Source organism: Snodgrassella communis (assembly GCF_914768045.1).
Taxonomy (GTDB): domain Bacteria; phylum Pseudomonadota; class Gammaproteobacteria; order Burkholderiales; family Neisseriaceae; genus Snodgrassella; species Snodgrassella communis.
This window is the reverse complement of the sequence record NZ_CAJZCD010000006.1, coordinates 1-115,343: the sequence shown is the minus strand read 5'-3', so window position 1 is coordinate 115,343 and position 115,343 is coordinate 1. Positions and strand designations below refer to the sequence as shown.

Sequence of the window (115,343 nt, the reverse complement as noted above, 5' to 3'; positions counted from 1 at the left end):
CATGATGCGCCAATTACTAAAAAGGCGCCTACAAAAGAGACGCCCAGCAAAGTAGAAATCATGGTATTTTCGTTCATCCCGTTTTCTTTCATGCCCAACCCAAGCGCAATCATCACGGTAACAAAAGAAAAATTAACTGATTGAATTGATAACAGCCCCGAACCAATCACACCAAATCGGTGTACCTGAATATACGTCCCTACACCTGAGGCAACCATGGACATAGACACTAAATAAGCAGTCATGTCTGCTGGCAGTTTTAAAGCACCGCCAACCACCAGAGCAGGTGCCACCATTGGCACAAAAAGAGCAAGTAAATGGGTTAATGCACTGAGCAAACCATTAAAAACAGGAGGTTTTTCCTCCAGACCATAGACCAGATCAGAGTGTTCATTTTGTATACGAACAGAGGAATTGTCGGCCATGTCATCCTTCCTTATTTGCTTTATGCATGTGTTAAATGAATATAAAGCAGCGTATTTTAAGCGAAGCAGTGACATTTAATCCAGATCAAATTATTAAGCAATAGAATCTTTAACACAACCAAACCACTTTTATCAAAAATAGTTTGATAATAGGCTGTTTTCCATCAAAGGAAAAAATACGCTACAATCATCACATTTTTAGCTCACCTGTAAAGGGTAGAAATATGTTGACAGGCAGCCTTGTTGCCATCGTAACGCCTATGCATGCAGATGGCAGTATTGATTATGAACAATACAAACAGCTTATTGACTGGCACATCGAATCTGGTACCGATGCTATTGTCGCTGTAGGAACCACTGGCGAATCAGCTACTCTCAGTGTTGATGAACACCTGACAGTTATCAAAACTGCGGTACAACACGTAGCTGGGCGCGTTAAAGTAATTGCTGGTACAGGTGCCAATAATACGCATGAAGCGATTTATCTGGCTCAGCAAGCACAGCAGTCTGGTGCTGATATGACATTATCAGTAGTGCCCTACTACAACAAACCCAATCAGGAAGGTATATACCGTCATTTCAAAACCATTGCTGAAGCTGCCAGTATCCCTATGATTCTATACAATGTACCTGGCCGTACTGTTGTCGATATGCAACCGGATACTGCTTTACGGTTAGCACAAATCGATAATATCGTAGGTATTAAAGAAGCCACTGGGAATATTAGCCGTGCATGTTATTTACTTAAACATGCACCTGAAAACTTCGCAATATATTCAGGAGACGATCCCACTGCCATGGCATTCCTGCTATGTGGTGGTCATGGTGTCATCAGTGTTACCGCCAATGTGGCACCAAAAATGTTTGCAGATATGTGTCATGCAGCCCTACGTAGTGACATTGCCAATGCACGCACTTTGAATGACAAATTACAGCGCCTGCACGGTGATCTTTTCTGTGAACCGAGCCCGGCACCAACTAAATGGGCTTTATCCAAACTGGGCAAAATCAGCCCAGTGTGTCGCCTGCCAATTATCGAACTGTCTCCTGCTGGACAAGCTACAATACTGGCTGCCATGCAAGATGCCGAATTAATCTAAATACACAAGCCAACATTGCCATAGTAATGCATACAGAAAGTGGCCGATATGAATATAAGTAAAACCGTTGTTCTGACTCTGCTGGCAGCAAGCCTTGCTGCCTGTGCCAGCAAAAAAGAAAGCCTGCCCAAACTGGATTATCAGTCAGATAATAAAAAAATTGTGCAGCTAGATGTGCCACCAGACCTAACTGATCCGAATCAAGGCAATCGTTTCAGTGCACCGGGTAGTTCACTGATTAGTGGCGCGGTACGTGCCAGCGATATGAATAAAACTGCTAGCAAAAATCAGACCAATGCCAATAATCAGGTTTTGACACAAGTATCAGGTATTCATTTTCAGCGTGATGGTAGCATCCGCTGGCTGACCATTGACAATAAACAGGCTGCGGAATTATGGCCTTTGCTGAGAGCATTCTGGCAGGAACAAGGTTTTACTATTGAACGTGAAGAACCAGCAATCGGCTTAATGCAAACCAACTGGGCAGAAAACCGTGCCAAACTGCCTTCAGATGCCATTCGTGGCATATTTGAAAAAGTAGGTCTGGGAGGTATTTATTCCAGTGGTGAACGTGACATGTTTACTATCCGGCTGGAGCGAAACAGCAAAGGTGGTACCGATGTATTCTTCAGCCAGAAAGGCATGAAAGAAGTCTATACCAGTAAGGATCGAGACAGTACTGCATGGCAACCTCGTCCGAATGAGCCTGAGCTGGAAGCTGCATTTCTGGCACGTTTCATGCAATATCTAGGCGCAGATGCTAAACAGGTACAACAACTGGTAGCAGCCCAGAAGCAAAATGCGAATGAAAATACACTGGCAAAACTAGATGGTAATAGCGTTTATCTGTTAGGTTCACAAGAACGCAACTGGCGTCGTGTAGCACTGGCTCTGGATCGTATTGGCCTAAATGTCATCGACGAAAACCGGAATCATTATGCTTATCTGGTTGAAGTAGCAGCTGCTGAAGCTTCTTCTGTTTCCAATAAAAAACCGGGATTATTTAGCCGTATGTTTGGACGCAGTAAGAAAACCGAGCAACAACCGCAGCTCAAACAACAACCACGTTTAGTCGTGCTGGTACAGCCGCTGAAAGATGGTGGCACACGTGTCAGTCTGGCTAATGAAGATGGTACGCCTTATTCTGGCAAAGATGCTAATAAATGGATTCAGCAACTGGATCAACAATTGCGTTAAGATAAAAGCCTGCTTACGCAGGCTTTTATTTTTTCCAGACTCAACAATCAGGTACATATCCAGAATCATAATAACATTCATAATTTCAATTATTTATAGCAAATAAACAGCAAAAACCATATTTACCTCATGCCGCAATACAATTGATCTTGCAAATAGTCTGTGAACACAGTCATTCAGACACTGCACCCTTTAGCAGCAACATATTAATAACCTGACTCTGGTTATCATCCCCGCTACTTAAAATGGCGACTCAATACACTGAAATAAAAATAACTGATATAGCTGTACAAATTCAGTAAAATCTTATTTATACGAATTTGCTCTGATAAATTGAAATTCAGATAATATTTAGATATTTAATAGTATAAAGCATGATTGTAGGATCAATCAGCTTTGATTATTTTTAGCATCACAATCAAATGTTTTCTGGCCAGTATGAATATTTTTCGGGTTAAAATATTATTTTTAGCATTTATAACCCAATACTTAATATATATGTTCGGGATGCAAATAAACGGTTGATACTAACTTTAAATACTGATATTAAAATGCCAAATATGAAAAAACTGATTATAAATTATTGTTTTCTAGCAATGACGGTGATTACCACTCTCGTTATGGGTACCATCTTCTTTGCCGATATACGTTATCCTTTGTGGTACAGTATTTGCTGTTTTATCATTGCTGCCATTGGATTGATAATAATAACACCATTTACGATTAAGCTAATTAAAATCAGCCGGAATTCAAATTAATAACCAGCAGCTGCAAGCAAAAATTCATTCATAGCTAAAGAATAGATATTGATTAAAGTTTTATTGTAAAATAGTGAAAATCTTACAAGACTGATTTTCATTAATAGCTTTCTTCTTAAAGGGAACAACACTAATGAAAAAACTGATTATTATCTATATTGTTACATCATTACTATTTATGGCATTCATCAATATCGGTTTTTTACTATATCGAGATGAACACCAGCTTTCTGCCTATAGTACAACATGTTTTATTATTAGTTTTATTATTGCAATTGCTGAATTACCATTAACCATCAAAATAGCCAAAATGAGGCAGAATAAAGAACAGACACCAGATAGCACTACAGATTTTACATCGCTTGGAAAAAAATAAATTTTTACATCTGAAAATACGAATGAGTATATTGAATTGAAGAAACTGTATCTCATTTAAATCCGGATGATAACTAATGATTAATTCATTTTATATTCTGTTTCATTCTGAAAACCATAATCTGCTATAAACTATAGGGATTTACCTGATTACTGTAGCCGGCTTCAATCCATACCATTTATTTTTGAACATGCCAATATGACTAAACTCAAACTGTTATTACTCATTCTGGCTTCATGTACCTTTATGTTTATTGGCTGGGTGGTACTAGGCTGTTATTATTGGGTGCATCAACAGCACACTATTACGATAATTTGCTGTTTACTTGCTTTTGTCTGTGCGCTGGGACAATTTGCAGCGTTGGCATTTACACTACGCGAACGCGCCTGCCAGCAAATGTATCAGACCTTATCCTCTAACGATATTAATCATGAATAAAATTGTTCTTGCCAGTAATAATCAAGGCAAACTGGCTGAATTCAGTCGCCTGTTTAGATCATTGAATATAGAAATTGTGCCGCAGTCGGTTTTCAACATCACCGAATGCCCAGAACCCTATGTGACTTTTGTAGAAAATGCACTGGCTAAAGCTCGACATGCCAGCCGCCATAGCGGGTTACCAGCACTGGCCGATGATTCCGGTATTTGTGCCAATGCCCTGCATGGCGCTCCCGGCGTACATTCTGCCCGCTATGCGGGCACAGAGCCAAAATCTGATGCCGCCAACAATGCCAAACTGGATGCCCAACTGCGCCAAAGTAGTGACAAAAGCGTATTTTACGTGTGTGTACTGGTACTGGTGCGCCATCCAGACGACCCACAGCCACTGATTGCCGAAGCAAACTGGGCAGGACTATGGCAGTCATCTGCTGCCGGAAATAATGGCTTTGGCTATGACCCACATTTCTATTTACCTGAACAGCAATTAACCGCAGCACAAATGAGTCAGGAAGAAAAAAACCGCATCAGCCACCGAGCGCAGGCTCTGCATATTCTCATGGCAAAACTCCAGCAACAATACGGCCTGAATTCTAATGCCTGAGTATCCTGTTTTATTACAAACACCACAGAGTTATTCTCCACATCTGTCCAGCTTACCGCCATTGTCGCTGTATATTCATATACCATGGTGCATCCGTAAATGCCCGTATTGCGATTTTAATTCGCATCAGTTGAAACAAGAACTGGATGAGCAGGCCTATATTGCAGCTTTATTAACCGACCTGGAAACGGAGCTACCCTATTTCTGGGGCAGACCGGTGCATACGATTTTTATTGGCGGTGGTACACCCAGTCTGATTTCAGCAGCCGCTTTTGAACAATTATTAAGTGGCATTCGCGCTCGGGTAAATCTGTTACCAACAGCAGAAATTACACTGGAAGCAAATCCGGGCACATTTGAACGTAATCGTTTTGCCGGCTTTGCGGCAGCCGGCATTAACCGCCTGTCAATCGGCGTGCAAAGCTTTGCCGATGATAAGCTGACTACACTCGGACGTATTCACAGCAGCAATGAAGCCCTCAGTGCAATTGAATCTGGCTTAACTTTGTTTCCAAAAGTGAATATAGATTTAATGTATGCTCTGCCCAACCAAACGATCAAACAGGCAGAAGAAGACATTCAGACAGCCATTGCAACCGGTGTACAGCACATCAGTGCCTATCAGCTTACTCTGGAGCCGAATACACCGTTTGCCCATACACCCCCGCCATTATTACCGGATGATGACCATATCGTTGATATCGAAGAAACCGTGCATACAGCATTACAGCAGGCCGGATTTACTCGCTACGAAACTTCAGCATTTGCTCAACCGCAACAAGAATGCCAGCACAATTTGAATTACTGGCAATTTGGTGATTATATCGGTATCGGTGCAGGAGCACATGGTAAAATCTCAACAGCTCAGGCAATTGAACGTACAACCCGTAGTCGGCATCCCAAAGATTATTTGCAGGCCATGCAGCAGCAACCACAGCATGCCATTACTCGTCGACAGGTATCGGTACAGGATTTACCATTTGAGTTTATGCTCAACGCCCTGCGTTTGACTGCCGGTGTGCCTAGTACATGGTTTGGTGAACGTACCGGCCTGCCTTTGGCTTCAATACAGCATACCATTAATGAGGCGGTTGAACGTGGTTTGCTAGATACAAATCCACTGTATTTACGCCCCACTGCATTGGGACGCAGTTTTTTGAATGATCTACTGGCTTTATTTTTAAAGTCTGATATCTGATAACCTTTTTTTCTTTAAGGCAAAGGAGTAACAACGTGAGTAAAACTATTATTCATACTGATAAGGCACCAGCCGCCATTGGCGCTTATTCTCAAGCTGTACGCGCTGGTAACACCGTATACCTGTCTGGTCAGATTCCATTAGTAGCGGAAACAATGCAGATAGTAGAGGGAGGATTTGCTGAGCAGGCTCATCAGGTATTTAAAAACCTTCAGGCAGTTACACAAGCTGCTGGCGGCAGCCTAAACGATCTGGTGAAAGTAAACGCTTATCTGACTGATTTAGTTAATTTTTCTATATTCAATGAGATTATGGCGCAATACTTTACTGCTCCCTATCCCGCTCGTGCTGCTGTTGAAGTTTCTGCTTTACCCAAAGGTGTACTGGTTGAAGCGGAAGGTGTTATGATTCTGGACAAGTAAGCGGAAAAAAGCTGCTCGTTGCTGAATTGCCGGGAAATTGAATATGGCGCAATATGTAATTGGTGATATACAAGGCTGTCTGGCAGAATTTCAAAATCTGCTGACTAAACTGGATTTTAATCCCGGTATCGACACTTTATGGCTCACCGGTGATCTGGTCAATCGTGGCCCACAATCACTGGCTACTTTGCGCCTGATTAAACAACATGATGGCTGTATGCAAACCATTCTGGGCAACCATGATTTGCATTTACTGGCGTTGCATTATGGCTATGGCAAACTAAAACGTGCAGACACAATCAGTGACATTCTTAACGCACCAGACAGAAAAGAATTAATTGACTGGCTATGCCAGCAACCTTTATACCGTCAACAAAAAGACTATGTACTGGTGCATGCTGGTATCTGGCCGGAGTGGACGTGTGCTCAGGCTCAGTTGCTAGCACAAGAAGTGGAAACCGTTTTACAGCATAAACCCGCACATTTTTTTGCTCACATGTACGGCAATCAACCTGTACGATGGAATAAGCACCTCAGCGGTGATGAAAGACTGCGCTTTATCACGAACTGTTTTACACGAATGCGTGCAATAACGGATCATGATGCTTTGGATTTTGATTACAAAGGCACACTTGACGATATGCCGGCGCATTATTTACCGTGGTTCAAAGCACCAAACCGCCGAAACATTGATAAAACTATCTTATTTGGTCACTGGTCGGCATTAGGTTTGTATGAAGCCGACAATGTTGTCTGCGTAGATACTGGAGCATTATGGGGCGGTAGCCTAACTGCTTTTAATCTGGACGACAGAAGCGTGGTACAGACGCCAAGTGAAACGAAGTTAAACTTTGAAAATTTTACACATAAAAAACAATGACTATCAAATGAATATACTCAGTTACTAAAGCAAATATTCTATTGAAACATAACGTTGTGCAGGCATTTTTAGCGATAGACTTTTAATACAATAACAATAACATTTATTTGGTATTTTTAATACTAACCAACGTTAGCTAAAAAAGACTAAGATACATCCATTGCATCTTTACCTAAGCCAAGTATGATGGTTTACGTTATCGAAAAATTTATTCATAAATGCTTGAAGGAGTTATCATGAAAAAAGTTCTTGTCCCTGCTGTGATGTTAATGCTTGCTCTGACTGGTTGTGCCTCTAAACATCATCACAAGGCACCTGTTGCCCAGTCAACCACTACCACGACAACAACAGCTTCTACCGACAATGTACAGATTGACGCACGAAAAGAGGTATCTTACCTGTGTGGCACTGGTAACGCTAAAAACAGCTTGCGAGTAATGTATGGTCTGCAAGGTCAGAACGTAGTGGCAGCTCAAGTAAATTATCAGGGCAAACTGTCTCCGGTAATGATACGTGATGCCCGCGACGTTAATTACAATACTTTTGTTTCTCCTGAAGGCATTACTTGGAAAACAGCCCTAGCCACCAGCGACACTGTAGACACCGTTGGTGCCTTGGGTTTGGTACAACCTAGCAAACAGGTTGTTAATGGTCAGGAAAGAATCGTTCCGCAAATCGTTACCCAGAATTGCGTAGTGGACAATGGTACAGTAGCAGCTGCTCCTGCAAAAACCAAAACAGTCAGAACCACCAAAACAGTTACCACTAAAAAAGTCTACAAACACAAAAAATAACTAATTGTGTTTGAAAAACGGCAACCTTTCAGGTTGCCGTTTTTCTTTATAGATTAAACCAGTTACCCTAAAAACAAGACATATCTTTAAATAACACGCCAACTGAACATTCGACTTAGTAACTTGAAAGCTGGCTGACAGCCCTTATTTAAAAGTAGTTATTTTTTTCCAACAGTTATGTGGCTGTTGGTCAATTAAGGATCACGAGACATGCAACAATTCGACGGTACCACCATTATTTCCGTTCGGCGCGGTGAAAACGTTGCCATCGGTGGCGATGGTCAAGTGACATTAGGAAATACCATAATTAAGGGTACTGCACGCAAAGTGCGCAAACTATATAACAATCAAGTTCTGGCGGGTTTTGCCGGCGGTACTGCCGACGCATTCACCCTGATTGAACTATTTGAAAGCAAGTTGCAAAAGCATCAGGGCAAATTGATGCTGGCTGCAATTGAGCTGGCCAAGGAATGGCGTACTGATCGCGCCTTGCGCCGTTTAGAAGCCATGCTAATTGTGGCTGACAAGAAAAATACACTGGTCATTACCGGTAACGGCGACGTACTCGAACCAGAACATAGTATTGCAGCCATTGGTTCCGGTGGTGCATTTGCCCAATCCGCAGCCCGCGCATTGATGGAAAACACCGAATTGGAACCTGCCGAAGTAGTTAAAAAATCACTGGAAATTGCCGGTGATATCTGCATTTATACAAATCAGAGCCATACTATCGAAACCTTGTAATTGCCTAGACTGGTAAATTTACATTGTCAATAACGGTCAAATCTCAAGATTGGAACAAAATGAGTACAGCAGTAATGACCCCGAGCGAAATCGTTCATGAATTGGATAAACATATTATTGGCCAGACTCAGGCCAAACGTGCTGTAGCGGTAGCCCTCAGGAACCGTTATCGCCGCAATCGTGTTGCCGAACCGTTACAAAGTGAAATTGTCCCGAAAAACATTCTGATGATTGGTCCTACCGGCGTGGGTAAAACTGAAATTGCCCGCCGCCTTGCTCGTCTGGCCAATGCCCCGTTTATCAAGGTAGAAGCTACTAAATTTACTGAAGTAGGCTATGTTGGCCGTGATGTAGACAGCATTATTCGCGACCTGATTGAAATTGCACTGAAAAACATTCGCAGCCAGACCATTGCCAAAAATCGCGACCGTGCACAGGATGCAGCTGAAAACCGTATTCTGGATGCACTTCTGCCTCCGCCACGTAGTGTCGGTTTTGCCGGAGAACCACAGGAACCACAACCGGAAAACCACACTCGGCAAAAATTCCGCCAGATGTTACGCAAAGGCGAACTTGATGATAAAGAGATTGAAATCGAAATCGCCGTTTCCGCTTCTCCAACCATGTCTGTAATGGGTCCTCCGGGAATGGAAGACTTTACCAATCAGTTGCAGGATATGTTCAGCAGCATGGGACAGGGTAAAACCAAAGCGCAGAAAATGAAAGTAAGCGCGGCCATGAAACTGTTACTGGATGAAGAAGCAGCCAAGCTGGTAAGTGAAGATGAATTGCGCGAACAAGCCATCAAGGCGGTTGAGCAAAACGGTATTGTATTTCTTGATGAAATCGACAAAATCGCTACTGATAGCAACCGTAACGGTGGCGATGTATCCCGCCAAGGCGTGCAGCGTGATTTGTTACCCTTGGTTGAAGGCACAACAGTGCAAACCAAGTATGGCATGATTAAAACTGACCATGTTCTGTTTATTGCTTCCGGTGCATTCCACCTCAATCGTCCAAGTGATCTGATACCCGAATTACAGGGGCGTTTCCCCATTCGGGTTGAGCTGGATAACCTGAGTGTAGATGACTTCAAAGCCATTCTCACTACGACACACGCCAATCTAACCGAACAATACGCTGCCCTACTTGCTACTGATGACGTAAATCTGCAATTCACTGATGATGGCATTGCCCGTATTGCTGAAATTGCATTTCAGGTTAATGAGAAAACTGAAAACATTGGCGCACGCCGCTTGCATACAGTGATGGAAAAATTGCTTGAAGAAGTTTCTTTCGAAGCTCCTGCCGGTAATATAGCTATAGATGCAGCTTATGTAGATGCGCGATTGCAGGATATTGCCAAGCGTGAAGATCTGGCTCGCTACATACTGTAACCTAATATTTAAGCGGCTGCGGCCGCTTTTTTATTTATCAGCATCTGTTTTCTCACCTGATTCTTCTTCATAATTCCGGCTTTTCATGAATACCATAATATCCCATACTTATCGTCCCTATTTGCTGCAATACTGCTCTATATTCCGATGGCAACGCAAATTGCTGGCTACAACGGCCGCTGCCCTGATTATGGCTTTATCAGCCAATATCAGTATCCCTCTGCAACCTGTGCCTTTATCCCTGCAATCTCTGGCAGTTTTACTGCTTGGTGCTTGTCTGGGGCGCAGACTCGCCGTATTGGCTATGATCGAGTATTTAATACTGGGAGCTTGCGGCCTGCCATTCTTTGCTGGTGGTCATGGCGGGATAAATGCTCTGGCATCAGCTTCAGCCGGTTATCTGTATGGATTTATTGTCAGTGCCTACATAGCAGGCTTGGCTGCGGAAAGAGGTTATGACCGGCATTTTTTCAGCGGATTGTGTGCCTTTGCACTTGCTCACCAGATGATATTTATCTTTGGAGTAATCTATCTGGCTTTCTACCTGCACACAGATATCCATCATGCCCTGCAACTAGGCTATCTGCCGTTTGCCGGTTTTGATTTACTCAAATTCTTTATGGCTACTGTAATTATGTTAGGTCTGTGGCATCATTCAAGCCAAAAACGCTACTGATTATTATATATAAACAGTAAAACCATCCACATACAACTGATATATAAAACTATTTTTTATAATTGAATGCAGACGGTTTGGCATTAATCTAGTCTACGTTTAAATTGCCGCTTCATTCTGCTCACCAGTACGGATACGCACCGCTGCCTCCACCGGCAATACAAAAATTTTACCGTCACCGATTTTACCAGAGCGTGCAGCAGCCACAATGACCTCAATTGCCTGTTCAACTCGATCAGCAGGCAATACCAGTTCGATTTTCACCTTAGGTAAGAAATCCACTGCATATTCGGCACCACGATAAATTTCTGTATGTCCTTTCTGGCGTCCAAAACCTTTGACCTCAGACACAGTCATTCCGCTAAAACCTACATCAGATAAAGCTTCACGTACATCATCTAGTTTAAACGGTTTAACGATTGCTTCAATTTTTTTCATAATAGTACCTCTTTTAACTGTATCCACAGAGTTAAAAACTACCATATCCTAATCCGAAACTCAAACCAGCCATACCCACTAATATAAAATCAAGCATCGTACTTGTTTTTCGCGTAAAATTGCGCTTCAGCCCAAACCCACTACCGAAGTGAGCTACCCTCATTATGTCAGTTGTACTGTCACTGTGCGGCGAGGTCGCACTTTCCCCTTTTCGTATTGAAAAATTGTTACAGCAGGCTGCAAAACTGCAACTGGATTGCGATATTCAGATAAACAGCGAATTTCGCTATTTTGTGGCGTCAGCAACTGCGCTTAATTCAGACAATCAGCAAAAATTACTTGAATTGTTGCGTGCCACGCAGCAGAAAAGTAATACTTTTGCCGGTACTCAGCTATTAGTTATTCCGCGTTTGGGGACTATTTCTCCCTGGGCATCTAAAGCCACCGATATTGTTCATAATTGTGGTCTCACTATGATTGAACGCATCGAACGCGGCATCCTGTATACCTTTTCCCGCCAGCTCAGTCAGCAGGAACAAGATCGCTGGCAGGCAATATTACACGACCGCATGACCGAAAGCGTACTTGCTTCTGTAGCAGATGCGGCACAACTGTTTCATACAACAGCAGCGCAGAGTTTTACCTGTATTGATGTACTAGAAAAGGGTAAATTCGCGCTGGAAACAGCAAACCAACAATTAGGACTGGCATTATCCGCGGATGAAATAGACTATTTGGTTGAGAATTATCAGCTGCTGCAACGCAACCCCACAGACGTAGAGCTGATGATGTTTGCTCAGGCAAACTCTGAACATTGTCGCCACAAGATTTTTAATGCCGAATTTATCATTAATGATGAAGCCAAGCCTAAATCTCTGTTTGGCATGATTCGCGCTACCCATCAGGCACACCCTGAAGGCACACTGGTAGCTTATAAAGACAATTCTTCCATTATAGCCGGTGCCACTATTGAACGTTTTTATCCTCAGGCGAATCAACAGCAATACCAGTTTAATACTGAACAAACCCATATTCTGATGAAAGTTGAAACCCATAATCATCCTACTGCGATTGCACCTTTTGCCGGTGCCGCTACTGGCTCCGGAGGTGAGATCCGCGATGAAGGCGCTACAGGCAAGGGTGCACGCCCTAAAGCAGGTTTGAGCGGTTTCAGCGTTTCCAATCTTTCTATACCCGAATTTATCCAGCCATGGGAGCAATATACAGCTACCCGTAATCAGTATGGCAAACCGGCACACATCAGCAGTGCACTGGATATCATGCTGGACGGCCCGATTGGCAGTGCAGCCTTTAACAATGAATTTGGTCGCCCCAACCTTCTCGGTTATTTCCGTACCTTTGAAGAATTATTCAGCGGTACCATGCGTGGCTTTCATAAACCCATCATGATCGCCGGTGGATTGGGTAATATTCAGGCACAGCAGGTGTTCAAGGATAATATTCCCGCCGGTGCATTACTCATTCAGCTCGGTGGCCCCGGCCTACTCATCGGTTTAGGTGGCGGAGCTGCATCCAGCATGAGTACCGGAGCCAATCATGCCGATCTGGACTTTGATTCAGTACAGCGCGGCAATCCAGAAATTGAGCGTCGTGCTCAGGAAGTTATCGACCGCTGCTGGCAACTGGGTACAGACAACCCAATTATCTCCATTCATGATGTCGGTGCTGGTGGTTTATCCAACGCCTTTCCGGAACTGGTAAACGATGCCGGCCGTGGGGCTGTGTTTCAGTTACGTCAGATACCACTGGAAGAACATGGTCTCAATCCGCTGCAAATCTGGTGTAATGAAGCGCAGGAACGCTATGTATTAGCGATCTTGCCAGAAAATCTGGCAATTTTTCAGGCCATCTGCCAGCGTGAACGCTGTCCGTTTGCTGTTGTTGGTACCGCTACAGATGAGGGACAATTACAGCTACACGATGACTTGTTCAACAATAATCCGGTAGATATCCCACTGGACGTATTACTGGGCAAACCACCCAAAGTTACCCGTCACGACTATACCATTAACGAAGAAATCGCCCCCTTTGATGGCAGCAAACTGGACATTCGTGAAAGTCTTTACCGGGTATTACGTCTGCCCACTGTAGCCAGCAAGCAGTTTTTGATTACCATTGGTGACCGTAGTGTTGGCGGCCTTACCCACCGTGACCAAATGGTTGGACGTTTCCAGACACCAGTTGCAGACGTTGCGGTTACCAAAATGGGCTTTAATACCCTGCTTGGTGAAGCCATGAGTATGGGCGAAAAATCACCTCTGGCATTATTTTCCGGCGCAGCATCTGGACGCATGGCCGTTGGCGAGGCATTAACCAACATTGCCGCTGCCGACATCGGCACACTCAGTAAGATTAAACTTTCTGCCAACTGGATGGCTGCTTGTGGTTTTGCTGGTGAAGATGCACGTCTGTATGAAACAGTAGAGGCAGTATCTGAACTATGCCAGAAATTACAGCTCAGTATCCCTGTTGGCAAAGATTCCCTGTCAATGCAAACAATCTGGCATGATACCGGCGAAGAAAAAAGAGTGGTTTCACCCCTGTCTGCGGTTATCACGGCTTTTGCCCCGGTAAACAATGTTTGCCATACCGTTACGCCTGAACTACAGAATATTGCAGACACTACCCTGCTAGCCATCGACCTTGGGCAGGGCTGTAGTCGCATGGGTGGCAGCGCCTTGCAACAAGTATGGAAAAATCTCAGTGGTCGTGCGCCTGATGTAAATACACCAGCCCTGCTGGCTGACTTTTTCCAGCTCATACAATCATTAATCCGCGCGCAGAAAGTACTGGCATACCATGACCGCAGTGATGGCGGTCTGGTAGTGACACTGGCAGAAATGATGTTTGCCTCCCATATAGGCGTTACCATCAATATTGCCTCACTTATCCAGCAGACCAACCAGCATAGCCACAACCAGAAGCTACAGGATGCGGCTGTACGTAGCCTCTTTACTGAAGAACTGGGTGCCGTGATTCAGGTACACAATGAAGATGTTGCCAGTATTCAGGCTGCCTTTGCTGCGGCCGGAATGACTGATACCCTACATATTCTTGGTCATATCAACACCACCGACCGATTGATGGTGCACCACGGCAATACAGTTCTACTCAATGAAAATCGAGTGGATCTGCAAAAAAGCTGGAGCGAAACCAGTTATCACATGCAACGCCTACGCGATAATCCGTGCTGTGCAGACAGTGAGTTTGCCCTACTGGAGCAGGAACGCTTATCCGGATTATTTGCCGAATTAAGCTTTAATCCTGCCGAGGATATCGCTCTGCCCTATATTCATCGGGGCGCGCAGCCTAAAGTGGCCATTTTACGCGAACAAGGCGTAAACGGACAGCTGGAAATGGCTGCTGCATTCACTCGTGCCGGTTTTGCTGCCCATGATGTGCATATGAGCGATTTACTGGCCGGACATGCAATACTGAAAGATTTTCACCTGCTTGCTGCTTGTGGTGGTTTCAGCTATGGCGATGTGCTCGGTGCCGGTGAAGGCTGGGCCAAGAGTATTTTATTTAATCAACAACTTCGGCAACAGTTTACTGAATTTTTTGCCCGTCAGGACACACTGGCACTTGGCGTATGTAATGGTTGCCAGATGCTCAGCAATCTGGCTGAGATTATCCCGGGTACAGATACATGGCCACGCTTTTGCCGTAACAGTTCCGAACAGTTTGAAGCACGCCTGAGTATGGTTACCATTCCTGCCTCTCCATCACTAATTCTGGCGGATATGGTTGGTAGTAGCTTACCGGTTGTCGTAAGCCATGGTGAGGGACGGGCAGACTTTACCCATTTGCCGGAAAACAAAGTACCACCAGAGCTGGCTATTGCACTACAATATGTGGACGGTCATAATCAGGTAACGGATAGGTATCCGCTCAACCCGAATGGTTCTCCGGCCGGTATTGCAGGTGTCAGCAATCAGGATGGCCGAGTCACCATCATGATGCCGCACCCGGAACGAGTTTTTCAGACGGCACAAATGAGCTGGGCTCCACGAGACTGGCCGGAAATGTCTGGCTGGTACCGGCTGTTTGCCAGTGCCAGAAAAGTATTAGGCTGACAATTACAAAGGAATCATCATGCCATTACTGGATAGTTTTACTGTAGACCATACCCGTATGCAGGCACCAGCAGTGCGTATAGCCAAAAACATGTCCACGCCTAAAGGAGATGACATCACCGTATTTGATTTGCGGTTCTGCAAACCCAATCAGGCTATTTTGCCAGAAAAAGGCATGCATACACTCGAGCATTTATTTGCTGGTTTTATGCGCAACCACCTCAACAGCGAAAAAGTGGAAATTATCGACATTTCCCCCATGGGCTGCCGCACCGGCTTTTACATGAGCCTGATTGGCACCCCTGATGAAGCCACCGTAGCCAATGCTTGGGCTGCGGCCATGCAGGATGTGCTTGCAGTAGTCGATCAGAATCACATACCCGAACTGAACCGCTATCAGTGTGGCAGCTATACCATGCATTCGCTTGAAGAAGCCAAAGCTATTGCTCAAAAAGTGCTGGAAAGCCAGATTAGCATTAATTACAACAATGACTTAAAATTAGATGAGTCACTATTGCAACACTAGAATCCTGTATTTGTAATTACTGTCTAAAATTAAGTAACGCTGAGCCGAGCTTATATTTTAGGCAGTATGTCTTTTTCCTTGTAAATGTAGCCAGATACAGCGCAGATTTATCCCCCGATATAAAAAAACTGAAAATTTAATAATTTTTTTACAGTTTCATTCAAAATGAGACAAATCAGACCAAACTATTTGTGAATCAACAAAAATCATTACATCGCTTAACTCACTCATTATGAAGAAGCGGATATAGTCAGTTTTGACAAGACTTTTTTTTAAAGCAAAAAACCAGTATATTGTGTTTAGAATAACAGTTGACCACTACATTTTGTGGCGTCACTGTTTTTTTCTGCTTTACTTGTGCTAGAAAGAATCACTCATGAATGCGGTAGGCAATCTCAAAGTAACCAAACGTAACGGAAGTTTGGAAGATATCAATCTGGATAAAATTCATAAAGTTGTTACCTGGGCAGCAGAGGGACTGGATAATGTATCCGTATCTCAAGTAGAAATGCGCTCACACATCCAGTTTTACAATGGTATTCGCACAGATGACATTCACGAGACCATCATCAAGGCCGCTGCCGACCTGATATCTACCGAAACACCAGACTATCAGTATCTGGCAGCCCGTCTGGCGATCTTTCACTTACGCAAAATTGCTTTTGGCCGGTTTGAACCGCCACATCTGTATGACCACGTAACCAGCCTGACTGAATCAGGCAAATACGATGAACACATATTACAGGATTATTCACGGGCTGAATTTGATGAACTGAATGCCTGCATTGACCATAATCGCGACCTAAATTTCTCCTATGCCGCGGTTAAACAACTTGAAGGCAAATATCTGGTACAGAACCGTGTTACCAGACAAATTTTTGAAAGCCCGCAGTTTTTATATATACTGGTAGCAATGTGTCTGTTTGCACGCTATCCAAAAGCTGACAGACTGGAATACGTAAAAAAATTCTATCATGCCATCAGCACCTTCAAAATTTCCCTGCCCACACCAATAATGTCCGGTGTGCGCACACCAACACGCCAGTTTTCTTCCTGCGTACTGATTGAATGTGATGATAGCCTCGACAGCATCAATGCCACCACCAGCGCAATTGTCAAATATGTATCCCAGCGAGCCGGCATTGGTATTAACGCTGGACGCATTCGCGCCCTAGGCAGCGAAATACGCGGTGGTGAAGCCCAGCATACCGGCTGTATTCCATTTTATAAAATGTTTCAGGCTGCCGTTAAATCCTGCTCACAGGGAGGAGTACGCGGCGGAGCAGCCACCCTGTTCTATCCTTTATGGCATCTGGAAGTAGAAAATCTACTGGTACTGAAGAACAATCGTGGCGTAGAAGAAAACCGTGTTCGTCATCTGGATTACGGCGTACAGATTAACCGCCTGCTGTATACCCGCCTGATTAAAGGAGAAAACATCAGCCTGTTTTCACCATCCGAAGTGCCAGGTCTGTATGACGCATTTTTTGCTGATCAGGACGAATTTGAGCGCCTCTATGTCTTATATGAAAAAGACAGCAGCATCACTCGTCGCAGTATACCTGCTGTTGACCTGTTCTCCCTGTTAATGCAGGAGCGCGCCGGTACCGGACGGATTTATATCCAGAATGTTGATCACTGCAATACCCACAGCCCGTTTGATCCCAAACTGGCACCAGTGCGCCAGTCAAATCTGTGTCTGGAAATTGCCTTGCCCACCCGACCACTAAACGACATTAACGACCCGTCTGGTGAGATTGCCTTGTGTACCCTGTCAGCATTTAATCTGGGGGCACTGGAAAATCTAGAAGAATTGGAAGAACTGGCTGAGCTCACTACCCGTGCTCTAGATGCCTTACTGGATTATCAGAACTATCCAATCAAAGCTGCCGAACTGGCCACCATGAACCGGCGTACACTTGGTATCGGAGTGATTAACTTTGCTTACTATCTGGCCAAAAACGGCGTCAAATACAGTGATGGTTCAGCTATCAGCCTTACCCACCGTACATTTGAAGCCATCCAATATTACTTGCTCAAAGCATCAGTTAAACTGGCAAAAGAACTGGGTGCCTGTCCTAAATTTAGCGACACCACCTATGCACAGGGCTTATTGCCAATTGATACCTACAAAAAAGATCTGGACAAAATCTGTCAGGAGCCTCTGCATCTGGACTGGGAAGCATTACGCGCTGATATCGTCAAACATGGCCTGCGTAACTCCACCCTCACGGCACTGATGCCTTCAGAAACATCCAGCCAGATTGCCAATGCCACCAATGGTATTGAACCACCACGCGGGCTCGTATCCGTGAAAGCATCCAAAGACGGCATTCTCAAACAGGTCGTACCAGAATTTGAGCGCTTGCACAACCACTACGAACTGCTGTGGGATATGCCAAATAATGAAGGCTACCTGCATCTGGTGGGTATCATGCAAAAATTCGTCGACCAATCCATTTCTGCCAATACTAACTACGACCCGCAACGCTTTGAAGGACAAAAAGTCCCGATGAAACAATTAATCAAAGACTTACTGACGGCCTATAAATTCGGCCTGAAAACCCTGTATTACCAGAATACCCGTGATGGCGCCGACGACATGCAAACCAGCATTCAAGATGATGGCTGCGCCAGCGGAGCCTGCAAAATCTGATTCCCCAAGGGTGCACAAGCACCCTTTATTCCCCGTTTATATCAATTTAAATAAAGAGTATCGCCATGGCCTGTGAACATCTGTCAATGAACTACAGCACATTCTGTCAAAAACCGAATAATGCCCTGACAGAACCAATGTTCTTCGGTCAGCCTGTCAATGTAGCCCGCTATGATCAACAAAAATTTGATATTTTTGAAAAACTGATTGAAAAACAGCTGTCTTTCTTCTGGCGTCCGGAAGAAGTAGACGTATCACGCGACCGCATCGACTATGCCAATTTACCTGAGCACGAAAAACACATCTTTATCAGCAATCTAAAATATCAGACTTTACTTGACTCCATACAGGGGCGCAGTCCTAATGTTGCACTACTGCCTCTGGTATCCATTCCCGAGCTAGAAACCTGGATTGAAACTTGGTCGTTTTCCGAGACCATTCATTCACGCAGCTATACCCATATTATTCGCAATATCGTCAACGATCCATCTATCATATTTGATGACATCGTACAAAACAAACACATCATTGCCCGTGCTGAAGAAATCGCTTGCTATTATGATGATCTAATCGAATATACCCAATACTACAACTTACTAGGCGCAGGTAAACACCAGATTAATGGCAAAACAGTAGAAATCAATCTGCATGAGCTGAAGAAAAAACTCTATTTGTGTCTGATGTGCGTCAACGTACTCGAAGCAATCCGTTTTTATGTTTCATTTGCCTGTTCATTTGCGTTTGCCGAACGCGAACTAATGGAGGGCAATGCCAAAATCATCAAACTGATCGCCCGCGATGAAGCATTACACCTCACCGGAACACAACAAATGCTCAACTTAATGCGTACAGGTGCAGATGATCCGGAGATGGCTCAAATTGCAGCAGAAACCGAAGAAGAATGTTTCCACCTATTCCGTCGTGCCGCCATGCAGGAAAAAGACTGGGCTGAATACCTGTTTAAAGATGGATCTATGATTGGACTGAATAAAGACATTCTCGGTCAGTATGTCGAATACATTACCAACTTGCGCATGCAGGCCGTAGGATTGCAGCCTGCTTTTGAGCATGCCAAGCAAAATCCGATTCCGTGGATTAATGCATGGTTGTCTTCAGACAACGTACAGGTAGCACCACAGGAAGTTGAAGTCAGTTCATATCTGGTTGGCCAGATTGATGCCGAACTGAATGAAGACGACTTAAGCGATTTTGAACTTTAAATCCGCCCCTACCCAGTCTGGCAAAAGCCACAGACACTAACCAAACCGCAACGATACAGGAAATGAACTTAATCACCACCTGCGACAAAACGTTTACCCTGCAACAAGACGAAACCTTGCTGGAAGGGCTAGAACGTACCGGACACGAAATTGAATACCAGTGTCGCAGTGGTTATTGTGGTGCCTGCCGCCTCAAACTGCTTTCCGGACAAGTAAGCTATCCCGAGCAGCCACTAGCCTTTATCGCGCCAGGTGAAATCTTACCCTGCTGTTGTCAGGCAGACAGCGATTTGCATTTAGTCTGCCATCTCAGGGACGACACCCCAGAACACAATCCTGATCTCTTTGATAACGATTTATTTGCAGCAAAACAAAGTTAAATCAGTTTATCTTTACAGTCGGGTAAGGGTAAAGTATCGTAACATACCATTTAACTAATACTAGGTAAAAGCTTATGCTACTTGGCGTAAACATAGATCATGTTGCAACCGTGCGTAACGCCCGCGGCAGTAATTATCCCAGCCCACTTGAAGCCGCATTACTTGCCGAAACGCACGGCGCCGATCTGATTACCATGCATCTACGCGAAGATAGGCGCCACATTCATGATGCTGATGTATTTGCTGTCAAAAATGCCATCAGCACCCGCCTCAATCTCGAAATGGCACTCACCCCGGAAATGCTGGATAACGCACTGGCCGTTCAGCCTGCTGATGTATGCATCGTTCCGGAAAAAAGACAGGAAATCACCACCGAAGGTGGGCTGGATGTATTGTCACAACAAGACAAAGTGGCAGAATATACTCAGAAACTAACTGCTGCCGGCATTCGCGTTTCCCTGTTTGTTGATGCTGACAAGCAGCAGATACAAGCCTGCCGTGAAGTCGGCGCACCGGTAATTGAACTACATACCGGTGCCTATGCCGATTCCACCGATAAAGAACAGCGACAACAGCAACTAGCGCGTATCGAAGAGGCCGCTCATCAGGCCAGCGAAATGGGCATAATCGTCAATGCCGGACATGGATTGAATATCCATAATGTCACACCCATTGCCAAAATTTTAGCCATTCGTGAACTCAACATCGGCCATGCATTGATTGCACAGGCGATTTTCATCGGATTGCCTCAAGCCATTGAACAAATGAAAACTGCCATTTTTCGCGCACGCAGCATTCCTTATTAATCTTCACCAGCAAAAGGAAAACAATGATTTACGGCATAGGTACAGACTTAGTAAAAATTGACCGCATCGCCAAAATGTGCAAAACCTACGGAGCCAATGCAGTGGCCGAAAAAATGCTGTCACGGATTGAAGCACTGGAATGGCCATCAGCCAACCAACCTATAAAATTTCTTGCCAAACGCTTTGCAGCCAAAGAAGCTTTTGCCAAAGCCGTACATACCGGTTTGCGTAGCCCAGTTACTCTGCGCAATATCGGTATTGGTCACAACGAACTGGGGCGTCCTGAATTTATCGTTGAAAAACCATTGGCGCAATGGCTTAGTCAAAAAAACATCGGTCGCATCCACCTGAGCCTGAGTGATGAAGACAATCATATCGTGGCCTTTGCCGTGGCCGAGTATATTAAATAATGAGTAATAACAGTCTGACTGAAGTGGTTGCTGGCGTCCTTTATAACCAGCAAGGTGAATTTCTGCTCAGCTCACGACCCACAGGCAAACCTTATGCCGGCTACTGGGAATTTGCTGGCGGCAAAGTAGAAACTGGAGAAAGCCGACTGGCCGCATTACAACGCGAGTTTGCCGAAGAGCTGGGTATAGAAATCACTGCTGCCTCCCCATGGCTGACCAAAATTCATCATTACGAACATGCTCATGTTCACCTGCATTTTTATCGCATTGCCGCCAACCAGTGGCATGGGCAATTAACTGCACGTGAACAGCAAAGCTGGTGCTGGCAGCAGCCCGGCAATCTTACCGTTGCTCCGATATTGCCCGCAAACGCGCCTATTCTGGCTGCATTAGCCATTCCAACAAACATGAGTGGCCACTTAAATACAGGCTTTCATACCGCAATACCACAACAGCCAGCATTACAGATACTGCCCTATCAGCCCGGTATAGCTACCACAACAGTTGTTTATGCACCAGCCAGCCAATTGCAACAACTGACAAAACAACATCCCACAGCCAACACCTGGGCTATCTGCCATAACCACGAACAGTGGCTACAGGCGCAAACAGCCGCAGCCATTATCTGGCCTGTATCCAGCACTGAAGACATCCAGCTACTCCTTACCCTGTTACAGCAACATCCCTCCGGCGTACCCGTTATGGCTTTACTGGAAAAGTCCAGCCAGCCTACAGCACAACCCGACTGGATTACACTAGGCGTCCATGGCATCATTCAGGAGCAATAATAGTCGACATCAGTCTGTTTCCTTTGCCCACCATAATCTGCCCGACAACAAATATTGAGTCCTTAACTTACCCTACAAACAACCAACACCATGACTCAGCCTGCCAAAAATTCAATCACCGTCATCATCGGACTACTTCTCTTTATCATAGCAGTCCCCAGCATCATTGGCCTTGTTCTGTGGCAAAACAGCCGTACAGATGCACAAAGTACACTCAGTAACTGTAATGTGCGTAGCGGCTGCATATTACCTGGCGGTGCAGTAATCCAATTTACACCACCCGCAGATATTACCAAACCTTTTGACATCAGCATGCGTCAGGTACCGGCTTCAGTGAAACGAATCAGCATACATTTCACCATGCGCAACATGGATCTGGGCTTTAATCGCACCGATTTCAAACCACAAGGACAAGGCGTCTGGACCGCACACCATGCTGTGCTGCCAGTATGTATTGACGAGCGCAATGATTTTCTCGGCGATTTAACACTCGACGATCAACATTACATTATTGTCTTTTCCGCCCCTTAAGCAACATATAAGCATTGCATCGTCAACTGTTTCACCCGTACAATCACAGACATTGATTACCTTGCCAACAAAAGGATTCAGGTCATGTTCAGCAAAAAAATTTTTGACGACATCAGCGATAAACTCAGTGATACCATCAGCAACAGCCCTATCAAAGACATGGAAAAAAATGTCAAATCCATGCTTGGCAGTGCTTTCAACCGCATGGATCTGATCACACGCGAAGAATTTGATATTCAACAGCAAGTACTACTGAAAACCAGAGAAAAACTGGCCGAGCTCGAAACTCGAGTAATTGCACTGGAAGCCTTGCTGGCACAAAACAGCAGTAGCACCAATCCTGCCTGTGCAACAGAGACCAACAATACCGATTTGCCAGCCTGAGGAATCATCCCATGTCTTGGGCAGTTGTTTATAGTCGCGCACTGGCAGGAATGGCAGCACCACTAGTAGAAGTAGAAGCTCATCTGGCCAATGGTTTGCCAGCATTCAGTATTGTTGGCTTACCAGATACCGAAGTCAAAGAAAGCCGGGATCGAGTAAGGGCTGCCATCATTCAGTCCGGTTTCGATTTTCCTGCCAAAAAAATTACCGTTAATCTGGCACCGGCTGATCTGCCCAAAGAGTCAGGTCGGTTTGACCTGCCAATCGCCATCGGCATACTGGCAGCTTCCGGCCAGATAGACAGCACTTGTCTGCCTGAATACGAGCTGGCCGGAGAGCTCGGACTATCCGGTCAAATCAGACCAATCCGCGGCGCCATCGCCATGGCAGAAGCTGCACGACAGCAACAACGTGCCTTTATTCTGCCACAAGACAATGCTTTTCAAACTGCACTACTGCCACAAACGCATGTATATGGTGCCAGCACACTGACTGCTGTAGCTGCCCATCTTAACCAACAGCAATCACTTACTGCCGTTAATGCGCAACATCTGCAACAACATACCACCGAAGCAGCCTATCCTGATATGGCCGATGTACGCGGACAGCAAACAGCCAAATTAGCACTGGAAATTGCTGCAACGGGTGGCCACAGTTTATTATTGTCAGGACCACCCGGAACAGGTAAATCCATGCTGGCACAGCGTCTGCCTAGTATATTACCGCCGTTAACAGCAACAGAGCTGGTAAGCGTCTGGTCTTTACAGTCACTTTTACCCCATGCGCAGCAACAATACCAGCAAATCCGGCCATTTCGTTCTCCTCATCACAGCACATCAGCCGCAGCACTAGTCGGTGGTGGTTCTGATCCCCGTCCCGGTGAAATTTCCTTGGCGCATCACGGCATTTTGTTTCTGGACGAACTACCGGAATTTGATCGCAAAGTACTCGAAGTTCTGCGCGAACCCTTGGAAAGTGGCGAAATTCACATTTCCCGAGCGGCACGGCAGGCTACCTATCCAGCCAAATTTCAACTTGTAGCCGCAATGAATCCTTGTCCCTGCGGTTATCACGGACATCCAATCAAGCCGTGCCGCTGCACACCGGAAGCCATATCCCGTTACCGGGACAAAATTTCCGGCCCCCTGCTTGATCGTATAGACCTCATTATCGATGTACCCAGCCTGCCCGCTAGTGATTTAATACAACAGGCTGATGGCGAAAACAGCAGCAGTATCCGCGAGCGTGTTAGCTTAGCTCGCGAACGCCAGTATCAGCGTCAGGGTAAAATCAATGCGCAATTAAGCAACCGCGAACTGGACACTATCGCCCATATCAGTACAGCAGCCAAACAGACTCTGGCCAGTGCCATGGAAAAATTATCACTTTCAGCACGCAGCTTTCACCGCATCTTGCGTATTGCCCGTACCCTAGCTGATATGGCAGATAATCACAACGTTGAAACCAGTCATATTTTGCGCGCCATAAGTTTCCGTCGTGCTTTATAATATTAATCAGAGCAAAAACGGACGTCATATCCACAGAAATGACAACCCGGCTCTGAACAGATTTTGCCGTATATAATGCCAACATAAAGGCTTTTAACATGCATATGAACATATCATTTCGTCAGGCAGGTAAAGGGCTCGTCAGCTTTATCGTCGGTTTGCTGATTGCAACCATAATCATCGCTGGCATCCTGTTCTACCTAAACAAAAGCAAATCAGATTTCAAAATGCCTGATACTCCTCCTACTACTACTGCTCCACCACAGCCAGAAATACTCACACCAAACAATGGAGCATCTACTACCCAGCCATTTATACCTAATAGTATTCCATCTTCAACAACCGCCAGCGAAACACAAGTAGCACCTGCTGCCTCACAGCCGGTTAATTTAAATGGCATTGAAAGTGAAGTCATTACAAACCACACACCACCAATCCAGCATACAGAGCCGCATAAGGTTCCAGATAAAACACCCCCGAAAGCACCGGTTGCACCCAACCATGCACACGTCACTCCAGAACAGATATTAAGTAACGGCAGTCTGGAAAAGGCTCAGCAGGCAGCAGAAAAACAGCATACTGATAGTAAAGTCTATCTGCAAATCGGTTCCTTTAACAATCGTACCGATGCCGATGCACAGCGCGCCAAATTAGTCATGCTAGGTATCAACAGCAGCGTACATACTGCCAAAGTTAACGGTACAATCAAATACCGTGTTCAGACCGACAAACTCAGCCAGAATCAGGCCGGCGAAATTAAAAAAACCTTGCAACAACACAATATTGATAGCCTGACCAGAGCAGCATCCTGAATCAGCCAGCTTTAATAACACCAGGGAATCAACATGCTTAAAAAAATCATCACCATCATAGCTACCACACTGGCATTTACCAGCGGAGTAGCACAGGCAGCATTAGTTAACGTAGACTACATCGTACTCGACAAGCCTATCCCGCAACTACACAAAAACAAAGTAGAGGTACTGGAATTCTTCTCCTACAGCTGTATCCATTGTTCACATCTTGAACCATACATACTCAAGGAAATGAAATCTTTCGCTCCCGATACCTATCTGCGTCCAGTGCACGTTGTCTGGGATGATAATGTTTATTACAATCTGGCTCGGATTGCCGCAGCCGTAAACAGTACCGGCATGAAACTAAACGCAGACCCAGTAATTTTTGATGCCATCTTTACCAAACACATCGAATTATGGCAACCTGACGTATTCAAAAAATGGGCGGTACAGCAAACCGCATTTGATGGGCAAAAACTTGTCAAAGCCTATAACAGTCAGGAAAACTCCGCCATCACTGCCGACATGCGCAAATTGAGTGAAAAATACAACATTCAGGCTACACCAATCGTAATAGTTGGAGGCAAGTACCAACTACAATTTCCGCGAGGATATCAGGCAGGAATGGTTACATTAAATGAATTAATTGAAAAAGTACGCAATGAGAATGGCATTAGCGTAGCAACTACCCGTAAACTACCGAAAAGCATAGGAGCCTCATTGGCTGCTTCTGCAAATCGATAGATTTCAGACAACAAACCAAACAATAGTGTGTTTACCCTTAAACACACTATTGTTTTGCTGTTTTGCGTAGAAAACATGACATCAATACACAAACCACAGTAAATAAAAATGGACATTATCTTATTTCTAAAAGCCCTGATACTAGGGATCGTAGAAGGCTTAACCGAGTTCTTACCTGTTTCCAGTACTGGCCACCTGATTGTTGTCGGCAATCTGCTCAAATTTCAGACCACAGGCGAAGTATTCGACATCACCATTCAGCTAGGCGCAATCCTTGCCATTGTGTTTGAATACAAGCATCGCTTTGCCCATATCATCACCCATATCGGCAAAGAACCTGCCACCAACCGCTTTGTTCTCAATCTAGCTATCGCCTTTATCCCTGCGGCTATCGTTGGATTACTGTTCAACAAACAAATCAAACATTTCCTGTTTAACCCCGTCACCGTGGCCACCGCTCTTGTTATCGGCGGCCTCCTCATTCTCTGGATTGAAAAGCGCCAGAGCCACATAGAACCCAAAGTCAAAAACGTTGAACAAATGCGTCCGCGCGATGCCCTAGTAGTAGGGCTGGCACAAATCTTAGCGCTGATTCCAGGCACCTCACGCTCCGGCAGTACCATTATGGGTGGGATGCTATGGGGTATTGAACGCAAAGCAGCCACAGAATTTTCATTTTTTCTGGCCGTACCCGTAATGATTGCTGCCACCGGTTACGATATGCTCAAGCATATGAGTGAATTTACCCGGGACGATCTACTTCTTATCGCTATCGGCTTTATAGCAGCATTTCTATCCGCGCTCGTAGCCGTTAAAGCATTGCTGCGTTTTGTTGCCCACAAAAACTATATTCCCTTCGCCTGGTACCGGATTATATTTGGTGGCATCATCTTGCTTACCTGGGCCACAGGCTGGGTAAAATGGTAATCCAGCCATAATTGTCACTGGTCTATAAACGTTAAATTGTGATAAAGTGATGTTTTAACAGACTCCCAGGCACAGCATCTTACCTGCCTTTTCTCGTCTACGTCACACTGCTCCCACGGATTCAGTGTGGCTTGTATTTTGTGAGGAATACCAATGCAGTCTTGGCAATTGCCCGAATACATTGCCGACATCCTTCCATCAGCCGCGCGCCAGCTCGAAAGTGCCAAAGAACAACTATTAGCACTTTATCGCGTTCATGGCTATGAGCTTGTCAGCCCTCCTCTACTCGAATACAGCCAATCCTTACTTACCCGTATTGATGAAGGCTTGTCCCTAAAAACCATCCGCGTTGTCGATCAGCTCAGCGGTCGCCAGCTTGGCCTGCGTGCAGACATTACCCCGCAGGTTGCCCGTATTGATGCCCATCTGCTTTCAGCCAATAGCGGCGTGAACCGCTTATGCTATGCCGGCTCAGTACTGCATGCGCGCCCAGATGGCTTTTTAAGCACACGCGAACCTCTACAAATCGGAGCAGAACTATACGGCCATGCCGGAATCGAATCAGACATAGAACTGATTGACCTAATGCTAAAAAGTCTGGCTGTCGTCAACGTTCCAGAACTAACCTTATCACTGGGCCATATAGGCATTTTTCATGCCCTAGCCAAAGCAGCCAACCTAGAAACACAGCAAGCCACCACCCTGTTGCAGCTTATGCAGGCTAAAAACGCCGCTGCCGTCCGACAGCGTGTACAGCAATGGCAACTTCCGGAACAATGGATTAACGCATTCGAAGCATTACCCACATTATATGGCACCCAAAAAGTATTACACACTGCCATGACCACATTGCCGGATTTACCGGAAATCTGCGAAGCATTGCAGCAACTACAGCATATCTGCACCGCTTTTGCCAACCACAATATATTTATCGACCTGAGCGAACTGCGCGTAGACAACTACCATACCGGATTATTGTTTGCCGCCTACAGCGCAGATTGGCCAGATGCACTGGCACGTGGCGGCCGTTATGATGGTCTGGGTAAATACTTCGGGCGCAGTCGCCCAGCTTCCGGTTTCAGTTTTGACCTACGCGATTTAATCGGGCATCTGCCACCAGTAGAAAAACTGCGCGGCATAAGAGTCAGCGTGCATGATGCCACCGCTGCAAAAAAAGAAATAGAGCAACTGCGTTCAGCCGGTGAATGCGTCATCATCGATTACACCCCTGAAAGCAACAACATCAAAGGATGCGACCGCCAACTAGTCTGGCAAAACCAGCAATGGCAACTGATTCCCTTGTAGCACCAATTAACCCTTAGTATGAGCAGGTAAAACCATATGGCAAAAAACGTCGTCGTTGTCGGCACCCAATGGGGTGATGAAGGCAAAGGTAAAATAGTAGACTGGCTAACTGAGCGTGCCTCCGGCGTAGTACGGTATCAGGGAGGACATAATGCAGGCCATACCCTAGTAGTAAATGGCAAAAAAACTGTATTGCGGCTAATTCCCAGTGGCATCTTGCATACTGGCAAACGCTGTTTTATCGGTTCCGGTGTAGTTGTATCACCAGAAGCCCTACTCAGTGAAATGGCCGAATTGCAGCAAGCCGGTATTGATGTAACCAAACAACTTACCATTGCACCAACTTGCCCACTGATTCTGCCTTACCATATTGCACTGGATCATGCTCGCGAAGCAGCCAAAGGCGATAAAAAAATTGGAACAACCGGGCGTGGTATTGGCCCAGCCTATGAAGACAAAATTGCCCGGCGTGCAGTACGCATCATGGATCTGTTTCAGCCAGATGTATTACAGCAGAAAATCAAAGACACAGTATCCATCTATAACTGTCAGCTTACCAACCTGTATGGTCAGCAAGCATTGGATGCAGAACAAATCTATCAGCAGACACTCAAGCTTGCAGAACAGATACAGCCAATGGTCGGAGATGTTTCCCGCGAACTGAACGAAATGAATGCCCGTGGTGAATCACTGCTATTTGAAGGAGCACAAGGTACCTTCCTTGATATCGACTACGGCACCTACCCTTATGTTACCTCTTCCAACTGCATTGCCGGTGCTGCTGCCGTTGGTTCAGGTGTTGGTCCCACCAAACTCAATTATGTATTAGGTATTGTTAAAGCCTATACCACCCGCGTCGGTTCTGGTCCGTTTCCGACCGAACTTTTCGACAGCGTTGGCGCAGGTCTGGCACAGCGTGGTAACGAATTTGGCGCAGTGACTGGCCGCCCGCGACGCTGCGGCTGGTTTGATGCAGCACTAATGAAACGCTCCATTCAAGTAAATGGCATTTCCGGATTGTGCCTCACCAAACTAGACGTCATGGATGGCATGGACAGCATTAACATCTGTGTAGGCTATGATTACAACGGCGCAAAAACAGATATTTTGCCTTGTGGCTCAGATGCCGTATCTGCCTGCACCCCCATCTACGAAACCCTACCAGGCTGGCAGGAAAGCACCTTCGGCTTAAAATCATATGATGCCCTACCAGACAATGCCAAAGCCTACCTAAAACGCATTGAAGAAATCTGCGGTGCACCAATTGCCATGATTTCTACCGGTCCAGACCGTGAAGAAACCATATTGCTGCATCACCCGTATGAATAACTAACCAAAAAAGGAACCCATCTAACGATGGGTTCCTTTTTAAATAAAACTCATGCAAAACCTTAACATATACCATTTAATACTTTAACAATCCAGCCCATACCATCAACAAACTGAACTAACCACCTTAACCCACATCAGCAAACACATCAGCTTGACCTACAAAACAACCTACTTACTATCCATATACAAAGTAGCTCAGCTAAAAAGACCATGCCACCACAAAGACACACCAGCCAGCCAGCGGCCAAACCAGCCAGCTTCACCGACACTATCCAGAGCCACCACCTCCTGCTGCGCCACTACCTGCTTACCAAACAGCAACTTCAGCGTACCCATACCCTGCCCTTTACGCACCGGTGCTACCACCGGCTGCACCGCCTCAAACTCAGTTGATAACTGCTTTGCACCATCTGATGGCAACGTAATATAGACATCACGCAAAAAACCCACACCTACCTTACCAGTCGCCCCCTTATAAACAGCAATATCGGCAACCTTATGGTTGGCTGGATACAATCTAGTTGTATTAAAAGCAGTTAATGCCCACCCCAATAACTTACTGCCCTCTGCCGCTCTCGCCTCACTGCTGTCTGCCCCCACCAGCACCACAATCACCCTGCGCTCATTACGCTTACTACTCACCGCCAGATTATAACCACCATTAATAGTATAACCCACAGCCAGCCCATCTACCTGATCATCCCGGAACAACAACAAATTACGGTTTAACTGAGTAACACCATTATAAGAAAATGATTTTTTAGCAAACCAACTCTGATATTGAGGAAAATCGCGTACCAATGCCTGTGCCAGCTGCAACAAATCACCCACACTGCTATATTGCCCTTCTGCCGGCAAGCCAGTGCAATTAACAAAATGAGTATTTTCCAGCCCCATCTTCTGTGCTTCCGCATTCATACGCCGTACAAACGCCTTCTCCCCCCCGCTAACCGCTTCAGCCAACGTAATCGCCGCATCATTGGCAGAAACCACCAACATACCCTGCACCACCGTTTCAACATTTACCGGCACACCCTGCTGTAAAAACATGCGGCTACCATCCGTATGCCAGCCAGCAGCTGAAATCTTCAGCGGTTGCCGAGCTTTTAACTTACCACTTTGCAAAGCATCAAAAACCAGATAAGCAGTCATCAGCTTTGTCAGAGCTGCTGGCTCAATACGTGCATCCTTGTCCCGACTGGCCAGAATCATACCACTTTGTTCATCTGCAACCGCATAGGCAGCAGCATTGATCTCAGGCAAACCTACCGCCTGCGCTAAAGACAGAACACCCATCAGCATAGTCGCACAGAAGCAACGAAAAAAAATTCTCATCATATCTACTATCAAATCTAAATCCGAATTAACCCATATCAACCCTATTCTGTGCCCATCATTATAAACAGTTACCTACCCAGAATAAGCCATATCAGCAAATTTACTTGCATAAAAAAAACAGTCGCGTTATCGTTAATTTTAGATTAAATAAGTTAAACAAATAATCCGCCCAACAAAATCAGCGATTCCTTAACAACAAACCATGAACAAGCACACCAAATATCTTACCCGCATTCTTACCGCCGCTGTTTACGATGTAGCCATCGAAACACCTCTAGATTATGCAACCAACCTATCCGACCGCTTAAACAACCACATCTGGCTGAAACGAGAAGACTTACAACCCGTATTCTCCTTTAAAATTCGCGGTGCCTACAACAAAATGGCCAAACTGCAACACAGCGTCCTCAAAAAAGGCGTGATTACCGCCTCTGCCGGCAATCACGCTCAGGGAGTAGCCCTTTCCGCCCAGAAACTAGGCTGTGACGCAACCATCGTCATGCCCCAAACCACACCACAAATCAAAATTGACGCCGTCAAAAAACGCGGTGGCAAAGTAGTGCTGGCAGGAGAATCCTACAACGACGCCTATAACCATGCCATGCAACTGGTTGCCCAAAGCGGCCTCACCTACATCCCGCCCTTTGATGATCCCGATGTTATTGCCGGCCAAGGCACAATCGGCATGGAGATACTGCGCCAGCATCCCAAACCAATAGACGCCGTCTTTGTAGCAATAGGCGGTGGCGGCCTTGCTGCTGGAGTAGCTGCCTACATAAAAAACGTACGTCCTGAAATCAAAGTTATCGGCGTAGAAACCGAAGATGCCTGTGCCATGAAGCAATCTATTGCTGCGGGTAAACGCATCGAACTGACAGAAGTTGGCCTGTTTGCCGATGGCACCGCTGTTAAACTAGTAGGAGAAGAAACATTCAACCTATGCCGTGACCTGCTTGACGACATCATCGTAGTAGATACCGACAGCATCTGTGCCGCCATAAAAGATATTTTCGACAACACCCGTAGCATAACCGAAACTTCCGGTGCACTGGCACTCGCTGGCCTCAAAGCCTATATCAGCCGTCATCAGTGTCAACATCAGAACCTAATAGCAGTAACCAGTGGCGCAAACATAAACTTCCACCAGCTGCGCCATGTATCTGAGCGCTGTGAACTAACAGAAGGCCATGAAGGCATCTTTGCCGTTACCATTCCAGAAAAGCCGGGCAGCTTCCGCCATTTTATCGATTTAATCGGCAACAGAAGCATTACCGAATTCAATTATCGCTATGGCGACGACCACAAAGCCCATATCTTTGTCGGCATTCAAAGTAATAACACCGCCGACTTACAGCACATTACACAAGAACTAAACAGCAACGGCTTGCCAACACTGGACTTAACCCACAATGAAATGGCCAAACTGCACATCCGTTACATGGTCGGCGGACGCACCAGCAAAGTAGCCAACGAACACCTCATAAGCTTTGAATTCCCTGAGCGACCGGGCGCATTAAGACGCTTCTTACTTCACATGCAATCAGATTGGAACATCACCCTGTTTCATTATCGCAATCATGGTGCCGACTTCGGCCGCGTCCTCATAGGTTTAGACATCCCCCCAGCCGATGCAGAAAAATTCCAGAATTTTCTGGATAATCTTGGCTACACCTATCAGGAACAAACCCACAATACAGCTTATCAGCTATTTCTGGGCGAACCAGCAGATAAATATTAATATCTGAATTGTTCAAAATACTAACCAATAGCATGACTGATTAGCTCACTAACCGGCTTAGTGATAAGTTTACTAAAATTCGATAGAAACAGTTATGTTATTAGTATAAATAAAACGATAAATTCAAAATTCACTCATGGATTGACTATTAAAGGATTCTATGTAACCACACCGACATCTATCATTACATTGTTACTAGAATCCAATTATAGTTGAATAAATTAACTTTAAACATCCTTGCTACACATAGAAATCAAAAGTGGAATCGCAATTAAACAAAGAAATAATAAAAATAGCATTTGATATTCAGAAACATCTAATACCAGACTACCCAGGTAAGTACCAATCCCCCCTCCGCCAAAAATGGCGACACCAATTATACCTGATGATAGACCTTTATCATTTAACGCAAGCTCAAGAGCTCTACTCGCAAGAATTGATTGAACTAAAATATATCCCATTCCAAGAAACATTGTTGCGAAATAAGTCAGAAGTATGTTATGGCACATGAGCAGAAGTAACGAGATTACCGAACAGGAAAACCCTGATATTAATACTTTCCTATTTGCAATATTTTTCAAAAAAAACTGTTAAGAAACCCCGTCATAAAGCAAATAATACCAAATAACATAAGACCAATACAAACATATCTATAATCAACACCAAGAGAAGTTGAAAAATAAGCACCAATATAAGAATATGTCCCAAGCACAATAAAACCATTACAAAATGCAAGAAAGTAAATTTTACGTAATGTATTCTGTGATAGTAATGAACAAATAGCCTTGATAAATGCCGATTTTTTTGTGTTTATATAGCCACTTGAAGGTAAGCAAAAGATGGAAAAAATGACAATAAGGATAATATTGAAAATAATATAAATATATTTCTCCAATTGCTTATTTCAATTAACCACCCACCAACTGCTGAACTTAATCCCTGGCCTAAAAATATTAAACCCAGAAAAATTCCAACAAATTTAGTTAAAATTTCTTTTTCGTATAGCTCTCCTAAAATCCCTAATGAAACCGCAATAATCCCTGCTGCGAATAATCCTGTGATAAACCGACATACAGTAAGTAGAGCAATATTGGGTGCTATCGAACACAATAGAGTGGAGATTGATAAGCAAAGCATGAGTAGTAACAGTATTTTTTTCGACCATACCGATCGCTATAATAACCATAGACAGGTTGAAGTACCCCATATGGAATTAAATAGGCAGTTAAAACTATACTTACTTGAGAAATTGAAATACCGAAATCTTCAGATATGTCAGGTAAAAGAAGTGAAGCAACCCAATTATCTGCAGCGGAGATAAAACCAGCAAATCTGACTAAAATAAGAACAAAATAATTTTTCAGAAATTTATAATCGTATCCCGTTTATTTGATAATTTCATATTTAAAGTAATTAGTAAACTAAATATTAATACGTATTGACTTGAAATCAATAAACCGGTTAATTTAATCAACAATTAGTAGACTTAATAAACAAATATAATATTATTCATAGTATTAATCACTAAACATAAGTCTCACTACTAATTTGGTATAAAACACCAATTACTCATAAAACTTAAGTAGTGGAAAAGCATATATTATTCCTGAGTTAAATCATTAATACTCACAATCTCAAACATCAATTTTTCAGTTCATATTAGCCATAAAATCAAAAAATCATACATTTGATATTATTTTAATCAACTGAACCTATAACCCAGTAATCATCTGACTCAGCACTAACAGTAACAATACCGGATAGTATATCTTTAGCGAATACCGGATACACACATTAACTATAAATACCCCCTATTTCAAAGTATACTATTTCAGGGGATAGTTACATTTCCAAACGACGGCGTTTAAGGAATTCTTTAAATGAGAATTTGACATCCTGTGCATTCATTATTGTTTTGCTCTATTTGTTACCGTATCAAACCCTTATGTTTACCAGCTTTAGATAACATCTATACAACTTTGTTAGCGTAAAACACTATAGGAACATTATATTGAAACACACAGCTTCATATAACATTTCAAATAAAAATAACAAAAATAAATATCTGTGGAAGTCTTAATTTCACAATTTATTACTTATTCATAGTTTTATTGTTTAAAAATAAATTGCCCTATTTAATTGGCACCTATTTGATATTGCGCCGTTCATATACAGCCTGCGCTAAAGTACCGGCATCTACATATTCCAGCTCACTACCTAGGGGCATACCGTGCGCCAGTCGAGTGATTTTGGCTGGAAAATCTGCTAGTAACTGAGACAGAACATAAGCAGTTGCATTGCCTTCTGCGGTGAAACTGGTAGCAATAATGATCTCATCTACTTCATGCTCCTGTAGTCGGGTAATCAATTTATCTAAAGCAATCGCTTGTAAATCAGCTCCCTGCGCCGGATTAACCTGCCCCATCAACACAAAATACAAACCATCATGACAATTGGCAGCTTCCATACTAGCCACATCTACCGGCATATGTACAATCATCAGTCGCTTAGGATCGCGCTGCTCGTCGGCACAGATTTCACACAATTCACCTTCACAAAAAGTATTGCACAAACGACAATGATGCACCAGCATTAAGGCTGCCTGTATAGCAGCTACCAGTTCTTCTGCACCGGCACGTTTATGCTGTAACAATTCATAGGCCATGCGCTGCGCTGTTTTAGGACCAACGTTAGGCAGAATCTTTAATGCGTTTGTTAAACGGCTTAATGCATCGGTAGATTTAGTGCTCATTCTATTACTCATCAATAAATCGGTTACTGATTCAATTTAGCAGTAAATCCGCAACAAGCATCATTAACAGTATACAATTTCACTTGATTAATGCAATCAAAATTTCAGATATATTCATCAAAAGAAGTTTATTCTTTATAGTTAACTTTAAAGCAGCCTACTGCCATTTTCGCAAAAAATTCACTATGGTGAAATTATTTTACTTTGTATGGAGAATAATCTTACAAAGATTATTCTCCCATTTTAGTGAATTATTTAAAAAAATCACCCATACCCGCCGGTAGGTTCATTCCCTGAGTAAATTGCCCCATCCGCTCGGATGAAGTTGCTTCAGCTTTACGCACGGCATCATTCACAGCAGCAGCAATCAAATCTTCCAGCATCTCTTTGTCATCAGCAGCATCAGCTAACAGACTGTCATCAATATGGATGCGTTTTACACCGTAGTGACAGTTCATGGTCACTTTAACCATACCAGCACCAGATTCACCATCAACCTCTACATTAGCCAATTCCGCCTGCGCCTTTTTCATGCGTTCCTGCATTTGCTGCGCCTGCTTCATCAAACCACTTAAACCTGCTTTTCCAAACATGATAATTTCCTTATATTTCAAAATTAAAGGGAAAAAATTAAATAAATTTTTGCAATTATTTTTTTTCCAGACGCAAGCTTTCTGACACCCAGCTTGCATTAAATGTTTCCATCAGCATTCGCACTACAGGCTGCGCCTCTAGTATAGATTGTGCCTGTTGCTGTTCTTCAGCATGCAAACGCTGCTGGCGCATTTGCGGTGTCTCCAATGTGCTCTGTTCCTGCCAGCTACAGGTATGCAGCTGAATCTGTCGTGCATAAACTTCAGACAAAGTTCCGGCCAGTCGGGTCAGTAGCTCGCGATTGGCTGTTGGTTCACCCTGCTCTGCCAGTGCAATAGTTAAATCACCACTATTCTCATCATAAGCAGCAATTGCTGTGTGCTGGCTAAATAATTGCACAGCCCCCAACCGATGCGCCAGCAAAGTTAAAATCTCCGGCCAATTCTCCGCCGTTAACGGTGGAAAATTATCTTTTACTAAAGTTGTTTCTTTTGCATCAGTTTGAGCTGGTATCAAGGTAACTGGATCTTCATTGCCCTGTTTGACTGATGTTTCTTCCTGCTTACCTGTTTCTTCTGTATCCACCGGTTCTGGTGCAACAAAACTGCTATCAGATGTATAGAGCACATCTTCCGCACTATTTACCCATGGCGGTGGCGGTTCATCATCAGTAACGGCAGACTGAGGAGAATGCATGAGTGATGGCGATACATTTTCTGGAGTGCTACTCACCGCTATAGCCGGTATTGGTTCACTAACTGTTTTCAATTCTACCTGTGCTGGTACCGCATCTGTCTGAGGTAATACCGCAGGCTGTGATACTGAAACCGAAGCCGGTTCAGTTTGCTTGATAACAGGAGGTGTCGCTGCTAGCTGATTATTTATCGCCGGCGCATTTTGCAATTGTGTTCCGTCAATCTGTCCATGCATACGCTGTGTATTCATTGCTGCCAACGGTGCAAAGGCCAACATCCGCAACAATGTCATGACAAAGCCGGCCTTTTCATCTGGTGCCAGAGGTAAATCAGCTTTGCCCCGTAAGGCGCACTGATAATACAACTGAATCTGTTCACCCGAAAACAGGCTGGCAAGACGGGTTAAGGCTGTATATTCAGGTTCATCGGTACTAATTGCTGTTGGCACAGATTGCAATATTGTCAATCGTTGCAATAATAACGCCAGTTCAGTTAGTGCACTGTCAAAGCCCACTGCGCAACTGGCCATTTCTTCAGCTTTAGCCAATAAGGCCTGTCCATCACGTGCAGCTAGAGCATCCAGTAATGCATACAGATAGCTTTTATCTACTGCCCCAATCATATTGCGTACATCAGATTCAGTCACCATACCTGAACCAATAGCAATCGCCTGATCAAGCAGGCTGAGTGCATCACGCATGGAACCAGCAGCAGCACGACCTAACAGCAGCAGTGCTGTATCTTCATAAGTAATCTGCTCTTGTTGCAATACATAGACCAGATGGTCATGTACCTGAGTACTATTCAGATTACGCAGTACAAACTGGAGACACCGGCTTAAAACCGTAATCGGCACTTTTTGCGGATCTGTAGTAGCCAGAATAAATTTGACATGCTCAGGTGGTTCTTCCAGTGTTTTAAGCATGGCATTAAAAGCACTTTTAGACAGCATATGCACTTCGTCTATAATATAGACTTTGTGGCGTCCCATTGTGGGCGCATACTGTGCGTTTTCCAGTACTTCACGGATATTATCAATGCCGGTATTGGAAGCAGCATCAATTTCCAGCACATCTACAAAGCGACCGGCATCAATCTGACGGCAGGAATCACACTGGTTGCATGGTTCTCCGTGCTCCGTATGCAAACAGTTCAGGCTTTTAGCCAGTATACGGGCAATGGTGGTTTTACCTACCCCACGCGTTCCTGTGAGCATATAAGCGTGATGTAAACGTCCTTTATCAAGTGCATTTATCAATGCCTTGACCACATGCTCCTGTCCCACTAAATCAGCAAACTTTTTTGGCCGCCATTTACGAGCCAATACTTGATAAGTCATAACTATCCGCTACTGCTTACGCAATAAACTAAATTGATAACTCGAAAGCCGGTTAAAGCAAATTCGAAAACTCTATATTGTAAACAAAAAATGATCTAAACGGGGCAAGGTATGGTCGATAACAGCAAATAAAATAGTTTTCTGTTTTTTCAAGCAGATTGGTTAATATAACCTTGCAGGTGAAGCATAACAAGTTGGAAAAGATTTTTAATTTTTATCAGATTGTATTTGAAAGTTAGTTCGGATAGAACCAATGGAACTTATTTTTAAATTAATTTATCAGTCAATAAAGGTTCAAATAAACTTGATTTCGTTTAATTTCTTCCTAAAATTTTATTTTATTATTCATTTATTTACTATAAGATGTATCTGAAGAGTTTGATTATCGCCAGAAAAAATAATCATCGGCTCTTTTAAGTCTGGCTAGGTGTTCATAATTCTTTTTATTTAAATTTCTGCGAGGAAAAAATGTCTAAAATATTTTCTGTAAATCCGGATGTTTGGCAACTTCTCCCTGAACTTGAAATCGGCCTTGTATATGGATATCGTCATGAGTCTATAGATAAAGTTCCCGTAGACTTATTAACCAAAGCTAATCAGCAAGCTCTTAAATGGGTAATTGAAGATCCGATCAGTGCCAACCCAGTTATTAAATCATGGCGCGATACTTTTCAAAAATTTAAAACCAAGAAAGGGGCACATTGTGCAGTAGAGAATTTATTGAAAAGGGCTAAACAAGGCAAAGCAGTTAAACCAATAAATGGCTTAGTGGATGTTTATAATTCTGTTTCGTTAGAAATGGCTTTTCCTATCGGCGGATTTGATTTAGACAAGGTACATGGCAATCTTACTCTCTTGGTAGCCAAACAGAGTGAGGATTTCTGGGCAATCGGAGAAAGTGAAGCTGAAAAAACTTTGGTGGGAGAAATTATTTATCACGATGATGATTCTGTCCTGACCAGATGCTTAAATTGGCGTGATAGTACTACAACAGGATTAACAGCCACTACTCAAAATGTAGCATTTTTAATTGAAAATAATGACCCTCTACGTCATGCGGATTTTCTAGCTACTATTAATCTTTTACAAAAACGTTTGGCTGATTTTCTAGATATTAAAACCACTTCTAATATTGTTAATCAAAAACAAGATTCATGTGAGTTATCTTAAATTTATGATATAGCATTTTTATTATATTTAATCTTTTATTTTATCGCTGAATAGTTAAATTCAATATCTGTATGCTTAATCTGTATACGGTATATAAAAACAGCCATATTCATTATAAATGGCTGTTTACTTTAAACTAATGCCAATTTTACAATTTGGTACTACTATAACTTAGGCCATTGGCAATCTGGCGAACTGCTGCCACATAATGTCGGCTGTGATTGTATTGCCAGATAGTATAGAAATTATTCAGTCCAAACCAGTAATCATATTTACCGGAAGATTTTTCTAAACGATATAAAATACCTTTTTCCTGATTACCAATCTGTGCCGGAATAATCACTCCTAGCTGGCGTAGCTGGCCAGCGGTATACTTCAGTGCAGTGGGTTCATCAATAATTTGCTGTAACTGTGGCGTTATCTGCATCGCTACTGGTACAGCAATTGGCGCATCAGACTGCCAGCCATGCTGTTTCATATAGTTTGCTACTGATGCTAGTGCATCTCCTGTATTGCGCCATATATCCCGATGGCCATCACCATCCCAGTCTACAGCATATTGACGAAAACTGGATGGCATAAACTGCGGCATACCCATTGCTCCGGCATAGCTACCTTTGAAATTAAACGGATCCTGTTTTTCTTCATAGACTAGTTGCAAGAATTCTGCTAATTCACGTTGGAAATATTCTGCCCGACGCGGGTAGTGATAGCCCAATGTAGTCAATGCATCTGCTATCCGGTATGTACCCATTGTGGCACCATAGTTAGTTTCAATACCCACTATGGCTACCAGCAGTTGTGGAGCCACACCATAGTGTTTAGATACAGCCTGAATAACTTCAGCATTATTCTGCCAAAAAATATTCCCGCTACTAATGCGAATATTATTGGCATTGTTCTGTACAAATGTATACCACGGTAATGAAGTCCCCGGCCTATCCATTCCTCGGATAATACTTGGCCGGTAGCGCACTTGCCGAAAGAAATTTTCCAACTCTACCCTGCTGTAATGCTCATGCTTGACCTCATTATCGATAAAACGATTAACATCACTACGGCTTAGTAAATCTATTCCACTATCAGTTAAAGCAAATACTTTTTCATCCACAGGCAACGGTATATTTGCTGTGGCAACTGGCAGAACGGTGTTTTCATTTACAGGCTGTGTGCTTTGACAGGAAGCCAGCAATAAAGCAGTACATATAATCCGAACTAATTTCATTATTATGGTTCCTAGCATATGCTAAATGCACATTTTATACTATTTTTACCATTAATAACAAAAAAGCTGTCTGGAGCAATCCAGACAGCTTACATTATCCTGATGTGTGGTCAGTTATACTTATTCAGCAGCAGCAACGATAGTTACTGTAATAGCAGCAACGGCATCGCTGTGCAAAGCTACTTCAATCTCATATTCGCCAATGGCTTTCAGCGGGCCATTAGGCAAACGTACATTGGCTTTTACCACTTCCACGCCAATCGCAGCTTTAATTGCTTCTGCAATATCGTGGGTGGTTACAGAACCAAATAAACGACCATCCACACCAGCCTTTTGGGCAACGCTGATATTCTGACCATCCAACTTCAGTTTGCGTGCTTCAGCATCAGCCAGCACAGCTGCCTGATGTGCTTCATATTCAGCACGTTTTTCTTCAAATGCGGCCAGATTGGCAGCATTGGCGCGCTGCGCCTTACCTTGAGGAATCAAGAAATTACGCGCATAGCCATTTTTCACATTAACCAGATCACCCAGATTACCTAGGCCACCGACTTTTTCTAACAAAATAATCTGCATAATAAATCTTCCTTATTATTTATGTTGATCGGTGTAAGGCAGTAAAGCCAGAAAACGGGCACGTTTTACCGCAGTAGACAGCTGACGCTGATAATGTGCTTTGGTTCCAGTAATACGCGCCGGAATGATTTTACCATTTTCGGTAATAAAATCCTTTAACAAATCAACTGCTTTGTAGTCAACCTGTTTGATGCCTTCCGCTGTAAAGCGGCAAAATTTTCTACGTTTGAATGATTGACGAGCCATGTCGTTTAACCTTTATATTCACGAATTTGTTGGATATGCAGTACTGGGCGGGAGTGGTAAATACCTTTCTGGCTGAGAAAGCCACTGATTTCCACCATAGTTCCCAGCTGATACGGCCAGTTTTTAGCTAAATCACCCAGTACTTTCGCCTGAATTTCTACTTTCGCCAGATACTGCTGTTGCAGTTCCGTCTGCCATGATTCATGTGTAAGCCACATGGTCAGCACCGGCAAACCGGCGGGGGTATAGCGTAAATTGTCCAGACTTTTAATCTGTGCACACAGGCATAATTGATTCAGCAAACCAGCCTCAATAAATTAATCAGGCTTCAGCTTGTTCTGAAGCTGCTTCAGTGCTGTTACCCGCTAACAGATTCTTGGACTTCTCTTCTTTCATCATCGGAGAAGCTTCAGTTACTGCTGCGTCCATTTTCACAGTCAGATGACGCAAGACTGCATCATTAAAGCGGAACGCAGTTTCAATTTCGTCAATCACTTCAGGTGTGGTTTCAACATTCATTAACACATAGTGTGCTTTGTGAATTTTGTTGATTGGGTAAGCCAGCTGACGGCGCCCCCAGTCTTCCAGACGGTGAATTTTACCGTTGGCTTCGGTAATCATGGTTTTGTAACGTTCAACCATGGCACCGACCTGTTCGCTTTGATCCGGATGGACAATGAACACGATTTCATAATGACGCATGTGTACTCCTTGTGGCTAATCAATCCCTTTACCATGCGAAGTGCAAAGGGCAAGGTTGGAAAACCTGCTATTATAAGCATCTTTGCATCTAGAATCAATTAAAAACCAATGGTATCAGTCTTATTCTATAAAATCAGTTCAAACTTATGTTTTGATGAATAACTTTATATGGGCTATTAAGCACAGATTCGCCATTTACCAATATTATAGCTTTTCATATCCAGTTAGAACTATTTCATATATCACTACTAAATTTAATAACAACAGTTTACAGAGCTACTCGAAAACGCCTAACATTAATACTACTTACCAACCTCTTTTCTTTGCCACACTATGATTAACTATTTCGACTCTATGTTTGCTCGCAAAGAATTTCTGGCACGACTGATAATCCATAGCTTAAAAACCACTTCCGGTTGGCTAGAAGTAGCCTGTGCAATCATGATTATGATTGGCACTTACTGGTTTAGCCTGAAAATTTTATCAGTTATATCCAGACACACTCAGCAGCGATACATTAAATTTCCGATGCTGCTTCATTTATTTTCGCGCCTTTTATGGCCGGTAATATTGTTTATCAGTACGGTCATTGCCATGGTGATATGGCGTACTACTACTGGTGAATCAGTATTATGGTTACAACTCACGGCCTTTACCGCGCGCTGGTTACTGATGATTCGCCTCATTATGGCTGTATTGCATAACGCTATTCCCAATAACCGCTTTAATGAGCGCTATGAGCGTTCACTGTCGACTTTTTTATGGGTATGCTTTCTGCTATGGCTCACCAGTCTGGATACTTTTATTATTCATCTGCTGAAATCACTGGCTCTACCTGTGGGCTCAACCAGTCTGAGCCTTTATACTGTTATTACAGGCAGCATTATTGTTGGGATTGCTATCATTATTGCTATGTGGCTGTCGCGCATAACAGAACAACGTATTCTGAAAGCAGATAAGCTGGATATCAATCTGCGTTATGTGCTGGTTAAAATCGTTAAAACTCTGCTGGTAATCATTGCGGTACTGATTGCTCTACCGATGGTAGGTATCAATCTGACTATTCTTTCGGTATTTGGTGGCGCGCTAGGCGTTGGCCTCGGGTTAGGCTTACAGAAAATCGCCAGTAATTACGTATCTGGCTTCATTATTCTGGCAGACCATTCTGTGCGTCCGGGAGACCGCTTGAATATTAACAATTTCACTGGCTATGTCACTAAGATAACTGCACGCTTTGTGGTATTACGCAGTAGCGATGGTTCTGAAGCGCTGATTCCAAACGATACTTTCGTTTCCAATACTGTTATCAATGATTCTTACTCCAGTAAAATCATGTCTACCAATCTGACTTTACAAGTCGCCTATAATACCGATCTACCTCTGGCACTGGAAATATTGAAAGAAGCTGCCGCCAAACAGGCACGGGTATGTGATGATCCTAAACCTAACAGCTTTGTTACTGGTTTTGCTGATTCCGGAATTAACCTGTATGTAAATTACTGGATTCATGATCCGGAAAACGGCTTTATGAGTATTAATTCGGCGATTTTACTGGAAATCTGGACTCGTTTTAAAGAAGTGGGCATTAAGTTTTCTTTCCCACAGCAGGAAATACGCATTTTGAATGATGCAGAAGATCCGATTGCCTGTCATACAACACCCAGACCGGCAAATCATGCAACGATGCAATCTGCCTATCCAGAACCACTACCTACTGCATTAAATATTTCGTCTTCCTACCATTCCAGCCAGCAAACGAGTCATGATTAACATTAAACAATATAAACAGCCAATATCTGTATTGGTTATTGTTTACAATAACCTCCGGCAGATATTATTACTGGAGCGCGCAGATAAACCCGGCTACTGGCAATCTGTCACAGGCAGTCAGGAGCTGGGTGAGACTATAGAACAGACTGCGCTAAGAGAATTGGCTGAAGAAACTGGCATTCACAGTGATACGATTCATAACTGGCATCAGTCAAGTGTATTTGAAATTTACCCGCACTGGCGCCATCGCTATGCTCCTGGTGTTACTCATAATACCGAACATGTTTTTTCTTTATGTATTGCCGCAGATACCCCTGTTCATCTGGCACCAAGGGAGCATTTACGTTATATGTGGTGTTCTCTTGAACAAGCAATTGAGCAGGTGTTTTCTCCTTCTAACCGTGCTGCACTATGGCAATTACCACAACTCTGGTAATTTGATTCACCGGTCACTTTATGAACACCTATACTATTGCTACCTATAATATTCATAAAGGTATGTCCGCACTCAATCAGAAAGTACAGCTTTCTCAGATGGCCTCTGCTTTACAGCAGCTTGCTCCCGATATTCTATTTTTACAGGAAGTACAAGGGCTCAATAGTAAGCGGGCAGAAAACATTCCAGACTTTCCCCAGCAGCCACATTACCAGATTCTCAGCGAACGGCTGGACTATCACGTTAGTTATGGCCGTACTGCTCGCTATAAATATCGTGATCATGGCAATGCTATATTAAGCCGCCATCCTATTATTACTTGTCATAATCTGGATATCAGTGTCAATAATCTGGAACAGCGTGGTCTTTTGCACTGTGAAATCCAACTACCTCAATGGTCACGATCTTTGGTGTGTCTGTGCGCTCATCTTAATCTGCGTGAACCGGATCGCATTAAACAGTACCAAACCATTTCCGACTACATTGAAAGTGAAATTGATCCAGCCAATCCATTAATTCTGGCTGGCGACTTTAATGACTGGCGCCAGCGATCATATGACAGTCTGGGCTTGAAGTTAAATATGTATGACGCATTCTGTACCTACCCTAATGCACCAAAAACTTTTCCGGCGCGTTTGCCTATTTTGAGTCTGGACAGAATCTTTACCCGTCATTTAAGTGTACTTGAGGCTAAACCTTTAAGTGGCCTACCGTGGCAAAAACTTTCTGACCACTTGCCTTTATACGCTATCATTGCGCCCGAATAGACCGGCATTTAATTCAGACAATAGATTAGAGGTTGTCTTGGCTATGAGATAACTAAAGGCTGGAACAGGAGAAGTAATTTTTCCCTACCATCACGCTGTTTTTTTTCTAAAGTTTAATCAGATAAAAGGCATATTTCTGCTTTTTAGCGGATTTGCTCTTTTCTTAACTGCTGTTGGCACCAGAACGTTTTTATTTCAAAGCAAGAATTAAAACGACAATATGTTTTCTGGGTATGATTGATTTGCTTTTATTAGATATCATTGTAATTTATTTAGGAATAACAGGATTTTTAAAAATATTCAGTAAATTGTCTATTCGAGATATTCTGGTTCAGCATTTCTGTTTATTTATGGCGTACAAGACTTTTATGCTGCATTAGCTTAAACATCAACACTGAAACTAAGCAAAATTGAAAGAAGTTTATTAATTGGCTATTTTTCGATTAAGCTAAGGGCGCCAGATATTTATCTCTGTTGTGTAATAAAATATTTTCTGGAAGCAATTAGGTTCTTTTATAAAAGTTGTCATATGAAGTACAGGCTATGGTTTGTAGTTCTATAATTTAATTCTGATAGCCAGTTTTCTGACTTTATTTGTTTTCTGTCTTGATAATATTAAAAATTATTTGTATCAATAAATTTATTGCTTAGGGTTACTATGAAGTTCAGTAGATTCTGCTATTAAAACCCTGTAGACAGCAAACACCCGCGTGTAGGCAGGTAGTTAGTACTACCACTTAAAAAGGTTTAGAATGATAAATCAAATCTCACAATGCCTAATTGGTGAGGGTTCCGAGCTAATTTATTCAGTTGGCAGTATTTCTACTCCATAAAATATCAGGATTACTATTATGAATTTCCCTCCTCGAATCATGCCTAATACCCGTCTGCGTCGTATGCGGCATGATGATTTTTCACGTCGCATGATGCGTGAAACTATATTAACCGCCAATGATTTTATCTTGCCTGTATTTGTGCATGAAGAATTTGGCCGTACTCCTGTTGCATGTATGCCCGGAGTCGAACGTCTATCAATTGATGAATTATTAAAGGTAGGTGAACGGGCACTGGAACTAGGTGTACCGGTTCTGGATTTGTTTGGCGTACCCAATTCAGACAGCAAAACCGCAGACGGACGCGCTGCATGGGATGACAATGGAGTGATTCAGAGGGCTATCCGCGCTTTAAAGTCACGCTTTCCTGAACTGGGCGTGATGGCAGATCAGGCTCTTGATCCTTATACTACACATGGACAGGATGGTATCCCAGACGAAAATGGTTATATTCAGAATGATGAAACTATTGAAGCTATTATTAAGCAGTCATTGTCACATGCTGATGCCGGTGCCGACATTCTTTCTCCAAGCGATATGATGGATGGCCGTATTGGGGCTATTCGCGCTGCTCTAGAAGAAAATGGTTTTATTCATACACGGATCATGTCTTACTCAGCCAAATATGCCTCTGCTTTCTACGGGCCATTTCGCAGCGCAGTAGGCAGTGCAGGTAATTTGGGTAAAGGCAATAAATATACTTACCAGATGGATCCAGCAAACAGTAATGAGGCACTGCATGAGGTAGCACTGGATATTGCTGAAGGTGCGGATATGGTAATGATTAAACCTGGCCTGCCCTATCTGGATATAATCAGACGAGTTAAAGATGAATTTGCAGTTCCTACTTATGCTTATCAGGTATCCGGTGAATATGCAATGTTGCAGGCAGCGATTCAGAATGGCTGGCTTGATGCAGATAAGGTAATTCTGGAAAGTCTGCTCGCATTTAAACGTGCTGGTGCAGATGGCATTCTCACTTATTTTGCACTGGATGCTGCACAACAGCTGCGCCAATAATGTGCTAATTCGATCCATAAATATATTGTAACGCTATGGTTGTATTCCGCCGTGCCAGTAAATGCTTTGTTTTATATTAACCAGCTTGAGACGGAATGCAATCATAGGTTGAAACAGCTCGCATAGATCTTTCATTTCAATATTTATATGTAAATACAATTAACAGAAAAGTTTTAAATTCATTTGTCATTTACATTAAATCTTACAGTGTGCTTTAATTATCCTGCACTTTACTTTGCCATATAACAATAAAACTGCTTTTTCCACCATTTTCCGTTGAATCGGTATGATAATTGCTTATACATGCCGTCTATTGGCAAAGTTGCTATTGTATGCAAATTTTATGCTTATAAAATATAAGATTATTAATTCTCTTATCTAAATTAATAGATGCTCTGTTTGTTTTTTTATCAATGAAAGTGATGCTGCCTGACTTGTGTTGACATATTTACAACACATTGCTGCTCATTCAAGACTAATTCTTCTTATAGATTCGATATTGAAAACAAATAACTAAAATACAAAATCAGCAGATTTAGTTTTCAGGCATTTTAAAAATATTTCATAAAGTAGCAGTTTATTTTCAATAATGAAGAAACTTGACTTAGATTAAACTTTTTAATTATCATCAAGGCAACAGAAAATGTAAATATAGCAATGGCTATTTTGTTATATCAGAAAACAAAGAAATTATTTTTGATATATATATCATATATTTAACATTTACAATTAAACTGACTTTATTACAACAAAAATGTAATCTCTTTTTAATAATTATATGTTAATGATTGTATTAAAATATTAAAATAATTGTTAACTTTAACGTTAATACATCTAATATTACTCTGTTAACTTTAAACAACCACATGTTTATTATGGATAATATATCCTACCCGATAATCATTAATCTTTTTTTTTGGTTATGATGCCGATATTATGCTGGTTCTGACTAATATACAGTTTCTCAACATTGTCTTAAAATAGTAATTCCCGTTTTTTACAAACGTTAATCGTGTTTCCCGTAATGTTGAGGTCGTTACATGAAATTAAGTAAGCTCTCAGGGATAGTATTGACGACGCTGATCGGCACGCTTCTTTTAAGTGGCTGTGATGCTGCTCTGCTAAATCCTAAAGGCCATATTGGTCAGGAAGAACGCTCGCTGATACTGACAGCCATAGGCTTGATGTTGATAGTGGTTATTCCGGTAATTATTATGGCGGTTCTGTTCTCTTTGAAATATAAAGAGGGTAGTAATGCTAAATATTCTCCGAAATGGGCGCATTCCAATAAACTTGAGGCCGTAGTTTGGGGCGTTCCTATCCTGATTATTCTCATTCTGGGAACAATCACTTGGAAAACCACTCATTCTCTGGATCCTTATCGTCCGCTGGAAAGTGATAAGAAGCCTGTGGTAATCGAAGTAATTTCATTAGACTGGAAATGGCTGTTTATCTATCCGGAATATGGCATTGCCACTGTTAATGAAATTGCTTTCCCGAAAGATACTCCGGTGGAATTCAAAATCACTTCCAATACAGTAATGAACTCATTCTTCATTCCCCAGCTGGGCAGCCAGATTTACGCTATGGCAGGTATGCAAACCAAGCTCCACTTGATTGCTGATACAGCCGGTGAATACAAAGGTATTTCATCTAGCTACAGCGGTGCCGGTTTTTCTGGTATGAAATTTACTGCAATTGCTACACCGGATGAAGCCAGCTTCAATCAGTGGGTGGATAAGGTGAAACAATCACCCAATACACTTAATGATATGGCTGCATTCAACAAACTTGCGGCACCAAGTCAATTCCACAAAGTGGAATATTTCTCCAGCGCCAATCCAAGTTTGTATGGCAATGTGATTGCTAAATTTGCCAATCACAATATGCCTGCTGCGCTACAGGCCAGTACTGCTAGCAGTGCTGAGTAAGCTTGCGAGGAAATAATAATGTTCGGAAAATTATCTTTAGATGCGATACCGTTCCATGAACCTATTGTCATGGTGACGATTACAGCTATCATTGTCATTGGTTTGGCATTGGTAGGTGCAATTACGTATTTTCATAAATGGAGCTACCTCTGGAAAGAATGGTTTACCTCCGTTGATCACAAACGTATTGGTATTATGTACATCATTGTCGCTGTGGTGATGCTGGTACGTGGTTTTGCCGATGCAGTTATGATGCGTGGTCAGCAGGTACTAGCCTCTTCTGGTACCAGTGACGGCTTTTTGCCACCTCATCACTATGATCAGATTTTCACCGCCCACGGTGTAATCATGATTTTCTTTGTAGCGATGCCTTTTGTAATCGGTTTGATGAATTTTGTCATTCCGCTGCAATTAGGAGCGCGTGATGTGGCTTACCCGTTCTTGAATAATCTGGGGTTCTGGTTCACTGCTGTCAGTGTGGTACTGGTTAATCTTTCTCTGGGTCTGGGTGAGTTTGCTCAAACTGGCTGGCTGGCCTATCCGCCTTTATCTGGTCTGGAATTCAGCCCGGGTGTAGGCGTGGATTACTGGATATGGAGCTTGCAAATATCGGGAATCGGCACAACACTGAGTGCGATTAATTTTATTGCTACCATTCTGAAAATGCGCGCTCCGGGCATGACTATGATGAAAATGCCTATTTTCTGCTGGGCATCTTTCTGCAGCAATATTCTGATTCTGACTTCTTTCCCGATTCTGACTGCGTCTGTAGCCATGCTGACATTAGACCGTTACCTCGGTACCCATTTCTTTACCAATGAACTGGGCGGTAACATGATGATGTACATTAATCTTATCTGGGCATGGGGTCATCCAGAAGTGTATATTCTGATATTGCCGATATTTGGTGTGTATTCAGAAGTTACTGCTACTTTCTCTCGTAAAACCATGTTTGGTTATACCTCTATGGTATGGGCAACCGTGTGTATTACCATTTTGTCATTCATCGTATGGCTGCACCACTTCTTTACCATGGGTTCAGGAGCCAATGTCAACGCGTTCTTCGGTATCGCCACCATGATTATTTCTATCCCTACCGGGGTGAAAATCTTCAACTGGCTGTTTACCATGTATGAAGGCCGCATTTCTTTCCATGTACCAATGCTGTGGACTGTAGGCTTTATTATTACCTTCTCAGTTGGTGGTATGACAGGCGTGCTATTGGCTGTACCGGGTGCAGACTTTGTACTGCATGGCAGTTTATTCCTGGTTGCCCACTTCCATAACACCATTATTGGTGGTGTGGTATTTGGTCTGTTTGCTGCGCTTAATTACTGGTTCCCGAAAGCATTTGGCTTCAAGCTGGATGAAAAATGGGGTAAGCGCGCTTTCTGGTGCTGGTTTATCGGCTTCTTTGTAGCATTTATGCCATTATATGCACTGGGCTTCATGGGTATGACCCGTCGTCTGAGCCAGCACATTGATCCGGCTTTCCACAATTTACTGTGTGTAGCTGCTGCCGGTGCTGCCATTATTGCTCTGGGTGTAGTGTGCATGGTGATTCAGGTTGTTGTTTCCTGTCTGCATCGCAAGGAAAACCTTGATGTTACTGGTGACCCATGGGATGGCCGTACACTGGAATGGTCTACTTCTTCTCCAGTACCTTTCTACAACTTCGCCACACAACCACAGGTTGAAAGCCGTGATGCATTCTGGGACGAAAAAGAAAAAGGTATTGCTTATAAAAAACCAGCTAAATATGAAGAAATTCATATGCCGAAAAACACTGCTGCCGGTTTGGTTATCGGGGTGTTCTCGCTGATTTTCGGTTTTGCCATGATCTGGCATATCTGGTGGATGGCTATCGTTGGCTTCGCTGGTATGATTATTAGCTTCATTGCCAAGAGTTTCGACACGGATGTGGATTATTATGTGCCGGTTGCTGAGATTGAAGCTATTGAAAGCAAACGTTTTGATGAATTAACTAAAGCAGGACTGAAATAATGTCAACTGAAACCTTGATTCACGGTAAGGCACTTGAACACGCTCACCACGATAACGGTTCACTGAAGGTATTCGGATTCTGGATTTACCTGATGAGTGACTTGATTCTGTTTTCCTGTCTGTTTGCCACTTATATCGTACTCCTGCCGGGCACGGCTGGTGGTCCGAGTGGTAAGGACATTTTCGAGCTGCCTTTTGTGCTGGTGGAAACTTTTGCTCTTTTGTTGAGTTCCATTACTTACGGTTTTGCCGTACTGGCAATGAATCGTAATAATCAGACTCAGGTTTTATTATGGCTGGTTATTACCTTTGTATTCGGCGCCTGCTTCATTGGAATGGAGCTATATGAATTCCATCATCTGATTACTCATGGTATGGGTCCTGATCGGAGTGGCTATCTTTCTGGCTTCTTTGCACTTGTGGGTACTCATGGTCTGCATGTTGCTGCCGGTTTGATTTGGATGGCTGTGATGTTGATTCAGGTAGCTTCACGAGGTCTCACCAGTGTTAACCGCATGCGTATCAATTGTCTGAGCCTGTTCTGGCACTTTCTGGATATTGTGTGGATTTGCGTGTTCTCTATTGTATATCTGTTGGGAGTTGCGTTATGAGTCAGTTAAACCATCAAGATCATATCCCACAACATGGCAATGCTAAAAACTATATTATTGGTTTTATTTTGTCGGTGGTTTTAACTCTGATTCCGTTTCTGATGGTCATGAACCACTCAGCAGATAAAACAACTTTGTTTGCTGTGATTGTGGTTACTGCTGTTTTACAGCTTATTGTTCAGTTGGTATGTTTTCTCCATCTTGGCAGTAATCCTGAAGAACGCTGGAATCTGATTTCTTTTATTTTCACCGCAATTGTGATTGTATTGCTGGTAGGTCTTTCCATCTGGATTATGTGGAGCCTCAATGCAAACATGGTGTTAGGCTAAAGGCAGTTCATGATTAAACCATACCTGCAGGTAACAAAACCAGGTATTATCGTCGGCAATCTTATTTCGGTTGTCGGCGGGTTTTTACTGGCATCCAAAGGCAGCATAAATGATTCCCTGCTTATCCTTACTCTGCTGGGCGTGTCTTTGGTTGTAGCCTCTGGTTGTGCGTTCAATAATCTGATCGATCGCGATATTGATCCGAAAATGGAACGTACCAAAAACCGTGTACTGGTGCGCGGTCTGGTTTCTGCGCGTGTTACCTTTGTGCTGGCCACGATACTGGGTATTACCGGATTTGCTGTGCTTTACTTTGGCGCAAATCCACTGGCCATGTGGTTATCGGTTATGGGCTTTGTGGTTTATGTAGGGGTTTACAGTCTCTATATGAAACGGCACTCGGTTTACGGAACATTAATCGGCAGTTTATCCGGTGCCGCACCACCCGTTATTGGTTATTGTGCAGTAAGCAATAATTTTGATGCGGGTGCACTTATTCTGCTGGCGATTTTCAGCCTCTGGCAGATGCCACATTCCTATGCCATTGCAATTTACCGCTTTAAGGATTATCAGGCTGCCAATATTCCAGTTTTACCAGTAGTTAAAGGCATTGCAGTAGCAAAGCACCATATCACGTTTTATATTATTGCCTTTATGTTTGCGACATTGATGCTGTCTATCGGCGGCTATGCCGGATATAAATATCTGGTGGTAGCTGCGGCTGTCAGTGTATGGTGGCTGTGCATGGCATTATCTGGTTATAAAGCCCAGAATAATGACCGTATATGGGCACGCAAACTGTTTGTGTTTTCGATTATTGCCATCACTACTTTAAGTATAATGATGTCGGTAGACTTTATGACTCCGGCTTCACCAACTGTGATAAGTCTAGCTGGCTGATAGCGTGAACATAAATATATAACAATACGCAAACCAACCTGCCTTTGTTTCTTTTACAATAGGCAGGTTTTTTTTTAAGCTGTATTCAAGATGAATGGCAAGTATAACGATACACAAATGAGTGTTGCTGAAAAACGGGCAACCTGGGGACTAGGAGCTGTTTTTTCACTGCGCATGCTCGGTATGTTTATGGTACTGCCTGTTCTGACTACCTATGGCATGAAATTACAAGATGCCAGCGAAAGCCTGATTGGATTGGCAATCGGAATTTATGGTCTGATGCAGGCAGTTTTACAGATTCCATTTGGCTTGTGGTCTGACCGTTTTGGTCGCAAGCCTTTAATTGTTGTCGGGTTATTGATTTTTACTCTGGGCAGTATTATTGCAGCTGTAACTACTTCCATTTGGGGAGTTATTCTGGGACGCGCTTTACAGGGCAGTGGCGCAATTGCAGCGGCAGTAATGGCTTTGCTATCGGATCTGACCCGTGAACAGAATCGTACGAAGGCGATGGCTTTTATTGGCATCAGCTTCGGCATCACTTTTGCGATTGCCATGGTAAGTGGACCAATAATCACACATGCTCTAGGTTTACATGGTTTATTCTGGGTAATTGCAGCACTGGCACTAGCCGCTATTGCGCTTACTTTATTTTTTGTTCCTGACAGCAATGTCCATATTCTTAACCGTGATTCAGGTATGGCACGTGGCAGCTTTGGCACGGTGTTGCGTAATTATTCGCTGTTTAAGCTGAACATCGGTATTTTTTGTATGCATTTTTTGCTGATGTCAACTTTTGTTGCCCTGCCGGTGCAACTTGAACATGCAGGTTTTCCGGCAGTCAAACACTGGCAGATTTATCTGTATACGATGCTGATTGCTTTTATCACTGTTCTGCCACCAATTATTTATGCTGAAAGCAAACGAAAAATGCGGCGGGTTTTTATCTTCTGTGTTGCCGTGATACTAATTGCTGAAACTATATTATGGCTGGCTGATACTTCTTTCTGGCCATTGGTTGCAGGTGTATTATTGTTCTTTATTGCCTTTAATCTGATGGAAGCACTCCTGCCCTCATGGGTAAGTAAGGAAGCACCAGCCGGTTATAAAGGCACGGCAATGGGTATCTATGCTACAGGACAATTTCTGGGCGTGGCCTGTGGTGGCACAATTGGTGGCTGGCTGACTGCACACACTGATGCGCATACGGTATTCTTATTTGGAGGTGGATTGACTTTTGCGTGGCTGCTGCTTAGTTTTACTATGCGGGAACCACCCTATTTAGCCAGTCTGCGCTTAACTCTGAATCATGAACAGATTTTGCCCAACAATACCCAGCAGCAATTAATACAATTGGCTGGCGTACATCAGGTTTTGATTGTGCCCCAAGAGCACAGTATCTATGTCAAAATCGATAGTAAAATCACCAACCGAAAACAGCTGGAAGCGTTTATCAATACCATTACCAATTAAATAAATACAGGCACAGGCCAGTGATGATTAATATGGCTGGCTTATGCCTGTCTATTAAATACGCCAGAAAGATTTACAAAAATCTCAGATTATCCTGTTTGTTCTGTTGTGTTTGATGCCGTTTCGAATACTTGCATGATTTCATTGGCTAATACAATTTGGCTATCTACAACCTTAGTGGCTCCAGCCTGAATAAATAACAGTTTGTCTTTCTCATATCTGCTGAAAGTTACAATTTGCAATTGCGGATTGAGCGCCAGTGCCGCCTTGATAATCGCTACCACTTCGGTTGTATTCTGAATAGTAATAATCAGGTTTTTGGCCTGAGCCACAAATACAGCATCCAGCATACCATCTGATAATGCATGCCCGTATGCGACAGGTATCTGGCGTGCACGCAGTTCTGTCACTACCTCAAGACGGTTTTCCTGTACATACACCGTTTCATTCTGTTCCTGTAAATGCCTGATTACTTCCTGGCCAACCGGACCGGCACCCACCAGTACTGTATGATTGCTTACAGGTGGCGCTACCGCCATATCCTCATCAATAAAATAAATCGATACAGGTTTAATTGGTGCTGCCACTTTCGCATGAGGCTTATCTGACAACATGCCACTATCAGTCACACTGGCTGTTGCTACTGTTTTCTGCTGTGACTGTTTTTCCAGATAACGATTCAGCCAGACAAATAAAAATGGATTACAGATGATTGAAATCAGGGCACTGCCCAGAATCAGGTCACTGGCCAATGGTGGCAAAATTTTGTATACCGTGCCCAGACTGGCAATCATAAATGAAAATTCACCAATCTGAGCCAGTGCCACAGCAATTGTCAAAGCTGTTTGTGGGGGATATCTGAATATGCGTACAATCAAAAAGGCTCCCAGACTTTTGCCTACTACCACTACCAGCAAAGTAGCCAATAGTAGTAATGGTTCACGAATAATAATGCTGGGGTCAAACAGCATGCCTACTGAAACAAAGAAAAGTACAGTAAAAAATTCACGCAAGCCGCTGGAGGCATCCTCTGCAGTGTGATTCATGCTGGTTTCACTAATGATGGCACCTGCAAAAAAAGCACCCAGTGCAAACGATACACCAAAAAGATAATTAGCCAGTATGGCACAACCCAAAGCAATTGCAATTACAGCCAGCCGGAAAAGCTCGGGACTACCTGTACTAACTACTCGCTGTAAAGACCATGGAATCAATTTGCGGCCAAGAAACAGCATCACTACGACAAAAGCAATAATCTGTACACTGGTTTTACCAAGTAAATAAAGCAGGTTGGCGCCAGAAACACTGCCTTGTCCGGATAAAACCGGTGCCAGTGCCGGAATCATCACTAGCACAAATACCATGGCAATGTCCTCGACAATCAGCCAGCCGGTAGCTATTCGTCCCTGAGTAGAATCATCCAGATGCCAGCGTTGTAAAGCGGCTATCAGCACAACAGTAGAAGCACATGACAGTGCTAAGCCAAACACCACGCCAGTACCGGTACTCCAGCCGGCCAGCCACGCCAGTAACCAGCCCAGTAATGTAGCCAGTGCTATCTGAATCAACGCGCCCGGTATGGCTACACGTTTTACGGCCAGTAAATCACGAATAGAGAAATGCAGTCCTACTCCGAACATCAGCAAGATTACGCCCAATTCAGCCAGTTGTTGCGACAAGTGCATATCAGCGGTAAAGCCTTTGGTATATGGACCTACGATGATGCCCGCCAACAGATAACCGACAAGTGGCGGCATTCGCAGCTTATGCGCAATATAGCCAAGTACAAAGGCAAAAAATAAACCGCCAACGATGGTTTCAACCAATGGAAATGAATGGTGCATTGCTTTTCCAGAGTAATAGTTAGTAACAGTAAATAATCTATACTAACGAAAAAATCCCGACATATAAAAGCTTTTATAGTCTTTTAGGTTATAATTGCTGTTTCTTATCCAGATTTTTCATATCTTAGTGCTTAGATATCCTTATTTACTGACAACTGCGTCACTTACCAAGGTAGCTAAGATGGGCAGATTGGTGCGTAACTTCCACTTACTAGACTGAAAAAGGTTATATTGCGGTTTTCGGTAGCCTAGTTAAAAAATACTTAATTTTATGCCAGTCTTGTACTTAATAACGATTGTTAAATCCACTATAATATTGGTTTAGGAAGGTATTTATTAATGACACTAGACAGAACACCACCGGTAATAGCCTATCCGGGTAAAAGCGCATTATTTATCACCCTTGGCATTCAGGATAATGATGCATCTATTGCCAGAGTGCTCGAATTCATCACCGGTTTTTCAGCTTTAATACGCAGTATGCATGGCCGTTTTCACGACGAAAACTTCAATGCATTAATGGGGATTGGCGCTGATGCATGGGACAGATTGCGTCCGGGAAAACCGAAACCAAAAGAGCTGGTACCCTTTACCGCAATCAAAGGTGCCAAACACACTGCTGTGGCCACGCCGGGCGATCTGTTTTTTCATATCCGTGCAGACCGTCAGGATATCTGTTATGAGATGGCTGCAATGATTCATGAATTGCTGGCTGAGGCAACTTATTCTATTGATGAAGTAAATGGTTTTCGTTACCTTGACGGACGTGCCATTATCGGTTTTGTTGACGGCACGGAAAACCCTGACGACATAACCAGAACTGATTATGCACTGGTAGGCGATGAAGACCCTTTATTCCGCAACGGTAGCTATGCCTTTACCCAGAAATACCTGCATAATATGCAGGCGTGGCGACAATTATCAGTAGAGGAGCAGGAAAAAGTTATTGGTCGCCGCCGTTTCAACGATATTGAGCTTTCTGATGAAGAAAAGCCGCAAACAGCACACAGCAATGTAAGCAAAGCTTATGATGCCGAAGGTAATGAGCTGAAAATCGTGCGCGCCAATGTTGCATTTGCCCAGCCATCTAAAAATGAGTACGGCACATTTTTTATCGGTTATGCACGTTCTTTTGCGGTAACACGCCAAATGCTGCAACATATGTTTACTGGTAATGCTGAAGGGCATGTAGACCGCCTGCTGGATTTCAGTACGCCAGTTAGTGGCAGCCTATATTTTATTCCGGCACCTGATTTGCTGGATGAATTTGATTCGTAAGTTACTATTGCATGTTTTTAATTAAGAGGAATCTGCTACTAGCTGCGACAGATTCAAATTAACAATGACTTATTACAACATTTCAATAAAGGAAAACTGTTTGCATGGGTAGTGTACTTTTTTTACAGGCAATCACGGTTATTTTTTCGCTGTCTATTGTCACCACACTATTAAATAAACGTTTATTTGATATGCCTCAGGCCATTGGTGTGCCAATTGTTTCAGCGATTCTGGTATTTTCACTGCAATGGGGCATGAATCTGTTCGGGCGCAATCATTTTATCCATGTGGATATCATGGCGTTAAAAGCCGCTGTTAGCCATATTAACTTTTATGATTTTCTGGTAAACGGCGTAATCTGTTTTATTCTGACCTCCTCTGCTCTGAAATTCAGGATTTCCGATTTAAAACGCTACTGGCGCCAGATTCTGATTCTGGCTACATTGGGTCTGCTGTTATGTTCAGCACTCTTTGGCAGCCTGCTTTATGCATTCCAGTTTCTGGTTGGCGATCATGTGCCTTTGCTAATATTGTTACTGCTTGGATCGGCTCTTGGTGCCACAGACCCTATCGGAATCAAGGGTGTATTAAGCTCAGTGCGCACACCCCGCCATTTAATGGTTAAGCTGGAAGGTGAATCATTATTCAATGATGCCATGTGTATCGTGGTATTCATGACTATTCTTACCTTGATTAACGGACAGCATGTTTCACCAATTGGTGTGGTTGAGAATTTTTTCTATGAAATCATTGTTGCGGTGATTATCGGATTTATTTTCGGTACTGGTGCACTGCGTCTCTTACATGGCAAACATGAAAATGAATCATTGATTCTGGCAACGGCATTACTGGCTTCCGGTTCATATCTGGTAGCTTATTTTGCTCATGCATCTGGCCCGATTGCCTGTGTGGTAGGAGGCCTGATTGTCGGCAACAAATGGCAGGAAATATTACAGAAGAAAGAAATTGATGACGTCAACAATTTCTGGCATGCAGTAGAAGGTATTATCAATTCATTTTTGTTTACTCTGATCGGTCTGGAGCTCTTTATCGTTGATATGAGCAAAACGCTGGTTATCGGCGGTATTGTGGCGTTTATATTGCTCCATCTGAGCCGTTTCATTGGCAATATACTGGCATTTATGCTGTTTCCGAAAGTCTACAAAAAAAGCTATCATGGCAGCCTAACTATTCTGTCATGGGGCGGCGTACGTGGCGGTATTTCACTGGCTCTGATTCTGGCCGTAGCCAATATGCCGGCACTGGCCAAATACAGTGATATTCTGGTCGGATATACCTTTATCTGCGTTCTGCTTTCCGGTGTAGTATGTGGTCTTGGTTTGCCTGAAGTGCTCAATGCGTTTTATCACAATCCAAATGAACCAAAAAGCGGTTTTCGTGGCTGGTATCAGCGCCAGTGCCATCGTTTTAACCGCAGTGGTGTTATGTATACTATTGAAGAGCGTTCTGACGGTTCAGAATACATTTCTGTATATAACCCGATAGCTGTGGCGACAGCGGCCGCTGATCCAAGTGAAGAAATTGCATTGACTCCTGAAGAGTTAAAGCAGAAAGTAGATAAACTGGAAAATCCAGATAATTTCTAGTTGAACCAGTAAAGGCCAGCATAAACATGCTGGCCTTACTTTATGATGCATCATTTCAAAACAAATTCTGGCTGGCTGCTTTACTCACCCAGTTGAGCTTCAACAAACTGTTTAACTGCTGCGGGATCATTATCCATCACGGTAACATGTTGTGGTAAATCCTCCAGTCCGGCCAGATTATCAGGGCGTGGAATTTCTACGCTATTCCCAACTGCCTCGTGAATGGTTTGAGCAAATTTAGCTGCCTGCGCGGTTTCCAGACAGATAATGATTTCGCCGGCTTCTCGTAACTGCCGCGCCACCTTTACCCCATCTGCGGTATGCGGATCAATCAGTTGATTATCTTCTGCATAGACCTGAGCAATGGTTTGCATACGGTCAGCATGCGTACTTTTACCGGCAGCAAAACCATACTGATGCTGAATTTTATCCATGAGATGGCTTAAATCGAATCCTTGACCAGATGCAACCTGCTGCCACAGCTGCTGAATCTGTTCGCCATCATGATCAAGCAAGTCATAAACAAAGCGTTCAAAATTAGAGGCTTTAGAAATATCCATCGATGGACTGGAAGTTACAAAAGTATGTGCAGCATCACGTGGGCGGTAATGGCCGGTATTGAAAAATTCGTTCAACACATCGTTTTCATTAGTAGCGACAAGCAAACGGTGAACAGGCAAGCCCATACTGCGTGCTATGTGTCCGGCCAGTACATTGCCAAAATTACCACTGGGTACGCAAAATGATACTTTTTGTTCATTGGAATTTGTAGCAGCAAAATAACCTTTAAAGTAATACACCACCTGAGCCACAATTCTTCCCCAGTTAATGGAGTTGACCGTACTCAGGTGATAATGCGCCTTGAATGCATGATCATTCTGCAATGCTTTTACAATATCCTGACAATCATCAAACATCCCTTTAATCGCAATATTAAAAATATTGCTGTCCTGCAAACTGTACATCTGCGCACGCTGAAAATCGCTCATCTTGCCAAATGGCGATAACATGAATACATTTACCCGCTCCTTGCCACGCAAGGCATACTCAGCGGCAGAACCCGTATCACCGCTGGTGGCGCCAATAATATTCAGATAACGGTTTTCTCGCTCCAGCACATATTCAAACAGATTTCCTAACAACTGCATGGCCATGTCTTTAAATGCGAGTGTTGGCCCATTCGAAAGTGCCTCAATGCAGATACCATCATGTAATATTCTCAACGGAGTGATTTCAGCATGACCAAACACTTCTGCGCTGTAAGTTTTATTAATGATTGCCTGCAAATCGGCTTTAGGAATATCGGTAGCAAACAGACTGATAATCTGCATAGCCAACTCCGCATAACTTAAGGAGCGCCACTCATGCAGGGTAATTGCATCAACCTGTGGATAGTTTTGTGGCAATAATAAGCCACCATCATCGGCTAGACCGGCCATTAATGCCTGACTGAAAGTTTTGGGTACGGTCTGACCTCTGGTACTAATGTATTTCATTATTTCTCCTGTATGATTATTCAATCATATCTGAGTCAAATTAATAATGCTGTATGTTTAAGCTGCATGCCTCAGCCTGAGATGAAAAAAATACAGCTACTCTTTGCTGGCGAACCTGAGGATCAACCATCTTTGCCACATCTTTGATATTGAGCTGGTGTTTAGTGCGTTCAGCAACACAACTACAATATTGCTTACGTACGTCTGAAAGATCAATTGTTCCTAATCCTCTGATACGCAGTGGCTTGCTCAACTGACGCTGACATTCCTGATTAATCATATAGCCGGCAATGCCAGAAATTAATCCGTATTCTGACTTCTGGTCATATTTAATATAAGCACCTGCTATCGCTAATATAAAACACATCAAAAATAATAATCTAATCATTGATCTTTTCAGTTGCATGAAATACAGACTAAAACACAACTATCCTTTTTAGATGTCTCGTTATATTGATTATACACATAATGCAAAAGTTATACGTCGGGCAAAACGCATACAATCAGGTACAATATAATACATTAACTACCGTGTATTGAATGACACGATATGGACTTATTTAATCAGAAACCCTTACCTCCGCTGGCAGAACAACTACGTCCGCAGAGTCTTGATCAAGTAATTGGCCAACAGCATCTCATTGGTACAGGAAAACCTTTACGGGTTGCTGTAGAAACCGGACATCTGCACTCCATGCTCCTTTGGGGGCCTCCCGGCGTAGGCAAAACTACACTGGCACGTATTCTGGCACAGAGCTTCAATGCCCAGTTTATTCCACTGTCTGCGGTTTTTTCCGGCGTGAAAGAAATCCGCTTAGCTGTGGAGAAAGCCCAACTGGCTTTACAGCATGGCCAGCGTACTATTCTGTTTGTAGATGAAGTGCATCGCTTCAACAAATCACAACAGGATGCATTTTTACCCTATGTAGAAAACGGCGTATTTACCTTTATCGGTGCCACGACGGAGAACCCTTCTTTTGAAGTTAATCCGGCACTTTTGAGCCGCTCGCAAGTCTATACCCTCCACTCACTCAGCATTGAAGAACTTCAGCAGCTACAGCAAAAAGTTTTCAGCCTACCTGAATTCAAATCATTCAGCATAGATGACGATGCGCAAACATTAATCCTTAACAGTGCCGATGGTGACGGTCGACGTTTTCTTAATTTGCTCGAACAGCTGATTCATACAGCACAGGCACAACAACAAACTAAAATCAGCGCAACCTTAGCAGCCAGCAGTCTAGGCACACAGTTACGCCGTTTTGATAAAGGTGGTGATAGCTTTTACGAACAGATTTCAGCATTACATAAATCTGTGCGTGGTTCTCACCCCAACGCTGCCCTATACTGGTTTAGCCGCATGCTGGATGGTGGCGCAGACCCGCGCTATCTGGCGCGACGGATTATCCGCATGGCGTGGGAAGATATCGGTCTGGCTGACCCTCGGGCGATGCAGATTGCCAATGATGCGGCGCAAACCTATGAACGACTTGGCAGCCCAGAAGGCGAACTGGCTTTAGCTCAGGCAGTATTGTATCTGGCCTGTGCTGCCAAAAGTAATGCAGGTTATGTGGCTTATAATGAGGCACGCGCATTTGTCAAAAAACATCCTACCAGTGAAGTACCGGTACACTTGCGCAACGCACCTACCAAACTCATGAAAGAACTGGGTTACGGTCGTGAATACCGATATGCCCATGATGAACCCCATGCTTATGCAGCCGGTGAAACTTACATGCCGGAAGGAATGGATGAACCAGCATTCTATCAGCCAGCAATACGCGGACTGGAAATTAAAATTGCGGATAAACTGGCTTTTTTACATAATCTTGACGTAGAGGCCGGAAAACAGAATGAAACAAAATAAACAATCCTTGTGTACGATTACAACACAACCATTCGGCTTGATAGATGGTGAGAGTACTACTCTATGGACATTGGCAAATAATGATGGCATGCAGGTATCCATTATGGATTTCGGTGCCATTATTACTTCGATTGTAATGTCCGACAGAAATAACCAACCCGTTGAATGTGTGCTGGGTTTCGATAATGCTGAGAGCTATGCCAGCAATAGCTATCGTAACAGCAATCCGCATCTGGGTGCAGTAATCGGCCGTCATGCCGGCCGTATGAGCTATGCCCGAGCACCACTCAATCACGGACTTGTTCAGCTTACGCCCAATCTGGGGGAACATCATATGCACGGTGGTTATACCGGCTTTGATCAGAAATGGTGGACTGTCAAAGCCACCCACGCCGATGAACACGCGGCTTCCATCACCCTGCAATTATTCAGCCCAGATGGCGAAGAAGGCTACCCCGGCAATCTGAATGTACAGGTATGTTATACCCTCACAGCAAACAATGAATTAAATGTTAATTTTGATGCTCAATCTGATCGGGATACTTTTATCAATCTTACCCAGCATAGTTATTTTAATCTGGCCTTGCATGAACAAACTATCAGTCAGCATCAGCTGTGGCTGTTACCACAGGAAATTATTGTTACCGATAAGGACATGATGCCAACCGGTGCCATTAGCAAAGTACCGGCAGCACTAGATTTTTATTCTGCTCGTCCAATCGCTAACAGTATTATTGATAGCGCCTATGTTTTACCACCATATTCAGTCAATAACATCAGTGCACGCATAAGTGCGCCGGATACAGGCCTATCCATGGCTGTGAAAACCGATGCACCAGTGATGGTGGTTTATAATGCCCAGCATCTGCCCGAACAGCAGATACCACAACGTAAATCTCTTAGACCATTTGCTGCCATCTGCTTCGAACCGCAAGGCTTTACAGATGCACCTAACCAACCGACATTCCCCAATAATATTCTGCGTGCAGGCGTAGTGTTTAAACAGCATATCACTTACATATTCAGCCGCGACCCTATCCAGCCCGTTACCAGTTAATGTTTCAGGCAGACATTTTGCCGCACCAGTTTCAGATACAAAGCAGAAACGATTGCAAACAGGGTAAATGTATTGTAGCTGTCAACCATATCTGTAGTATGAACATGATAAAATAGGTACTTCTTTTACTCAATCAATACTGCCTATCATGAAATGGAATGATATTCATGCCATAGCATTCGATCTGGATGGCACTCTGGTCGATTCAATTGCCGATTTATGTACGGCTGCCAACCATATGCGAGCTTCATTAAACTTATCGCCGCTGCCTGCTGCCGAACTCACCACCTACGTAGGTGATGGTCTGTCCAGTCTGGTACACCGTACCCTTAGTGGCAGTAAAGATGGTCAAGTAGATGAAGCAAGCTGGACGCAGGGCTTTACAACCTTTATTGCCTATTACCGCAATCACTTAAGCGTGCATACTCGTCCGTATCCGCAGGTTGAAACTGCGCTGGCTTTGTTCCGAACCCGGGGCTTACCTTTAGCGGTAATTACCAATAAAAATGAAATTCTGGCCGTCGAATTATTGTGCCAGCTCGGTCTAGCCGATGCTTTCAGCCTGATTGTAGGTGGCGACACACTGGCTGAAAAGAAACCCTCTCCCATGCCTTTATTACACACAGCGGAAGTATTAGGCGTACCAATCGGGAATTTATTGATGGTGGGCGACTCAGCTAATGATATTCTGGCTGCCAAGGCTGCCGGCGCATTAAGCTGTGGAGTAACTTGGGGCTATGCCGACATGGGGCAGCTAGCACAAAATGCCCAAACCAAACCAGACATTATTATCGATAACCTGCCACAAATAGATGATGGTATGCGTCATCACGGTAATAGTGATATCCGTGCATGAAGCAAAAAATCAGTTTACGCGCCCGTGCCATCACCATACTGGCACGGCAGGAAATCAGCCGTGCCGAACTGGCACGTAAACTGCGTCCCCATGTTGGCGAGGGTGATAATCTGGAAGCCTTGCTGGATGAGCTAGAACAGCGGCACTGGCAGTCAGATGCACGTTATACAGAAACTTATATCAACAGTAAAAGCAGGCTGCATGGCAATCTGCGTTTGCAACAAAGCCTGAAACAAAAAGGAGTGGATGCTGAGCTGATTGCAGACTATTTACCAGACAAAGACACGCAAATAAGTAATGCTGTGATTGTATTGCAGAAAAAATATCGTAAACCACCGGCTGATTTGAAAGAAAAACACAAATATATGCATTTTCTTGCCTATCGTGGTTTTAGTATGGATATTATTCATGCGGCAATCCAGCAGGCATGGACAGATATTTCCCTGCCCGATGAAGATGAATACTGGCAATAGCAGCAGGATAAATACAAGATATCTCAGACTTCATGTATACCCATGATGAATCAGACATGCATCTTTGATTCAGGAAATCATTATCTAAAAAGCCCGGTTAAATAACCGGGCTTTTTTATCAATACCTAACCTCAATGCAAACTGACATCTTCGCGTTTCAGATGGTCGTTACTGGTGCCTGTGGGCTTACCAGACCAGTAACTGGCCAGAAATGAACCGGAAATATTATGCCACAATGAAAATATTGCACCGGGCAAGGCTGCCATCGGCCCAAAGAAATTAGAACCCAGTACGGCGGCCAGACCAGAATTCTGCATACCTACTTCCAATGCCAACGTGCGGCAGATAGATTTGTCAAAACCAAATAAACGACCACCCCAATAGCCGCCAATAAGACCCAAGGCATTATGCAGAATCACACCGATAACAACAATGGCTGTTTCAATCCCGATTTTATCACTGCTTAACGATACCACAGTAGACAAAACTAAGATAATCAGACACATAGTAATCAATGGTAGTGAAGGCACAACTCTTTTTACCAGTTGAGGCACGAGATAGTTAATTGTTACCCCAAAAGCAATAGGTAAAGCCACGATCAGCAAAATTTCTTTCAGCATATTTACCACAGGCACGGCAATGGAGGCAGAAATATACATTTTTGCCAGTAGTGGTGTCGCAAAAATACCCACAATGGTAGACAAAGCACTGATCGTTACTGATAGTGCCACATCACCTCTAGACAAAAACACCATCACATTGGAAGCTGTACCGCTGGCCACACACCCAACCAACACCATACCTGCCTGCAATTCAGGCGACATATTTAACAACATGGCAATCAGCCATGCTGCTAGTGGCATAATCAGGTAATGCAAGCCAATACCAGCCACTATAGGAGCCGGACGCTTCAATACTCGCGTAAAATCCTCAATTCTCAGTGTCATGCCCATGGATAACATCACCAGCATTAACATTTCAGAAATATAGGGTTTTAACGGAATAAAAACGGTAGGATTATAATAGGCGAAAATAGAACATAAGGCTGCCCACAATGGGAACAGCCTTGTAATGATTGCAATCACGAGAATCGTCTCAAGCGATGACAGAAGTCAGCTTAGGCAGCCATAGCCTTGATTTTGGCAGCCAGACGGCTTTTATGACGTGCTGCTTTGTTTTTATGGAAAACACCTTTATCAGCAATGCGATCAATCACTTTAACGCTTTCGCTGTAAGTCACTTGAGCAGCAGCTTTATCTCCTGCTTCAACGGCTTTCAATACTTTTTTAACCGCAGTGCGAAAAGCGGTACGCAAGCTGGCGTTGTGAGCACGTTGTTTCAGTGCCTGACGAGCGCGCTTACGAGATTGTGCACTATTGGCCATCAATATCTCCTAACATACATATACAAATCATGAAACGCAGAATTTTAATGACTTCGCAGCATAAAAGCAAGTGCCCTTGTTGTTTTTTAGCTGGTAATCAATGCAGACAAGTAATTAAGAATACTTGTCTTAGTCTTGTTTATCATCTTTAATAATGGCATTTTCTGGTAGCCGGCAAAAGTAATCACTGCGCCAGTATGCCTGTGTTCCCTCCTGAATCAGCACCAGACACACCGCCGCCAACGGCAGCGCCAGCAGCATACCGACAAAACCAAGTAATTGCCCAAATGCCATTAATGAAAAAATCACCCAGAATGGAGACAGTCCAATCCGGTCACCCACAATTTTCGGGGTAACAAAGAAACTTTCCAGAAACTGACCAACTGCAAAAACGCCCCACACCATTAATAACCCTGTCCAGCCATCAAACTGCAATAAAGCAGCAAGCGTTGCCAGCAACAGACCAGTAAAAGCTCCCAGATAAGGCACAAACACCAGCAAACCTGCAACCATACCGATCGCAAATCCGGATTCCAGCCCTACCAGCGCCAGTCCCAGCCCGTATACCAGCCCCATGATTACCATAACCAGTAACTCACCGCGCAGAAATGCGCCCAGTACGGTGTCCATATTGGTGGCTATACGGTTATAGGTAGGTAAAGCACGGCGAGGAATCAGATGGCGGATACCTGATGTCCAGCGATTCCAGTCCAGTAGAAAATAATACAGTAGAAAAGGCAATAACAGCAGATTGGTAACCCATTCTACCATGCCACTGCCATGCTCCCACACCATAGGCAAGACTTTCGATGCAGCATCCTTAATGCTGGCATTATGAGTTTGAATCCATTCTCCTACATATCTGGACATATAATCCATATCCCAGCGAATGCGGATATGAAAAGTCTGATTCAGCCAAGGAAGAAGCTTATGATGAACCCAGTTGAGAAAATCAGGCAATTTAGCATAAATACTGTCAAACAAATTAATCAGCATCGGTACCACAATTAGCAGTAGCATCACAATTACACTCAGCCCGAGCAACATGACCAGCATAGCTGCTACCGAACGGGAAATTTTCAGACGATGCAGTTTTTCTACCAGCGGATTCAGAATATAAGCCAGCACGCCGGCGGCTGCAAAGGGCATCAAAATGGGTTTCAGCCCGATGAATAGACCGATGGTTACCAGTAGAATCAGTCCGCCAATAACCCACGGCGTAATATTTGAAGGCTTCTTGCTGTTGATATTCATTAATTTTGCACTCAAACTTATCAATAAAAATTTAAGCTTACAGAACCTGTTGCCAATAATTTAGTGGCACATTAATTCTGATAATAACTGAATAAATACAGTACTGGAATGGTAAAGTGCCGCTATTAGGTTAAAATTATATATTATTTGCAAATATAATTACCCATAAGAAAATAAAAGTTAATCTCCAGCTATAGCTCATTTCTAGCCAGAAAAAAGGCTGTTCGAAAATACTCGAACAGCCGGCAATAAAAGCATTTACTGTTTATTTTTTACGCTGGGGTGGCAAATCAGTACAAGTACCCATTGCCACTTCAGCAGCCATTCCTATGGATTCACCCAATGTCGGATGCGGATGAATTGTGCGGCCAATATCGTCTGCATCACAACCCATTTCAATGGCCAGACAGATTTCGCCAATCATATCACCAGCACTCGGGCCAACAATAGCGCCACCAATAATCAAGCCACTGTCTGCATCAAAAATCAGTTTGGTAGCACCCTCACTGCATCCATTGGCTACAGCACGGCCGGAAGCTGCCCACGGAAATACTGCTTTGTTGATTTTCACACCTTCTTTTTTAGCCTGATCTTCCGTCATGCCTACCCACGCTACTTCCGGATTGGTATAAGCCACACCCGGAATCACGCGCGCATCAAAGTAAGCCTGATGGCCGGCACAGTTTTCTGCGGCCACATGAGCTTCATGCACAGCTTTATGCGCTAACATCGGCTGACCGACAATATCACCAATAGCATATATATGTGGCACATTGGTACGCATCTGCTTGTCAACATTAATAAAGCCACGATCAGTTACAGCTACACCGGCATTTTCAGCCCCGATCAGTTTACCGTTAGGGGCACGACCAGCAGCTACCAGTACCAAATCATAGCGCTGTGGTTCAGTTGGCGCCTTGGCTCCTTCAAACGTAACATAAATACCATCTTCTCTGGCTTCAACAGCCGTGGTTTTGGTATTCAGCATAATATTATCAAAACGATGTTCGTTTTTCTTCTGCCAGATTCTAACCATATCCCGGTCAGCACCTTGCATCAGGCCATCCATCATTTCAACCACATCCAGACGTGCGCCAAGCGTACTGTACACGGTACCCATTTCCAGACCGATGATGCCACCGCCGATAATCAGCATTTTCTCAGGCACAAATTTCAATGCCAGCGCACCAGTTGAATCGACAATTCGAGGATCTTCAGGAATAAATGGCAAATTAACCACACGGCTACCGGCAGCAATGATGGTATTTTTGAAAGCCAGTGTTGTCGTTTCACTAGTTTCAACCTTGCCTTCACCTGAAGTCAATTTAACTTCAATGTGATGCGGGTCAATATAACGGCCATTACCACGGATAATATCTACTTTACGGGTTTTAGCCATACCCGCCAACCCACCAGTCATTCTGGCTACAACTTTTTCCTTATAGCTGCGTAACTGATCAATATCGATTTTCGGTGCCGGATATTCTATACCATTGGCTTTAAGCTCTTTGACTTCATCAATTACCGCAGCATTATGCAGCAAAGCTTTGGAAGGGATACAACCCACATTCAGACACACGCCTCCCAAAGTAGCATAACGTTCTACGATGGCAACTTTCAATCCTTCATCAGCCGCAGCAAAAGCAGCAGAATAGCCACCCGGGCCTCCACCAAGCACAACTACATCATATTCAGCATCACTGCTGCCACTGTAACTGGCGGCCTGTGGCGCGGCTGCTGGCGCACTTTCTGTTGCCGTAGCTGCGGATACTTCTGCTTTGGTTGCAGCTTCTATCACCGCAATCACACCACCTTCAGAAATTTTATCGCCAACTTTAACTTTAACGTCTTTCACCACCCCGGCTACCTCAGCCGGTACATCCATAGTAGCCTTATCTGTTTCCAGCGTAATCAGCGTATCATCTACCGCAACGGTATCGCCCGGTTTGATTTCTACTGCAATAATATCGACATTTTGATAATTGCCAATATCCGGTACTTTTAATTCAATTAAGCTCATGGTCTAACCCTTTGCCTGACTGTTGCAATCAATACAACAGCAATTACCTGTATTTCATGCATTCAGGCTGCCAGAAACCTATCTGTTTTCAGGCAGCCTCTAATTGAAGACTTACAGAGATACGCGGCGGAAATCAGCCAGCAACTGACTGATAAATACCAGAAAACGCATACCGGCTGCACCATCAATCACACGGTGATCAAAAGACAGAGACAGCGGGCACTGCAAGCGCGGTTCAAATTCTTTCCCATTCCAGCTCGGTTTAACCTGAGATTTGCATACACCCAGAATAGCCACTTCCGGTGCATTAATAATTGGCGTAAAGCCAGTACCACCAATGCCGCCCAAAGAAGAAATGGTAAAGGAAGCGCCCTGCATTTCCTGTGGCTTGAGTTTACCCTCGCGAGCCCGTTTACTCATGTCGGCCAGTTCCTGCGTGATTTCCTTCAAGCCTTTCTGGTCGGCATTCTTGATAACCGGTACCACCAAACCATTCGGCGTATCAGCAGCAAAGCCAATATGAATGTATTTCTTCAGAATCAGGTTATCGCCATCGAGCGAAGAATTGAATTCCGGAAATTCCTGTAAAGCTTTCACACAGGCCAGAATAATGAACGCCAACGGAGATACTTTAATACCAGCTCGTTCCCATTCTTTATTCAATTGCTTGCGGAATACCTCCAGATCATTCATGTCAGCATCTTCATGCAAAGTAACATGAGGAATCATTACCCAGTTACGCGCCAGATTCTGACCGGATATTTTCTTGATACGCGACAGCTCTTTGACTTCGATCTCACCAAATTTACTGAAATCCACCTTAGGCCACGGCAATAAATCCAGCCCACCGCCAAGAGAAGCACCTGCACCACCCTGTTCAACTTTCTGCATCACAGATTTAACAAAGCTACGCAAGTCTACCGGTGTAATACGCCCTTTACGGCCACTGCCGGTTACCCGTGCCAGATCTACACCCAGCTCACGAGCCAGTTTGCGTACAGACGGGCTGGCATGGGCTTTTGCAAAACCTTTTTCATCAATATCAGAGCTACCAAAGGCTTGTGGAACTTGGCTCTTGATTTCAGCACGCAAATCATTGTTCTCTGCAGATGGCGTTGCAGCAACCTGTTTTTTGATTTCTGCCACTTCTTTTTGTGCTGGTGTTGCTGAAGTATTCGCAGCAGTGCTGGCAGATGCAGCAACCACTTCAATTAGAGCACTGCCTTCAGAAACCTTGTCACCTACTTTCACATGCACCGCAGTAACCTTGCCGGCAACTGTAGACGGTACATCCATAGTAGCCTTGTCGGTTTCAAGTGTAACCAGTGTCTGATCAACAACCACTTCATCACCGACTTTAATATCCACCTCAATCACATCTACATTAGAGAAATTACCAATATCAGGCACTTTCACTGCAACAGATTGTGCAGATGTGTTGGTCGTGGCTATGGCTGGTGTGACTGGTGCTTCAGCTGCCGGCGCAGCAGCACTGGCAGCATCAGTAGCTTCCACTTTTACAATTACATTGCCTTCTGAAACCTTATCACCCACCTTAACCAGCACTTCTTTAACCACACCAGCATGGTCAGCAGGTACATCCATAGTGGCTTTATCGGTTTCGAGCGTAATCAGCGTATCATCTACCGCAATACTATCGCCAACCTTGACCGCCACATCAATAACATCGACACCAGTATAATTACCAATATCAGGCACTTTTATTTCTACAATCTGACTCATCATTATGTCCTTTGGTGACAGCAGGCATATACCTGCGTCTGACAATCGTTAGCTGCTATAGCCAAACCTGCCTGAAAGACATATGCATTCAGGCAGTCGGTTCATTAGCGTGTCCAGCTCGGTTCTACATCAGCTTTGATACCATATTTATTGATGGCATCCTGTACAACCTGTTTGCTGATTTTGCCTTCATCAGCCAGACCATTCAGGGCAGCCACCGCCACGTGGTAACGGTTGATTTCAAAGAACTCACGCAAATTGTCACGGGAATCACTGCGACCAAAGCCATCAGTACCCAGCACCGTAAATATATCCTGTGGTACATAGGCGCGGATACGGTCTGCAAAGTGACGTACATAATCAGTTGACGCCACAATCGGACCTTCGTGACCAGAAAGCAGTTGAGTCACATAAGGCACTTTCTGCGTATCAGTAGGATGCAGACGATTATAGCGCTCAATATTGATACCATCGCGATACAGTTCATTAAATGAAGTTACACTCCAGATGTTCGCATCTACATCAAAATCCTGTTTCAGCAGTGTGGCAGCAGCAATCACTTCCTGTAAAATCACACCACAGCCCATCAGCTGAACTTTGTGCTTGCCGCCAGTTCCTTCCTGTAACAGATACATACCTTTCAGAATCTGTTGCTCAATACCTTCTCGCTGCGGCATGGCCGGATGTTTGTAATTTTGATTCATTAGCGTGATGTAGTAGAACACATCTTCACGCTCTACATACATACGGTGCATACCGTGCTGAATAATCACGGCCACTTCATAAGAAAAAGACGGATCATAAGAAATACAGTTAGGAATCAGCTCAGCCTGAATATGGCTATGACCGTCCTGATGCTGTAAACCCTCACCATTCAAGGTTGTACGGCCAGAAGTACCACCCAGCATAAAGCCGCGTGCTCGCTGATCACCAGCAGCCCAAGCCAGATCGCCAATACGCTGGAAGCCAAACATTGAATAGTAAATATAAAACGGAATCAGCGGATAATCATTATTGGAATAGCTTGTAGCTGCTGCAATCCACGAGCTCATAGCACCGGGTTCGTTAATGCCTTCCTGAAAAATCTGACCATTTTTAGATTCTTTATAGAACATCAGTTGATCATGATCCTGAGGCGTATAAATCTGGCCTTTTGGATTCCAGATAGCATACTGACGGAATAGACCTTCCATACCAAAAGTACGGCTTTCATCCGGAACAATTGGTACTACCCGTTTACCAATATTCTTATCTTTCAACAGTGTGCTCAGAATACGCACAAATGCCATTGTAGTAGAAAATTCACGATCACCACTATCCTGCAACTGTGGAGCAAATTCACTTAGCGGAGGAATCGGTAATTGTTCAGAATCAGGATGACGATATGGCAGATAACCACCGAGCTGAGCACGGCGCTCTTTCATATACTTCATTTCTTCACTGTCTTCAGGCAGACGGAAAAATGGCAGCGTATGCTCCATCTCTTCATCAGTTACCGGAATCTGAAAACGATCACGGAACTGTTTCAAAGACTTCATATCCATTTTCTTGGCCTGATGGGCAGTGTTCTGTGCTTCACCAGACGCACCCATACCATAACCTTTAATGGTTTTAGCCAGAATCACTGTTGGACGACCATCTGGATTATTCACTGCTTCATAGTATGCCGCATACACCTTATGCGGATCATGACCACCACGATTCAGTGACCAGATCTCATCATCTGACATATTTGCCACCATGGCTTTCAGCTCAGGCGTATTGAAGAAGTGTTCGCGCACATAAGCGCCATTTTGTGATTTATACATCTGATAATCGCCATCAACACACTCTTCCATGCGTTTCTTCAGCAGATTATCCTTGTCCTGTGCCAGCAAAGCATCCCATTTGCTGCCCCAGATTACTTTCAGTACATTCCAGCCCGCACCACGGAAGTTGCCTTCCAGTTCCTGAATAATTTTTCCGTTACCACGTACTGGACCATCCAGACGTTGCAGATTACAGTTGACGACAAAAATCAGGTTGTCCAGACCATCACGGGCAGCCAATGCTATAGCCCCCTGACTTTCTGGTTCGTCCATTTCGCCATCACCACAGAACACCCATACCTTACGTCCCTGAGTCTTGGCCAGACCGCGGGATTCCAGATATTTCAGCAAACGTGCCTGATAAATACCCTGTATTGGACCTAGTCCCATAGATACAGTCGGGAATTGCCAGAAATCAGGCATCAGCCATGGATGAGGATATGAAGACAGACCATTGCCATTAACTTCCTGACGGAAATTACGCATTTGTTCTTCAGTCAGGCGACCCTCAACAAAAGCACGGGCATAAAAGCCTGGAGCACTATGACCTTGGAAGAAAACCAAATCACCTTCCTGATTCTCTGTTTTACCATGCCAAAAATGATTAAAACCAACATCATACAAAGTAGCGCAAGACTGGAAGCTAGCAATATGTCCGCCAAGCTCTAGATTTTTTTTGCTGGCATTTAATACCAGTGCTGCTGCATTCCAGCGCACCAGTGAACGAATGCGATGTTCTAATTCATGATTACCCGGTGATTTCTTTTCTTTACCAACAGGAATAGTATTTAAATAAGCGGTAGTGGCACTGAACGGCATGTAAATGCCCCGGCGACGTATATAACGCACCAGATTTTCCATCAAATAATGAGCGCGTTCAGGTCCCTCTTCTTTCAGCACCGAGCTGAGCGAATCCAGCCATTCCTGGGTTTCAATCGGATCGATATCTTGATCATGGAAGTCAGCAGACATAGCAATATCCTCTTTCATATGGGATTGAGTCATGAACAAAACACTTTATGTTGTTGTTATTTCATCTATTATTTTTTTTAATCAATTACTTTACCAAATTGATTAGAAAAAATACATAAAATTCAAACAACTTACAATAAATCTGCATAATCTTAATTGAACAAAAGCATATATTATTGTGGCGCAACATACTGTATTTACTTTCAAATCGTACCAGTGTGAGACGTAAACAGCAATGTTTTTTTACACCAATTTTCTGATTTAAAACAAATCATGGATTGTCACAAATTAAGCCATATCAACCGTTTACCATTTTCTTTCAATGAAAAATATCGATAATTGAATCAAATAAAAGTAAATATAAATAATATAATTTAAGCCAATACATATTCATCATTAATAAAAGCTATCACTCATTGATGTTTTTCTTATAAAAATCAGCCCAGTATTGCAATACAAGGTCTTACATAAGCTAACTGTAAAAAACATTATTCCTGCGCATATTCTGACTATGGCTAATCAACCCAAAACTTAGCAATATAAATGGCGTTACCTGTGAATGAAAAGTAAGAGACAGCAGCATAAATCACCAAATTCATCTACTATAGCTACGATGCTTACCCTTTAAATTTTAACTGTATGCCCTTAATTTAAATTAAATAGTAATTTAAAATTTAAAGAAATTTCCGCAAAGGACAGGACATGGCTGAACGTAACTATTATGAAATTCTGGGTGTAGACCGCAAAGCCAGTGATGACGATATCAAAAAAGCCTATCGCAAATTGGTACGCAAATATCATCCCGATGTCAGCAAAGACCCGGATGCCGTAGCCAAAACCAGCGAAATCAACATCGCCTATGAAACCCTGCACAATAAGGAAAAACGCGCAGAGTACGATGATATGCTGGCTAACCCTTTCCGGCAGGGCGGCCAGCAAAATGGTGCAGGCCGTAATGGCTATGAATATCAGCAATACGATTTTGATCCAAGCCATTTTAGTCAGAACGGAGCGTTTGGCAGCGGAGACTTTCGCTTTGATGATTTGTTTTCTGCTTTTGGCAGCAGTAACCGGCATGGCTTTCAGCAGAATCATACCGACCCGATGCGCGGTGAAGACCAGCATGCCGAGCTGGTAATTGATATTGCTGCGGCCTATCAGGGTGCGCAGCGTAACCTGTCACTGGATATGCCCACACTGAATGCTCAAGGGCAAATGACATATGCACGCAAAACCCTGAATGTAAAAATTCCAGCAGGCATTACCGAAGGACAGCAGATTCGGCTTAGTGGTCAAGGACTACCCGGCTTTAATGGCGGAACAGCCGGAGATTTATACCTGAAAATCAGCTTTCGTAATGAAGAAAATCTCTATGTCCAGAATCGCAAAGATGTTTACCAACGCATCAATGTTGCGCCGTGGACAGCTGCTCTGGGCGGCAAAACCGATATAACCACTCCTGCCGGCGCGTTAAGCGTGAATATTCCTGCCAATAGTCATAACGGTCAGAAAATGCGTTTAAAAGGAAAAGGAATACCAGCAAAAGAAGCAGGTGATTTATATTTATTGATTAATATTGTGCTGCCACAAGCCAGTACCGAAGCCGACCGTGCCGCATGGCAGACATTAGCCTCACATTATGCTGCTTTTCAGCCACAGAACCACGATTGATAGCAGGAGCGCAAAATGAGTAACAACCACCAAGATGTAGAATTAAGCTTTGATGATCTGGTTCGCGCCTGCGACAATCAAAGTAACTGGATATTAAGCCTGATAGCCGAAAGCGTTATTCCCGTTGAACAGGAACCACAATTGGCACGTTATACCGGCTATCACATGGCTATAGCCCGCCGTGCATGGCGCATCCATCGTGATTTCAATGCCAGTGCCAGTGCAACAGCCCTTATCCTGCAACTGCTCGACGAACTGGAAGATCTGCGTCGGCGTAGCTAATTCGGTTCAAATTATTATTATATATACCGTTTATTACTGATCGTTATCCGGCAATTGCGCTGACCCCATCCGCCGTAAAATCACATTGGCTTTACGACGGATTTCCTGATCGTGTGGATGATCGACGTAATAAAGTGGTCTGGGTACACGTGCAGCCAGCTTCGCTGCCTGTTGCGCAGACAATTGCATTGCCGTCCGCCCATATATAGTTTCACTCGCAGCTTCTGCTCCGAATACCCCATAGCCCCATTCTATTACATTCAGATATAAAGTAAAAATTCGGTCTTTATTAGTCGTAGCCTCCAGCAAAGAAGTAATCACCGCTTCTTCTGCCTTGCGCCAGTAATGTCGACTTTCAGACAAAAACAGATTTTTTGCTAATTGCTGGCTGATAGTTGAACCACCAGCCTTAATCCTGCCCTGATGTTCATTTTTCTTAATTGCTGTGCGAATACCATTCCAGTCAAAACCATCATGCTCGGCAAAGCGAGCATCTTCCGAAGCAATCAGGGCTTTTTTCAGATTAGGCGAAATCCGGTTATAAGCTACCCACTGATAATTTAATTGAGTATCAGGATGAGTTGTAGCCAGCTCATGCATACGCAATAGCATAAACATAGTACGATGTGGCGCCACAGCACGATATGTCAACAGACTACCATACACATAAGCATTAAATAGCAAAAATATCGTTACCAGTATAATTAAAAAATTGCGCACTATGCTCATGCCTGCTCCATCTCAACACGAATCTGACTAGTCACCGATCTGATATCTGGTCTGAATCCATGCCACAACTCATACGAAGCCGCAGCCTGTGCGACCAACATACCCAGACCATCAGCCAACTGAGAACATCCGGCGGCCTGTGCCTGAAGCAAAAAAGGAGTGAGCTTTCGCGCATACATCATATCGAATACCAGTTGTGCCCGCGCCAGTACAGCGGACGGCACAGGTAATTCCTGTCCATGTAAACTGCCAGAGGTCGCATTAATTATCACATCATAATGCGGTTCAATCTGGTTTAATTTACACCAGTTCACCTGATGCGCCTGTGCCAATGCCTGTGCTTTATCTACAGAGCGGTTAGCAATAGTTAGCGACGCAGGCTGTTGCTGCAAAAGCGGCTGAATTACCCCACAGGCAGCCCCACCGGCACCTAGCAATAAGATATGCTTGTCATGCAACGAGAATGACATTAACTCCTCAATTGCCCGAACCAGCCCGATACCATCAGTATTGTCCCCTAATAAATGCCCGTCGCGCCAAAACAGCGTGTTAACCGCTTTAGCCGCCTGTGCCCGTGCTGTCAATATATCAGCTAATTCGAAAGCTTCGTGTTTAAAAGGCACTGTAACATTGGCTCCAATTCCGCCTGTAACAAAAAAATCGCGTGCAGTTTTTGCAAATTCATCAAATGGAACCAAACATCGCTCATAAATTAACTTACGTCTCTCCTGAGCAGCAAAAGCCTGATGTATTTGCGGAGAGCGGCTATGCGCTATTGGATTACCAAAAACGACAAACACCTTTCTTCTCCCCCTCATGTGTAAAAATTGTCCCTATTATCCAGCCTACGCTCACGAATAGCAAAACAGCAATCTTTATCAGACAATAATTGATTACCTAAGATTCAGAATATCAGAATCAGCACAGCGCGAAGAAAAAATCAATTATTTTGATGTATAGATTAAATTCAAACCAGTGTATTGTCTTGCACAGATACAGCGTTTCAAACACCACCAGCTCATCGCTGAAGTAGTGGCGCAGCCTCCTATGATGACTGCTATCCGGTCACATCACTCACTAATTCTGCTTCTCATTCATCAGCAAATACAAAGTGACACATTCCATCAACAGATCAAAACTGAAACAAACCAACTCAGCCCATAGTTTATCGCATCTACTTAAAACAGCCAGACAGCCACTACCCCCTAATAACATCAGCTGATAGTTTACGAAATCTGATACAAACCAGAGTGAAGATATATAACAAATTGTTTTAAAAAAAATAATTTAAGAGACGATAAAAAAAGGCTTTTTTTTTACATCAGTGCATTTTTTTTACAAAGCGATTGTGGCAGAATCAAATTAACTTAAAAAGAGAGTACCCTACTCTCCAGACCTTAATGGGAGTCCTGAAATGTCAGTAAAAAATGTAGTTAACCTGATTGAAGAAAACGAAGCCAAATTTATAGATTTGCGTTTTACCGATACCAAAGGCAAACAGCAACACGTATCCGTACCTGCCCGGATTGTACTGGAAGACCCTGAAGAATGGTTTGAAAACGGTCAGGCTTTTGATGGTTCATCTATCGGTGGCTGGAAAGGTATTCAGGCTTCTGATATGACTCTGAAACCAGATGCATCAACAGCATTCATTGATCCATTTTACGATGATACTACCGTCGTTTTAACCTGTGATGTCATCGATCCAGCTAATGGACAAGGTTATGATCGCGATCCGCGCTCCATCGCCAAACGTGCTGAAGCCTACTTGAAATCCACCGGCATCGGTGATACCGCTTTCTTTGGCCCAGAACCAGAATTTTTCGTGTTTGACGGCATAGAGTGGCAAACCGACATGAGCGGCACACGTTACAAAATTCATTCCGAAGAAGCAGCATGGTCTAGTGGCGAATCTTATGATGGCCAGAATACCGGCCACCGCCCAGGTGTTAAAGGTGGTTATTTCCCAGTTGCACCAGTTGATTCCGGTCAGGATTTACGTTCTGCCTGCACCCAGACATTAGAAGCCATAGGTATCCCCGTTGAAGTACATCACCATGAAGTTGCAACGGCTGGTCAGATGGAAATCGGCACCCGCTTCAATACCTTGGTGCGTCGGGCTGACTGGACTCAGGACATGAAATACGTCATTCAGAATGTAGCGCACAATTTTGGTAAAACAGCTACCTTTATGCCAAAACCCATTATGGGAGATAATGGTTCTGGAATGCATGTGCATCAATCTATCTGGAAAGACGGACAGAACTTGTTTTCCGGCGATGGCTATGCAGGTCTGTCTGACTTAGCGTTATATTACATTGGTGGCATCATCAAACATGCCAAAGCACTGAATGCATTAACCAACCCGTCAACCAACTCCTACAAACGTCTGGTACCGCATTTTGAAGCGCCAACCAAACTGGCTTACTCTGCCAAAAACCGTTCGGCATCTATCCGCATTCCGTATGTAGCCAGCTCAAAAGCACGCCGTATCGAAGCACGCTTTCCAGATCCTACCGCTAATCCTTATCTGGCTTTCGCTGCACTATTAATGGCCGGTCTGGATGGTATCCAGAACAAAATTCATCCGGGTGACCCATCAGATAAAAACCTGTACGACCTACCACCAGAAGAAGATGCCTTAGTACCAACCGTATGTGCATCTCTGGAAGAAGCACTGGATGCCCTTAAAGCTGACCACGAATTTCTTACCCGTGGAGGAGTATTCAGCCAAGACTGGATCGATAGCTACATCGAATTCAAGAGCGAAGATGTAAAATGTATTCGCATGGCTCCACACCCACTTGAATTTGAAATGTATTACAGCCTGTAATCAGCCATAGTAGCATCAAGCTAACTCATCAAGACCGTTACTCAGGATACAAGCCAAACCTGTACGTTCATCCTGCCAGTGTAACGGTCTTATTTACATCTGTTTATTCTGCCAGCCGATAAAATAACTTTATAGCCACATATCACCTGCAAAAATCTTTTATTTGCTTAATTCAGCAATTTTCCCTATCACTGATCATCAATCTTCTTAAGAATAAAGCAACTCATACTGTCGCAAAAACAGACTATTACTTGTGTATTTTCTCTTATTGACATAGTACAGCGCAGGCATTCATGGCGATGATGTCTGCTATACGGTAACATTATACTTATCTGAAGCTAAAACATTTTCATTATGACAGCGCAAGACATGCTCGCCACTATAGACCTTGGTTCCAATAGTTTTCGGCTCCAGATTTGCCATAATCAGAGCGGGCACCTACAAGTAGTAGATTCCATCAAAGAAATGGTGCGTTTAGCTGCTGGACTAGACGAGCAAAAAAATCTTGATCAGGCTTCCCAGCAACGTGCATTAAACTGTCTGGCCAGATTCGGAGAAAGGCTACGTGGCTTTAAACCCGATCAGGTACGGGTTGTTGCAACCAACACTTTTCGTGTGGCCAAAAATATCAGCCAGTTTATCCCGCAGGCCGAAGCAAAACTAGGTTTTCCCATTGATATTATTGCCGGGCGTGAAGAGGCACGCCTGATTTACACCGGCGTTGTGCATACCCTCCCACCCAAAGATGAAAACATGCTGGTAATCGATATCGGTGGTGGTTCAACTGAATTTGTCATCGGGCATGACTTACAGCCAGCCATCACCGAAAGCCTCAACCTAGGCTGCGTATCCTACAGTATGCGTTTCTTCCCTCGCGGTAAAATAAATAACAAGAATTTTCAGGCAGCAGTTAACAGTGCCCGTGCTGAAATTCAGCGTATCTCTGTTGCACTAAAAAATATAGGCTGGAAATATGCTATCGGTACATCTGGTTCGGCACGTTCCATTCGCGATGTTATTGCTATTGGTGACGAATCCACTGATGCCATCACCGCCACACAAATGCACAAAATCGCTAATCACATCATAGCAGCAGGCAGCATCAAAAAAGCCAAACTGGAAGGATTAAAAACAGACCGGATGGATGTTTTTGCTGGTGGTCTGGCCGTTATGATTGCAGCTTTTGCCGAACTGAACATCAGCGAAATGACCATCACTGATGCAGCACTACGTGATGGTGTATTTTATGACATGATCGGGCGCCAACTAGGCGACGACATGCGCAACCAAACTATTACCGATTTTCAGAAACGTTACCATGTTGATACTGCTCAGGCACACAGAGTAGCCACTCTGGCGCAGGTGATATTCAGCCATCTAACTGCCGCCGTGACTCCGGATCATCTAGAACAGTGGCAACAGTATATACGCTGGGCTGCCCAACTACACGAAATCGGTCTGGACATTTCCCATACCGGCTTTCACAAACATGCCGCCTATATCCTTGAGCAGGCTGATATGCCCGGCTTTTCTCGTAAAGAACAGCACATACTTGCTACCATGGTACTGGGACAACGTGGAGATCTGCGTAAAATTGCCGAATTTATCCAGCAGGAAATGTTGTGGCTGAGCATACTTTCACTGCGGCTAGCTGCATTATTCTGCCGGTCTCGACAAAATATTCAGATACCCGTAAACCAGTGCAATATCCACTATCACAAAGGCACCAAACAACTAGTAATCAGCACAGGCACAGAATGGCTAACTCACAACCCCCTGACCGCAAGTGTCTTATTGCAGGAATCAGCTTTATGGCACAAAATTGGCTTACAGCTAGAAATCAGGGCTATTTGATCCCTATTTAGTCAAGGATGTCCCATGAATATACCGCCACATGCTTCCAGTAATAAACTAGCTCAGACACACAGTCTGCCCAGTCTGGCACATCGCAGCAACATCAGCGGCATGCCAACACAATCACTGTCTATTATCCGGATTACATCCAGACAACTGCATAGTCACAGCTATACCGGCGCGGATATATCCAATAAAAATATCCCGGCCCCTACAAAAGATAGCCTTACATGGATTCATTTAATCGGCATTACCGATAATGAACAGCTACACCAGCTATTACAGATATTCAACATCCACGAACTGGCAATGGAAGACATACTTAGTCGCAAACAACGTCCTAAAATCGAAAATTACGGACATTATCTGTTTGTGGCTGCACGTGTCTTTGCCTATAAAAAACAGAAACTGCAATACAACCAGATATACATCATCATCGGCCAAAACTACATCATCACCTTTCAGTTCGAACCCCTGGGACTACTAGAAGTAATCCGCGAATATATCCAGTACAATTACAGCGAAATCTATAACAAAGGCATTGATTTTCTTGCTTACTCATTATTGGATCGAATTGTTGATGATTACTTCGTTACAGTAGATGAATTTGATAATCGTGTCGAAGGTTTGGATAAACAGCTATTTAGCAACAAAAATAAAAACCTGTTGGTTTCCATCCATCAACTGAAACGTGATGCCATCAACTTACGGCGTACCCTGTCCCCCATTCGAGATATTGTCGGCCGTATCGTACATAATGAATTTCCACTGTTCACCAAAGACATACACGTCTATTTACTGGATGTTTACGACCACACCCAGCAACTAATGGAAACCCTTGACAGCGCGCGCGACACCGTAATGGGCATGATGGATGTTCACCTGTCCTATCAATCCAACCACCTTAATGAACAAATGCGCATGCTCACCGTGTTTACCATAATCGTCATGCCACTGAATGTCTTAACCGGCATATATGGCATGAATTTTGACAACATGCCTGAGCTGCACTGGCACTATAGCTACTATGTAGTACTCAGCCTTATGGCAACTTTAATCATTAGCCTACTAACATATTTTTATAGAAAACATTGGTTATAACTACGGATTCTATCAAAACAAACAACATTTACAGCGAGACATTAAATAACGCATACATCAGAGATAATCTCAAGAGGTAATCTCATGATAACAACGTCATTGCCACCATAAAGTGGCAACATCCACCCTCCATGTCCGTTCTTATATTTCTCAGCATGAGCAAATTTTTATAGTGACGTACATAGCAGCAATATACACAAACTGCTGGTTTAGGTAGTTTATGCCTGTCCCAGTCGTTATTCTGGCAAATTTGTAGTAACATTATTCGTCGAACAGGTATCCATACACGCCAGCGAACACCTTACCTTTTACGTCTCTGTTAACCATGTCAAACGTACCAGCATAGACACTGGCATCCGGATTCAAGCACAGGACAGTCTGCAATGCTCCGTCCGCCATACCAATAGCTGCTATTTCAATATCGTAACCATTGATAAAAATAGCAACCCACAGTAGTACCCCTACTATGTATCAACAGTAAAAAACAGGCATGTCGTTTTCAGAAAGGCATTTTTCGCAAAGAAGCGCGTTTAAAAACTGCGGAAACCAAACACAAACCATACACTGATTATTATTGAAAGTTGAAATAAATGTTTACAGGCATCGTTCAGGGTTTAGGCATCGTCACCGCCATTAATGAGCACCACCAGCTACGTACCTTACAAGTACGTCTGCCAGAAAACGCCAGCGATAACCTCAGTATTGGCGCCTCCATCGCCAACAATGGCTGCTGCCTCACCATCACATCTATCAAAGGAGACGAAGTATGTTTCGATATCATGGCAGAAAGTCTGGCTAAAACCAATCTGGGGCTGCTGCAAGTAGGCGATGCAGTCAACATTGAACGTGCCGCACGTTATGGTGATGAAATCGGTGGCCATATCATGAGCGGCCATATTTTCACCACCACCACCATCAGCCGGATTGAAGATACCCAGAATAACCGCACCATCTGGTTTAACCTTCCCGACAATACCAAGCCCTATATCCTCACCAAAGGCTTTATTGGCCTCAATGGTTGCAGCCTTACTATCGGTGAAGTAACCGGAACTGAATTTAATGTACACCTGATTCCCGAAACCATAAACCGAACGCTGTTTGGAAGCTGCCAAGTAAATGATTGCATTAATCTGGAACTAGACGCACAAACACAAGCAATCGTTGACACCGTACAAAAATACATGCAACAGCACGCCGAAAAATCAAAAATTTATTAATATTTAATAACGTATAGTATAAATAGCCCTAGTGAACCATGCTGCCTGTTTTAGCACCCTATATCCAATCAGAGTCACATTATTTAATGCCTTACAAGGTCTTCCAGAACTATAACCCATTAATTAGTTACCGTTCTTGTTTATGGCAAACCAGTTAAAAGATATAACCTAATCCGTATAATTAAACCGTTTAATATGCCTGTTTTGCTATGGGCTGCTAAAGTTGAAATAATCATTAAGCATACCATTTAACTTCCTCAGTTGATATACACTATTTCCTTAAGCGTCGATTCATAATCTACTCTTACGTTTAACGGGTAACCACCATATTCAGCCAGATTACTCAGCTAACGGCCGGTTACCCAAACTCGAATTGCTGAATATATTAATAAAAAAAATATCGGAATACTTTTTGCCAATATCGCAAGTCTGGAAAAATATGGACCAATTAATTCAAGAATACGTTATCAAACATTTTGCCTGCAAATGAAATCAGCGTTAACAAACCTCATCGGTATCATGTTTTACCACCAGATGAAATTTATACAAGTTTGCCGATTCGAACTGAATACCTTCGTGAATCCGCTTTCCTTATTGCATAAATAGCTGTTTTCATAGGATTGACTCACGCTCCCATTGGCAAAGTGAGTCAATAAATCACATATGACGCAAGTGATTAATCCGGTTGTCCAGTGTAGGATGAGTACTAAAAAGAGAATCAGCAGCTTCGCTGGCAATTCCCATAGCAGACATACCGGCTGGCAGATGACTTACCTCACCTTTCAAACGCTGTAAAGCAGCAATCATTTTCGGAGCCCCCACCAGACGGGCTGCACCAGCATCAGCACGATATTCGCGATGGCGGCTAAACCACATCACAACCAGACTGGCCAGAAAACCAAAAGTTATCTGTAAAATCATACTCGCCATGTAATAAGTATTATAGGACACCTCACCATCATCATTTCTGGACACAGCCTCTGCAATACGACGAGCCCAGAAAAAAACAAAAGTATTAACCACACCCTGCAACAATGTCATTGTCACCATATCACCATTGCCAATATGAGCCATTTCATGAGCAAGTACTGCTTCTACCTCATCCTGAGACATACCGTGCAATAAACCCGTACTGACAGCAATCAGCGAACTATTACATGTGGCACCGGTGGCAAAAGCATTTGGTTCAGGCGAATCATAAATAGCCACTTCCGGCATAGAAATATTCCATTGACTGGACAGATTCGCAACCGTATTCAGCAACCAAGCTTCAGCAGCTGTTTTTGGCTGGCCAATTATTTGACCATTAACCGAATTGAGTGCCAACGTTTTGGACATAATCAAAGAAACAACAGATCCAGTAAAGCCAACTACAGTGGCCAGCAATAACAGACTGCACAGAGCACTGCCATGAACCTTAATTCCCAAAAGCGCACAAAGAATATTCAGAACAACATTAATAACAATGATGACTGCAAAATTGGTAACAATAAACAATACAATACGTTTCACATTATGCCCTTTTAATTTCTGCAAAATTTAGTCAGCACAATATTAGTGACATATTTAATCATCAATAATCAATTTGTAATCACACTGGCTGGTGTATAAAACAAAGCAGAATTCTCATTTGAGTAATATCAAAAAAGACCAAAGATATTGAATTTAACCATCCAAATCATCACAACTGAGCCAGATCAAGCAATTCACATATATCTTTATAATACTAAAATACCAAAAACCGCCAAGCTTTATAGACGCACTTCGCCATGACCCAAAACAATCCATTTTTGGCTAGTCAGTCCTTGTAAGCCTACAGGGCCACGCACATGAATTTTATCAGTAGAAATACCAATCTCAGCGCCCAAACCATACTCATATCCATCAGCAAAGCGAGTCGATGCATTAACCATTACACTAGCTGAATCTATCGCACGTAAAAATAACTGAGCATGAGGTAAATTATCAGTAACAATAGTATCAGTATGATGACTGCCATAGTGATTGATGTGACTAATAGCCTCATTAACATCATTCACAACTTTAATCGAAAGAATCGGAGCCAGATATTCAGTTGACCAATCTGCTTCCGTTGCCGGAATAATTTTATCACCTAAAATTTGCTGAGTTCGTTCACAACCGCGTAGCTCAACATTTTTTTCATCATACTTTCGCTGTAGTAAAGGCAATAACTCTGCTGCACGATTTACATGAACCAACAAAGTTTCCATAGTATTGCAGGTACCATAACGAGAAGTTTTAGCATTTACAGCGATATTAATCGCCATATCTGTTGCTGCGAATACATCAATATACACATGACATATTCCATCAAGATGCTTAATAACAGGCACACGAGCTTTCTCATTTACCCGTTGCACCAATCCTTTACCACCACGGGGAATAATCACATCCACATAATCAGGCAAATTCACCAAAATATCCACACCAGCACGATCAGTCTCAGTAATCAGATTGACCGCAGCTTCCGGTAACCCTGCTCTTATTAGCGAAGATGTAACAACCGCCGCAATTGCCCGATTACTATTAATCGCCTCAGATCCGCCACGTAAAATACAACTATTACCAGATTTCAGACATAAAATTGCAGCATCAAGCGTAACATTCGGTCGCGACTCATAAATCATGCCAATAACCCCTAATGGCACACGCATTTTACCTAGCATCATACCACTTGGAAGCCTACGGAATTCATCCATCTCCCCCACAGGATCAGCAAGTGCAATTACCTGATGCACACCATCAATCATGGCATCAATACCACGCCCAGTTAATTGCAGCCGATCCAGCAATGCGGCATCTAGACCCTGCAAACGAGCTAAGTTCATATCAACTTCATTGGCAGCAAGAATTGCTTCCCGCTGTTTAGCCAAGCCCTCAGCAATAAAAGACAAGGCCTGATTCTTTTGGGCAGCAGAAACAGTAGTTAAAGCAAAATAAGCCTCTTTAGCTGCTTTAGCCATCTCAGTAATATATTTGGTCAATCCCATGCAAATTTACTTTCCAGCAAGTAACGCAAAAATCATTCTTATTCTCATATAAAATCACAATAGACACATTTACCCAACTACAATAATCCTTGCATATCACCCAATATCCAAATTATACGTAAACATTATTACGTTTAGAAAAAATACCAAAGCACTGTCAAACTAATCAATAAGCGTATCAGTTGAAACTTTAAACTGAGTTTGCGGTTTTAATACGATCAGACTATCAACAGCACCAATCGCATTAATATCCTTGTTTGGATAATCCAGTTCCGTCAGAAAATAGCGAATACAATTAAGCCGAGCTCGCTTTTTATCATCAGACTTAATCACTGTCCACGGTGCATCACCAGTATGCGTATGAAAAAACATATCATTTTTAGCTGCCGTATAATCATCCCAGCGATCTAGTGATTGAATATCAACAGGAGAAAGTTTCCAGTGTTTTAACGGATCGTCACGTCGGGAAATAAACCGGCGTAACTGCTCCTCTCTTGATACCGAAAACCAAAACTTAAACAAATAAATACCACTGTTCACCAGCATACGTTCCAGTTCTGGCGTTTGACGCATAAACTGTAAATATTCATGAGGCTGACAAAAGCCCATTACCCGTTCCACACCAGCACGGTTATACCAAGAACGATCAAAAAACACCATCTCGCCACTAGTAGGTAAACGTTCAATATAGCGCTGAAAATACCACTGACCTTTTTCAGTCTCACTGGGCTTTTCCAGTGCCACAACCCGGGCACCACGCGGATTAAGATGCTCCATAAAGCGTTTAATCGTGCCCCCCTTACCCGCTGCATCACGCCCCTCAAACAAAGATACAATTTTCTGACCAGATTCCTTAACCCAGTTTTGCACTTTTAGCAATTCAATTTGCAATCTAGCCTTTTCACGTTCATATGTTGCACGTCGCATACGTGTCCGATAAGGATAGCTTGCAGGTAAAGGAGCAGTAGAAGAATCTTCATCAGAATGTTTGCCCTGATACTTCAACACACTTTCATCAAAAACATTTAATTTAACATCTTTATCCTGAACGTTACTTTCAGTAACCTGATCAGATTGCAATTGCTGCGCACTCATATTATTCCTTTCCTCTCTGGCTCCGAGTAAACCAAAACTTTCTTTTCTAAGAAATCCGATAATCTGAATAAATATTGTAACCCAAACTCGTACTTATATACCAAATAAGTCGTTATAATATAATTAATTAAATGAATATCTAATCTATAACAGCATAACTTCTTTGCTTAAGCAACGACATAATTGCCTGCAAATACTCCCATTTACACAATAAAGCCTAACAGATTAGTCAGCATAAATGCTTATCTAACGTACCAATAAAAAACGGATAATCAAAACTGATTACCCGTTCAATAAACTTCAATACCACAGATGACTAAAACAGAGAGTCTAACTGACTATTATTACCTGATTGAGGAGCTATTGGAATTTCACCTGTATCATCAGTACCACCATTATCATTGGTAGTAGTATTATTTGTGCCGGCTGTAACCGGACCATCTGCACGATTATCCAGCGGCAAATTAGGATTAGTTGACTGATATTCTTTAAGAAAATACTCGCCAGACTTCTGCACAATACCAGCTGGAACGGAGAGTTTAACCACCGGTTTGCCTTTCAAGGCATAGCGCATATATTCTACCCACACCGGTAAAGCAATAGTTCCACCAAAGGCTGAACGCCCCATACTGCGAGGTCGGTCAAAGCCAATAAACACAGCACTGACCACATTTTGATTAAAACCAACAAACCATGCATCTTTATTATTATTGGTTGTACCAGTTTTACCTGCAATATCATTTCTTCCCAGTGCACGGGCACCATAAGCTGTGCCACGATTAACCACATCCATCATCATGCTATACATAATAAATGCATTACGAGGATCAATAGCCAGTGGTGCATTCTGATTGGCTACCAATGGCTGCATCTGCGCCCGCAAATTACCATGGCCATCGTAAATCCGGTCAATCACATAATTGGAAACCTTAAAACCACCATTGGCAAAAATAGCATAACCCTCCGCCATCTGCATAGGTGTCACCTCACCACTGCCCAAAGCCATAGATAAACTGTTGGGTATCTGATCCGGGCGAAAACCGAAATGCTGTATATACTGTCTGGCATAGTCAACACCCATCGCCATCAATATACGAATCGAAACCATATTCTTGGATGCTGTTAATGCCTGACGTAGCGTAATAAATCCAGCATAACGTCCATCAGAATTTTTGGGTGTCCAAGCACGTCCACCCGCGCCCATCCCCGGCAAAATTAAAGGAGCATCATTTACCACAGTCGCAGGCGTAAAACCCTTTGCAATGGCCGCTGAATAAATAAATGGTTTAAAAGAAGAACCTGGCTGCCGCTTGGCCTGAGTAGCACGATTAAAACTACGCCGGTAAAAATCATAACCACCAACCAGAGCCCTTACCGCACCAGTCTGTGCATCCAAAGCAACAATAGCGCCCTGAAGTTCCGGCTGCTGCACCACACGATAGCTTTTACCGTCATCGCGCACATGTACCACCGAACCAATACGGATTGAAGCCTCTCCTAATTTGGGATTATTAATAGCTCGCCTAATCCAGTTATAACCATTACCACTAATACGACTTTCACCTACGCCAGCTATATATACCGTCATAGAATTTGAATCCAGCGCAGTTACCACAGCCGGCACCATACCATCCACTGCGGAACGATTAGCCAGATACTGTTCTATTTGCTCTTCACGAATATCTTCTGGAATCTTACTCAGATCAAAAAAACCTTCTGCTCCCCGGTAGGCCGAACCCTTATCAAAATTAGTCAGCGCTTTACGCAACGCCTGTGTAGCAATAGCCTGATCCTGTGAATTAACAGTCGTATAAACCCGGAAACCTTGGGTATAAGCTGCATCACCATATTTCTCATACATCTGCTGACGTACCATTTCTGCAACATAAAGAGAATTCTGGTCTATAGACTGATGATAATGCACATACTGTAATGGCTCAGTAAAGGCCGCGTCAGCCTGAGCAGCAGTAATCTTACCCATTTCCACCATATTATTCAGAATATAGCGCTGACGTATCTTAGCTCGTTGCGGATTTACAACAGGATTAAAAGTGGAAGGTGCTTTGGGTAAACCGGCCAGAATCGTTGCCTCTGCCAAATCCAGTTTTTGAACCGGTTTATTAAAATACATCAGAGACGCAGCAGCAAAGCCATAGGCACGCTGCCCCAGATAAATCTGATTAAAATAAAGCTCAAGAATTTGATCTTTAGTTAAATTTTGCTCAATCTTATAGGCAAGAAGAGCCTCATTAAATTTACGTGTATATGTGCGCTCATTGGTAAGGTAAAAATTACGCGCCACCTGCTGGGTAATCGTACTGGCACCTGACTGTACACCACCCGTTATATTATAAATTAGTGCACGGGTAATACCGATAAAATCAACCCCGCTATGCTCATAAAACCGTTTATCTTCAGCTGCTATAACTGCATCCTTGAGCACCTGAGGAAAGTCATTGATTCGGGTAAAAGCACGTCGTTCCTCACCAAACTGCCCCATAAGCTTACCATCGGCAGAGTAGATTGTTAGTGGCATCTTGGGTTGATAATGTGTCACAGCTTCCAGAGACGGCAATTTAGGATACGTAACCAAAATTGCAATCGCCACCAGACCAGCAGCAAAAAGCCCCAGCCCAACCAACAAACCTACGGTAGATAGTAATAATTTTCTAATCATAATCAACTAATTTTCATTTAAAGGCTGCGAAACATATTCAAAATAAAGTAAACTTTGTTCTTCATTTAGTTAACAATACACAACAGCAGTTTTTAAAGCTTGATAACACTCGTTAAATAAACTGACAGAAAGCCCTTTCATGAAACTGAATAATTTCAAAATAAATTCAAAGAATAAGAAGGTGGCCACAACTTCCTCGGGACAGAGTCTTGGTATCAGTATTACTGATAAAAGCATTAACATGGTGCTATTGAATGCACGCAGTTTAAATCAATTTCGTCTCGAAAAATACGTTGTTGTCCCTCTGCCAAAAAATACAATTGGTAATGGCAACGTCGAAAATCATGAAGAACTTGTTGCTCATTTACAACAGGCAAAACAGAAGCTGCAAAGCAATTGCCGCAACATTACAGTCGCCATTTCTCAAAAACAGGCCTCTCTTCAGTTCCTCACTCGGGATGAAGATACAGAGTATACCGAAGAAGAACAGGTTATGGCTGAACTAAGTCAATATGACTCCCTTGATGACGTCAGTTATGATTACCAGAACGTTAGCACCGATAATCAAGGCAGGGAAAATCTGCTATTGGTTAACAGTAAGCGGGAGGATGTGAACACCCTGCTGGATGTATATACTGACGCTGAAATTACACCCACACAAATGGATGTAGATATATTGGCAGTGATGAATTGCGCCATTACATGGATCAATATCAGACAACCAGACCTAGCCAATAAATGTATTGCTGTATTCAATATTGATTACAACGAGACACAGGCAATTATCATGCGCCATGGCAAACTGTTATACAAACAGGAAATTAATCTGGGCTATGATCACCTAATGCAGTCTTTACGACGCAACTATCAGCTTACCGAAGAAGAAGCTTGGGACATGCTTTATAACCCATCTAAGCCTGAAGATTATAACTTAACCGTAGCACAGCCATTTCAGCAGCAGTTTATTCAGGAAATTCAACGTGTTTTACAGTTTTACTTTACTTCTGCCAGTCAGGAAAGTGAAATTGATGAAATTCTGATTTTTGGCTATGGCAACAATAGTGCCAATGGATTTACTGACAATATCAGACAGCAAACCCATATACCGGCACAACAAATAAACCCCATACTATTAGCACAACCCAGTAATAGTATCGAACAGGCAAAACTGCAACAGGACAGTAGCTTATTAACCGTCGCCTTTGGTCTGGCCGTAAGAGGATTATAATATGTTACCTTTATTAAAAATTAACCTGTTACCTTATCGCGAAGCATTACAGGCCAAACAAAAGAAACAGTTTCAAACATTATTGGCAGGAGCAGCCATAATTGGTCTCGGACTGGCCTTTCTAGGCTATACAGCGTTTGATAGTCGAGTAAGCAGTCAGGAACGCCGTAATCAGGTTTTAAAAGATGGCATAAGCAAACTGGATACACAGATAGGCGAGATTGCCAAACTGAAAGAAGAACGAAAAAACTTTATGGCGCGTCAGGAAAAAGTTTCAGAACTGTCTCATAAACGTTTTGAAGCTGCTCGTATACTGGATACACTGAATGCTGTTGCTCCCATGGGATTATATGTAACCAGCATCGAAGCTCAAGATGCCAATACATACATAGTTAATGGCAAAGCATTCAGTGATGCCAAAACTGCTGCATTTATGAGTGCATTACCAGGTAAACTTTTCAGCACTCCTGAATTGTTAAATATTAAACGCGTTAATAATACACAAGAATTCAGCATCCGAATCCGCTTGAATAGCAATATTAGTCTGCAGGAAGACATGTTTGAAATTAATCAAGCCATTAGCTCAAATCCAACACCTGCCGAACAAAATTTGGCAACAGAAAAACCACAAAACCAAGTTGCATCTGGTGCATCAGAAGCATCAAATTGAAGGAGTAGTTGAATATGGCAAAAAACATTGATCTTAAAGCAATAGATTTAAATTCCCTATACCGGCAAGGCCAACCTGTGCAACTAGGCGTAGCTGGGGGTATTATCGTTGTGATTCTCGTTCTGGCCTACTTCTTTGTTTACAGTGGTCTAAATGAACAATTAAGCCAATTGCAACAGCAAGAGGAAGAACTCAAACAGACTTATACAGAAAAAAGTAAGCAGGCTGCTAATCTGGATGCTTTGAAAGAAGAGCTAAATAATATAAATGGTTCATTTCATTTATTACTGAAGCAGCTGCCAACACAGGCAGAAATTCCTAATTTGATTCAGGAGTTGCATGAATGTGCAGCCAAAAACGGATTAAATATGGATAGTATCACACCTGCAAATATTCAAAATACTGATTCAGGAAATAAAACCGAAGAACAACAGGTTATCCAGACATTATCCTACAACATTACCCTGACGGGTAATTACAATCAGATCGCTCAATTTATACGCGATGTGGGAAAATTATCACGTATTGTGACATTAAACTCCATTGTTCTGAAACAGAATGAAAAAAATAATACGCTTACCTTAAATGCAGTTGCCAATACTTATAAAGCGTTAACCGATGCAGAAATTAAAGCACAAACTGATAATAAAAAAGACAAAAAATAGGCTTATCTCTCTGTAATAATGGCACTTTTAAATATATAAGCAACGGATTAAACATGAATAAATATCTACTCTGCCTTTGTATTCTGACACTAGGTGCATGTTCGGCAGCAAATGAAGATTTGCATGAATGGATGCAAAATACCAGTCAGCAGGCAAAATCTAAACCCATTAACCATAAACAGACTGAACTAAATGCTCAGACCCAATATACTCCTCCGGTGCTGCCACAAATGAATATCTTTAATCCAGCACGTTTAAAGACCGGATTACAGGGAAGCAATATCCCTGACTTAAACCGTCCTAGACAAATTCTGGAGAATTATTCCTTGGATGAATTACGTTATGTCGGCCTAATTAAAACTGCCGGTAAAGCACCTTCAGCTTTCATTGCCGCAGATGGTCATGTATATACCGTTAATCTCGGTAATTATCTGGGACAGAATTATGGGCGTATAACAGCCATAACACCGGATGAAATCGTCATTACAGAGTTAGTTGAAGACACATATGGCAATTGGTCAGGCCGACGCGCCAGCTTACCGTTACAAGCAACAGATAACACTGCTGCGGAAACAGCCAGCCAGAACTGAAAAAAGTAACCCATTTAAAATTAAGAAGGTATCAATATGAAGATTAAAACCATATCTATTTTATCCACTCTGGGTCTGGGTTTACTGAGTCAGAGTCTACTGGCAGGAAATATTACCGCTATCAATGTCGGTACTTTGCAAAATCAACAGCGACTGATCAAAATTAAGTTTGATAGTGATCCTGCACTGCCACGAGGCTTTACTACCGAAAATCCGGCACGGATTGCACTGGATTTTGATGACACTGGATTAACAGTCCCACAAAATCTGCTAAAATTTAATGACTCAGTTTTGCAGCAAATTAATGCTGGTCAAACCTCATCCCGTACACGCGTTTTGCTTTCTCTAGCAAAAGCAGCGCAGTATAATGCCACCATTAAAGGTAATGAAGTCTGGATTTATGTACAGGAATCACTTCCTGCAAAAAATAAAGGAAAAGGCAAACGGGTTCCGCTTGTCAACACTACTCCCGTATTAAATTCACCCTCCTATCCAGCAAGCAACAAGATAACAGAACAGGTGATCAACCAACGGTTCGTTATTGGAGATAACAATACATCTAATGCAGCCGCTCCTGTTAGTGTAGATTTTCAAAAAGGTAAAAATGGTAGCGGCGTAGTCTCCATAATCGGACTAAATGGCAAAGTTCAACCTGTAATCAAACGTAATCCATCCAGTTTGACATTTACCTATAAAAATGTACCTTTATTAACCGAATTGCAACGCAATTTAGATGTTACCGATTTTAGTACGCCAGTACGCTCTATTCGCTTACGCCAGCTAGGTAATGATACTGAAGTTAATATCCAGATGCAGGGTAATTGGGAATACAATCAGATTAAGAGCGGTAATAATCTGATTGTAGAGGTATCCCGCAAGTTTGATTTAGACAGCGAAGGATTAAAAAATACCAATAAATCTTTTAAAGGTAAACGCGTTTCTTTAGACTTTCAGGATATTGATGTTCGTACCATCTTACAAATTCTGGCAAAAGAATCGGGTATGAATATTGTCGCCAGCGACAGTGTTCAAGGGAAAATGACTATCTCATTAAAAGATGTTCCTTGGGATCAGGCGTTAAATCTGGTGATGGAATCCCGCAATCTGGATATGCGTCGTAATGGCAATGTAATTAATGTTGCACCACGCGAAGAATTGTTGTCCCGTGATACGGCTACTCTTGAACAGCAAAAGAAAATTGATGATTTAGGCCCACTGCTTTCTCAAACTTTCCAGCTGAAATACCGGAGCGTAGAAGACTTTAGAAAAATTCTTAAGCTTTCAGAGGATGGAAAAAGTTCGGATCCAGAACATAGTATATTAAGTCCTCGAGGTAGTGCATTAATGGATCCAGCTACTAATACCCTGATTATTACCGATATTAATAGTGTCATCAAAAAATTTGAGAAACTAGTAGCACAAGTAGATGTTCCTTCTCAACAAGTACTGATTGAAGCGCGAATTGTAGAAACTACCGATAGTTTTGCCCGTGAATTAGGAACCAAATTTGGTTACACCAGACTCTCAGGTAGAAATATAGTTGGTGGACATATTACAGAGAGAAGTTGGAATCCTAGTACTGGCGAAGCTGCAGCTAAATTTGATTCACCAAATGTTAATCTTGGTGTAACCAATCCAACTTCAATTGTGTCTTGGGTACATAATTTTGCTTCAGGTGCATTGTTCCTAGAACTTTCGGCATCGCAAAGTGAAGGTAAAACCAAAATTATTTCATCTCCAAGAGTATTAACTCAGGATCGCAAAGAAGCCAAAATTGAATCTGGTTACGAGGTTCCCTATCAGGAAGCAAGTTCTAGCGGAGCTACCTCTGTTAGCTTCAAGGATGCTGTATTGGGGTTAAAAGTTACGCCACAAATCACTCCAGATGGCAATATTATTATGACATTGAATGTACAAAATGATCATCCGGTTGCCTGCTCAAATGTTGCCGCTGATTTGACACGCTCTGGTGAAATTTGTTTACAAAAAAGAACTGTTAACACCCAGACCATGATAGAGAATGGTGGTACATTAATTATTGGTGGTATTTATAATGAAAATAATGAATACGGCACCAGTAAAGTACCTTTACTAGGGGATATTCCAGGCATTGGCAACTTATTCAAATACAAGAAAAATAAACAGGATCGTAGTGAAGTACTGGTCTTCATTACACCACGTATAGTTGAATCCACTAATACGCCGCTGAAATATTAATTCATATTCAGCAATATCGATTCAGCCAGTCTGCAAAAACAGACTGGCTTTTCTTATGTAAAACTGTAACTAGCAAACACCGTATCAAATCGTATCTACTTAAAAGAAGCTGAGGCCTATTGTTTGTCAAGCATAGGATAAAATCTCAACTTAAGAAAGAAATCATAGCAAAGTTCAAGTACCTACTTCAGTTCATAAAGCATAGCCACTGGAATTACCATGCATTTATCGGGCAGCTTAACCTCAGGATAAAGCGTAAACAACGAATACCATATTATCCTCTAAAAATACGCGAAGATAATGGACAGGCGTTTACCGGGAATACATCCTCTAACCGAACGAAATTTCCTAATATAGCGATAGAATACAATAACCCTAGCAGCCAAATCAAAATAGCTATATTGAAAGATACAAACGTACGTAGCGCACAGAAATGCCGGATTTATATCTCTTTAACAATCTGGAAAAAGCAAGGAACGTAATTGAATAATGACTGAGGGCTTAAAACACCAAAAACCTCATAAGGCATATAATATGACATTGATTGAGTTAATCACTAAAAACAAGCAACATCATTTTTCTGCATTAGTTCTGTACTGAATTTGGAATATTTACAATTCCCTTATTAATAAACTAACAACGAATCAAAATTTGCATAGAATAATATAAATAGATTCAGCACTAGCCATTAACTATCTATCGCAAGTCTAGTAATGCATAAATTGCGGTACTCAGCTACAATAACAGACATGGATGATATAGCTGGCAACCTAATTCTGATTGGTTTGATGGGAGCAGGTAAAACTACTCTTGGTAAACAACTGGCAAATAAATTACGTCGTACCTTCTATGATAGTGATCAGGTAATCTGCGAACGTACTGGTGTTTCCATACCAACCATTTTTGAGCTTGAAGGAGAAGCTGGATTTCGCTGTCGAGAAGCAATGGTCATCAGCGATCTGGTACAACAAAAAAATATTGTGATCGCTACGGGTGGCGGCACAGTTTTACAAATTGAAAACCGGCTTAAACTGCAACAAAATGGCCACGTAGTTTATCTTCATGCCCAACCAGAGGTCTTATTGGGCAGAATTGCACATGATAAAAACCGCCCGCTGCTACAGGTATCAGATCCATTAGCCAAACTAGAGGAATTATATACTATACGTGATCCTATTTATCGCACCACAGCACATACAATAATAGATGTAGATAGTCCTGATAGTACCCATACCATTACTCGAATAATACGATTACTGCGTAAACCTCCCCAACAATTGTCTCTGTTATAAGCCATTATGTATACTCTTTCCGTTGCCACCGCCTCACATCAATATCCAATTTTTATTGGTAGTCACTTACTTGAATCAGCACAAAATATCCTTGCTCCCTATCTTAATAATAAAATTGCAATTATTAGTAATGACACAGTTGCAGCATTATACTTATCTCAATGGCAACAAATTCTAACCCAGTCAGGTTATGAGCATTTCAGCATCATTTTGCCCGATGGTGAACAATATAAAAACTGGCAAACACTAAATCTTATTTATGACGGCTTGATGCAACATCGAGCAGAACGCCAGACCACTTTATTAGCGTTGGGCGGAGGAGTCATTGGCGATATGGTAGGCTTTGCAGCTGCAACTTACCAGCGTGGTGCTCCTTTTATTCAAATTCCCACCACACTTCTTAGTCAGGTAGATTCATCTGTCGGCGGTAAAACAGCAATCAATCATCCCTTGGGAAAAAATATGATTGGCGCATTCTATCAGCCACAGGCCGTATTTATCGACATAAACAGCTTACAAACCTTACCTTCTCGCGAGCTCTCCGCAGGTTTAGCAGAAGTTATTAAATATGCAGTATTAGGTGATATTGAATTCTTACAATGGCTTGAAAGCAACATTGTTGCATTAATTGATCAAAACCCCTCTGTACTGGCTGAGGCCATTTATCGCTGCTGTCAGATGAAAGCCGATATTGTTGGCAAAGATGAAAAAGAAGCCGGCATACGCGCTTATCTGAATCTTGGTCACACCTTTGGCCATGCCATCGAAGCAGAAATGGGCTATGGCAACTGGTTACATGGAGAAGCTGTCGCTGCGGGCATGGTACTGGCATGTCGATTGTCTGAACAACTTGGTTATCTGCATCCGGAAGATACTGCACGCGTAATTGCAATATTATCTAAAGCCAACCTGCCAGTTGTCCCACCGACAATGCCAATGAGTGCATGGCTTACCCATATGAGCCATGATAAAAAAGTAGTTGATGGAAACTTGCGTTTTGTAGTGATCAAAACCCTTGGGCAGGCTATGCTAGCTGACAATATTACAGCAGATACCCTTGCAGCGACATTAAAGCAATACATTTCATGAAGCATGTTAGAATCGCTATCAGCTCAATCATCAACCTTAATATTAAACGCAAGATAAAGTATGACCAACAAACCCGATCAACTAGTGGAAAGCAATGAACATCATACCCGTAGTATCCGCAGCTTTGTTCTTCGCCAAGGCCACATGACTGCTGCACAACAACGTGCCATTGATACACAATGGGCGCAATATGGTATTGATTACCATAAAAATATAGTAGATTTAAACACTATATTCAATCGAAATGCACCTAAAATTCTCGAAATCGGCTTTGGTATGGGTGTAGCAAGCGCTGCCATTGCCCAAAATCTTCCTGCATATGACTTTCTGGCTATTGATGTCCATGGACCAGGCGTAGGCAATTTATTAAAACTGATTCAGGAACAAAATATCCAGAATATAAAAGTCATGCGCCATGATGCAGTAGAAGTAGTCAATCATATGCTCAGCAACAACAGCCTGCATGGCATACATATTTTTTTTCCTGATCCATGGCATAAAAAACGCCATCACAAACGCCGTCTGATTCAAATACCGTTTATTGAACAACTGCTACCAAAATTGCAAAAAAACGGCTATATCCATCTGGCTACTGACTGGCAAGAGTATGCAGAACAAATGCTTGAAGTACTAACCAGCTTCTCCGAATTACAAAATACAGCAACCGATTTTGCACCCACACCTGCCTATCGGCCGGAAACCAAATTTGAGGCACGTGGCAAACGTCTGGGACATAATGTGTGGGATTTGGTCTTTGTTAAGAAATAACAGTTCAAATCAATAGAAAGTAAAAACATTTGAGGTACAATTACATTGGATTGCATTATGGCAATTCACTTTCCCTCAAATAACATTGCTGTCTTCTAAGGAACTGAGATGTTTCAGAACGTCAAATACTATCCGGGTGATCCTATTCTAGGTCTGATGGAGCAATACAAACAGGACTCGCGCAGCCAAAAAGTGAATCTGGGTGTAGGTGTTTATTATGATGATACTGGTCACGTACCTGTACTGGAATGCGTCAAAACTGTAGAGTCGCAGATGGTAGAAAAACATCTGCCACATGAATATCTACCTATGGAAGGGTTCCCCGGTTATAGACAAGCCTGCCAGAAATTATTATTCGGCAGTGAACACGAAGCCATTAAAACAAATAGGATTGCAACCATTGCCAGCCTTGGTGGCTCTGGTGCCTTACGCATTGGTGCAGAATTTATCCACCAGTGGTTCCCACAGGCAAAAACTTACGTTAGTGATCCTACATGGGGCAATCATATTAGTATATTTGAAGGAGCAGGAATAGAAGTACATCAATATCCCTATTATGATCCTAAAACCATTGGCATCAAATTTACAGAACTAAAACAATTTTTTCTGCAACTAGAAGCAGGCAGCATCATATTATTACACCCGTGCTGCCACAATCCTACAGGTATCGACCCCACACATCAGCAATGGGATGAAATACTGGATATTATCCAGCAAAAGCAGCTAATACCTTTCATGGACATAGCATATCAAGGATTTGGGGATGATATAGATACAGATACCTATGCAATTCGCAAAGCGGTAGATATGGGCTTATGTATATATGTCAGTAATTCATTTTCCAAAAATCTATCCATGTATGGTGAACGCGTCGGTGGTCTGAGTATAGTCTGCCCTACAGCAGAAGAAGCGCGTCTGGTACAAAGCCAGCTTAAATTTACTATTCGCCGTTTATATTCAAACCCACCCGCATACGGTGGCAACGTAGTTGACCGTGTAATGAATAATAGCCAATTATTTCAGCAATGGGAGCAAGAAGTTTATATCATGCGCGATCGCATTCGTGCTATGCGCTCTCGTTTGTATGAAGTATTACAGGCTAAAATTCCAGAACGCGATTTCAGCTATTTTATAAAACAACGTGGCATGTTCAGCTTCACCGGCTTAAGCCCCCAACAGGTAAATCGCTTAAAAAATGAATTCGGAGTGTATTTAGTCGAAAATGGTCGCATGTGTATGGCCGGTTTAAATACCAGCAATATAGAATATGTGGCCAATGCGATGGCAGAAGTATTGAAATAAAATCATTTCCTAAACGACATAAGCTGGCTGGTTTCAATTATTACCAGCCAGCTTTTTAACAAATAAACGAAGTCAATATTAAAGAATCATTAATTTTAATCATTTCCAGAAGCAGCAAACCGGCGTAACCGAAAAGCCAGAGCAATATTCATCACACCAAACAAAGCTGCATAAACACCAATAACCCAAGTGAGCGCTATTCCCCCTTGCACAGGATTGACAAATAAAATAATACCTACCAAAACAGATAACATACCCGCAACAATCATCCAGCCCTCTCCACGAATAGATTTACGTAAACGAATAGCAGCGATTATCTGAAGTATTCCACTAACTAGCGACCAGATTGCAATAAATGTAATCAAAACCAGCCAAGTTATACCCGGAACAAAAAAGGTCATTATTCCAGCCAAGATACTCACCATACCCCAAATCAGCATCAGCCACCAATCCTGATGTGTCCGGCGGCCGTTGATAGCAATAACAACGCCCAACACCCCATCAATCAAAACATAAACACCAAAGAACATCACCATAATCAGAATGGAAATAAATGGATAGAACCACGTGAGTAAGCCAAAAATTAAAGCTGCACCACCACGTATTAGTACCATCCACCAATTTTCAGACAATAAATCAACCAATGGATTACGAAAAGAAAGATTATTCACAATATTTTCCTCTATTTAAATATATAAAATACAAATGGTAAATTTTTAAAACGCACCATCCCAGCAAATTTATTGGTAACGCTTTCCCTGATATAACAACCAGCCATCAGCATGGCGATGCGAAGGATCATGATGTGTCCAATGTATCAGACCACCCCGTTTATTACTAATATACTCACCAGCAAAAGCAACCTTATCCCCACGCTGTAAACCATCTAATCTAGGAGCCAAATCAATATTATGCACTACTAAAAGAGTACCGTCGTCAGTATTGAGTATAAATCGTTGATGACGCACACCCTTATTATCATCGGGCAAAGTTTTCATTACCTTGCCCTCTCCATATACCTGCACCTTATCAAGATTTTCACTTTGAGCCCGCCTAACAGGAATAGCCTCCACCAAAGCACTATTATTCGAAGGCGATCCAGTAAAATTATTCCGAATTGACTTAAAAGAATCTACTATCTGCTCATGCGCTTGACTCTTCTGCTGCTGTTCCTCCTCCGCGCCATACTGCAACCACCAAAAACCGATAGCCACCATGACCAGTAAAATAATATTCTTCATATTGAAAGATTGATATCTGCATACATAAACATTCAAACCATCATACAAAATGTCATCCCAGATAGCAAAAATATTACTAATTCTAAACAAAAAAATAGACTACCCGAGAAAACGAGTAGCCTATTTAGCATAGCAGAAAATATTAAATTACTTTTTAAAAGTCAATGCTGCCTTAATAAAAGCAGTGAACAAAGGATGACCATTTTTAGGCGTTGACGTAAATTCAGGATGAAACTGACAGGCAAAAAACCAAGGATGATCCGGCAATTCAATTGTTTCCACCAATTGTTCATGTCCTGTAGATACCCCACCAATTACCAAACCGGCCTGCTGTAACTGAGGTAAATAGTAGTTATTAACCTCATAACGATGGCGATGACGTTCACGAATTAACTCATTACCATAAATAGTTCTGGCCAGCGTACCAGCTGCCAACCTAACTTCCTGCGCACCCAAACGCATTGTGCCACCAAGATTAGCATTGATATCACGCTTTTCAATCTGACCGTCACGATCCTGCCACTCACTAATCAGAGCAACAACAGGATGCTGAGTTTTCAAATTGAATTCAGTTGAATTAGCACCTTCCAAATCAGCCACATCACGCGCATATTCAATCAGAGCAATCTGCATACCCAGACAAATACCCAAATAAGGTATTTTCTGTTCACGTGCATAGCGTACGGCAGCAATTTTGCCCTCCACACCACGTGTACCAAAGCCTCCCGGAACCAAAATGGCATCCATATCCTGCAAACTGGCTACCCCATCTGTTTCCAGAACCTCACTATCAATATAGTGAATATCTACTTCAGTTTCCGTTTGAATCCCGGCATGCTTTAAAGCTTCAGACAAAGACTTATATGACTCAGTTAAATCCACATATTTGCCTACCATGGCAATTTTTACTTTATGCTTCGGATGCTGTACTGAGTATACAATTTTATTCCATGCAGTCAGATCAGCCTGCTGCACATTCAATTGCAGCTGATCACAGATAATACTGTCAATACCCTGATCATGCAGCATTCTCGGCACTTCATAAATACTGCTTACATCATAACAGCTAATAACAGCACGCTCTTCAACATTGCAGAACAAAGCAATCTTACGTTTTTCCTCTTCCGGCATCGGCCGATCCATACGACAGATCAACACATCCGGCTGAATACCGATTTCACGTAATTCCTTAACAGAATGCTGCGTTGGCTTAGTTTTGATTTCACCGGCAGCGGCAATAAAGGGAACATAAGACAAATGAACGAAAAGCGTATTAGCTCTTCCCAGCTGGCTACGCATCTGTCTGATTGCTTCCAGAAAAGGGAGAGACTCAATATCACCTACAGTACCACCGATTTCTACAATAGCAACATCATAGCCGGCCGCACCTTCATGAATTTTACGCTTGATTTCATCAGTAATATGCGGAATCACCTGAACCGTTCCGCCCAGATAATCACCACGGCGCTCTTTATGAATTACACTTTCATAAACCTGTCCGGATGTGAAATTATTGCGCTTTTGCATAGTAGCATTAATAAAGCGCTCATAATGCCCTAAATCCAGATCCGTTTCGGCGCCGTCATCAGTAACAAACACCTCACCATGCTGAAAAGGGCTCATAGTACCCGGATCAACATTGATATAAGGATCCAGTTTAAGCATGGTCACTTTCAGACCACGAGATTCCAAAATAGCAGCAGTAGACGCAGCGGCAATGCCTTTACCCAGAGAAGAGACCACACCGCCAGTCACAAAAATAAACTTGGTCATGACAATCAGCAGGAAATTGAATTTAGCATTTTAGCTGAAAATAACCCTAAAAGAAAGATACTACTGGCTTCACACAATGCAAGAATATGCAATAATGCTTTATTCACATTGGCGTAACAACCACGGCTGTGGCATAATTAGTCACCGTAATCCTTAAATTTATATTATGTTGCAATCTGGACATATTTTTATTGTTTCTGCTGCTTCAGGAACAGGCAAAACCACTCTGGTATCGCGCCTGAGTGCCAATCAGCCGGATATTCATATTTCAATTTCCCACACCACCAGAATGCCACGTGCAGGAGAGCAAAATGGTGTACATTATCATTTTGTCAGCCGTAGTGAATTTGAGGAAATGATTGCCGACAATGCCTTTATAGAGCATGCCAATGTATATGGCAATTATTATGGCACCAGTTTAAAAGCCGTAGAATCATTAACCCAGCAGGGCTACAACGTTATTCTAGAAATTGATGTTCAGGGGGCAGAACAGATCCGTCGCTTACTGCCAGATGCAACCAGCATTTTTATTTTACCCCCCTCAATGACTGAACTAACCGAGCGCCTGCAAAACCGAGGCACAGATAGCGAAGACGTGATTGCCTACCGGCTGGAAAAATCACGCGAAGAAATTGCACAAAGCATACTATTTGATTATGTAATTGTTAATCAGGAGCTTACTCAGGCAGAGCAAGATTTACTGGCAATTATCCGTTCGGTCGGATTACGTGCACAAGCACAAAGTCAAACAGTTACCCGGATTTTAGCCGGAGAATAATTTATTTCAACTATTTCTTAATTACTTAATATCAGGAATGGAATTCAGATTATGGCTCGTATTACAGTAGAAGATTGCATCGGACGTATTCCCAATCACTTTGACCTCACTATGACTGCCGCCTTGCGTGCACGACAACTGGCCAATGGTGCTACCGCACTGGTTGAAGAAGATCATGACAAGCCCACAGTTATTGCCTTACGTGAAATTGCCAGCGGCCAAATTGGAACAGAGCTACTCAAAAAACAAAAATAACACAGGCAAATAGCCATGTTCCCACCCAGCCTACCCTATAAACCACCTGTTAATCAGTGGCGGGATAGCCTGTTTGCACAAACAGAGTATCTGAACAAACAGGAACGCTGGCAATTACTGGAACAGGCTTGCGCCTACATTTACACCCTAGCTGAGCATGCTGGCAAAACCGCGCTACTTAAACGCAGCTTTGACATCACCACATCACTGGCGCAACACCAGCAACGCATACAGGCACTTGCAGCAGTCTTAATCAAAATAGCCTTTGAAGACTTATCAATCACCGCCACAGATAAACATATGCCCAGTCAGGCTATGGGACCTGTAGGCATGAAAATATTTGATAGCATTAATACCTCATCACACACCAGTATCGCCACCCAGCTGAAATGCTGCCAGCAACAAATAGAAAGCAGCTATCAAGCCATTATTGCTGAAGCACAGAAGAAACTTCTGCATATTGCTTCTTACCTGAGCAAAGAAGACCTGCATCTGCTCAATAAAGCATGCGAATTTGGTGCCGTAGCACATCAGGGACAATTTCGTAATAGTGGCCTGCCATATATTACCCATCCACTGGCTGTGGCCACCCAGCTGGCAGAATGGCACGTAGACATACAGGCTTTATGCGCCGGCGTACTGCATGATGTACTGGAGGACACAGGCACCACCAAAGAAGAAATCATTGCCGAATTTGGCGAAACCATCGCCAACATGGTAGATGGATTATCCAAGCTGGAAAAACTGGAATACAACAGCCAGCAGGAAGCACAGGCCGAAAGCTTTCGCAAACTGATAATGGCGATGACTCAAGATGTACGCGTAATTATCGTCAAATTATCCGACCGATTACACAATATGCGCACCCTGTCGGCAAAAAAGCCAGACAGCCGCAGGCGTATTGCCCAAGAAACCATGGAAATTTATGCGCAACTGGCCAATCGCATCGGATTAAATCACGTTTATCGAGAATTGCAGGATTTAGCCTTCCAGCATCTATACCCCCATCGCTATGAAGTATTAGCAAAAGCCATACAATCATCCCGACGTAACCGGCGCGATGTAGTGGGCAAAGTATTGCGCGCTTTCAGCCAGCGCTTAGTCAGCGCCAATATTGAGGCTCAGGTAAGAGGCAGAGAAAAAAACCTGTACAGCATTTATGAAAAAATGCGCCGGAAAAATCTGCACTTTGCCGATGTAATGGACATCTATGCATTCCGAGTTATCGTCAACAACATACCAGCCTGCTACACCGCATTAGGCGTCCTACATAATCTATACAAACCCAAACCGGGTCGAATCAAAGATTATATTGCCATTCCCAAGAACAATGGCTATCAAAGCCTGCATACCATACTCGTCGGCCCCTATGGCTTACCCATAGAAGTACAGATACGCACCCATGAAATGGATACCGTAGCCGAACGTGGCATTGCCAGCTACTGGATGCACAAAGATAGTGAACAGAACAGTTTTGATCAAGCCCAGATGCGTACCAACCAGTGGCTGCAAAGCATACTGGACATTCAGGCACACAGCGCCAACGCCATCGAATTCCTAGAGCATGTCAAAACAGATCTATTTCCAAATGAAGTATATATTTTTACCCCTAAAGGTAAAATCATCACCTTACCAGAAGGTGCCACACCAGTGGATTTTGCCTATGCAGTCCATACTGATATTGGCAATCGAACCGTTTCAGCGCGCATCAACCATAACCTGATGCCGTTACGCACCCGCTTACACACAGGCGACATAGTAGAAATCATCACATCAAGCAATAGCCATCCCACACCGGCATGGCTAGACTTTACCGTATCCAGCCATGCACGCACAGCCATCCGCAGCCAAATAAAAAAAATGGATCGTAGTGATGCCATACGTCTGGGAGAAAAACTATTGCAAAAGGCACTCTCAAGCCTGCTACCCGAAAATGTTTTACTTTCAGACAGCCTGAAAGACAAATATCTGGCCGATTTACACCTCAAAAACACCTCATTTGAAAATATCCTGTGCGAAGTTGGCATGGGGCTGCTGCAACCCGTTTCAGTAGCCATGCACATCGCCGAACTGGCCGGAGAACACTTTAACAACACCATCAAACTGGCACCGATTAACCTCACCGGCAATGAATCAGCCCATATTCATCTGGCAAAATGCTGCCACCCCATTCCCGGCGACTCCATCAAAGCCCTATTGATTAAAGATCAGGGAATCATCATACACCGTGATATCTGCAACACCATCCTGAAAACCGATCCCGAACTGCAACTGGATGCCAACTGGGACATCCTACAGGCCAGCAACTACCAGACTACCCTGTGTCTGAATGCTATCGATAGTCATGGCCTGCTAGCCACCATAGCCGCAGCCATATCTTCTAATGGCGGCAACATCAAATCAGTAGAAACCACATCAAAAAAACTTGAAGGCGTAGAAGGTTTTATCGAATTGCGTTTTGTACTGCAAGTAAAAAACTTAGACCAGCTCAACCTCATCACCCGTGATCTGCATTCCATACCCCAGATTCGCCGAGTAAACCGCCTATAACACAAACATTTGTAGCAAACATCAGCATCAGACTATCAAACATCATCTTGACGAAACAAATTTAATCAGCGATAATTAAAATCTATTTATTTAAAATAACCTTATATTTGTTAGAATTTTATACAAACAGATATAACCATCATTTACACCTTGGGAGGTGATGTTGTACACGGTTATGCGGTACCGTAAACACCGCCTTTGCCATACATGGCAGTAATTCAGTATTGACCATACTGATAAATAATTCAGTAACCAATTAATTTACTCAGGAAATAACATGCCTTCTATTCGTGTAAAAGAAAATGAACCCTTTGAAGTTGCAATGCGCCGTTTCAAACGCTCTGTAGAAAAAACCGGCCTGATGACGGAACTGCGTGCACGCGAAGCTTACGAAAAACCAACTACCGAACGTAAACGCAAAAAAGCAGCAGCCGTAAAACGTTTACAGAAACGCTTGCGCAGCCAGCAATTACCACCCAAATACTTTTAATCGGTTATCGCCGGCTTCTGAAATCTTATAGCCGGGTAAATACCATACAAAAACAATACCGCAGGCTATTGCTTGCGGTATTTGTATTTTAGCGGGTAAAAACACAAACCGTAACAAACCAGAATACCAGCAGTAACGCCTAATCATCAGTTCACTTAACAACTATTTATTGCGAGTATCCATAATGAGCCTAAAACAACAACTGCAAGAAGACATGAAAACAGCCATGCGCAACCATGATTCAGCCGCCCTTTCTACCATTCGCATGGCACTGGCTGCAATCAAACAAATCGAAGTAGACGAACGAATCGAAGTAGATGACAACCGCTTCACAGCAATCATCAGCAAAATGGTCAAACAGCGCAAAGAATCAGTACGCATGTTTACCGAAGGTGGCAGAAACGATCTGGCCGAAAAAGAACAGACAGAAATCAACCTGCTGCAACAATACCTGCCCAAAATGCTGGACACCGCCGAAATCGAAACAGCAATCAAAGAAGCCATTGCCAGCGTAGGCGCCACACAACCAAGTGACATGGGCAAAGTAATGGGCGTTTTGAAAAAAACACTGGCAGGCAAAGCCGACATGAGTGAAGTCAGCAAAAAAATCAAACAGCTTTTAGGCTGATGAGCAATAACAGCAGCACAAACAAACCCCTGATAACAGATCCAGAACCTTTACCATAGCAGAAAACAGGCGTAGTTGGCATGATTCCAAGCGAATTTATAGACGAAATATTGAATAAAATTGATATCGTCGACGTAATCGAAGAGTTTGTCCCGCTAAAAAAAAGCGGCGCCAACTACATGGCCTGCTGCCCGTTTCATAAAGAAAAATCACCCTCCTTTTCCGTTAGCCCCACCAAACAGTTTTATCACTGCTTTGGCTGTGGCGTGCACGGCTCCGCCATCGGCTTCATAATGGAATATCAGGGACTGAGTTTTCAAGAGGCCGTACAATTTCTGGCCGACCGTATAGGCATAACCGTACCAAAACAAACCGGTAACAGCAATCCACAGGCACAGAAAATACACAAACAACAACAGCAAACCCTTGAACAAACCACCGCAGCCGCTGCCACATACTACCAGCAGCAGCTAAAAACCTCATCGCGAGCCCAAAACTATTTACAGCAACGCGGCCTCAGCGACGAAATCATCACCCATTACGGCCTAGGTTATGCACCGGATGACTGGCAGGCGCTAGCCAAAATCTTCCAGCCCTACCCAAGCAATGCACTAGTAAACAGCGGCATGGTCATAGCCAAAGATGAGCGCCATTACGACCGCTTTCGTGATCGCATCATGTTTCCCATCCGCAATACCCGTGGCCAGATAATCGGATTCGGAGCGCGCATCATAGAAAACGGCGAACCCAAATACCTCAACTCACCAGAAACACCCTTATTTGACAAAGGCCGCAACCTGTATGGCTTGTATGAAGCACGCGCTGCAATCAAAGAAGCCCAACGGGTACTGGTAGTAGAAGGATATATGGACGTAGTTGCACTGGCTCAGTTTGGCCTCGGTTATGCCGTAGCAGCACTGGGCACAGCCACCACCGCCGAACACATACGCCTGCTGATGCGTCAAAGCGATCACATCTACTTCTGCTTTGATGGCGACACAGCCGGAAAAAAAGCCGCTTGGCGTGCATTAGAAAACGCCCTGCCCCAGCTCAAAGACGACAAAATTTTACACTTCCTGTTTCTACCAGCAGAACATGACCCAGACAGCTATGTACGCAGCAATGGTTTAAAACCCTTTGAAGACGCATTAGTCAATCAAAGCCTGCCACTATCAGCCTACTTCTGGCAGATACTGACAGAAAACATCAATCTAGACACCCAAGAAGGCAAAGCCGAACTGATTAAAACAGCCAGCCCCTTACTGGCACAGATCAGAGCGCCGGCATTATCATACCTGCTTCGTCAAGAACTTAGCCAGAAAGTAGGCATAGACGAACACAATCTGGCACAGCTACTGGGACAGGAACAGCCCAGACAGCCGGCCATCAAACAGAAAAGTTACCGCTTACCCCAGAACACATTCCGGCAGCCTCCAGTCATGTCACTTGCACAAAAGCAGATACGTGCACTATTGATAAATCCACAATGGGCCGTATATATAGAGCTACCAGAATATCTGGACCTGCACGGCGATTATGCATGCCTCGCCGCGCTGGCTGAACGCATACAAGCCTCCGTTACACCACTAAACAGCGGTGCCGTGCTGGAACTGATGCGTAACACAGAATTTGAACCCGTCATCCGGCAGATTATCCATGACTATCTGGATTCACCGGACGTCATGCAGCCAGGAAATGAAGATGACTGCACCACGTTCAAACAGGGTATGCAAAAATTACTGGACAACCTTAAGACACAGCAGATTGATGCGTTGAAGCGCAAACTCCAGCATGGAACACTAAGTGCCGACGAAAAACAGTTACTGCTACTACTCTTAAGCCCGTCCAAAATGCCGTCAGTATAGAATGATGGCCATTGCAACCGCTTGCAGCGATCAGTCGCTACAAATACATCGAGTAAAATATGGCAAACTCAACATCTAAAAAGACCACCATTGGTACCAGTCAGGAACAGGATGACAGCCGCCCGTTAACTGCCGAAGAACAGCGCGCCCGCTTGCGCCAGCTGATTATTCAGGGCAAAGAACGCGGCTACATCACCTACGCTGAAATTAACGACGCCCTGCCTGATGAAATGTCAGATGCGGATCAGATTGATAACATCGTATCCATGATTTCCGGCCTCGGCATACAGGTTACCGAAGAAGCACCTGATGCCGAAAGCCTGTTAATGGGCGACAATACCGCCAACATGACCGATGACGATGCAGTAGCCGAAGCAGAAGCAGCATTATCCAATGCAGACAACGAATTCGGCCGCACTACCGACCCAGTACGCATGTATATGCGCGAAATGGGGCAAGTAGACCTGCTCACCCGCGAAGATGAAATAATCATCGCAAAAAAAATCGAAAACGCCCTGCGCAATATGATTCAGGCAATTTCCGCCTGTCCCGGTTCCGTAGCAGAAATACTTACCCTCATCGACGCCATACGCAAAGATGAAATCAAAGTAGATGAAGTAGTCGAAGCCATCGTCGACCCACATGAAGAACTACTGGATGAACTTGGAATCGGCCTAAACAGCAAAAACGACGAAACAGAAACCATTGACGACAGCGATGACAGCGTTGAAGTTGACGACACAGAAGAAGAAAGCGACGAAGAAAGCGCAGCACTGGTAGCATCAGCTAATCTCGAAGAACTGCGCCAGAAAACCCTCGAACATTTCGATGGAATTCAAAGCCTCTACGAAGCCATGGTTGTCGTATTACAGGAAAAAGGCAGCCGCCATGCCGACTACCTCAAACTGCAACAGGAAATTGCCGAACAGCTATTACAGGTACGTTTCGCTACCCGCCAGATTGAAAGCCTGTGCGATAACCTGCGCATGCGCGTCAATCAGGTACGCCAACTCGAACGCGAAATTCGCGACATCGCCCTCAACCGCGTACATATGGAACGCGAATACTTTATCAAAAGCTTTGCCAACCGTACTACCGATCTGGGCTGGGTAGATGAAGAACTCTCCCTAAACCGCGTCTGGAACGAAGCCCTGAGCCGCTTTCAGTATGCCATCGTCGAAAAACAGACAGAACTGGCCAATCTCGAACAAACCGCCCAGATTTCACTGGACGAACTCAAACAGATTAACAAAAACATGATCAAAAGCGAGCAGGAAACAGCTGCCGCCAAACAGGAAATGATTCAGGCCAACCTGCGTCTGGTTATTTCCATAGCCAAAAAATACACCAACCGAGGCCTGCAATTTCTCGACCTGATTCAAGAAGGCAACATCGGCCTCATGAAAGCTGTAGATAAATTCGAATACCGGCGTGGCTACAAATTTTCCACCTATGCAACATGGTGGATTCGTCAGGCCATAACCCGCTCAATAGCAGATCAGGCACGTACCATCCGCATACCGGTACACATGATCGAAACCATCAACAAAATGAACCGGATTTCCCGCCAGTACCTACAGGAAAACGGAGAAGAAGCCGATTCCGCCAAACTGGCCGAACTGATGGAAATGCCGGAAGATAAAATCCGCAAAATCATGAAAATTGCCAAAGAACCGATTTCCATGGAAACACCTATCGGCGATGATGATGATTCCCATCTGGGCGACTTTATTGAAGATGCAAATAACGTAGCACCAGCAGATGCGGCCATGTACTCCAGCTTACGCGAAGTAACCAAAGATGTACTCGAAAGCCTTACCCCGCGCGAAGCCAAAGTACTGCGTATGCGATTTGGCATCGACATGAATACCGACCATACCCTCGAAGAAGTCGGCAAACAGTTTGACGTAACCCGTGAACGCATTCGCCAGATTGAGGCCAAAGCCCTGCGTAAACTGCGCCACCCTACCCGCTCCGACCGGCTGAAAAGCTTCCTCGACAGCGACGAAAACAAACAGTAAAATATTTATCCTTTAAAACCAGAATCATCCGCTTCATGCGGATGATTTTTTTAACAACAGCCTTGCAATATCAACCCGTACTCACTAAAATACACATCCATCGGGTCTGTAGCTCAGGGGTTAGAGCAGGGGACTCATAATCCCTTGGTCGTGGGTTCGATCCCCACTGGACCCACCAAAAAAACCTCACAAAATTTTGCATCAGGCAGAATTATTATCAAAAACCGCTATCAAGCGGCTTTTTTATTCTCACACAGTCCCAAAATCAGCAATCAGGCAAAAAACTAATTATCCAACCTAGCCACTAGCATTCTTCTCAGCACTACCGATAACCCACAAAATAAAATAAGCAGCCACATAAAACAGCTCAGATAAAAAATTCTGATAATAGCCTTCTTTTGCCAATTAGCAAACATTTCACCATTACCGCCAATAACTTCCTTTCGACGATTTTTCAATTAATAGCTCAAAATAAGTAACAACAACTTTAAAGCCTTATATTGCATTGTGAATTGTCAAATAGTTAACAAATTAAAAGACAAATAATAAATCAAAACAAAAAACAATTATTTATCATTTAGTTATATTTAAAAAAGAAAGTATTATTGATTTAGAAAAAACCAAAACTCTCTTGTCCACTGCTGACACCTTAGATATAGAATACACCAACCACCTAAGTAACTCCAACCACCTGAAAGCAGAATAATTATTTTAATTTTGCTAAAACAATAGCCATAATTACCATAACAGGAAATTACTAAATTACACATAATAGCCAAAGCCGCGACACCAACACTAATTAGCTCATTAGAAATAAGCAAGCACTTTCAAAAACAAATACCCAAAATAAAAAAGCGTATACCTCATACTTCTTCCACGTATAGGCACCAAATTAATCGAAAGACTACATTACCAACACAATCTTGAAGTTGAAAAATAATCAAAACTTATCCAAACAAAACCTAATAAAACTAAAAAACATCACAACAAGTTCATAAAAATACCGTAAAAACCAACTACTCATAAAAATAATGGAAGAGTACCAAACAGTGCAGCAAGATATACTTACCCAATTAACTCAAGAAATATTCACCGTAATAGCAAACTTACCCTGACATTCATCAATCAGCAAAAAATTCAACTAAACAATTTCCAAGCAACCAGACCAGCTATTCTGAGTTTTAGAGGAAATTGGCGTCCATTTGGTGTAAAAGAATTAGAACAGCTTCAAAACAATTTTAAATTGGCTACACACATTAAAGACCTTCAATTTATCGCTATTTCCCTGCACAGTTTTGTAGTTCGCACTCAGTAGCGGCAATATCATGCTATGAATCCAACCATCATATCAGGCAGCGTAAACCAAGTGGCTGAGCAATATAATTTAATATTCACATTAACAGAGCGCGTTAGAAAGATATACAAGGACTTAAATGCTTACTTGCCAAACTTTAATGCCGTTGAAAGTTACTGATTACCACTACCTGCAACTAATATTATTGCCTAAAACAAAAAATCCTCTTTTCACATAGAAATTGTCTACCGCATAGAAAAGATTGATACTTCCGAATTGATAGAAATATAGCAGAAAAATTAATCTTCTTAATACTTAATTAGTTATTTTAATATTCAATTAGCACCAGCTCAAATACAATCTGGCTGTTAACCGCTTTTCACTCAATATTTATCACATTAAACCAACAAAATAACTTAAACCAAGCTATTTTAGAATCCGCATCACAATAGTTTAGCTTTTATATAAAACACAAATAGCATATATATTTTAAATATTCCATATCTTTATATATTTATACCCCAAAAAACTATCAAAATACCTTTCGGACAAGCCCCGGATATTTCACCAAACACCAATAAACCTGCTAACTATTGGTAATCACCACACAATTGTTAAAATAAAATACCTTCTTTATCTTCATAGTTGTAAAATTAACACACTTATTCATAACTTTTGTTATCCTTATTCATAGCTTAAAACACCGCCAATACAGGCTTTAAATCAAATTACATTCCAATAACATAAAATATCATTATCTATAAATTACAAAAACTTTTATTAACATTTATAATCTCTTTAATAACATCTTAGCTGTATTAAACTAAAAAATATTGTTTCATTGAACACAGCTATAGTTTTACACTCTTTCACCACACACAGCATAAACCATGAATATACTTACATGAAAATATTGGATTTTTTCACTTTTTCTCCAGGCAGATTTGCTTCATTATTTCTAATATACAAATAGAATTAATATAACTTTATTTTGATATGATATAAATTATCTTATATAATCAATTTGTTCATAATTTCATCTCTTTAATCAAGAAATTACACACTAAAGGCAAACACAGTAAATTTTTGATTAGATATTGAAAATTTATTTTTAAATATTTTTCACAATTAAGGAAAACTGATGAATAACATCTACAAATCCAAATGGAGTGAATCTACCCAGACATGGGTAGCCTGCTCAGAACTGGTGCGAGGAAAATGCAAAAGTAATGGTCTGAATATAGTGGCAGCCGTGGTTCTGGCATTAGCTAGCACCAGTGTTGCTGCTGCTGATATGACTATAACTGTTAATCGAGACACGCCAAACGATTATATTCATAGTAACAGTACCATTTCTGGATTTGACGTTGAACTTCTTTTTCAAGGTCGCTCACTCCCATACCATAGCGCAACAGGTATTATCGTTCAGGATGACTCGAAAAAATTTGACATCAAAATTCAGGATCACTTTCTCCTATCAGGCGGCATTGTGAGTAAAGATACGTCTAGAGGTGAGAAAGCAGGTGATTTGACTATTACAAACGAGCATGGAGAAATACGAGGTGGTATTACTAATGAAGGATCGGGTGATATTATAATTAACAACTCATTCCTAATAAGTAGTGATATTACAAGTACAACGGATAGTACTGGTAACGTCACTATTGATAATAATTATGATAATGTTACTATTGATCACACAGAGAAGGATAGCGCGAAAGGCATAACAGGTAATATTATTAATCAAGGATCCGGTATTTTCAAAATTGATAATAAATCTAGGCTAAAAGGGGATATCTCCAATACAGGTTCTGGTACAATTACTTTAGACAATAAAGGTGAAAGCATCGGCAATATTATTAATAATAGTGATTCAGCCTCTTCTAGAATAGAAGTAATCAATAGGCCTGACACAGAGCTTGTAAGTAAGATAAGCAATATAAAAGCTGGTACGATTGAATTGACTAATAACGGTAAAACTACCGGCGCTATTACCAACGAAGGTGCTGGTGCAATTATCCTAAACAATAGCGGTACAAGCACCGGCAATATTATTAATAATAGTGATTCAGCCTCTTCTAGAATAGAAGTAACCAATGATGCAGGTAAAACGCTTGAAAGTACGATAAGCAATATAAAAGCTGGTACGGTTGAATTGACTAATAACGGTAAAACTACCGGCACTATTACC

At 42.9% G+C, this 115,343-nt stretch carries 100 protein-coding genes, 1 tRNA gene and 1 pseudogene (1 of these 102 running past the window's edge); 70 read left to right on the top strand and 32 right to left on the bottom strand.

Annotation, left to right across the window (positions count from 1 at the left end; genetic code table 11):
* Nucleotides 1-425: the 5' end (the start) of a nucleobase:cation symporter-2 family protein gene (locus MJ761_RS07560; RefSeq protein ID WP_093091653.1), read on the bottom strand. It extends 970 nt beyond the left edge of the window; the window shows 425 of its 1,395 coding nt (coding positions 1-425); the start codon lies at nt 423-425; its stop codon lies beyond the left edge, outside the window.
* Between the two features lie 224 nt (nt 426-649).
* Between MJ761_RS07560 and dapA the strand changes: the two genes are divergently transcribed.
* The 12 genes from dapA (at nt 650) to MJ761_RS07500 (ending at nt 11,009) form a co-directional block, all read left to right on the top strand.
* Nucleotides 650-1,525, top strand: coding sequence for a 4-hydroxy-tetrahydrodipicolinate synthase (dapA, locus tag MJ761_RS07555; RefSeq protein ID WP_093091651.1), 876 nt, complete (start codon nt 650-652; stop codon nt 1,523-1,525).
* A 48-nt stretch (nt 1,526-1,573) separates the two neighbouring features.
* Nucleotides 1,574-2,722: an outer membrane protein assembly factor BamC gene (bamC, locus tag MJ761_RS07550; RefSeq protein WP_093091649.1), complete on the top strand. Its 1,149-nt coding sequence runs from the start codon at nt 1,574-1,576 to the stop codon at nt 2,720-2,722.
* An 891-nt stretch (nt 2,723-3,613) separates the two neighbouring features.
* Nucleotides 3,614-3,856 carry a hypothetical protein gene (locus MJ761_RS07545; protein WP_093091647.1) on the top strand — a complete coding sequence of 81 codons (243 nt, stop codon included), beginning with the start codon at nt 3,614-3,616 and terminating at the stop codon, nt 3,854-3,856.
* 198 nt (nt 3,857-4,054) lie between these two features.
* Complete coding sequence (locus MJ761_RS07540) at nt 4,055-4,294, top strand: NGO_0222 family membrane protein (protein WP_143557918.1); 240 nt, start codon at nt 4,055-4,057, stop codon at nt 4,292-4,294.
* Nucleotides 4,284-4,898 carry a non-canonical purine NTP pyrophosphatase gene (locus MJ761_RS07535; RefSeq protein WP_093091743.1) on the top strand — a complete coding sequence of 205 codons (615 nt, stop codon included), beginning with the start codon at nt 4,284-4,286 and terminating at the stop codon, nt 4,896-4,898. Before MJ761_RS07540 ends, MJ761_RS07535 begins: the two co-directional genes overlap by 11 nt.
* Nucleotides 4,891-6,096: a radical SAM family heme chaperone HemW gene (gene hemW / locus MJ761_RS07530; RefSeq protein ID WP_093091645.1), complete on the top strand. Its 1,206-nt coding sequence runs from the start codon at nt 4,891-4,893 to the stop codon at nt 6,094-6,096. The genes MJ761_RS07535 and hemW overlap by 8 nt, the downstream gene beginning before the upstream one ends.
* A 35-nt stretch (nt 6,097-6,131) precedes the next feature.
* Nucleotides 6,132-6,518, top strand: coding sequence for a RidA family protein (locus tag MJ761_RS07525; protein WP_093091643.1), 387 nt, complete (start codon nt 6,132-6,134; stop codon nt 6,516-6,518).
* 43 nt (nt 6,519-6,561) lie between these two features.
* Nucleotides 6,562-7,398, top strand: a complete 837-nt coding sequence (locus tag MJ761_RS07520) for a symmetrical bis(5'-nucleosyl)-tetraphosphatase (RefSeq protein ID WP_093091641.1) — start codon at nt 6,562-6,564, stop codon at nt 7,396-7,398.
* 236 nt (nt 7,399-7,634) lie between these two features.
* Nucleotides 7,635-8,192: a hypothetical protein gene (locus tag MJ761_RS07515; protein ID WP_093091639.1), complete on the top strand. Its 558-nt coding sequence runs from the start codon at nt 7,635-7,637 to the stop codon at nt 8,190-8,192.
* A 210-nt stretch (nt 8,193-8,402) separates the two neighbouring features.
* Entirely contained in the window at nt 8,403-8,936 is a 534-nt protein-coding gene (gene hslV, locus MJ761_RS07510) for an ATP-dependent protease subunit HslV (protein WP_037407766.1), read from the top strand.
* Between the two features lie 59 nt (nt 8,937-8,995).
* Entirely contained in the window at nt 8,996-10,333 is a 1,338-nt protein-coding gene (hslU, locus tag MJ761_RS07505) for an ATP-dependent protease ATPase subunit HslU (RefSeq protein WP_239365192.1), read from the top strand.
* An 85-nt stretch (nt 10,334-10,418) separates the two neighbouring features.
* Complete coding sequence (locus MJ761_RS07500; RefSeq protein WP_093091637.1) at nt 10,419-11,009, top strand: biotin transporter BioY; 591 nt, start codon at nt 10,419-10,421, stop codon at nt 11,007-11,009.
* A 99-nt stretch (nt 11,010-11,108) separates the two neighbouring features.
* Here the strand turns inward: MJ761_RS07500 and MJ761_RS07495 are convergent, their stop codons facing one another.
* Nucleotides 11,109-11,447 (bottom strand): P-II family nitrogen regulator, encoded by a 339-nt coding sequence (locus MJ761_RS07495; RefSeq protein ID WP_037407768.1) that lies wholly within the window; start codon nt 11,445-11,447, stop codon nt 11,109-11,111.
* Nucleotides 11,448-11,611: 164 nt separating this feature from the next.
* Here MJ761_RS07495 and purL point away from each other — a divergent pair, with 164 nt between their 5' ends.
* The 16 genes from purL to MJ761_RS07415 all read left to right on the top strand — a co-directional run bounded on the left by purL (nt 11,612) and on the right by MJ761_RS07415 (nt 29,855).
* The gene (purL, locus tag MJ761_RS07490) at nt 11,612-15,544 is read left to right on the top strand and encodes a phosphoribosylformylglycinamidine synthase (RefSeq protein ID WP_093091635.1); all 3,933 of its coding nucleotides are present in this window, start codon (nt 11,612-11,614) and stop codon (nt 15,542-15,544) included.
* A 19-nt stretch (nt 15,545-15,563) separates the two neighbouring features.
* Entirely contained in the window at nt 15,564-16,070 is a 507-nt protein-coding gene (gene luxS, locus MJ761_RS07485; protein WP_093091633.1) for an S-ribosylhomocysteine lyase, read from the top strand.
* A 376-nt stretch (nt 16,071-16,446) separates the two neighbouring features.
* Nucleotides 16,447-18,726 (top strand): class 1a ribonucleoside-diphosphate reductase subunit alpha, encoded by a 2,280-nt coding sequence (nrdA, locus tag MJ761_RS07480; protein WP_093091631.1) that lies wholly within the window; start codon nt 16,447-16,449, stop codon nt 18,724-18,726.
* Nucleotides 18,727-18,812: 86 nt separating this feature from the next.
* Nucleotides 18,813-19,946, top strand: a complete 1,134-nt coding sequence (nrdB, locus tag MJ761_RS07475; RefSeq protein WP_093091739.1) for a class Ia ribonucleoside-diphosphate reductase subunit beta — start codon at nt 18,813-18,815, stop codon at nt 19,944-19,946.
* A 62-nt stretch (nt 19,947-20,008) separates the two neighbouring features.
* Nucleotides 20,009-20,326 carry a class I ribonucleotide reductase maintenance protein YfaE gene (gene yfaE / locus MJ761_RS07470; RefSeq protein ID WP_093091629.1) on the top strand — a complete coding sequence of 106 codons (318 nt, stop codon included), beginning with the start codon at nt 20,009-20,011 and terminating at the stop codon, nt 20,324-20,326.
* A gap of 74 nt (nt 20,327-20,400) precedes the next feature.
* Nucleotides 20,401-21,132: a pyridoxine 5'-phosphate synthase gene (pdxJ, locus tag MJ761_RS07465; protein ID WP_093091627.1), complete on the top strand. Its 732-nt coding sequence runs from the start codon at nt 20,401-20,403 to the stop codon at nt 21,130-21,132.
* Between the two features lie 23 nt (nt 21,133-21,155).
* Nucleotides 21,156-21,542: a holo-ACP synthase gene (acpS, locus tag MJ761_RS07460; RefSeq protein ID WP_093091625.1), complete on the top strand. Its 387-nt coding sequence runs from the start codon at nt 21,156-21,158 to the stop codon at nt 21,540-21,542.
* Entirely contained in the window at nt 21,542-22,330 is a 789-nt protein-coding gene (locus MJ761_RS07455) for an NUDIX domain-containing protein (protein WP_093091623.1), read from the top strand. The genes acpS and MJ761_RS07455 overlap by 1 nt, the downstream gene beginning before the upstream one ends.
* Nucleotides 22,331-22,420: 90 nt before the next feature.
* On the top strand, nt 22,421-22,861 hold the full coding sequence (locus tag MJ761_RS07450; RefSeq protein WP_093091621.1) for a hypothetical protein: 441 nt from the start codon (nt 22,421-22,423) through the stop codon (nt 22,859-22,861).
* A gap of 84 nt (nt 22,862-22,945) precedes the next feature.
* Nucleotides 22,946-23,245, top strand: a complete 300-nt coding sequence (locus tag MJ761_RS07445) for an accessory factor UbiK family protein (RefSeq protein WP_093091619.1) — start codon at nt 22,946-22,948, stop codon at nt 23,243-23,245.
* An 11-nt stretch (nt 23,246-23,256) separates the two neighbouring features.
* A complete protein-coding gene (locus tag MJ761_RS07440; RefSeq protein WP_093091617.1) occupies nt 23,257-24,753 on the top strand; it encodes a YifB family Mg chelatase-like AAA ATPase in 1,497 nt (498 codons plus the stop codon).
* Nucleotides 24,754-24,851: 98 nt separating this feature from the next.
* Entirely contained in the window at nt 24,852-25,565 is a 714-nt protein-coding gene (locus MJ761_RS07435; protein WP_093091615.1) for an SPOR domain-containing protein, read from the top strand.
* Nucleotides 25,566-25,598: 33 nt separating this feature from the next.
* Nucleotides 25,599-26,294: a thiol:disulfide interchange protein DsbA/DsbL gene (locus MJ761_RS07430; RefSeq protein WP_093091613.1), complete on the top strand. Its 696-nt coding sequence runs from the start codon at nt 25,599-25,601 to the stop codon at nt 26,292-26,294.
* Between the two features lie 108 nt (nt 26,295-26,402).
* Nucleotides 26,403-27,221, top strand: coding sequence for an undecaprenyl-diphosphate phosphatase (locus tag MJ761_RS07425; RefSeq protein ID WP_093091611.1), 819 nt, complete (start codon nt 26,403-26,405; stop codon nt 27,219-27,221).
* A gap of 153 nt (nt 27,222-27,374) precedes the next feature.
* Entirely contained in the window at nt 27,375-28,526 is a 1,152-nt protein-coding gene (locus tag MJ761_RS07420; protein ID WP_093091608.1) for an ATP phosphoribosyltransferase regulatory subunit, read from the top strand.
* Between the two features lie 36 nt (nt 28,527-28,562).
* Nucleotides 28,563-29,855 carry an adenylosuccinate synthase gene (locus MJ761_RS07415; RefSeq protein WP_093091606.1) on the top strand — a complete coding sequence of 431 codons (1,293 nt, stop codon included), beginning with the start codon at nt 28,563-28,565 and terminating at the stop codon, nt 29,853-29,855.
* A 198-nt stretch (nt 29,856-30,053) separates the two neighbouring features.
* On the opposite strand, the gene MJ761_RS07410 is transcribed toward MJ761_RS07415, so the two are convergent.
* The gene (locus tag MJ761_RS07410) at nt 30,054-31,196 is read right to left on the bottom strand and encodes a D-alanyl-D-alanine carboxypeptidase family protein (RefSeq protein ID WP_093091605.1); all 1,143 of its coding nucleotides are present in this window, start codon (nt 31,194-31,196) and stop codon (nt 30,054-30,056) included.
* A gap of 202 nt (nt 31,197-31,398) precedes the next feature.
* Here MJ761_RS07410 and ilvA point away from each other — a divergent pair, with 202 nt between their 5' ends.
* Entirely contained in the window at nt 31,399-32,934 is a 1,536-nt protein-coding gene (gene ilvA / locus MJ761_RS07405; RefSeq protein WP_093091603.1) for a threonine ammonia-lyase, biosynthetic, read from the top strand.
* Nucleotides 32,935-33,161: 227 nt separating this feature from the next.
* Here the strand turns inward: ilvA and MJ761_RS07400 are convergent, their stop codons facing one another.
* The 5 genes and pseudogenes from MJ761_RS07400 to dnaX all read right to left on the bottom strand — a co-directional run bounded on the left by MJ761_RS07400 (nt 33,162) and on the right by dnaX (nt 38,314).
* Nucleotides 33,162-33,395 carry a hypothetical protein gene (locus tag MJ761_RS07400; RefSeq protein WP_176715054.1) on the bottom strand — a complete coding sequence of 78 codons (234 nt, stop codon included), beginning with the start codon at nt 33,393-33,395 and terminating at the stop codon, nt 33,162-33,164.
* Nucleotides 33,396-33,744: 349 nt separating this feature from the next.
* A pseudogene (locus MJ761_RS07395) lies at nt 33,745-34,208 on the bottom strand (MFS transporter).
* An 872-nt stretch (nt 34,209-35,080) separates the two neighbouring features.
* Nucleotides 35,081-35,686, bottom strand: a complete 606-nt coding sequence (gene recR / locus MJ761_RS07390; protein WP_093091601.1) for a recombination mediator RecR — start codon at nt 35,684-35,686, stop codon at nt 35,081-35,083.
* Nucleotides 35,687-35,937: 251 nt separating this feature from the next.
* Entirely contained in the window at nt 35,938-36,279 is a 342-nt protein-coding gene (locus MJ761_RS07385) for a YbaB/EbfC family nucleoid-associated protein (protein ID WP_093091599.1), read from the bottom strand.
* 55 nt (nt 36,280-36,334) lie between these two features.
* The gene (gene dnaX, locus MJ761_RS07380; RefSeq protein WP_093091597.1) at nt 36,335-38,314 is read right to left on the bottom strand and encodes a DNA polymerase III subunit gamma/tau; all 1,980 of its coding nucleotides are present in this window, start codon (nt 38,312-38,314) and stop codon (nt 36,335-36,337) included.
* 468 nt (nt 38,315-38,782) lie between these two features.
* Between dnaX and MJ761_RS07375 the strand changes: the two genes are divergently transcribed.
* Nucleotides 38,783-39,484 (top strand): B3/B4 domain-containing protein, encoded by a 702-nt coding sequence (locus MJ761_RS07375; RefSeq protein WP_093091595.1) that lies wholly within the window; start codon nt 38,783-38,785, stop codon nt 39,482-39,484.
* A gap of 148 nt (nt 39,485-39,632) precedes the next feature.
* On the opposite strand, the gene mltB is transcribed toward MJ761_RS07375, so the two are convergent.
* The 5 genes from mltB to rpsF all read right to left on the bottom strand — a co-directional run bounded on the left by mltB (nt 39,633) and on the right by rpsF (nt 42,233).
* Entirely contained in the window at nt 39,633-40,709 is a 1,077-nt protein-coding gene (mltB, locus tag MJ761_RS07370) for a lytic murein transglycosylase B (RefSeq protein ID WP_093091593.1), read from the bottom strand.
* Nucleotides 40,710-40,829: 120 nt separating this feature from the next.
* Nucleotides 40,830-41,285: a 50S ribosomal protein L9 gene (gene rplI / locus MJ761_RS07365; protein WP_093091591.1), complete on the bottom strand. Its 456-nt coding sequence runs from the start codon at nt 41,283-41,285 to the stop codon at nt 40,830-40,832.
* A gap of 15 nt (nt 41,286-41,300) precedes the next feature.
* Nucleotides 41,301-41,531 carry a 30S ribosomal protein S18 gene (gene rpsR, locus MJ761_RS07360; protein ID WP_025330416.1) on the bottom strand — a complete coding sequence of 77 codons (231 nt, stop codon included), beginning with the start codon at nt 41,529-41,531 and terminating at the stop codon, nt 41,301-41,303.
* Nucleotides 41,532-41,536: 5 nt separating this feature from the next.
* Complete coding sequence (priB, locus tag MJ761_RS07355) at nt 41,537-41,833, bottom strand: primosomal replication protein N (protein ID WP_037405211.1); 297 nt, start codon at nt 41,831-41,833, stop codon at nt 41,537-41,539.
* A gap of 19 nt (nt 41,834-41,852) precedes the next feature.
* Nucleotides 41,853-42,233 (bottom strand): 30S ribosomal protein S6, encoded by a 381-nt coding sequence (gene rpsF, locus MJ761_RS07350; protein WP_037405210.1) that lies wholly within the window; start codon nt 42,231-42,233, stop codon nt 41,853-41,855.
* 333 nt (nt 42,234-42,566) lie between these two features.
* Between rpsF and MJ761_RS07345 the strand changes: the two genes are divergently transcribed.
* The 10 genes from MJ761_RS07345 to MJ761_RS07300 all read left to right on the top strand — a co-directional run bounded on the left by MJ761_RS07345 (nt 42,567) and on the right by MJ761_RS07300 (nt 54,307).
* Complete coding sequence (locus tag MJ761_RS07345) at nt 42,567-44,003, top strand: mechanosensitive ion channel family protein (RefSeq protein ID WP_093091589.1); 1,437 nt, start codon at nt 42,567-42,569, stop codon at nt 44,001-44,003.
* Nucleotides 43,996-44,439: a dihydroneopterin triphosphate diphosphatase gene (gene nudB, locus MJ761_RS07340; RefSeq protein WP_176715052.1), complete on the top strand. Its 444-nt coding sequence runs from the start codon at nt 43,996-43,998 to the stop codon at nt 44,437-44,439. The genes MJ761_RS07345 and nudB overlap by 8 nt, the downstream gene beginning before the upstream one ends.
* Before the next feature lie 20 nt (nt 44,440-44,459).
* Nucleotides 44,460-45,206, top strand: a complete 747-nt coding sequence (locus tag MJ761_RS07335) for an endonuclease/exonuclease/phosphatase family protein (RefSeq protein WP_093091587.1) — start codon at nt 44,460-44,462, stop codon at nt 45,204-45,206.
* A gap of 851 nt (nt 45,207-46,057) precedes the next feature.
* Nucleotides 46,058-47,059: a porphobilinogen synthase gene (hemB, locus tag MJ761_RS07330; protein WP_093091585.1), complete on the top strand. Its 1,002-nt coding sequence runs from the start codon at nt 46,058-46,060 to the stop codon at nt 47,057-47,059.
* Nucleotides 47,060-48,099: 1,040 nt separating this feature from the next.
* Nucleotides 48,100-48,990: a ubiquinol oxidase subunit II gene (gene cyoA / locus MJ761_RS07325; protein WP_093091583.1), complete on the top strand. Its 891-nt coding sequence runs from the start codon at nt 48,100-48,102 to the stop codon at nt 48,988-48,990.
* A gap of 18 nt (nt 48,991-49,008) precedes the next feature.
* Nucleotides 49,009-50,994, top strand: coding sequence for a cytochrome o ubiquinol oxidase subunit I (gene cyoB, locus MJ761_RS07320; RefSeq protein ID WP_093091581.1), 1,986 nt, complete (start codon nt 49,009-49,011; stop codon nt 50,992-50,994).
* Nucleotides 50,994-51,605 carry a cytochrome o ubiquinol oxidase subunit III gene (locus tag MJ761_RS07315; RefSeq protein ID WP_093091579.1) on the top strand — a complete coding sequence of 204 codons (612 nt, stop codon included), beginning with the start codon at nt 50,994-50,996 and terminating at the stop codon, nt 51,603-51,605. The genes cyoB and MJ761_RS07315 overlap by 1 nt, the downstream gene beginning before the upstream one ends.
* Nucleotides 51,602-51,934, top strand: a complete 333-nt coding sequence (gene cyoD, locus MJ761_RS07310) for a cytochrome o ubiquinol oxidase subunit IV (protein WP_037405203.1) — start codon at nt 51,602-51,604, stop codon at nt 51,932-51,934. Before MJ761_RS07315 ends, cyoD begins: the two co-directional genes overlap by 4 nt.
* A 9-nt stretch (nt 51,935-51,943) precedes the next feature.
* The gene (cyoE, locus tag MJ761_RS07305) at nt 51,944-52,834 is read left to right on the top strand and encodes a heme o synthase (protein WP_093091577.1); all 891 of its coding nucleotides are present in this window, start codon (nt 51,944-51,946) and stop codon (nt 52,832-52,834) included.
* A gap of 90 nt (nt 52,835-52,924) precedes the next feature.
* Nucleotides 52,925-54,307 carry an MFS transporter gene (locus MJ761_RS07300; RefSeq protein WP_093091575.1) on the top strand — a complete coding sequence of 461 codons (1,383 nt, stop codon included), beginning with the start codon at nt 52,925-52,927 and terminating at the stop codon, nt 54,305-54,307.
* A gap of 89 nt (nt 54,308-54,396) precedes the next feature.
* Here the strand turns inward: MJ761_RS07300 and MJ761_RS07295 are convergent, their stop codons facing one another.
* On the bottom strand, nt 54,397-56,151 hold the full coding sequence (locus MJ761_RS07295) for a cation:proton antiporter domain-containing protein (RefSeq protein WP_093091573.1): 1,755 nt from the start codon (nt 56,149-56,151) through the stop codon (nt 54,397-54,399).
* Nucleotides 56,152-56,490: 339 nt separating this feature from the next.
* Between MJ761_RS07295 and MJ761_RS07290 the strand changes: the two genes are divergently transcribed.
* Nucleotides 56,491-57,429 (top strand): Dyp-type peroxidase, encoded by a 939-nt coding sequence (locus tag MJ761_RS07290; protein ID WP_093091571.1) that lies wholly within the window; start codon nt 56,491-56,493, stop codon nt 57,427-57,429.
* Between the two features lie 104 nt (nt 57,430-57,533).
* The gene (locus MJ761_RS07285) at nt 57,534-59,036 is read left to right on the top strand and encodes a cation:proton antiporter (RefSeq protein ID WP_093091569.1); all 1,503 of its coding nucleotides are present in this window, start codon (nt 57,534-57,536) and stop codon (nt 59,034-59,036) included.
* 80 nt (nt 59,037-59,116) lie between these two features.
* Here the strand turns inward: MJ761_RS07285 and thrC are convergent, their stop codons facing one another.
* On the bottom strand, nt 59,117-60,532 hold the full coding sequence (gene thrC / locus MJ761_RS07280) for a threonine synthase (RefSeq protein WP_093091567.1): 1,416 nt from the start codon (nt 60,530-60,532) through the stop codon (nt 59,117-59,119).
* 40 nt (nt 60,533-60,572) lie between these two features.
* Nucleotides 60,573-60,938: a hypothetical protein gene (locus tag MJ761_RS07275; RefSeq protein ID WP_141683407.1), complete on the bottom strand. Its 366-nt coding sequence runs from the start codon at nt 60,936-60,938 to the stop codon at nt 60,573-60,575.
* Between the two features lie 144 nt (nt 60,939-61,082).
* Between MJ761_RS07275 and MJ761_RS07270 the strand changes: the two genes are divergently transcribed.
* The 4 genes from MJ761_RS07270 to recX all read left to right on the top strand — a co-directional run bounded on the left by MJ761_RS07270 (nt 61,083) and on the right by recX (nt 64,785).
* Complete coding sequence (locus tag MJ761_RS07270) at nt 61,083-62,399, top strand: replication-associated recombination protein A (protein ID WP_093091563.1); 1,317 nt, start codon at nt 61,083-61,085, stop codon at nt 62,397-62,399.
* On the top strand, nt 62,386-63,456 hold the full coding sequence (locus MJ761_RS07265; protein WP_093091561.1) for an aldose epimerase family protein: 1,071 nt from the start codon (nt 62,386-62,388) through the stop codon (nt 63,454-63,456). The genes MJ761_RS07270 and MJ761_RS07265 overlap by 14 nt, the downstream gene beginning before the upstream one ends.
* Before the next feature lie 148 nt (nt 63,457-63,604).
* Nucleotides 63,605-64,312 carry a phosphoglycolate phosphatase gene (locus MJ761_RS07260; protein WP_093091559.1) on the top strand — a complete coding sequence of 236 codons (708 nt, stop codon included), beginning with the start codon at nt 63,605-63,607 and terminating at the stop codon, nt 64,310-64,312.
* Nucleotides 64,309-64,785: a recombination regulator RecX gene (gene recX / locus MJ761_RS07255; RefSeq protein WP_093091557.1), complete on the top strand. Its 477-nt coding sequence runs from the start codon at nt 64,309-64,311 to the stop codon at nt 64,783-64,785. The genes MJ761_RS07260 and recX overlap by 4 nt, the downstream gene beginning before the upstream one ends.
* Nucleotides 64,786-64,916: 131 nt before the next feature.
* On the opposite strand, the gene panS is transcribed toward recX, so the two are convergent.
* The 6 genes from panS to aceE all read right to left on the bottom strand — a co-directional run bounded on the left by panS (nt 64,917) and on the right by aceE (nt 73,999).
* The gene (panS, locus tag MJ761_RS07250; protein ID WP_093091555.1) at nt 64,917-65,870 is read right to left on the bottom strand and encodes a ketopantoate/pantoate/pantothenate transporter PanS; all 954 of its coding nucleotides are present in this window, start codon (nt 65,868-65,870) and stop codon (nt 64,917-64,919) included.
* Between the two features lie 32 nt (nt 65,871-65,902).
* On the bottom strand, nt 65,903-66,169 hold the full coding sequence (gene rpsT / locus MJ761_RS07245) for a 30S ribosomal protein S20 (protein ID WP_025330392.1): 267 nt from the start codon (nt 66,167-66,169) through the stop codon (nt 65,903-65,905).
* Between the two features lie 129 nt (nt 66,170-66,298).
* Nucleotides 66,299-67,417: an AI-2E family transporter gene (locus MJ761_RS07240; protein WP_369796839.1), complete on the bottom strand. Its 1,119-nt coding sequence runs from the start codon at nt 67,415-67,417 to the stop codon at nt 66,299-66,301.
* Between the two features lie 271 nt (nt 67,418-67,688).
* Entirely contained in the window at nt 67,689-69,443 is a 1,755-nt protein-coding gene (gene lpdA, locus MJ761_RS07235) for a dihydrolipoyl dehydrogenase (RefSeq protein ID WP_093091551.1), read from the bottom strand.
* Between the two features lie 111 nt (nt 69,444-69,554).
* Complete coding sequence (gene aceF, locus MJ761_RS07230; RefSeq protein WP_093091549.1) at nt 69,555-71,186, bottom strand: dihydrolipoyllysine-residue acetyltransferase; 1,632 nt, start codon at nt 71,184-71,186, stop codon at nt 69,555-69,557.
* Nucleotides 71,187-71,290: 104 nt separating this feature from the next.
* On the bottom strand, nt 71,291-73,999 hold the full coding sequence (gene aceE / locus MJ761_RS07225) for a pyruvate dehydrogenase (acetyl-transferring), homodimeric type (protein WP_369796835.1): 2,709 nt from the start codon (nt 73,997-73,999) through the stop codon (nt 71,291-71,293).
* 669 nt (nt 74,000-74,668) lie between these two features.
* Here aceE and MJ761_RS07220 point away from each other — a divergent pair.
* Both MJ761_RS07220 and MJ761_RS07215 read left to right on the top strand, forming a co-directional pair.
* Nucleotides 74,669-75,637 (top strand): DnaJ C-terminal domain-containing protein, encoded by a 969-nt coding sequence (locus MJ761_RS07220; protein ID WP_093091545.1) that lies wholly within the window; start codon nt 74,669-74,671, stop codon nt 75,635-75,637.
* Nucleotides 75,638-75,652: 15 nt separating this feature from the next.
* The gene (locus MJ761_RS07215; protein WP_037405178.1) at nt 75,653-75,919 is read left to right on the top strand and encodes a chaperone modulator CbpM; all 267 of its coding nucleotides are present in this window, start codon (nt 75,653-75,655) and stop codon (nt 75,917-75,919) included.
* 33 nt (nt 75,920-75,952) lie between these two features.
* On the opposite strand, the gene mtgA is transcribed toward MJ761_RS07215, so the two are convergent.
* Both mtgA and aroE read right to left on the bottom strand, forming a co-directional pair.
* Nucleotides 75,953-76,648, bottom strand: coding sequence for a monofunctional biosynthetic peptidoglycan transglycosylase (gene mtgA / locus MJ761_RS07210; RefSeq protein WP_093091543.1), 696 nt, complete (start codon nt 76,646-76,648; stop codon nt 75,953-75,955).
* Nucleotides 76,645-77,466, bottom strand: a complete 822-nt coding sequence (aroE, locus tag MJ761_RS07205; protein WP_093091541.1) for a shikimate dehydrogenase — start codon at nt 77,464-77,466, stop codon at nt 76,645-76,647. Before aroE ends, mtgA begins: the two co-directional genes overlap by 4 nt.
* A 596-nt stretch (nt 77,467-78,062) precedes the next feature.
* On the opposite strand from aroE, the gene glnA reads away from it, so the two are divergent.
* The 3 genes from glnA to corA all read left to right on the top strand — a co-directional run bounded on the left by glnA (nt 78,063) and on the right by corA (nt 82,436).
* Nucleotides 78,063-79,481 carry a type I glutamate--ammonia ligase gene (gene glnA, locus MJ761_RS07200; protein ID WP_037405175.1) on the top strand — a complete coding sequence of 473 codons (1,419 nt, stop codon included), beginning with the start codon at nt 78,063-78,065 and terminating at the stop codon, nt 79,479-79,481.
* A 354-nt stretch (nt 79,482-79,835) separates the two neighbouring features.
* A complete protein-coding gene (gene ppx / locus MJ761_RS07195) occupies nt 79,836-81,335 on the top strand; it encodes an exopolyphosphatase (protein WP_093091539.1) in 1,500 nt (499 codons plus the stop codon).
* 24 nt (nt 81,336-81,359) lie between these two features.
* Nucleotides 81,360-82,436 carry a magnesium/cobalt transporter CorA gene (gene corA / locus MJ761_RS07190; protein WP_093091537.1) on the top strand — a complete coding sequence of 359 codons (1,077 nt, stop codon included), beginning with the start codon at nt 81,360-81,362 and terminating at the stop codon, nt 82,434-82,436.
* A gap of 261 nt (nt 82,437-82,697) precedes the next feature.
* Here the strand turns inward: corA and MJ761_RS07185 are convergent, their stop codons facing one another.
* On the bottom strand, nt 82,698-82,835 hold the full coding sequence (locus MJ761_RS07185; protein ID WP_176715051.1) for a hypothetical protein: 138 nt from the start codon (nt 82,833-82,835) through the stop codon (nt 82,698-82,700).
* Nucleotides 82,836-83,026: 191 nt separating this feature from the next.
* Between MJ761_RS07185 and MJ761_RS07180 the strand changes: the two genes are divergently transcribed.
* On the top strand, nt 83,027-83,653 hold the full coding sequence (locus tag MJ761_RS07180) for a riboflavin synthase subunit alpha (RefSeq protein ID WP_093091535.1): 627 nt from the start codon (nt 83,027-83,029) through the stop codon (nt 83,651-83,653).
* A 657-nt stretch (nt 83,654-84,310) separates the two neighbouring features.
* On the opposite strand, the gene htpX is transcribed toward MJ761_RS07180, so the two are convergent.
* From htpX to MJ761_RS07160, 4 genes are all read right to left on the bottom strand, one after another.
* Nucleotides 84,311-85,165 carry a protease HtpX gene (gene htpX / locus MJ761_RS07175; RefSeq protein WP_093091735.1) on the bottom strand — a complete coding sequence of 285 codons (855 nt, stop codon included), beginning with the start codon at nt 85,163-85,165 and terminating at the stop codon, nt 84,311-84,313.
* A gap of 239 nt (nt 85,166-85,404) precedes the next feature.
* The gene (locus MJ761_RS07170; protein ID WP_093091533.1) at nt 85,405-86,664 is read right to left on the bottom strand and encodes a glutamate-5-semialdehyde dehydrogenase; all 1,260 of its coding nucleotides are present in this window, start codon (nt 86,662-86,664) and stop codon (nt 85,405-85,407) included.
* 162 nt (nt 86,665-86,826) lie between these two features.
* Nucleotides 86,827-87,759: a polyphosphate kinase 2 gene (gene ppk2, locus MJ761_RS07165; RefSeq protein WP_093091531.1), complete on the bottom strand. Its 933-nt coding sequence runs from the start codon at nt 87,757-87,759 to the stop codon at nt 86,827-86,829.
* 316 nt (nt 87,760-88,075) lie between these two features.
* A complete protein-coding gene (locus MJ761_RS07160; protein ID WP_093091529.1) occupies nt 88,076-90,436 on the bottom strand; it encodes a penicillin-binding protein 1A in 2,361 nt (786 codons plus the stop codon).
* 181 nt (nt 90,437-90,617) lie between these two features.
* Between MJ761_RS07160 and pilM the strand changes: the two genes are divergently transcribed.
* The 9 genes from pilM (at nt 90,618) to MJ761_RS07115 (ending at nt 100,257) form a co-directional block, all read left to right on the top strand.
* The gene (gene pilM / locus MJ761_RS07155; protein WP_176715050.1) at nt 90,618-91,664 is read left to right on the top strand and encodes a type IV pilus biogenesis protein PilM; all 1,047 of its coding nucleotides are present in this window, start codon (nt 90,618-90,620) and stop codon (nt 91,662-91,664) included.
* A gap of 1 nt (nt 91,665) precedes the next feature.
* On the top strand, nt 91,666-92,334 hold the full coding sequence (locus MJ761_RS07150) for a PilN domain-containing protein (protein ID WP_093091525.1): 669 nt from the start codon (nt 91,666-91,668) through the stop codon (nt 92,332-92,334).
* Nucleotides 92,335-92,348: 14 nt separating this feature from the next.
* Nucleotides 92,349-92,999: a type IV pilus inner membrane component PilO gene (locus MJ761_RS07145; RefSeq protein ID WP_093091523.1), complete on the top strand. Its 651-nt coding sequence runs from the start codon at nt 92,349-92,351 to the stop codon at nt 92,997-92,999.
* A 53-nt stretch (nt 93,000-93,052) separates the two neighbouring features.
* Nucleotides 93,053-93,589: a pilus assembly protein PilP gene (locus tag MJ761_RS07140; RefSeq protein ID WP_093091521.1), complete on the top strand. Its 537-nt coding sequence runs from the start codon at nt 93,053-93,055 to the stop codon at nt 93,587-93,589.
* Nucleotides 93,590-93,625: 36 nt separating this feature from the next.
* Nucleotides 93,626-95,806: a type IV pilus secretin PilQ gene (locus MJ761_RS07135; RefSeq protein WP_093091519.1), complete on the top strand. Its 2,181-nt coding sequence runs from the start codon at nt 93,626-93,628 to the stop codon at nt 95,804-95,806.
* Nucleotides 95,807-96,555: 749 nt separating this feature from the next.
* Entirely contained in the window at nt 96,556-97,098 is a 543-nt protein-coding gene (locus tag MJ761_RS07130) for a shikimate kinase (protein ID WP_176715049.1), read from the top strand.
* Between the two features lie 6 nt (nt 97,099-97,104).
* The gene (aroB, locus tag MJ761_RS07125) at nt 97,105-98,187 is read left to right on the top strand and encodes a 3-dehydroquinate synthase (RefSeq protein WP_093091515.1); all 1,083 of its coding nucleotides are present in this window, start codon (nt 97,105-97,107) and stop codon (nt 98,185-98,187) included.
* A 60-nt stretch (nt 98,188-98,247) separates the two neighbouring features.
* Nucleotides 98,248-98,955, top strand: a complete 708-nt coding sequence (gene trmB, locus MJ761_RS07120) for a tRNA (guanosine(46)-N7)-methyltransferase TrmB (RefSeq protein WP_093091513.1) — start codon at nt 98,248-98,250, stop codon at nt 98,953-98,955.
* Between the two features lie 108 nt (nt 98,956-99,063).
* A complete protein-coding gene (locus MJ761_RS07115; RefSeq protein WP_093091511.1) occupies nt 99,064-100,257 on the top strand; it encodes an amino acid aminotransferase in 1,194 nt (397 codons plus the stop codon).
* A gap of 95 nt (nt 100,258-100,352) precedes the next feature.
* On the opposite strand, the gene MJ761_RS07110 is transcribed toward MJ761_RS07115, so the two are convergent.
* The 3 genes from MJ761_RS07110 to MJ761_RS07100 form a co-directional block, all read right to left on the bottom strand.
* Nucleotides 100,353-100,928, bottom strand: a complete 576-nt coding sequence (locus MJ761_RS07110) for an HdeD family acid-resistance protein (RefSeq protein WP_093091509.1) — start codon at nt 100,926-100,928, stop codon at nt 100,353-100,355.
* Nucleotides 100,929-100,997: 69 nt separating this feature from the next.
* A complete protein-coding gene (locus MJ761_RS07105) occupies nt 100,998-101,498 on the bottom strand; it encodes a DUF3465 domain-containing protein (RefSeq protein WP_239392891.1) in 501 nt (166 codons plus the stop codon).
* 147 nt (nt 101,499-101,645) lie between these two features.
* Nucleotides 101,646-103,271 (bottom strand): CTP synthase, encoded by a 1,626-nt coding sequence (locus tag MJ761_RS07100; RefSeq protein ID WP_093091507.1) that lies wholly within the window; start codon nt 103,269-103,271, stop codon nt 101,646-101,648.
* Between the two features lie 166 nt (nt 103,272-103,437).
* Between MJ761_RS07100 and gmk the strand changes: the two genes are divergently transcribed.
* The 9 genes from gmk to MJ761_RS07055 form a co-directional block, all read left to right on the top strand.
* Nucleotides 103,438-104,049 carry a guanylate kinase gene (gene gmk, locus MJ761_RS07095; RefSeq protein WP_093091505.1) on the top strand — a complete coding sequence of 204 codons (612 nt, stop codon included), beginning with the start codon at nt 103,438-103,440 and terminating at the stop codon, nt 104,047-104,049.
* Nucleotides 104,050-104,100: 51 nt separating this feature from the next.
* Nucleotides 104,101-104,304, top strand: a complete 204-nt coding sequence (gene rpoZ / locus MJ761_RS07090; protein WP_093091503.1) for a DNA-directed RNA polymerase subunit omega — start codon at nt 104,101-104,103, stop codon at nt 104,302-104,304.
* A gap of 15 nt (nt 104,305-104,319) precedes the next feature.
* Nucleotides 104,320-106,854, top strand: coding sequence for a RelA/SpoT family protein (locus MJ761_RS07085; RefSeq protein WP_239364550.1), 2,535 nt, complete (start codon nt 104,320-104,322; stop codon nt 106,852-106,854).
* A gap of 277 nt (nt 106,855-107,131) precedes the next feature.
* The gene (gene rpsU / locus MJ761_RS07080; protein WP_037405146.1) at nt 107,132-107,344 is read left to right on the top strand and encodes a 30S ribosomal protein S21; all 213 of its coding nucleotides are present in this window, start codon (nt 107,132-107,134) and stop codon (nt 107,342-107,344) included.
* A gap of 184 nt (nt 107,345-107,528) precedes the next feature.
* Nucleotides 107,529-107,972: a GatB/YqeY domain-containing protein gene (locus MJ761_RS07075; protein ID WP_093091501.1), complete on the top strand. Its 444-nt coding sequence runs from the start codon at nt 107,529-107,531 to the stop codon at nt 107,970-107,972.
* Between the two features lie 80 nt (nt 107,973-108,052).
* Nucleotides 108,053-109,837 (top strand): DNA primase, encoded by a 1,785-nt coding sequence (dnaG, locus tag MJ761_RS07070; RefSeq protein WP_093091499.1) that lies wholly within the window; start codon nt 108,053-108,055, stop codon nt 109,835-109,837.
* Between the two features lie 59 nt (nt 109,838-109,896).
* Nucleotides 109,897-111,858: an RNA polymerase sigma factor RpoD gene (rpoD, locus tag MJ761_RS07065; protein ID WP_093091497.1), complete on the top strand. Its 1,962-nt coding sequence runs from the start codon at nt 109,897-109,899 to the stop codon at nt 111,856-111,858.
* A 102-nt stretch (nt 111,859-111,960) separates the two neighbouring features.
* A tRNA-Ile gene (locus tag MJ761_RS07060) sits at nt 111,961-112,036 on the top strand.
* Between the two features lie 2,257 nt (nt 112,037-114,293).
* The coding region (locus MJ761_RS07055; protein ID WP_239392890.1) for an ESPR domain-containing protein at nt 114,294-115,343 on the top strand (1,050 nt) is incomplete at its 3' end.

Excerpts from the sequence above, each read along its gene's own strand:
- dapA (WP_093091651.1), top strand. The coding sequence starts at position 650 with ATGTTGACAGGCAGCCTTGTTGCCATCGTAACGCCTATGCATGCAGAT.
- ppx (WP_093091539.1), top strand. The coding sequence starts at position 79,836 with ATGACAGCGCAAGACATGCTCGCCACTATAGACCTTGGTTCCAATAGT.
- MJ761_RS07150 (WP_093091525.1), top strand. The coding sequence starts at position 91,666 with ATGTTACCTTTATTAAAAATTAACCTGTTACCTTATCGCGAAGCATTA.
- MJ761_RS07145 (WP_093091523.1), top strand. The coding sequence starts at position 92,349 with ATGGCAAAAAACATTGATCTTAAAGCAATAGATTTAAATTCCCTATAC.
- cyoE (WP_093091577.1), top strand. The coding sequence starts at position 51,944 with ATGATTAAACCATACCTGCAGGTAACAAAACCAGGTATTATCGTCGGC.
- rpoD (WP_093091497.1), top strand. The coding sequence starts at position 109,897 with ATGGCAAACTCAACATCTAAAAAGACCACCATTGGTACCAGTCAGGAA.
- yfaE (WP_093091629.1), top strand. The coding sequence starts at position 20,009 with ATGAACTTAATCACCACCTGCGACAAAACGTTTACCCTGCAACAAGAC.
- MJ761_RS07260 (WP_093091559.1), top strand. The coding sequence starts at position 63,605 with ATGAAATGGAATGATATTCATGCCATAGCATTCGATCTGGATGGCACT.
- MJ761_RS07335 (WP_093091587.1), top strand. The coding sequence starts at position 44,460 with ATGAACACCTATACTATTGCTACCTATAATATTCATAAAGGTATGTCC.
- rplI (WP_093091591.1), bottom strand. The coding sequence starts at position 41,285 with ATGCAGATTATTTTGTTAGAAAAAGTCGGTGGCCTAGGTAATCTGGGT.
- MJ761_RS07140 (WP_093091521.1), top strand. The coding sequence starts at position 93,053 with ATGAATAAATATCTACTCTGCCTTTGTATTCTGACACTAGGTGCATGT.
- aroB (WP_093091515.1), top strand. The coding sequence starts at position 97,105 with ATGTATACTCTTTCCGTTGCCACCGCCTCACATCAATATCCAATTTTT.
- MJ761_RS07425 (WP_093091611.1), top strand. The coding sequence starts at position 26,403 with ATGGACATTATCTTATTTCTAAAAGCCCTGATACTAGGGATCGTAGAA.
- bamC (WP_093091649.1), top strand. The coding sequence starts at position 1,574 with ATGAATATAAGTAAAACCGTTGTTCTGACTCTGCTGGCAGCAAGCCTT.
- MJ761_RS07500 (WP_093091637.1), top strand. The coding sequence starts at position 10,419 with ATGAATACCATAATATCCCATACTTATCGTCCCTATTTGCTGCAATAC.
- MJ761_RS07520 (WP_093091641.1), top strand. The coding sequence starts at position 6,562 with ATGGCGCAATATGTAATTGGTGATATACAAGGCTGTCTGGCAGAATTT.
- cyoA (WP_093091583.1), top strand. The coding sequence starts at position 48,100 with ATGAAATTAAGTAAGCTCTCAGGGATAGTATTGACGACGCTGATCGGC.
- hemW (WP_093091645.1), top strand. The coding sequence starts at position 4,891 with ATGCCTGAGTATCCTGTTTTATTACAAACACCACAGAGTTATTCTCCA.
- MJ761_RS07450 (WP_093091621.1), top strand. The coding sequence starts at position 22,421 with ATGACTCAGCCTGCCAAAAATTCAATCACCGTCATCATCGGACTACTT.
- hemB (WP_093091585.1), top strand. The coding sequence starts at position 46,058 with ATGAATTTCCCTCCTCGAATCATGCCTAATACCCGTCTGCGTCGTATG.
- MJ761_RS07545 (WP_093091647.1), top strand. The coding sequence starts at position 3,614 with ATGAAAAAACTGATTATTATCTATATTGTTACATCATTACTATTTATG.
- MJ761_RS07295 (WP_093091573.1), bottom strand. The coding sequence starts at position 56,151 with ATGCACCATTCATTTCCATTGGTTGAAACCATCGTTGGCGGTTTATTT.
- mltB (WP_093091593.1), bottom strand. The coding sequence starts at position 40,709 with ATGAAATTAGTTCGGATTATATGTACTGCTTTATTGCTGGCTTCCTGT.
- pdxJ (WP_093091627.1), top strand. The coding sequence starts at position 20,401 with ATGCTACTTGGCGTAAACATAGATCATGTTGCAACCGTGCGTAACGCC.
- MJ761_RS07435 (WP_093091615.1), top strand. The coding sequence starts at position 24,852 with ATGCATATGAACATATCATTTCGTCAGGCAGGTAAAGGGCTCGTCAGC.
- mtgA (WP_093091543.1), bottom strand. The coding sequence starts at position 76,648 with ATGAGCATAGTGCGCAATTTTTTAATTATACTGGTAACGATATTTTTG.
- MJ761_RS07135 (WP_093091519.1), top strand. The coding sequence starts at position 93,626 with ATGAAGATTAAAACCATATCTATTTTATCCACTCTGGGTCTGGGTTTA.
- thrC (WP_093091567.1), bottom strand. The coding sequence starts at position 60,532 with ATGAAATACATTAGTACCAGAGGTCAGACCGTACCCAAAACTTTCAGT.
- MJ761_RS07170 (WP_093091533.1), bottom strand. The coding sequence starts at position 86,664 with ATGGGATTGACCAAATATATTACTGAGATGGCTAAAGCAGCTAAAGAG.
- glnA (WP_037405175.1), top strand. The coding sequence starts at position 78,063 with ATGTCAGTAAAAAATGTAGTTAACCTGATTGAAGAAAACGAAGCCAAA.
- purL (WP_093091635.1), top strand. The coding sequence starts at position 11,612 with ATGTCAGTTGTACTGTCACTGTGCGGCGAGGTCGCACTTTCCCCTTTT.
- aceE (WP_369796835.1), bottom strand. The coding sequence starts at position 73,999 with ATGACTCAATCCCATATGAAAGAGGATATTGCTATGTCTGCTGACTTC.
- MJ761_RS07540 (WP_143557918.1), top strand. The coding sequence starts at position 4,055 with ATGACTAAACTCAAACTGTTATTACTCATTCTGGCTTCATGTACCTTT.
- nudB (WP_176715052.1), top strand. The coding sequence starts at position 43,996 with ATGATTAACATTAAACAATATAAACAGCCAATATCTGTATTGGTTATT.
- dnaX (WP_093091597.1), bottom strand. The coding sequence starts at position 38,314 with ATGACTTATCAAGTATTGGCTCGTAAATGGCGGCCAAAAAAGTTTGCT.
- MJ761_RS07455 (WP_093091623.1), top strand. The coding sequence starts at position 21,542 with ATGAGTAATAACAGTCTGACTGAAGTGGTTGCTGGCGTCCTTTATAAC.
- MJ761_RS07385 (WP_093091599.1), bottom strand. The coding sequence starts at position 36,279 with ATGTTTGGAAAAGCAGGTTTAAGTGGTTTGATGAAGCAGGCGCAGCAA.
- MJ761_RS07345 (WP_093091589.1), top strand. The coding sequence starts at position 42,567 with ATGATTAACTATTTCGACTCTATGTTTGCTCGCAAAGAATTTCTGGCA.
- trmB (WP_093091513.1), top strand. The coding sequence starts at position 98,248 with ATGACCAACAAACCCGATCAACTAGTGGAAAGCAATGAACATCATACC.
- corA (WP_093091537.1), top strand. The coding sequence starts at position 81,360 with ATGAATATACCGCCACATGCTTCCAGTAATAAACTAGCTCAGACACAC.
- MJ761_RS07315 (WP_093091579.1), top strand. The coding sequence starts at position 50,994 with ATGTCAACTGAAACCTTGATTCACGGTAAGGCACTTGAACACGCTCAC.
- MJ761_RS07375 (WP_093091595.1), top strand. The coding sequence starts at position 38,783 with ATGTCTAAAATATTTTCTGTAAATCCGGATGTTTGGCAACTTCTCCCT.
- MJ761_RS07285 (WP_093091569.1), top strand. The coding sequence starts at position 57,534 with ATGGGTAGTGTACTTTTTTTACAGGCAATCACGGTTATTTTTTCGCTG.
- dnaG (WP_093091499.1), top strand. The coding sequence starts at position 108,053 with ATGATTCCAAGCGAATTTATAGACGAAATATTGAATAAAATTGATATC.
- MJ761_RS07270 (WP_093091563.1), top strand. The coding sequence starts at position 61,083 with ATGGACTTATTTAATCAGAAACCCTTACCTCCGCTGGCAGAACAACTA.
- MJ761_RS07445 (WP_093091619.1), top strand. The coding sequence starts at position 22,946 with ATGTTCAGCAAAAAAATTTTTGACGACATCAGCGATAAACTCAGTGAT.
- MJ761_RS07415 (WP_093091606.1), top strand. The coding sequence starts at position 28,563 with ATGGCAAAAAACGTCGTCGTTGTCGGCACCCAATGGGGTGATGAAGGC.
- gmk (WP_093091505.1), top strand. The coding sequence starts at position 103,438 with ATGTTGCAATCTGGACATATTTTTATTGTTTCTGCTGCTTCAGGAACA.
- MJ761_RS07185 (WP_176715051.1), bottom strand. The coding sequence starts at position 82,835 with ATGGCGGACGGAGCATTGCAGACTGTCCTGTGCTTGAATCCGGATGCC.
- aceF (WP_093091549.1), bottom strand. The coding sequence starts at position 71,186 with ATGAGTCAGATTGTAGAAATAAAAGTGCCTGATATTGGTAATTATACT.
- MJ761_RS07300 (WP_093091575.1), top strand. The coding sequence starts at position 52,925 with ATGAATGGCAAGTATAACGATACACAAATGAGTGTTGCTGAAAAACGG.
- MJ761_RS07180 (WP_093091535.1), top strand. The coding sequence starts at position 83,027 with ATGTTTACAGGCATCGTTCAGGGTTTAGGCATCGTCACCGCCATTAAT.
- MJ761_RS07265 (WP_093091561.1), top strand. The coding sequence starts at position 62,386 with ATGAAACAAAATAAACAATCCTTGTGTACGATTACAACACAACCATTC.
- MJ761_RS07495 (WP_037407768.1), bottom strand. The coding sequence starts at position 11,447 with ATGAAAAAAATTGAAGCAATCGTTAAACCGTTTAAACTAGATGATGTA.
- MJ761_RS07290 (WP_093091571.1), top strand. The coding sequence starts at position 56,491 with ATGACACTAGACAGAACACCACCGGTAATAGCCTATCCGGGTAAAAGC.
- MJ761_RS07130 (WP_176715049.1), top strand. The coding sequence starts at position 96,556 with ATGGATGATATAGCTGGCAACCTAATTCTGATTGGTTTGATGGGAGCA.
- aroE (WP_093091541.1), bottom strand. The coding sequence starts at position 77,466 with ATGAGGGGGAGAAGAAAGGTGTTTGTCGTTTTTGGTAATCCAATAGCG.
- MJ761_RS07420 (WP_093091608.1), top strand. The coding sequence starts at position 27,375 with ATGCAGTCTTGGCAATTGCCCGAATACATTGCCGACATCCTTCCATCA.
- nrdB (WP_093091739.1), top strand. The coding sequence starts at position 18,813 with ATGAACTACAGCACATTCTGTCAAAAACCGAATAATGCCCTGACAGAA.
- recX (WP_093091557.1), top strand. The coding sequence starts at position 64,309 with ATGAAGCAAAAAATCAGTTTACGCGCCCGTGCCATCACCATACTGGCA.
- MJ761_RS07440 (WP_093091617.1), top strand. The coding sequence starts at position 23,257 with ATGTCTTGGGCAGTTGTTTATAGTCGCGCACTGGCAGGAATGGCAGCA.
- acpS (WP_093091625.1), top strand. The coding sequence starts at position 21,156 with ATGATTTACGGCATAGGTACAGACTTAGTAAAAATTGACCGCATCGCC.
- MJ761_RS07515 (WP_093091639.1), top strand. The coding sequence starts at position 7,635 with ATGAAAAAAGTTCTTGTCCCTGCTGTGATGTTAATGCTTGCTCTGACT.
- MJ761_RS07075 (WP_093091501.1), top strand. The coding sequence starts at position 107,529 with ATGAGCCTAAAACAACAACTGCAAGAAGACATGAAAACAGCCATGCGC.
- MJ761_RS07275 (WP_141683407.1), bottom strand. The coding sequence starts at position 60,938 with ATGCAACTGAAAAGATCAATGATTAGATTATTATTTTTGATGTGTTTT.
- MJ761_RS07410 (WP_093091605.1), bottom strand. The coding sequence starts at position 31,196 with ATGATGAGAATTTTTTTTCGTTGCTTCTGTGCGACTATGCTGATGGGT.
- lpdA (WP_093091551.1), bottom strand. The coding sequence starts at position 69,443 with ATGAGCTTAATTGAATTAAAAGTACCGGATATTGGCAATTATCAAAAT.
- hslU (WP_239365192.1), top strand. The coding sequence starts at position 8,996 with ATGAGTACAGCAGTAATGACCCCGAGCGAAATCGTTCATGAATTGGAT.
- rpsR (WP_025330416.1), bottom strand. The coding sequence starts at position 41,531 with ATGGCTCGTCAATCATTCAAACGTAGAAAATTTTGCCGCTTTACAGCG.
- MJ761_RS07430 (WP_093091613.1), top strand. The coding sequence starts at position 25,599 with ATGCTTAAAAAAATCATCACCATCATAGCTACCACACTGGCATTTACC.
- rpsU (WP_037405146.1), top strand. The coding sequence starts at position 107,132 with ATGCCTTCTATTCGTGTAAAAGAAAATGAACCCTTTGAAGTTGCAATG.
- ppk2 (WP_093091531.1), bottom strand. The coding sequence starts at position 87,759 with ATGAGTGCGCAGCAATTGCAATCTGATCAGGTTACTGAAAGTAACGTT.
- MJ761_RS07215 (WP_037405178.1), top strand. The coding sequence starts at position 75,653 with ATGAGTAACAACCACCAAGATGTAGAATTAAGCTTTGATGATCTGGTT.
- rpoZ (WP_093091503.1), top strand. The coding sequence starts at position 104,101 with ATGGCTCGTATTACAGTAGAAGATTGCATCGGACGTATTCCCAATCAC.
- MJ761_RS07085 (WP_239364550.1), top strand. The coding sequence starts at position 104,320 with ATGTTCCCACCCAGCCTACCCTATAAACCACCTGTTAATCAGTGGCGG.
- MJ761_RS07105 (WP_239392891.1), bottom strand. The coding sequence starts at position 101,498 with ATGAAGAATATTATTTTACTGGTCATGGTGGCTATCGGTTTTTGGTGG.
- rpsT (WP_025330392.1), bottom strand. The coding sequence starts at position 66,169 with ATGGCCAATAGTGCACAATCTCGTAAGCGCGCTCGTCAGGCACTGAAA.
- MJ761_RS07100 (WP_093091507.1), bottom strand. The coding sequence starts at position 103,271 with ATGACCAAGTTTATTTTTGTGACTGGCGGTGTGGTCTCTTCTCTGGGT.
- cyoD (WP_037405203.1), top strand. The coding sequence starts at position 51,602 with ATGAGTCAGTTAAACCATCAAGATCATATCCCACAACATGGCAATGCT.
- MJ761_RS07400 (WP_176715054.1), bottom strand. The coding sequence starts at position 33,395 with ATGGGATATATTTTAGTTCAATCAATTCTTGCGAGTAGAGCTCTTGAG.
- nrdA (WP_093091631.1), top strand. The coding sequence starts at position 16,447 with ATGAATGCGGTAGGCAATCTCAAAGTAACCAAACGTAACGGAAGTTTG.
- MJ761_RS07160 (WP_093091529.1), bottom strand. The coding sequence starts at position 90,436 with ATGATTAGAAAATTATTACTATCTACCGTAGGTTTGTTGGTTGGGCTG.
- MJ761_RS07220 (WP_093091545.1), top strand. The coding sequence starts at position 74,669 with ATGGCTGAACGTAACTATTATGAAATTCTGGGTGTAGACCGCAAAGCC.
- cyoB (WP_093091581.1), top strand. The coding sequence starts at position 49,009 with ATGTTCGGAAAATTATCTTTAGATGCGATACCGTTCCATGAACCTATT.
- rpsF (WP_037405210.1), bottom strand. The coding sequence starts at position 42,233 with ATGCGTCATTATGAAATCGTGTTCATTGTCCATCCGGATCAAAGCGAA.
- hslV (WP_037407766.1), top strand. The coding sequence starts at position 8,403 with ATGCAACAATTCGACGGTACCACCATTATTTCCGTTCGGCGCGGTGAA.
- MJ761_RS07115 (WP_093091511.1), top strand. The coding sequence starts at position 99,064 with ATGTTTCAGAACGTCAAATACTATCCGGGTGATCCTATTCTAGGTCTG.
- recR (WP_093091601.1), bottom strand. The coding sequence starts at position 35,686 with ATGAGCACTAAATCTACCGATGCATTAAGCCGTTTAACAAACGCATTA.
- ilvA (WP_093091603.1), top strand. The coding sequence starts at position 31,399 with ATGAACAAGCACACCAAATATCTTACCCGCATTCTTACCGCCGCTGTT.
- luxS (WP_093091633.1), top strand. The coding sequence starts at position 15,564 with ATGCCATTACTGGATAGTTTTACTGTAGACCATACCCGTATGCAGGCA.